Here is a 115,343-nt window from a genome sequence, read left to right on the forward strand (position 1 = left end):
CCTCAGTCACATGGCGACCCACGATGCCCTCACGGGCCTGCCCAATCGCACCTACCTCAACGATCATTTGCGCGAGCTGGTCAACTTCATCCCCGACGGCCAGCAGCTGATGATCATGCTCATCGACCTGGACCGCTTCAAAGAGGTGAACGACTCCATGGGCCACGGCTACGGAGACGTCCTGCTGGTGCAGATCGCCCACCGCCTGCGCGAAGCGCTCCCGTCGGGTGACCTGGTGGCGCGGCTGGGTGGAGACGAATTCGTCGTGGTCGCGCATCTGCCCGACGGCATGGCCTCGGCCGAGCGTATTGCCACCGATCTGATGCGCGCCATTCAGGTGCCCTGCGACGTGCTTGGTACGCGCTATTACCCCTCGGCATCGATGGGTATGTGCCTGTATCCCACGCCCGATACGCGCATCGACGAGCTGCTGCAGCACGCCGATATCGCCATGTACCGCGCCAAGGACGCCGGCGGCACGCGCATGCAGTTCTTCTCCGCGGAAATGAGCGTGGAAACCAAGAACCGTATGGCGCTCGAGCTCGACCTGCGTGAAGCCCTGGAGCGGGGTGAATTCGTGCTGCACTACCAGCCCCGCATCTGCCTGGACGATGACTCGCCCTGTGGCGTGGAGGCCTTGATTCGCTGGAATCACCCGAGCAAGGGGCTGGTGCCGCCGAATGTGTTCATCCCGATCGCCGAGACGACCGGGCTGATCTGCAAGATCGGCAATTGGGTGCTGCGCCAGGCCTGCGAGGACGTTCAGCGCCTGATCGACCGTCTCGGCACCGACCTGGTGCTATCGGTGAACGTCTCGCCCGTACAGCTCCGGTCGCCCACGCTTTGCGGCGAAGTACGCCAGGCGCTGCAGGCGGCCGGCATGGACACCCACCGGCTCGAGCTGGAACTGACCGAGTCCGGCCTGATCGAGGACACGGACACCTCGCAGCAGCTGCTTCGCGAGCTTGGCGACATTGGCGTCAGGCTCGCCATCGATGATTTCGGTACCGGCTACGCTGGCATCGCCTACCTGCGGCAGTATCCGATCGACGTGGTCAAGCTGGACCGGGCCTTTCTCTGCCCCACGCCGAAAGCCGACGGCTGCCTGGACTTCATCCGCGCCGTCACCGAGATGTGCCATTCGCTGGGCATGCGCGTCGTCGCCGAAGGGGTGGAGGATGCCGACATGCTGCGCCAATTATTGCGCTCGGATTGCGACGAGGCCCAGGGGTACCTGTTCGCCCAACCGATGCCGTTGGCCAAGCTGGGCGACTACATCATCGATCGCCAGGCAAGCTGAGAGCGGCGTTTGGCTGAACACCTTGCACGGGTGGGATGCGGTGGATGGCGACAACTGTTTCAAGTGGTGCGATGCCGCGGTGTTCCGACCCGTTCAGCTGCCTCGTTACCCTGTGCGCGAACAAGTTCGCCCCTACGAGTCGGTGCTGCCCTGTAGGGGCGAATTCATTCGCCCGGCTCGGCGGCTCGGCCGGTTCGGAGGCGCGGGATACAGACAGCTGCCGAGCAATCACAGGATGCCGCGGCGTTCCGACGCGTTCAGCTGGCTCGTTACCCTGTGGGCGAACAAGTTCGCCCCTACAAGTCGGTGCTGCCCTGTAGGGGCGAATTCATTCGCCCGGCTCGGAGGCTCGGCCGGTTCGGAGGCGCGGAATACAGGCAATCTGCCGAGCAGCCACAGGATGCCGCGGTGTTCCGACCCGTTCAGCTGGCTCGTTGCCCTGTGGGCGAACAAGTTCGCCCCTACAAGTCGGTGCTGCCCTGTAGGGGCGAATTCATTCGCCCGGCTCGGAGGCTCGGCCGGTTCGGAGGCGCGGAATACAGGCAATCTGCCGAGCAGCCACAGGATGCCGCGGTGTTCCGACCCGTTCAGCTGGCTCGGTGCCCTGTGGGCGAACAAGTTCGCCCCTACAAATCGGTGCTGCCCTATAGGGGCGAATGAATCGCCCCTACAGCTCGGAGTCATTCGCCAGCGAAGGCTAGCGTCCCTTCCGGCTCCACGCCGTTCGAGTCACGAAGCACTTGCTGAAAAAGCAGTGGCGCCATTGGTCGGCCAAGATAGAAACCTTGAGCCTGATCGCAGGCGAGGTCGGTCAGTTTGCCGAGCTGGGCGACCGTCTCGATGCCTTCGGCCGTGACCGTGAGCGAGAGGGCGTGGCCCATGCTGACAATGGCGTTGACGATCGCTTCGCTGCTGTCGGACTGGTCGAGCCCGGCGATGAAGCTGCGGTCGATCTTGATGCCGTCGAACGGATAACTGCGCAGGTAGCTGAGCGAGGAATAGCCCGTGCCGAAATCGTCCATCGACAGGCGGATCCCGAGTGCCTTGAGCCGGTTCATGGTGGTCAGGGCCGAGGCGGCGTCTTCCAGCATGACGCTCTCGGTGATCTCCAGTTCCAGACGCGACGGTGCGATACCGGTCTGCTCGAGTACCGCGCCCACGCGGTCGACCAGATCGCTGCGCTGGAACTCGACCGGCGACAGGTTCACCGACACCATCAGCTCGGGCCCCCAGCACAGGGCGTTCAGGCAGGCTTCGTTGAGTACCCAATCGCTGAGCTCGACGATCAGGCCGGTCTCTTCCGCCAGCGGTATGAACACACCCGGGCTGAGCAGGCCTCTGCTCGGGTGTTGCCAGCGCACCAGGGCTTCGGCGCCGACGATGGTCTGGGAAGCGGCATCGTAGCGGGGCTGGAAATCGAGGCGGAACTCGCGGCGGCGCAGGGCCTGGCGCATGTCCATTTCCAATTGGCGACGCTCCATGATTCGCTCGTTCATCGCCGGTTCGTAGAACTTGTACAGGTTGCGCCCGTTGGATTTGGCCTCGTAGAGCGCGATGTCGGCATAGCGCAGCAGGTCCTCGGCGGTCAGCCCGTCGTAGGGCGCAGCGACGATACCGATGCTGGCGCCGACGCTGACATCGTTGGCGCCGATGCGGATCGGTTGGTTGATCTGCTCGATCAGCCGCTCGCACAGCCGCTCGGCTTGTTCGTGGGTCCGGCAATCGGTCGCGGCCACGATGAACTCGTCGCCGCCGAGTCGCGCCACCAGGTTGGTCGAGCGCGTGCACGCCGTAAGGGCATTCGCCACTTCCCGCAGGACCAGGTCGCCGGCGGCATGACCCAGGGTGTCGTTGATCGGCTTGAAGCGATCGAGATCCAGTGCCAGCAGGAACATGGGGCGGTCGCCGCTCACACCTTCGTTCAGGCGGGCGTTGAGGTAGTGATTGAGGCGGTGGCGGTTGGCCAGGCCCGTCAAGGCGTCGTGCTGGCTAATGTGCTCGATGCGCGCCTTGGCTTCGATTTCCTCGGTGATGTCACAGACAGTGCCCAGGTAGCCTTCCAGCGTGTCGCCTGCCAGGACCGCGCGGGCCGAGAGCTGGCCGTAGCGCTGCGTGCCGCGGCTGTCGTGCATCGAGCAGGGCAGGGGTTTGCGACCGGCTAGCCCGCCGGGCTCGGCATGGCTGGCAAGCAGATGCGTGTCGTAGTTAAGCAGTTCGGCCAGCGGGCGCCCCAGCCAGGCCTCGCGTGCCAGGCCGGTCACCTGCGTGAAGCGTTCGGACAGGTAGGTCAGGCGTTGCTGCGCATCGGCTTCCCAGATCCAGTCGGATGAGGCTTCGGAGATGTTTCGAAAACGCTGCTCGCTGATGCGCAGCGCCTGCTGAGCCGCGTCGATCATGCTCGCGGCGCGGGCGATTCGGCCCCGCAGCCAGCCAACCAGCACGGCGACCAGCAGGCCGAGCACCAGCAGCATGGGCAGGAACTTCATCAGCAGCGTCTTGCCCAGCTCCTCGCTCCGCCATTGCAGCGTCAGGCTCATGCCCAGTTCCGGGCGCAGCGTCAGCTTCGGCTCGGGTGCGTCAGGCCGCTCGCCCAGGCTGGCCTTGAGGCCGGCGAGGTCGAAGGCCTGGTCGATGGCCTTCATCTTCGTGTCGGTCAAGACATCGACGTAGACGAGATAGGACAGTCGGTCGAATTCCACATAACTGCTGTCCGGCCGGATCACCGCCGCGGATACGACCGCGGGCATGCCCGTGACGGAAAAATAGGCACGCGCCACGGCGTCCTCCACCGAGCCCTGACGCGCATTGGCCAGCAGGGCGGGAAGGTCGCCGGCAATCCAGTTGTCGGCCGCGACTTCGGTCAGCTCGCCGTCGATCAGGCCGTAGCGCGTCCGGCCATCGGGCCCGAGCACGAAGACGCCGTCCAGTTCGTAGGTGGTGTGCAGCGAGGGCCCGATGTTGTTGCGATCGTACGCCCAGGCCAGGTCGAGACGCTCGCCCATGAACTCATAGGCGTCCTCCCAGAAGGCGTAATCGACCAACGCGGTTTCGATCTTGTCCAGGCGGCTCTGCATGGCCTTGGCGGCGTCCGCCTCGCTGTGGCGCACCTGCCGCTCGTCCAGCGCGAGGCACAGGTACACCAGCGCCAGCGCGGCGGTGATGAACAGCGCGGCGATCACGGCGATGAAGCTGAGCGACGCTTTGCGGGTCATGGCGGTATAGCCCGCCGTCTCGTGATGGGGATTCGTTGCGGTCTGTGTCATGGAGGCAAATCGTCAGGCTCGAAGGGGCGGCAGGCCTGGCAGCATGGACAGGGCTTCGCGCGCCTGCGGTTCCGTGCAGCCTGGTGGCCGGCAGTACGTGCTGTATCGGCGTGTTAGCCCGACCTGCGAGTCGCTTCCGACGGGCGGTTCGCGCGGATTGGCCGTGGCGCCGCGACCGATCCATATGCACCCGCTGCACAGACGTTCTAGAAAACCCACCCTGCATTGCATGACACTGAGCGCCACGGCCGAGATGGCCATTCACCCACACTGCGAACGGCATGCAGGGGCGTTTGTGGCATGAGCAACGACAGCTGGATCGACCTGAAGCTGGATGCCGAGACCGGGATCGAGATCATCCGCGCTCATTTCGAAGGGCATGCCTACGACCCGCATTGGCATGACAGCTATCTCGTCGGCTTCACCGAGCAGGGCGTGCAGCAGTTCAACTGCCGCAAGACGCTGCACAACAGCCTGCCCGGGCAGGTCTTCCTGCTCGAGCCTGGCGAAATCCACGACGGTCTGGCGCCGTCGCCCGGAGGCTTCACCTATTCGACGCTCTATCTGCAACCGCACTGGCTGAAGTCGCAGTTGCAAAGCCTCTGCGACGAAGTCCCCGAGGACTGCCTGCCCACCTTCGCCGAGACCCTCACAAGCGAGCCTGACCTGGCGCTTCGCATTGCCAACGCGCTCCAGGCGCTTTATCACGGTGAGATGCGCATTGTCCGGCACGCCGCGCTCGATGCGCTGCTGGAAACCTTGTCCAGCCGGATGCGCTGGCGGCGGCGACTCGAGACGACCCCTCGTCTGCCGGCCGCAGCGATCAAGGCGAGGGACTATCTCCATGCGCACCTCGACCAGGACGTGGGCCTGGACGAGCTGGCGGTTGTCGCCGGGGTGGATCGTTTTCGCCTGTCCCGCGCCTTCAAGGCCTCCTTCGGCCTTGCGCCGCATGCGTACCTCGTGCAGCTGCGCCTGAGCCTGGCGCGCAAGCTGCTGCGCCAGGGGCTCGCGCCGGCGAGCGTCGCCAGTGAGCTGGGGTTCGCCGACCAGAGCCATCTGGGCCGGTGGTTTCGGCGTGCGTATGGCTTGAGCCCGGCGGCGTACCGCAGACAGTGCTCAAACCTTCCAGACCGCTGAACGATCTGCTCGCAAGCTGGCAGCGTCTTCTTCACCCGGAGCTGCCGCCATGCCATTCCCGTCCCCCCTGCAACGGACCCGCCTGACTGTCGAGGCGCGGTCATGAGCCAGTTCATGCCCTTCGTCCTGTTCGCCTTCGTCGCCTCGATTACACCCGGGCCGACCAACATGCTGGTGCTCAGCAACAGCGCGCGATTCGGCTGGCGCGCGGCAGTCCCGCTGGTGCTCGGAGCGTGCGCCAGTGCGGCGGCCATCGTGTTGCTGGTCGGCCTGGGGCTGGGCGAAATCGTGTTGCGCCTGCCCGGCGTTCAGCAAGGCATGGCCTGGCTCGGCGTCGCCTGGATATCCGTGCTGGCCTGGAAACTGTGGCGCAGCGCGGGCGAGGCGCTCGACGCCGAAGCAAGCGGCCTGCGCATCGGCGCCTGGGGTGGCGCCGGCCTGCAGCTGATCAATCCGAAGACCTGGATGATGGCTTTTGCCGTGGTCGGCGTGTTCACCACCGCCGAGGGTGGGGTTGCCGGCTATGCGGTCTACGCATTGCTGTTCTTTTTCGTTGCGGTGCCATGCCTGGCGGGCTGGGCCGCGTTGGGTCGCGGCGCGGTCGGTGTGCTGCGCACGGCCAGCGCGGTGCGGCGCTTCAACCGAGGCATGGCGCTGCTGCTGCTCGTTTCGGCCTGGAGCAGCCTGTTGCTCTGATCGATCGCGGTTTCGAATCGCTTCGCCGGGTGGTGCGAAGGCTTTATCATGCGGCCGCCCGATTGCTTGCACACGGTTGGGGAACCAAAGCCCGAGGGAAGGGGGTCGAAGCGCCTAGACAACGACCTCGCCCCGTCTTGGTCGCTCGCTGGCCTGCGGTGCGTATTGGCGCACGAGGCGATTTCATGACCCATCACAGGAACGACTGATGAGCACCGACCTCAACGCAGGACGCCTCCCCGACGAACACAGCCTGACCAACGTCCCGCGCCTGATCTCGCGCTATTACAGCGAGCGACCGGATGTGTCCGACCCGGCCCAGCAGGTCGCGTTCGGCACGTCCGGCCACCGCGGCTCCTCGCTGAAGACGAGCTTCAACGAGTGGCACATCCTCGCCACCACCCAGGCGATCTGTGATTACCGCCGGGCGCAGGGCATCAACGGCCCGCTCTTCGTCGGCATGGACACGCACGCGCTGTCCGAACCGGCCTTTGTCTCGGCGCTCGAAGTGCTCGCGGCCAATGGTGTCGAGACGCGTATCGATGCCGGTTGCCCCGAAACCAACGGCGAGCCCGGCTACACGCCGACCCCGGCGATTTCCAACGCCATCCTCGAATACAACGCTGGCCGCCACAGTGGCCTGGCCGACGGTATCGTCATCACGCCGTCGCACAATCCGCCGGCCGATGGCGGTTTCAAGTACAACCCCACCAACGGCGGCCCGGCCGATACCGGCGTGACGAAGTGGATCCAGGAGCGCGCCAACGCGCTGCTGGCCGCCGGGCTCGAGGGCGTCCAGCGGATCGACTACGCCCAGGCATTGAACGCTTCGACCACCCAGCGCTTCGACTTCATCGAGCACTATGTCGGTGGGCTGGAGCAGGTCATCGACCTCGAGGCGATCCGCAACAGCGGGCTGAAGTTCGGCGTCGACCCGCTCGGTGGGGCCGGTGTGCATTACTGGACGCGCATCGCCGAGCGCTACAGCCTGCCGCTCGAAGTGCTCTCGACCCGCGTCGACCCGACGTTCCGCTTCATGCGCCTGGACTGGGATGGCAAGATCCGCATGGATTGCAGCTCGCCGCATGCCATGGCGGGGCTGATCGAGAACAAGGACCGCTTCGACGTCTCCTTCGCCTGCGACACCGACCATGATCGCCACGGCATCGTTGCACGGTCGGTTGGCCTGCTGAACCCCAACCATTACCTGGCCGTCGCCATCGAATACCTGTTCACCCATCGCCCGGAATGGAGCGCGGGTGCTGGCATCGGCAAGACCCTCGTGTCGTCCTCGATGATCGATCGCGTTGCGGCCGGCATCGATCGCCGGGTGGTCGAGGTGCCGGTGGGCTTCAAGTGGTTCGTCGATGGTTTGATGGATGGCAGCCTCGGCTTCGGCGGCGAGGAATCCGCGGGCGCGTCCTTCCTGCGTAAGCAGGGCGGTGCCTGGTCCACCGACAAGGACGGCCTTATCCTCGGGCTGCTGGCTGCGGAAATCACCGCCGTCACCGGCAAGGACCCGGGCGAGCGCTACAAGGCGCTGACCGAGCGTTTCGGCGCGCCGGTCTACCAGCGTATCGATGCCCCGGCAAATCGCGAGCAGAAGGCGAAGTTGGGCAAGCTGTCCGCTTCCCAGGTCACAGCGGCCGAGCTGGCCGGCCGGCCCATTACCCAGATTCTCACCGAGGCGCCAGGTAACGGCGCCGCCATCGGCGGGCTCAAGGTCGTGACCGACAACGGCTGGTTCGCGGCGCGGCCGTCCGGTACCGAGGACGTCTACAAGATCTACGCCGAAAGCTTCGAAGGCGAGACGCACCTCAAGCGTATCCAGGACGAGGCCAAGGCGCTGGTCGATGGCGTACTGAACGGCTGAGCAATGAGCCGGAGCGAGCTTGCTCGCGAATGAACCCGCTGTGCGGTTCAGCGGGTCGAACTAGCCGAGGCCTAGGGCCCTGGCTAGTTCGGGTGAAAAGCGCTTTGCCGGTGGGGTGCGCAGCGCCGTTTCGCGATCGCATCTACAGGGCACCGCGCTGATGCGATACGCGCACCTTATGCGGGCTCGGTGAGCCGCATCGATTCGCGTTGCGAAAATTCATCCTGGAAGGCCACCAGCCGGGTGAATTCGTTTCGCCAGTTCAGCTCGGCGAAGCGAAAGTCCAGGTAACCCAAGGCGCAAGCGACGCCAATCTGGGCGACGTCCAGCGCACCTTGCAACGACTCGGTATCGTCTTCCAGGGCGCGCAGGGCCCGACGGACCTTGCCCAGCTGACCGTCAATCCAGTCGTCCCAGCGTCGTTCGGCTGGGCGTGCGACCTGTTCGTAGCGCGTCAGCACGGCTGCCTCCATCAACCCATCGGCCAGCGCGGCAAGCCGCAGCGTTTTCCAGCGCTTGGCCGGGTCAGCCGGAAACAGCTTCGACCGATCGTGCAGGCTGTCGAGGTACTCGCAGATCACACGGCTGTCGAACAGGGCCTCACCGTCGTCAGTCATCAGCACCGGGATCTTCCCCAGCGGGTTGGCGGTGTTGACGCGCTCATTGAGGGTTACCGGCAGCACGGCGGTCTCGACCAGTTCCAGCCGGGACCCGAGGCCGGTCTCGAGCGCGAGCACGCGAACTTTTCGGGCGAAGGGCGACGCAGGGGCGTAAATCAATTGCATGGATAGCACTCGGGCGTAGGGGTTGCTCGGGATCGGGCGTGTCGGTAGACCGCCCGGCTGCCGTTGAGCATAGACCCGCTCGAACCGCCAGCGAAGCAACGCGCTGGCCGATTCGAACAGCGCCCTTCGTGCCTCGGCTCACGCTGCAGCCGATTCAGGCAGTTTCGCAATCACCTTGATCTCGAACTGGAAGCCGTAAAGCCAGGTCACGCCGATGCCGGTCAGCGTGGGGTAGGGCGCGTCGCCCCAGAGCTCATGCACGACGGGCCATATGGTTTCGAAATGAGTGTGTGGATCGACGATGAAAGCGGTGACATCAATCACATCGTCGAAGGTGCATCCGGCCTCCTTGAGGATGGCGTTCAGGTTCGCGAAGGCCAGCCTCACCTGCGCCTTGAGGTCGGGCTCGGGCGAGCCGTCCTCGCGGCTGCCGACCTGTCCGGATACGAACAGGAAGCCATTGGAGCGGATCGCGGGCGAGTAGCGGTTCTTTTCGTACAGTGCCTGGCGGCCGGCGGGAAATACGACGTCACGGACTGGCATGGTTGTCTCCTCGTAGATGGTGGACCCGTGCTTTGGGTGAAGAGACTGTAGAAGGCGAGGCTGCGCGGATAAACTCGCGAGTCTGGTCAGGACTGTTTCTGAATTCCAAACAATCGACGTTGGAGGCGACATGGACCGCTTCGTTGCTATGCAGGCTTTTGTGCGTGTGGTCGAAACGGGGAGCTTCACCAAAGCCGCCGAGACGTTGCACCTGAGCAAGACCAGCGTTACTCAACTGGTGCAGCAGCTCGAGGCAAGGCTGCGTGTCAGATTGCTCAATCGGACCACACGCAAGGTCAACGTGACGGCCGATGGCGTCGCCTACTACGAGCGCGTCGTTCGCTTGCTGGCGGACCTGGACGATGCGGAAACCAGTCTTTCCAGCGCCTCGAGTTCACCCAGAGGGCGGCTGCGGGTGGATGTGCCCAGTCCTTTCGCTCGGCTGATCCTCATTCCGGCATTGCCGGCGTTCCACGCCCGGTTTCCCGAGATTCAGCTCGATCTGGGCGTGAGCGACCGCAAGATCGACCTGATCGACGAAAATGTCGATTGCGTGGTACGCGGTGGCGAGTTGACTGACCTGTCGTTGATGGCGCGGCACATCGGTGATCTGCAATTGGGCGTCTACGCGGCGCCTCGCTACCTGGAGCGTGCCGGCACTCCGGTAAGCCCATCAGAGCTGGAAAACACCCACCATCGGGTGGTCGGCTTCCTCTGGGCACGCACCGGCAAGGTGTTCCCTTATGCCATGCATCGCGCAGACGAACGCCTCCTGGTCCAGGGCCGCTACACGCTGTCAGTGGACGACGGCAATGCCTACCTGGCCGCCGGCCTGGCCGGCATGGGCGTGTTCTGGCTGCCGGACTACATGGCCGAAGAGCCCCTGGCGCGCGGTGAGCTGGTGCAGCTGTTCGATGACTGGCAACTGGACCCGATGCCGATGTACATCGCGTTCCCACCCAACCGACACGTCAGCGCCAAGCTTCGTGTGTTCATCGACTGGGTCGTCGAGCTGATGGCCAATCGTGCGCGTTGAAATGGCCGGCTCGAGCCTGCTAGGCGCAGGCTTGCTAGGCCGTTTTGAAACGCTCATCGGGCGGCGTTCGCTCTGTGCTCGGCGTCGGCCAGCCCACCGAACCTGACACCGCACGCCCGATTGGAACCCTGCGACGGGCGCCATCGCTTACACCGCGTACCCCAGCACCCTCGGCAGCCACAGCGCGATTTCCGGGAACAGGGCTACCAGCACCAGGGCGCTGCCCATCACCAGGACGAACAGCATCGCCCAGCCGACCGTCTGCTCCAGGCGGATCTTGGCGACTTCGGCGGTGACCATCAGGTTGATCGCCACCGGTGGGGTGAACTGGCCGATGGCGATGTTCATCGCCAAGAGGATGCCGAACCACACGGGGTTCCAGCCGAAGTGCTGCATTACCGGGATGAGGATCGGCATCAGGATCAGGTAGATGGAGATCGCATCGAGCAGCATGCCGGCCAGCAGCACCGCGACCATCACCAGTATCAGCAATACCGCGCCGTTGTCGGAAAGCGAGATCAGCCACTCGGCGAGGTGGCGGAAGGTGCCGAGCATGGTGCCGGCCCAGGCGAAGATCCCGGCCAGCGCGATGATCAGCATCACCACGCCGGAGATGACCGCCGCTTCGCCGCACAGACGCCACAGGTTGCGCCAGTCCAGCTCACGCGTGACGAACAGACCGACCAGCACGCCATAGGTCACGCCCGCCACCGCGGCCTCGGTCGGTGTGAACAGGCCGCTGCGCAACCCGCCGAGGATCAGCACCGGGGCGAACAGCGCCGGTAGCGCCTGGCGAAAACTTTCACCCAGCGGTGGGCGCTCGGCATCGTCCGGGTTTTCCCACCCATAACGACGCGACAGCAACCAGGCCGGTAGCAACAACACCAGGCCGGCGATGATGCCGGGAAACAACCCCGCCGCGAACAGCGCGCGCAAATCCACGCCGGGCACGACGATGGAGTAGAGAATCAGCGCGATCGACGGCGGGATCAGGATCGCGGTGGAGGCCGACGCGGCGATCAGTGTCGCGGAGAAGGGCTTGGGATAGCCGGCGCGGGTCATGCTCGGCAACATCACCATGGCGACCGCGGCAGCATCAGCCGGGCCGGAGCCACTCATGCCACCCATGATCAGGCAGACCAGAATGGCGACCATCGCCAGCCCGCCATGCCGTGGGCCGATCAATGCCTGCGCGAAGCGCACCAGGCGCAGCGCCACGCCGGATTTCTCGAACACCAGCCCGGTCAGGATGAACAGCGGAATGGCGATCAAGGGGTATTTGGCGACCCCGTTGTAGGTGTTGGTGCCGAGCGTGGCGAGCATGTCGGGGGAAAGCCCGGCAATGATGCCGATCGCACCGGACAGGGCGAGGGAAAAGGCCACCGGCACACCGATCAGCAGCAACAGCAGGAAGCTGGCGAGCATCCAGACATCAGGGCTCATCGCTAAGCCTCCCGCGCAGGCGGTCGATGGTCATCTGCGTCAGGCGTACCAGCATCAGCAGGGCCAGCAGCGGCAGCCAGACCACGTACCACCAATTGGGCAGGCCGAGACCGGGCGACTCCGATTCCCACTGGTATTCCTCCAGTGCGAACTGACCGCCGTACCAGAGCACCATCCCCAGGACCAGCACGCCGGCCAGCCATTGCAGCAGGATCAGCGGCACGCGGAGTCGGGGGAACAGCCGTTCGACGAAGCCGATGCGGATGTGCCGGTTGCTGCGCATCGCCACCGAAGCGCCGGCGAAGGTCAGCATGACGAGCAGAAAGACCGAGATTTCCTCGGTGAAGGCGAATGACGCGTTGGTGAAGTAGCGAACCACCACGTTGGCCAGACTGATCAGGCCGATGATCACCAGCGCCAGGGTGGCCAGCACGCGCTCAAGGCGCGCGTCCTGTCGATTGTCCATGAAAGTCCTCGAACCCCGGCGGCCCCGCGCCGCCGGGCAAAGCGGTGTATTACTCGGCGATGGCGGTGCGGGCGGCTTCGATCAGCTCGGCACCGATCTTCGGGGCCCACTTTTCATGCACCACGCGGGTGGCCTCGACAAACGCCTGATGTTCGGCATCGCTCAGCTCGGTCACTTCGACGCCACGGGCGCGAATGTCCTCGAGCCGCTTGGCTTCGGCGCTGCGCGACAGCTCGATTTCCCATTCGCCGGCATCGATGGCCGCCTGACGCAGGATTTCGCGATCCGCTTCCGGCAGCTGCTTCCAGACACGCTGGTTGACGGCGAAGACCAGCGGGTCGGCCATGTAGTGCCACAGCGTCAGGTACTTCTGACCGACCTGATCGACCCGAGCCACGTCGAACACCGACAGCGGGTTCTCCTGACCGTCGACGGCGCCAGTGGTCAGCGCTGGCTTGGCGTCGGCCCAGCTCATCTGGGTCGGGTTGGCGCCGAGCGCGGTGAAGGTGTCCTGGAACAGCGGCGAGCCGACCACGCGGATCTTCAGGCCGGACAGGTCAGCCGGCGTCTTGACCGGCTTGGAGGAGTTGGAGATTTCGCGGAAACCGTTCTCGCCCCAGGCCAAGGGAACGATGCCGCGCTTCTCGATGGCGGCGAAGGCCTGCTTGCCAGCTTCGCCCTGGGTAATGGCGTCGAGGTCGGCGCTGTTGGCCATCAGGAAGGGCAGCGAGAAGAGGTTCAGCTCCGGTACCTGCGGCGACCAGTTGATGGTCGAGCCGACGGCCATGTCGATCAGCCCCGAACGCATGGCCGAGAATTCCTTGGTCTGGTCGCCGGCGACCAACTGTGCGTTGGGATAGACGCGAAGGGTGATTTCGCCGTTGGAGCGTTCGGCCACTAGGTCGGCCCACTTCTGCGCGGCCTGGCCCCAGGGGAAGGCGTCGGACAGCACGGTGGACACGGAATATTCCCGGGCAGCGACGGAAAAGGTGGCGGACAGGGCCGCTGCGGCGGCCAGGGCAGTAAGGCAGCGAGTCAGTTTCATGAGGCGTCCTTGTTCGGATCAGTCTTGGTTTTATTGGGCGAACGGCCAGGCACTGTTCGAGGGTGACCGGCACAGCAATGGCTGATGAGCCATAGGGACGCGCGGGTAGCGCGAAAGGACGCGGATGCTGCGCTGAGCAGGGGTAGGGCAGCGGGCCTCGCAATGCGTCACTGCGCCTCGAAGCCTTGTGGGCTGGAGGCACACCAACCGATGGGTTGGACGGCCAACTATCGCAGAAGGCACTGGCCAGCGCCATTGCCGGGCATCTCGTCTTTAGTCGGGACGCCAATCAGGCATCGCGCAACAGGTCGTGCGTATTGAGCAGCGCGTAGGCGATCTCGGGGCGCTTCTCCAACCCACGGCGAATCGCGGCGGGGATAGACTGGCGCGTCTTGCGGCATAGCCCGGGCAGCTCGGCGATTTCGATACGAATGCCGCGCATGCTGCGCACCTCGTTGGGGCCGGGAGCAATGTCCATACGAATACCCAACTGCTCGTAGAGGCGTTGCTGCATGCGTTCCAAATCGGCGAGGCTCGCCAGGTTCTCGAGCCGTTCGAGGAGGCGGTTTTCCTCCATGCGAGTCAGTCGCAGAATGCGCAGATCGCCTTTTTCCGGCGCTTCGAGCAGCTGCTCGCGCCCGCAAATGCAGGCGCCGGGCGGGCAGGGTGAGCGAATGGGAACGGCTGTATTCATGGCCTCAGATCATAGCGAGGCGGCCCGGCGCTTGCCCATGCCGTTCGGCAGCTGAGGCAGGCGACCGAGCCCAGCCCGCACGGCTCAGCGAACCGTGCGGGCTGGTTGGCATGGTCCGCGATTCAGTTGAAACGCCCATGCAACCCGCCGACGCTCAGACGGCCCGCGCCGAGCAGGGCAATCGCCACGGAGCCGAACAGGAACAGCCCCTGGGTTTCCAGTGCCCAGCCGCCCATCTGGCCGATCGTGAACAGCTCGGCCATATGCGCCAGTGCGATCGCCACCAGCATGTTGCCGATCATCAGCAACGCGCCGACCCGAGTGAACAGGCCAATGATGACCAGAATCGGCCCGACGACCTCGCCCAGATACGCGCCATAGGCGAGAAACTCCGGCAGGCCCTTGCCGGCCAGCATGCCGGCGATGCCACCGACGCCACTCTGCAGCTTGGCGATGCCGTGCAGCAGCATCATCAGCCCGACACTTACCCGCAAAACCAGCTTCCCGATGTCTTCAGTCATGTGTCTCGTCCTGTCCAGCGTAACGGTTGGGTTGAATGTCCTATCACGGTAGCCCAGCGGCTGAGCTGCCGCGCGCCGTTATAACGCGTAACTGCGACAACAGCATGCTTGGATGAACGTTTTTGAGCGTTGCCGTGCACGGGACGCAACACCGGGGCCCGATGCTCGGTGATCAGCGACGCTCACAGGCGATTGCCAGCCGCTGACCCGGCGCGAGAGGCTTCGCGCCGGCGGCGGTCGTGATCGGGATGTCGCGGCGGTTCGCCGGGTCCGCGCAGAGCAATAGCGTCTGCCCTTCCAGGGTCAGTCGCAGCCAGGCACCGCGGTGTTGCACGCTGAGGCGCACGTTACCCAGTGCCGCCGGCGGTGCCGGGGCAATCTGCAGCCCGTCGTGCTCGGCCCGAACGCCCAGGTAGTGACGTTGCAGCACATCCAGCGAGCCGGCCATGGCGCCCAGGTGCACACCTTCCAACGTGCCGCCCTCGGACGGCGCCTGGAGATCGCTGCCCGCGCTCTGCTGGAAGAACCGCCAGGAGGCCGCCGGATCGATCCCGGCCAGCGCACCCGCGCAGACAACCAGGGACAGGCTCGACTCATGGGTAAGGCTGGACAGGTTGAAGGCGGCCGTTCGGCGCAGCGCATGCTCGTCGAAGGCGTAGCCAAGCGAGCGGATCAGTTCACCCAGCCGTGAGCCCGGAAACAGATAGAGCAGCATCAGCACGTCCGCCTGCTTGGCCAGGCGGTAACGGTCGGGCCGATCGCCGCGGGCTTCGAGCATCCAGTCCAGACGCGGATGGTCTTCCTGCATCCAGGCGTCGGGTACCGGTTCGAGCTGCTCGAAGCCATCGAACTGGAGCAGCACACCGTCCGGGCGGATCGGCAGGTACATCCTTCGCGTCATGTCGTGCCATATGCCCCGTTCGCCGGGCTGGATGTCCAGCCGACTGCAGAGCGCCTGCGCGGCGCTTTCCGGCAGGGCCGCGAGGACGTCCAGCGCAAGCCGTAGCGACCAGACCGCCATCAGGTTGGTGTAGGCGTTGTTGTCCAGGCCGGGTTGGCCATCGCGGCGGAGGTTGTGGTACTCGTCGGGGCCAATGACGCCGAGGATCACGAAGCGACTGCGTGCTTCGTCCCAGCGCGCGAGGCTGGCCCAGAAACGCGCAATGTCCAGTATCAGCTCGCCCGCCTGGCCGGTGAGCAGGCCTTGATCGCCGGTCGCGAGATACAACTGCCAGGCGTCGTGGGCGATCGCCGCTCCGATGTGCCGTTGGCGATAGGTGTAGTCCGGCATCCAGCGCCCTGACAGCGGGTTGCACTGGAACGGCGGCGTCTGCTCGCGCCCGCTGCCGGCGCTGCGCCAGGGGAACATGGCACCGCGCAGCCCGGCGATCCGCGCACGTTCACGGGCCGTATCGAGGCGCCGATAGCGGTAGTCGAGCAGGCCCCGGGCCAGGTCCGGCAGGTGGCTGGAGAGAAAGGGGTACGCGAAGATTTCGTCCCAGAACACCTGGCCGAAGTAGCCTTCGTGCCACCCGCGGGGAGGGAAACCCAGATCCCGTCCCGGGCTGTGCGGCGAAATCGTCTGCAGCAGGTGAAAACCGTGCAGCCGCAGGCTTTTCTCAAGCCCCGCATCGGAAAGGCCCAGCGGTGCCTGCGCCCATAAACGCTGCCAGGCCCGTGCATGGCGCAGGTGCAGCCGGGCGAAGGATTGGGTTGGCAAGCACGCGAGCACTTGCTTTCTGGCGTCTGCTGCGGTGCTGGGCAGCTCGCTGTCCACCTGCACAATGACGCGCTTTTCGATCACCAGGCGGCCATTCTCCACGACGCATTCGGTCTGCTGCAGGAGCCGTTCGCCCTGGCACTCGGAGCGCCACGGCTGGATCTGGCCCGTGTGGCAGGCATGCACGGCCATCGCCAGGCGGCGCCCCGGCGTCTCGAGCCGGGCACTGAGCGTGGCCCGGCCGCCTTCCGCGGGCTCCAGCACCAGGTCCCGCAGGCGCTTGCCCTCGTAGGCGCGGTTCTTCCCGATGAGCGCGTTTTCCACGCCGGCATCGATGACCGAGCGCACCTGCACGCGCTCGACGCCCGGCGGGCACTGCAGCTCCCAGCGGAGCAGGGCGAGATGGGGATTGGCCAGGCTGAGCAGGCGAATCTCCCGCAGTCGAAGGCTGTGCCCCGCAAGCTGGAAGGAGATTTCGCGTTCGAGCCGGGCACGGTCCATGTACAGCGATTGCCGGTAGGCGAGCAGTGGCACGTCGGCCGAGCCGAACCATTGTCGGCCATCGAGTGAAACGCTTAGTCCGAACGGATCGGGCAGGTTGACCAGCGCTTCGAGACGCACCGGCTCACCGTTGACTTCGCGCGCGCCGTCGTCGTACCAGCCGGCTCGATAGAAGCCGGCGTAATGCACATCAGAGGCGGCGTCGTCCGCGGCCGACGCCTCGGGTGCCGACGCGCGCCAGGACAGCACGCCGTTGCCCAGCGCAAGAAGTGCTTCGCGCCGGTGCTCGTCATCGGCGTCGAATGCCTCGAATCGGACTTGCCAGCGTGTTTCATCCTTCTGCATCGAGGCACCTGGCGTTCTGGCGAATCCGCGCGGCCATCGAAGCGACCTGCTCGCGGTCCGGGTAGGCGGGCTTGGAGCCGTAACCGGTCACCGCCAGGTTGGCCGCCGCCACGCCCCACGCCGCCGCATCCACCGGGTCGAGTCCTTCGAGCAAGGCAACGGCGAAGACGCCCGTGAAGGCGTCGCCAGCGCCGGTGGTGTCGGTCGGCTGCACGTCACCAGGTGGAACATGGATCGCCCCGCCGCCGGCATCCAGCACGCAACCACCGTCGCCCAGCTTGACGCAGGCGATACGCACGCCCCGTTCGCGCAACTGGCGAGCGGCCCAGGCCGCATCCTCCAGCCCGTCGATCTCGCGACCGGTCAGTGCTTCGGCCTCACTGGTGTTGGGCGTGATCGCATCCAGCTGCGGCAGCAGGTCGGCCGGGACCCGGTCCGGGAAGGAAGGGTCGAGTACGACGGGGATGTGCCGTGCGCAAGCAGCCTCTACCGCCCGTGCGACGACGACTGCCGGCACCTCGCAATCGGCGACCAAGCAGGCCGGGGCTTCGGTGCGCCCAATAAGCTGCTCCATCGCCAACATCGCCGGTTCATCCCAGTGGTCATTGGCATTGGTGGCCAGCACGATCTGCTTCTTTGCATCCGGCGGCACTGTGATCAGCGAGACGGCGGTTTGTTGGCCTTTGGCGCGGGTCACGCCATCGATATTTACGCCGGCGTCGCGCAACGGCCCCAGCGCCTGGTCCGCCAGATCGTCGTCGCCCACGCGCCCGATCAGCAGGCTGCGATGGCCGAAGCGCGCGGCCAGCCAGGCGGTGTTGCTCGCCTTGCCGCCGGCGAGGCGGCTGAAGTCGTGCGCGAGGAGGGTCTCCTGACTGCCGGGTGATTGGTCGACCCTGACCTGGAAATCCGCGTTGATGCTGCCCAGGGACAGCACGGTCGACCGAGACGAGGCATTCATGGCTGGGCTCCGCCGGCGATCAGAGCGATCGCGCCGGCAACGGCTCGATTGCCGGGCCGTGGATCACGCTGCCGTCGGCCTTGAAGATCGACCCATGGCAGGGACAGTCCCAGGTGCGATCGGCATTGTTCCAGGTCACGCTGCAGCCCATGTGGGTGCAGGCGGCGGAGACGCCATGCAGGGTTCCGGCGTCGTCGCGCCAGACGGCGATCTTTTCGTCGCCGCGGGTGACCACACCGCCTTCGCCGCGGCCGATGGCGTCCAGATCGGCGACCTGTGACTGGCTGTCGCTGCTCTGATTGAAATCGTCGGGCTTGGGGCGGTTGGGGTCGTAGAGATGTTTCCACGGCCGGCGACCAGTGATGATCTGGCGCGCGATTCCCAGCCCGGCCGCGGTGCCGTTGCTGATGCCCCAGCCGTTGAAACCAGTGGCGACGAACAGGCCGGGCGATTGCTCGGGGTCCGGCTCGCCGACGTAGCCCACCCGGTCGGCGGTGTCGTAGTCCTCATTGCACCAGCGCCAGACAGCCTCGCTGACCGGCAGGTTGTTCCGTGCCCACTGCTCGAGATCGACGAAACGCCGGGCGACGTCGCCATCCTGACCGGTCCTGAAGCGCGGGCCGAGCACGATGAAGAGCGGGCCCTGGTCATCGCGGCCCATGCGGATCGAGTGGGTCGGCTCGTCGACGCCGATGTACATGCCTTCCAGTTGCGCGCCCGCCTGCGGGCGGAAGGCCATGGCCACGTGGCAGCGCGGCTGGGTCGGGCTGGCGAGGTCGATCGGGGTCTCGACTGGCAGGTGCGTCGCCAGGATGACCTGATCGGCTTCGACGCTGCCGCCTTCGATGCCAACCTGCCAGCGCCCCTGGCGCTCGAAACTCAGCGCACGTGTCTGTTGGTGGATGCGACCACCGCGAGTCTGCACGGCCTTGGCGAGGCCGATCAGATAGCGGGTCGGATTGAACTGCGCCTGGTTGGGAAATTCCAGCGCGCCGGCGGTTTCGAAGGGCAAGGGCGGATGGTCGACGACCCGTGCGGCGAAGCCCAGGCAGCGCGCCGCCTCGGCTTCCCGATCGATGGCCGGGCGCCAATCTGCCGAGCAGGCGTAGGCGAAAGCCGACTGGATCTGGTAATCGCAGTCGATGGCAAGATTTTCGACCCAATGGCGAATCTGGGCGACAGCTTCCCGGTTGGCATCGGCATAACACTGGGCCAGCTCCTGGCCGAAGGTGTCGATCAGGTGGCGGTAGATCAGCGCATGCTGGGTGGTGATCTTGGCCGTGGAGCGTCCGGTGACCTGTCCACCTACATCGCGCGCTTCGAGCACTACCACGGATTTACCGGCTTCGCACAGCGTCATGGCGGCGCTCAACCCGACAATGCCCGCGCCGACGACCACCACGTCGCATTCGGAGTTGCCGGTCAGGGCCGGAAAGTCGGCGCGTGGTGCGCTGGCAGTCCAGCAGCAATCGGGAGTGGCGGATAGGGCAGACATGGCGGGTCCTCCTCGCAGATGGCTTTGCTTGTAGAGCAGGCCTGTACGGTCAGGTTCCGACCACCGGGCGGTTGGCTGGCACCGCGGCCGCCTTTTGTTCGATTCGGTGGTGTAGCGCCCACAAGCCCAACGGGCTGCGCGCTACGGGACGGTGATCCGGCCTTGTTTCCCCACGTCCCGATACCGCGACTTGAGAAGCTCGGCCAGGCGCTGCTTGGCCTGGTCTTCGCCATGGATCAATCGGATTTCCGTCGGCCATTCCTTCATCCGGGTGACGAAACCGACCAGATCCGCCTGATCGGCATGAGCCGAGTAGCCGCCGACGCTGTCGATGCCGGCTCGGATGTCGATGCGCTGACCCTCCAGATCGACGAAGCCACCGTGCGGCCCATGCGTCTGGATGTCTCGTCCTGGTGTGCCCTTGCCCTGATAGCCGACAAACACGACATGGTGCCGAGGATCTCCCAGCATGGCCTTCAGGTAGTTGACGATGCGGCCGCCGGAGCACATGCCGTTGCCGGCGATGACGATGGCAGGGCGAGCGGTCCTGGTGAGGTGGTCGACGATACGCATGTGCTCGTCGTGACTGTCGACGGTGATGAGCTGCTTGAAGGACAGCGGCTTGCGGCCTTCTTCCACGCGGTGCCGCGCATCCTCGTCCCAGAAGCCCTGCAGCGCCTTGTAGGTTTGGGTGAACCGGCCGGCGAGGGGCGAGTCGAGGATGATCGGAATCCTCGGCCAGTCGATGTCGGGCGCGTCGTGCTCGGTGTGTTCCCGTGCCGTGCCGGCCGTATCGGATGATTCGCTGTGTTCGTGGAGAATCTCCTCCAGCTCGTACAGCAGCTCCTGCGTACGCCCGATGCTGAACGAGGGGATGAGCACGGTGCCCTGATCCGCGAGCGCGCGTTCGATGGCCGCCTGCAGGCGTTCGCGCCGGTGTGCCCGGTCTTCATGACGTCGGTCACCGTAGGTGCTTTCCAGCACCAGCAGGTCAGCACGTTCCGGTGGCACGAGGTCGGGCAGGATGGGCGAATGGGGCGCCCCAAGATCGCCACTGAACACGACGCGCTCGCTACCGGCCCCAGGCGCGCTCAGCTCGAACTCCACGTAGGCCGACCCCAGTACGTGCCCGGCCGGTTGCAGGCGAACCTTCCAGTGCGCCGCCTCGGTTTCCTGCAGGGTGAACCATTCGCGGTAGGGCAGCGCGATGATGCGTTGCTCCACGACCTTCAGATAGCGCTCCAGCTGTTGCTGATCGCGGCTGATGGACAGCCGGAACGCGTCTTCGAGCACGATCGGCAACAGTTGGGCTGAGGGCTCGCTGCAGAGGATCGGTCCCTCGAATCCTGCTGCCAGCAGGTTGGGGATGCGCCCGACGTGGTCGATGTGAACATGCGTCACGATCAGCGCCTTGATGCCTTCGATCGAGAAATCCAGTTCGAGCTCGTCGTCGGCGTGCCCTTCGTCTCCTCCCTGGAACTGGCCACAGTCGATCAGCAGGCTGTGCATGTCGTCCATCCAGAGCTGGTGGCATGAACCGGTCACGCCCTCGCGGGCGCCATGATGGACGAGTTTCGGATGTTTCATCAGGAGTCCTTGGTTGGCCCGGTGGCGTTACCGGGTTTTCGGAAGCGGGCTCGCAGCGCATTGGCTGCTCAGGCTTCGGCAACACCGCGAACCGCATGGTTTCGGTTGGCGGTTCGTTTCCTGACGAACCGGGGCCGCCAGCTGATCAGGCCCACGCGCGCCACGACAGATAGGTCAGGCGCACGTCGGGCTCAAGCCCTGGTCAGAAATGCACAGCCATGTAACCGGAGGAGTCATGACAGTCGAGGCCGACTATTCATTGCTGGAGAAGCTGCTGTTCGCCCGTGGGCCAGGCGGGCAAGAGGAAGAGGTCGTCGCCGTATGTCGTACCGCGCTGGAATCGAGCTGCGATGAAGTCTGGCTTGATCCGGCTAATAACCTGATCGGCCTCATCCGGGCTACGGGCGTCGCGCGGGAGACGGCGCAGGCCCGCGCGATCAGGGTCATGGCGCACCAGGACGAGATCGCGATGGTGGTCAAGCGCATCGCCGAGGACGGTCGCCTCCATGTGGTCGCGCTGGGCGGTGCGTTTCCGGTCAACTTTGGCATGTGTCCGGTGGACATCATGGGCGAATCGGAGAACCTGCCCGGTGTGCTCTCGTTCGGCACCATGCATGGCACGTCCGAGTCGAGCCAATCGATGGACATCCTCAGGGGCAACGTGCAATGGAGCGATGTGCATGTCATCACTCGTCGCACGCCGGACGAGTTGGCTCGCATGGGCGTGCGGCCCGGCTCACGCGTCGTGCTCAGCCAGCACTGGCGTCGACCGTTCAGGGTGCACGATGCCATCGCCGCACATTTTCTCGACGACCGCGCGCCGGTGGTCGCTGCCTTGCGCGCCGCCGAGCAATTGGCGGCACGCAGGGATGAACTCGCCCAGGATGTCTACTTCGTGTTCACCACCAACGAAGAGGAAACCAACGCCGGCGCGCAATATGCCGCGCGGACGCTTCCCGGCCTGGCCTGCATCGCACTGGAGGTCGGCCCGATCGCCGACGAGTACGGCACCCGCCTGTGTGCCGACCCGATCATCCTGACCGGCGACGAGAAGGGCCTCTACACCAAGACGCTATCCGATGCGTTGTTCGCTGCTGCCGTGCGCTGCGGCTACAAGCCCCAACCCGCGTTGATGCCGGGCTTCGCCTCGGATGCCAGCGCCGTGCTTGGTTCGGGATCGGCGCCGCAGGCCGGTTGCCTCGCCATTCCCACCGAAAACACCCACGGATACGAGCTGATCACCGCGGACGGCATCCAGGCCTGCACCCGAACGCTCGTCGAGTATCTGCTGAGCGCCGAATGATTGGGCTCCATTTAATCGATCCGCTGGAAGGGCGCGCCGATACCGCCCCTTGACCGCAACTCTATGTGCGTCCAATTGGCCGGACAGGCCCAGCGTGGATGTCGCCTCAGGTAGGCATGTTCAGGAAAATGGACATGGTGCAGAGGCGGCGTGAACGGGCATTCGGCCAAGCGCAGGCACAACGCCGCGCATTCAGGCGGGTTGAGGACGTATCGGCGCCTGGAGGCTGGATTGGCACGTCTTTCGCTCCGGGTCTAGGGTCAGGCTTGTTCGACCGGTTCATCGACCGGGCGAGACAACTAGAACAACAAGGAAACCGCCCATGAAGTCCATTCTCCCCCCGGCCGTCCCGTCGGCCTGCCTCGTATCGTCCGCGTCTTCTCGACCATGCCTGTTGCATGAGCGTTCTGCAGGAGGTCGGTCATGAGTCTGAAGGGCAAGGTTGCCCTGGTGACGGGTTCCACCAGCGGCATCGGTCTGGGCATCGCCTGCAAGCTGGCCGAGGCGGGGGCCGACGTGATGCTCAATGGCTTCGGCGAGGTGGACGGCGCCATCGCCCAGGTGTCGGCCTTCGGTACGCGCGTGCTGCATCACCCAGCCGACGTCTCGGACGCCGAGCAGATCGCCGACATGATGCGGCAGGCCGAGCGCGACCTCGGCCGCGTGGACGTGCTGGTCAACAACGCCGGCATCCAGCATGTCGCGCCGATCGAACAGTTCCCGGTGGATCGCTGGAACAGCATCATCGCCATCAACCTGTCGTCGGCCTTTCACACCATTCGCCTGGCGTTGCCGGGCATGCGTCAGCGCGACTGGGGGCGGATCATCAATATCTCGTCCGCCCACGGTCTGGTGGCTTCGGCGGGCAAGTCGGCCTATGTCGCGGCCAAGCATGGCTTGCTCGGGCTGACCAAGAGCGTCGCGTTGGAGACGGCCACTACGGGCGTTACCTGCAATGCCCTCTGTCCTGGCTGGGTGCTGACGCCGCTGGTTCAGCAGCAGATCAACAATAACGCCAAGGCCCATGGCGACGTGCAGCGAGCCACGCGGGAGCTGCTGAGTGAGAAGCAGCCCTCCCTGGACTTCGTGACGCCCGAGCAACTTGGCGAGCTTGCGTTGTTTCTGTGCAGCGATGCCGCGAAGCAGGTTCGCGGTGTCGCCTGGAACATGGATGGAGGCTGGGTGGCGCAGTAGCAATGCCCGGCTCAGGGAGGCGTGCGCTAGTTCGCGCGCAACGCGGCGTGCTCGGCCAACTCGGCTTCGACGAAGCCCGCGATCATCGCGCGGTACACCTGTTCGGCGATGTCGGGGTTCGCCTGCTGGGCTGTCGCCAAGGCCCGAACCTTGGCGATGACCTGCTCGACCCGCTGCGGCGCCCTTACGTCATCGCTGGTCTTCTTGAACGCCGCGGCGCGCTTCACGTAGCGTCCGCGCTCGGCAATGAGCGCGACCAGCGCTTCGTCGATACGATCGATGTTCTGGCGGACTTCGTCGAGCGAGGTGCAGCTGGTGGCTTGATGCATGATGGACTCCGTTTTGGCCGTCGAGCCGTAGAGGCTCGACGAAGGCAGGTGCCCATCACCATAGACACGCCTGGTGTTTACCACAACGCGCCGCCGGGATGCCCGCCTCAAAAAACGCCTGCGATAACTCAGCGTTCGCTCAAGCCGTGCAGCTGCAGCTTCGAATACAGGCTTGCGCGTGAGATGCCGAGTTCGATGGCCGCGCGGCGGCGGTTGCCCTTGCAGGCGAGCAGGGCGCTTTGCAGGGCGCGGCGTTCGGCCAGGGCGATGCTTTCGGCGAGGCGCTGCAGCGGGGCCGGTTCTTCCTCTGGAACGGCGGTATCGGTGCGAGCGGCGACCTCGATGAGCGCCGGTGCCGGCGGCGCGGCCTTTTGGCTCTGATCGGCCAAGAGCGGACGGAAATGCCTCGCTTCCAACGGTGCGCCTTCGGTGTTCAGCTGGGCGCGCTCGAGAAGGTTGCCCAGCTCGCGCACATTGCCGCGCCAGGGTTGGTTGCAGAGCAGGGCGATTGCATCGGCCGTCAGCTCCATGGGCGCCTGGCCCGAGCGATTGGCGATGTCGTCGAGCAGGTGTTCGATGACCGAGGGAATATCGCTGGCGCGTTCGCGCAGTGGCGGCACGTTCAACGCCAGCACATTGAGGCGGTAGTAGAGGTCGTCACGGAATTCGCCGGCGGCTACCTTGGCTTCGAGGTCGATGTGCGTCGCGGCGATGACGCGCACGTTGAGCGGCTTGACCTGGTTGGACCCGAGCGGCTCGATCTCCTGCTCCTGCAGCACGCGCAACAGCTTCGCCTGCAAGGCGAGCGGCAGGTCGCCGATTTCGTCGAGAAACAGGGTGCCGCCATTGGCGACTTCGAACTTGCCGATGCGCGCCTTGCGGTCCGCACCGGTGAAGGCGCCGGGCGCGGTGCCGAAGAGTTCGGCCTCGACCAGCGTCTCCGGGATCGCGGCGACATTCACCGCCACGAAAGGCCCGTTGGCGCGCGGCGACAGGTTGTGGATGCCCTGCGCGAGCAACTCCTTGCCGGTGCCGGTCTCACCGCGAATCAGCACCGTGGCATCGAGCTGCGCGGCGCGTCGGGCCTGGCGCTTCACTTCGCTGGCGGCAGGGCTGGTGCCGATGAAACCGGCGATGGTGTAGCGCGCACGGCGCGCCTTGGCCAGTTCGTTCTGGGTGGCGACCAGTTGGGTCTGCAGGACGTTGAACTTGGCCATCAGCGGCTTGAGGTGCTTGGCACGGTCGAACAGCACGAAGCCCAGCGCGCCGACCAGGGTGCCGTCCTCGTCGCGCAGCGGAATGCGCGTGACCACGAAGTGCTCATCACCAAAGGCCATCAGGTCGAGCATGCTCGGCAAACCGCTCTCGACCACCTCGCGCAGGCGGCTCGCCGGCAGCACCTCCTCGACCTCCTTGCCAAGCACGCTGCGCGGATCGCTGATGCCGATCTTCTCTGCGTATTTGTCGTTGATCCAGACGATGCGCGCCTGCCGGTTCACCGCAATGGTGCCTTCGCACTGAGCATTGAGATGATCGAACAGGAGCGGCATGGCCACGGCGCGAAAGCGTTCGGGCGAGACGCCGATGATCAGGCCGTTGTGGTCGAGGTCGTTGCGTGCGATTGCCATGAGCGGAACTGTCCGGTTGCGGTCGGCCGATTATGGGAGGCGCCGGCGGCGAGGGGCAAGGCAGCCGGCAAACGCTAGGCCTGTGGCGTGCCCGGCGCAACAGTGCTGCGTCGGGCGTTCCTATTGGGCATAGACCTCGTTAGGTAGCCATGTCGCCAAGGGTGCGAAGAAGAACACCAGGGCCAGGCCCAGCAACTGGATGAGGATGTACGGCAGTACACCCAGGTAAACGTCCCGCGTCGTCACCTCCGGCGGGCAGACGCCCTTGATGTAGAAGAGCGCGAAGCCCACTGGCGGGGTGAGGAAGGACGTCTGCAGGCAGAGCGCGAAGAGAATCGCGAACCACAGCGGATCGACGCCCATGGAGAACAGCACCGGGGCCACCAGCGGCAGGATTATCAGCGTGATCTCCACCCAGTCGAGGAAGAAGCCCAGCAGGAAGGTGATCAGCAGAACGGTCAGCAGCACGCCGGTCTGGCCGAACGGCAGGCCGGTGAGCGCTGCGCGGATCACGTCATCACCGCCCAGGCCACGCAACACCGCGGCGAATACCGTCGCGCCGATGAAGATGCCGAAGATGAAGGCCGCGGTACGGCTGGTCTGGTAGAGCGCATCCTTCAGAACCGCCATGTTCAGCTTGCGGCTGAAGGCGGCCATCAGCACCGCACCGAAGGCGCCGACCGCTGAAGCCTCGGTGGTGGTCGCAATGCCGAAGAAGATCGAGCCCAGCACCGCGAGGATCAGCACGAAGGGCGGCACCACGGCCCAGAAGACGTCGACCAGTGCCTTGGCATCGAGCTTCTGGCGATTGGCCGGCGCAGGCGCGAAATCCTTCTTCAGCCAGGCCACCACGACGATGTAGAGGATGTACATCAGCGCCAGCAGCATGCCCGGCACCAACGCGCCCATGAACAGCTTGCCCACCGAGGCTTCCGACGTGCCGAGGCGGTCAGCCATCAACACCAGCATGATGCTGGGTGGGATGAGGATGCCCAGGGTGCCGACCGAACAGGCGGTGCCGACGGCCAGGCTCTTGTTGTACTTGGCCTGCAGCATCGGCCCGATGGACAGCATGCCGAGCAGTGCCACCGAGGCGCCGACGATGCCGGTCGAGGCGGCGAGCAGGATGCCGACCAGCACGACGGTCACCGCGTAGCCGCCGCGCAGCGGGCCGAGCACGCGGACCAGGCTGTGCATCAGCCGCTCGGCGATGCCGGAGCGGTCGAGCATGATGCCCATGAAGATGAACAGGGGCAGGGCGACCATCAGTTCGTTGGCAACGATGCCGTAGATGCGCGCATCGAGCACACCGATGGTGCCGTCCCAGGTGAACCAGAGATCGGCGTCGAAGTGTTCGACCAGCACGTGACCGAGCACGGCGAACAGCAGCCCGATGCCAGCCAACGACCAGGCGACCGGGAAGCCGAGCAGCAACAGCGCCATGAAGGTGGCGAACATGCTGATGACGAGTAGTTCTTCCAGACCCATGATCTAGGCGGCTCCGTCAGGGCCGTGCACGCCGCGGTCGCGGTCATGCCCGGGAGCGACAAGCGCCCGTGGGAAATTGAACAGCAGCGTGCTGCAACGGGTGGCGCGCGAGAGCAGCGCCAAGGCGACCAGCGCCAGGCCGATCGGCAGCACGCTCTTGAAGATGAAACGGTGCGGCAGGCCGCTGGGTGCCTGCGAACGCTCGTTGTGCAGATACGACTGGTAGGCGAAGGGCAGCAGCGCGTCGACCATCAGCACCACGATCGGCAATGCCAGGAACAGGATTGCCAGCAACTCGATGATGGCCTGGCTGCGCAGGCTGAATTTTTCACGCAGCACGTCCACGCGGACATGGTCGTCGCGCACGACCGCGTAGGCGAGCGAGAGCATCAACACGGCGCCGAACAGGTGCCAGGAGAGTTCCTCCAGCGCAATCGAGCCGCGCGCCAGGACGAAGCGGCTGAACACGTTGGTCAGCACCACGGCCAGGACCAGCAACCAGATCCAGGCGCTGGCTTCGCCGACCGCGACGAGCGCCCGATCGAGCCAACGGGACAGCCGGTTATGCGGCAGCGGATCGCCGGGCACGGCGCTGCCGGGGGTATCGGAGACAGGAGCAACGGACACGACTCACCTCGACAGTCCGGACGAAATAGGAAGCAGGCGCACCTCGTCGGCGCGCCTGCGGACAGCGTTTCAGTCGTACTGGTAGTAGGTGCGCGGCAGGTAGCCTTTGCTGTGCCAGATCGAGTGATGCTTCATGAACTCGCGCTGGCTGGTGAGCACGCGGTTGAACATTTCGTCGCCGGCGGCGATTTCGTCCAGCACCTCGTTCGTCACGCGTTCCAGCTCGCGCAGAACCTCTTCAGGCAGCACCTGTGCCTTCACGCCCTGCTTCTCGTAGTCGCGCAGCGCGGTCGGCTGGGCCCATTCGCTTTCGGCGAAGCCCTTGAGCGTGGCGGATTCGCAACCCATCTCGATCAGCGCGCGGCTCTGCGGCTCGAGCTTGTCCCAGACATCCTTGTTGACCAGAAGGTGCGAGGTGGTAAGGGTCTGGTGCCAGCCGGGCATGATGTAGTTCTTGATGATCTGGTCCAGGCCCAGCATCTTGTCCACCGCCGGCTGCGAGAACTCGGTGGCGTCGATGGTCTTGCGCTCCAGGGCCTGGTAGATCTCGCCACCCGGGACCATGGTCACCGAGGCGCCGAGTTTTTCCAGCACCTTGCCGCCGATACCGGCGAAGCGGATGCGCAGGCCGTCGATGTCCTCCAGTTTCTCGATCGGTTTGGCGAACCAGCCCGCACCCTCCGGGCCAATGATGCTGCACAGCATCGGGTGGATGTTGCGCTGGGCGTAGATTTCCTCGAGCAGCTTCTTGCCGTCACCCTCGTAGTACCAGGCCAGGTACGCCGGGGGTTCCATGTTGAAGGGCGCGCCGGAATACAGCGGCAGGGCGGCGATGGTGCCTTGGTCGTAGCCGATCCAGGTGTAGCCGGCCGGGTACTTGCCGTTGCTGACGGCATCCATGATCTCGAACGGCGGTACCAGTTCGCCCGGCTCGTAGTACCGTAGCTGGATATCGCCGTCGGAGATGGCTTTGAGCGATTCGGACAGGTGCTTGATCGGCGTGGTCAGGCCGACCAGGTGCGAAGGGAAGGCCAGCGGAACCTGCCAGCGGATCTTTTCCGCCGCGACAGCGCTGCCGCTGACCAGGCTCGCACTGAGCAGGGTGGTGGCGCCGACGGCGCAGGCGAGACGGGTTAGCTTTCGGGTGATCGACATCGGAGTTTCCTTCTTTCTTGTTGTTTTGGACCGGTACCCGACCTGGGCCGGTGGGCGGAACGAGGGTCGCAGCCGCTCGCTCCGCCAGGTGTTCTGGCTTGACGCATCGTTCCCATAGCAGGTTCTGTGCCTGGCACTCCAAAAAGCGCGGAATGCCGCATCGCAGAGCGGTTAAGCGGGAAAAGGGGCGCGGGGGATGTCCAACGGGTTGGACATCGGTTCGATTGGCGAAGACGGATGTCCAGATATGTGGACGGGTGTCCGCTCCGCTGGACGCTTCGCTCTGGTTCACTGTCGTACGGCGGCTAGCCGGGCGTTTCGGTGGCGGGGCTCCAGCGCGGCCTGCGCGGCGGGCTGCCGATACCATTGGCAGCCGTTCGAGCGGATCGATACGCCGCACCAAGCGGCGCAAGCCAGGCGTATGGCGCCGTCAGCTCGCTTCCTTGCCCAGCGTGTTCTTCAGCGCGTTCATGCAGCGCTCTTCGGCGGTGTCCAGCTCCAGCTGCATCTGTTGGATGTCCAGCAGTTGCTGTTCGAGCTGCTGGCGGCGTTCGGCGATCATGCCGAGCATGATGTTCAGCTGTTTCTGGTTGCCGGCCTTGGGGTCGTACAGCTCGATCAGGGTCTTGCATTCGGCCAGCGAGAAGCCGATGCGCTTGCCGCGCAGGATGAGCTTGAGGGCGACGCGGTCTTTCGGGCTGTAGATGCGCTCCTGGCCGCGGCGGGTCGGTGAGAGCATGCCTTGTTCTTCGTAGAAGCGGATGGCGCGGGTGGTGATGTCGAGCTCGTTGGCCAAATCGGAAATGCTGTACGTCTGCTTTGCCATGAAAGGTATCCAGTCCTGCCTGTCCACCCGCGGCTCGCGTCGAGCCGGGTGCGTGCTTGCGTTTGAAACGGGCCAAGGCTACACGCTGCGCTGGCCCGATGCACAGTGGCGTCGGGCCATGTCACAGAGGCGCGCGTTCGCTCAGCGGTGGATGGCGCAGCCGGTGGCCTGCTGCATCGCCTCGAAACTCACACCGTCGGCCAGCTCCACCAGCTTGAGGCCCTGCTCGGTTACGTCCAGTACGCCAAGGTCGGTGATGATGCGGTCCACGACGCCGACGCCGGTCAGTGGCAGGTCGCAGTGCGGAATGATCTTGTGCGCGCCCTTGGCGGTGTGCTCCATCAGCACCACGACGCGCTTGACGCCCGCGACCAGGTCCATCGCACCGCCCATCCCCTTGACCATCTTGCCGGGGATCATCCAGTTCGCCAGGTCACCCTTCTCAGACACCTGCATGGCGCCGAGAATCGCTAGGTTGATATGGCCACCGCGGATCATGCCGAAGCTCATGGCGTTGTCGAAGAAGGCGCTGCCGGGCAGGGCGGTGACGGTCTGCTTGCCGGCGTTGATCAGATCCGGGTCGATCTCGTCTTCCGTGGGAAAGGGGCCGATGCCGAGCAGGCCGTTCTCGCTCTGCAGCCAGACGTCCATCCCCTCGGGAATGTAGTTGGCGACGAGTGTCGGCAGGCCGATACCCAGATTGACGTAGAAGCCGTCCTGTAACTCCTGTGCGGCGCGTTGCGCCATCTGTTCGCGTGTCCAGGCCATGATCAGCTCCTCACCGTGCGTTTTTCGATGCGCTTTTCGGCGTTAGGGTTGTGAATGACGCGCTGCACGTAGATGCCGGGAAGGTGAATCTGGTCCGGGTCCAGCTCACCGGTTTCCACGAGGTGATCGACTTCCACGACGCAGACCTTGCCAGCCATGGCGGCGAGCGGATTGAAGTTGCGTGCCGTCTTGTTGAAGACCAGGTTGCCGGCCTTGTCCGCCTTGAACGCCTTGACCAGCGAGACATCGGCTGGCAGCGACTCTTCCATCACGTACCACTCGCCGTTGAACTGGCGGGTTTCCTTGCCCTCGGCGATCAGCGTGCCGTAGCCGGTGCGGGTGTAGAACGCCGGAATCCCGGAGCCGGCCGCGCGCAGCTTCTCGGCCAGCGTGCCCTGCGGGGTGAACTCCAGTTCAAGCTCGCCCGCCAGATACTGGCGCTCGAATTCCTTGTTCTCGCCCACGTACGACGAAATCATCTTGCGCACCTGGCGCGTTTCGAGCAGCAGGCCGAGGCCGAACCCGTCGACGCCGGCGTTGTTGCTGATCACCGTCAGGTCCTTTTTGCCGGTGTCTCGCAGCGCCGCGATCAGCGCCTCGGGAATGCCGCACAGGCCGAACCCGCCGACGGCGAGGGTCATGCCGTCCTCGACGATGCCGTCAAGCGCTTCCTGTGCGTTGGGGTAGATCTTGTTCATGAAAGCCTCTCGTTATCCATGGATGGGCGGCGAGGTCACTGCGCGCTCAGCCGCGCCCGGGCGACGCGTGATCCGTTGGGCCGGCCCAGCACCTCGCTGATGCGTTGTCCGGCGCCGATCAGCGCATCCAGATCGATTCCGGTCTCGATACCGAGCCCTTGCAGCATGTAGAGCACGTCCTCGCTGGCGACGTTGCCACTGGCTCCCTTGGCATAGGGGCAGCCGCCGAGCCCGGCGACAGAGCTGTCGAAGGTGCAGAGGCCTTCCAGGAGGCTGGCATAGATGTTCGCCAACGCCTGGCCGTAGGTGTCGTGAAAATGCCCGGCGAGCTTGTCGCGCGGGACCTCGCGACTCACCACCTCGATCAACTGGCGCGTCTTGCCCGGTGTGCCGGTGCCGATGGTGTCGCCCAGCGAGACCTCGTAGCAGCCCATGGCGAAAAGCGCGTGGGCGACGTGCGCGACGCGCTTGGGATCGACTTCGCCTTCGTAAGGGCAACCCAGCACGCAGGACACATAGCCGCGAACCTGGATGCCGTTCTCTCGTGCGGCCTCCATCAGCGGGGCGAAGCGCGCGAGGCTCTCGTCGATGGAGCAATTGATGTTCTTCTGCGAGAAGGCTTCCGATGCAGCGCCGAACACGGCGACCTCGCTGACCCCGGCCTCGATGGCCGCTTCGAGGCCCTTGAGGTTCGGCGTCAGGGCCGCGTAGGTGACGCCGGGCTTCTGCTTGATCTGCGCGAAAACCTCCGCGGAGCCGGCCATCTGTGGCACCCATTTGGGCGAGACGAAGCTGCCTACCTCGATGTAGTGAAGGCCGGCTGCGGTCAGGTCATCGACCAGCCGGACCTTGTCGGCGACGTCGATGGGCTGCTTTTCATTCTGCAGGCCGTCGCGCGGGCCGACCTCGACCAGGCGGACGCGGCGCGGCATCTGTGCGGTCGCGGTCATGGACGCGCCTCCTCACGAAGGACAACGGGCGCGGTTGGGGAATCGAATCGGGCCGTGATAGTTGCTGACTGGCGAGTCATAGGCCGACCTCCTGGCTCAAGTTCAAGGGGCTCTGGCAGATAAGAATAGGAAGCTCGGTATCGCCGTGCGTTCTTTTTTCGAGGCCATCATGCTGCGCAAACTGAAGATTTCTCATCGCACGCTGCTGTTTTTTGCGCTCGTTGCGGTGCTGCTCACCCTGCTCGGACTGTTCAGCCTGATGCAGATGGCTGCCATTCGTGCCGCCGGCAGCGAGATCGATTCCGACTGGATGCCGAGCCAGGCGGCGGCGGACGACATGGCGCTGGGCTTTGCCCAGGTGCGTAGCGAGTCGCTGCGCCAGCTGGCGTTCAGGGACGCCGAGACGCAGCGCAACAGTGATGGTCTGATTGCCGCGGCGATGGCAGACATTCGCCAGCAGATGACCCGCTACGAGAAGCACATCACCGGGACCGAAGAAAGGGGTGTTTTCGACGCCGCCAGAGCGCTGTTCGAGCAATACGCGACGACGCTGGAAGAGCGCCAACGGCTCATGAGCGGGCAGCCGACCGAAGCGCAGCTGGCACCGATCAACGCCCGGCTCGCCTCGCTCGGCCCTCAGTTCAACGAAGCCCTGCTCAGCCTCAGAACCTTCAACGAAGAAGGGGCCCACCATGCGGTGGCGAAGGCCGACGCGGTGTACAAGCAGGCGCAGCTGGTGATCGCCGGAGTGATCCTGGTTGCGCTGGTGGCGACCGTCGCATTGGCGCTGATCCTTACCGCGAGCATCGTCCGGCCGATGCGTCAGGCGGTCGCCGTTTCCGATCAGATCGCCAAGGGTGACCTGACGCATGAGGTCGAGGTCGTAGGCAGCGACGAGGCCTCCGAACTGCTGGCTTCGCTGCGTGAGATGCAGGCCAATCTGCGCCAGATCATCGGACAGATCAGCGATTCGGCCCATGTGCTGACCAGCTCGGCAGAGGAAATGAGTACGGTCATGGCTGACAGCACCGAGGGGCTCCACCGTCAGAATGACCAAATCGAGCAAGCGGCCACGGCCGTCAACGAGATGACCTGCGCGGTGGAGGAGGTCGCCAGCAACGCGGTGTCCACGTCCGAGGCCTCGCGGGCGTCGAGTGAGTCTGCGCAGCAGGGGCGCAGGCAGCTCGATGATGCCATCGCCTCGATTCAGGCCCTGGCGGATGACGTGCTCAGCGCGTCGGCGCGCGCTGGTGATCTGGCGGACCAGACCCATAACATCACCCGCGTGCTGGACGTGATTCGGGCGGTGGCTGAACAGACCAACCTGTTGGCGCTGAACGCCGCCATCGAAGCCGCTCGCGCCGGCGACGCCGGACGTGGGTTCGCGGTCGTGGCTGATGAGGTGCGCGCGCTGGCCAAGCGCACGGGCGAATCGACGCGCGAAATCGAGTCGATGATCGGCGATATCCAGCAAGGCACCGGATTGACCGTCGAGGCGCTGCAACAAAGTGCGTCCCGTGCCCAGGGGACGCTCGACAAGGCCCAGGCGGCCGGCTCGGCATTGGTGCGGATCGCCGAGACGGTAGCCGGTATCAACGAGCGCAACCTGGTGATCGCCAGTGCAGCGGAGGAGCAGGCGCAGGTTGCCCGCGAGATCGATCGCAACCTGGTGAGCATCCGCGACCTGTCGGTACAGACGTCTGCCGGAGCGCAGCAGACCAGCGTCGCCACGCAGGAATTGTCGCGTCTGGCGGTGGACCTGAACGGAATGGTGCGCCGCTTCAGGATGTAACCGGTGTGCGGTGCGGCTGTCGGGACGATGCCGTCCATGCGTGCCGGTCAACGGCACCGGGTGGCTTTCGCGCCCGGTTGGCGGGCGTCCCCGCTCGATGCGCGAGGCCGCCCGGGGGTCGACGAATGCGCAGGTGGCGACAGGCGCCATCACTCGAGCTCGACCAGGGTGACGCCTTCGCTGATCATCTCGCCTTCACTGCAATAGACCGCCTTGACGACACCGGCCTCGGCCGCGCGGATGCTGTGCTCCATCTTCATCGCCTCGAGCACGATCAGCGTCGCGCCCGCTTCGACGGCCTGCCCGGGCTCGACCAGGACGCGGACGATGCTGCCGTTCATGGGCGCTGTCAGGCCGCCGTGGTGCTGATGGCTGGCCTCGGCCTCGGCGATGGGGTCAAAGGCGGTCACGGCGTACAGCTCGCCGTCCCATTCCAGATAAAGCGTGTGGCCCTGCCGAATGGCTTTCGGCTGACGCAAGGCTTTTGCATCTGCAGGAGCGAACTCGCTTACGAAAGTGGCCTCCGATGAAGCCATTGACTCGCGAGCAAGGGCTGAGGCGTCTCCGTCGCGCCTATGACTGGCTGGTGTCAGATGCACCAGACGGTTTTCACCGTTGCCCTTTAGATGCACGCTGATCCGCCCCGGCATGCCGAAACGCAGCCCGCTTCGTGCGGACCACGGCGAATGGGCATCGTCGTCGCGGACGGTGGTCGGTTCGGTCTGCACGAAACACTCGGCAGCCTGTTGCCAGAAGGCATCGGGCAACACACCGGGTTTGCGCATCAGCTCCGCTTCATGACGCGGGATGAAGCCGGTATCGAGTTCGGCTTCGGCAAACGCGCGGTGGCCGATTACCCGCCGCAAAAAGGCGAGGTTGGTGCGCACGCCGCCTACGCATGTCTCGTCGAGCATGGCCAGCAGACGCAGACGCGCTTCCTCGCGGTTCTCGCCCCAGGCGATCAGTTTGCCGAGCATCGGGTCGTAGAACGGCGACACGGTGTCGCCCTCGGCGACGCCGCTGTCGACGCGACGGCCCGGGCCATCCGCGGCTTCACGGTAGAGGTCGAGGGTGCCGGTGGCCGGCAGGAAATCGTTGTCCGGGTCCTCGGCGTACAGCCGTACCTCGATGGCATGGCCGAGCAGCGGCACCTGCTCCTGGCGGATCGGCAGCGGCTCGCCACGGGCGACGCGAATCTGCCAGGCGACCAGATCGAGGCCGGTGATGGCCTCCGTGACGGGGTGCTCGACCTGTAGGCGGGTATTCATCTCCATGAAGAAGAATTCGCCGCGGGCGTCCAGCAGGAACTCCACCGTGCCGGCGCCGACGTAGCCGATGGCCTTGGCCGCCTTCACCGCCGCCTCGCCCATGGCGCGCCGCAATTCGGGCGAGAGGCCCGGTGCCGGTGCCTCTTCCACGACCTTTTGATGACGGCGCTGGATCGAGCAGTCGCGCTCGTTAAGGTACAGGCAGTTGCCGTGCTGGTCGGCGAACACCTGGATCTCCACGTGGCGCGGCTTGAGTACGTACTTTTCCACCAGCATGCGCGCGTCGCCGAACGAGGATTGCGCCTCGCGCTGGGCCGACTGCAGGGCTTCGCCGAGCTCCGCTTCGCGCTCGACGATTTTCATGCCCTTGCCACCGCCGCCGGCAGTGGCCTTGAGCAGCACTGGATAGCCGATCTTCGAAGCGGCGGCGCGGAAGGTTTCCACGTCCTGCGCCTCGCCGTGGTAGCCCGGTACCAGCGGCACGCCGGCGTTTTCCATCAGCGCCTTGGCCGCGGACTTGCTGCCCATGGCGTCGATGGCGGAGGCGGGTGGGCCGAGGAAGATCAACCCGGCCTGTTCGACGGCCCGCGCGAACTCGGCATTTTCGGAGAGGAAGCCGTAACCGGGATGAATCGCCTGGGCGCCGCTGGCCCTGGCCGCGGCGATCAGCTTGTCGATCTGCAGGTAGCTTTCGGCAGGCTTGGCGCCCCCGAGATCGATACGGATGTCGGCTTCGCGGGCATGGCGGGCATCGCGATCGATGGCGCTGTGCACGGCGACGGTGGTCAGGCCCATGGCCTTGGCGGTGCGCATGACGCGGCAGGCGATCTCGCCGCGGTTGGCGATCAGGAGGGTTGTGATCATTCTTGTGATTCCTGCGTGGCCTTGAAGGCGTTTCCCCTCACCCTGACCCTCTCCCCAGAGGGGAGAGGGGATGACGGAGCGGGGCGGGAGTGCTGAGTGGTTTTGGCGTGGAGGCGCGTGCGGCTGGCTAGTCCACGAGCTGCCGTGTCCCTCACCCTCTCCCCTGACGGGAGAAGGGATGACGGAGCAAGGTGGGAGTGCTGGGTGGATTTGGGGCCGCTGGGCGCAGGCCGCGGTGCCGGTAGCCAGCACGGACCCGCCCCCTCGCCCCTTCGGGGAGAGGGTTGGGGTGAGGGGGCGGTGTTCCAGGCCAGCGCGGCCATCATGCCTCTCCCAGCCACTTGGGCTTGCGCTTTTCCAGAAAGGCATTGAGCCCTTCCTGACCCTCCGGGCTGACCCGGATACGCGCAATGGCGTTCTCGGTATAGCGGCGCAATGCCGGGCTCAGCGAGGCGCTGGAGGCCTCGCGCAGCAAGTCCTTGCTGGCCCGCATGGCTTGTGGACTGTTGAGCATCAGGTTGTCTAGCCAACCCTGCATGGCGTCGTCCAGTTCGGTGGCTGCGTAGCTTTCCGACAGCAGGCCGAGGTCCCGGGCGCGCTCGCCACCGAAGCGCTCGCCCGTCAGGGCGTAGCGACGCGTGGCGCGCTCACCGATGGCCTTGACCACGAAGGGACTGATCACCGCGGGCGCCAGGCCGATGCGCACCTCGGAAAGCGAGAACAGCGCATCGTGTGCGCCGATCGCCATGTCGCAGCAGGCAACCAGCCCGACCGCGCCGCCAAAGGCCGCACCCTGCACGACGGCCAGCGTCGGCAGCTTGAGGTGATAGAGGCTGTACATCAGTTCGGCCAGCTCGCGAGCGTCGGTGAGGTTGGCCTCGAAATCCAGCTTTGCCGATTGCTGCATCCAGGCCAGATCGGCACCGGCCGAAAAGTGCTTGCCGCGTCCACGCAGCACGAGGAAGCGCAGGGTCTTGTCCGCCTGTATCTGGTCGATGGCCGAGACCAGCTCGCGGATCATCTCGGCGTTGAAGGCGTTGTTCTTTTCCGGGCGGTTTAGCCACAGGGTGGCGAAGCCTTTCTCGGAATACTCGAGTTCAATGGTCTGAAAAGACGACGTGGTCATAAACGATTCCTGCGCGCTAGGGCCTTCGGCCCCTTGCCTGCGGCTACGTCAGCCGCCAGGCAGGGCGCCGTGATCGGTTCTCGCTACATCCGGAACACGCCGAACCGGGTCGGTTCGATCGGCGCGTTGAGACTCGCCGAGAGCGCCAGGGCCAGCACGTCACGCGTCTGCGCCGGATCGATAACGCCGTCATCCCAGAGCCGTGCGCTCGAATAATAGGGGTGCCCCTGGCGCTCATACTGCTCCAGGATCGGTTCTTTCAGCGCAGCCTCTTCGTCGTCGGAGAACGCCTGTCCGCTGCGCTCGGCCTGCTCGCGCTTGACTTGCACCAGCACGCCGGCCGCCTGTTCGCCACCCATCACGCCGATGCGCGCGTTGGGCCACATCCAGAGGAACCGCGGGTCGTAGGCGCGGCCGCACATGCCGTAGTTGCCGGCACCGAAGCTGCCGCCGATGAGCACGGTGAACTTCGGCACCTGGGCGCAGGCCACCGCGGTGACCAGCTTGGCGCCGTGCTTGGCGATGCCGCCGGCCTCGTATTTCTGCCCGACCATGAAACCGGTGATGTTCTGCAGGAACAGCAGCGGGATGCCGCGCTGGCAGGCCAGTTCGATGAAGTGCGCGCCTTTCTGCGCCGCCTCGGCGAAGAGGATGCCGTTGTTGGCAAGGATGGCGATCGGGTAGCCGTGCAGATGGGCGAAGCCGCAGACCAGGGTGGTGCCGAACAGTGCCTTGAATTCGTCGAACTCGCTGCCGTCCACCAGTCGCGCGATCACCTCGCGCACGTCATAGGGCTGCTTCGCCTGCGCCGGGATCACGCCGTACAGCTCGTCGGCGGCATACAGCGGTGCGCGCGGTTCGCGGGTTTGCAGCTGGCCGAGCTTGCGCCAGTTGAGGTTGGCCACACAGCGGCGGGCGATGGAAAGGGCGTGTTCGTCGTTCTCGGCGTAGTGGTCGGCGACGCCCGAGGTCTTGCAGTGCACGTCGGCGCCGCCCAGCTCCTCCGCGGTCACCACTTCGCCGGTGGCAGCCTTCACCAGCGGCGGGCCGGCGAGAAAGATGGTCGCCTGGTTACGCACCATGATGGTTTCGTCGGCCATCGCGGGCACATAGGCCCCACCGGCAGTGCAGGAACCCATCACCACGGCGATCTGCGGGATGCCCATGGCGCTCATGTTGGCCTGATTGAAGAAGATGCGGCCGAAGTGCTCGCGGTCCGGGAACACCTCGTCCTGGCGCGGCAGGTTGGCGCCGCCGGAGTCCACCAGGTAGATGCAGGGCAGGCGGTTCTCGCGGGCGACGGTCTGCGCGCGCAGGTGCTTCTTCACCGTCAGCGGGTAGTAGGTACCGCCTTTCACGGTGGCGTCGTTCGCGATGATCATGCACTCGACGCCTTCGACGCGGCCGATCCCTGCCACTACGCCGGCAGCGGCGACGTCTTCGCCGTACACCTCATGGGCGGCCAGCGGTGCCAGTTCGAGAAAGGCCGAGCCAGGGTCGAGGAGGGCATCGATCCGGTCGCGCACCAGCAGCTTGCCGCGCGATACATGGCGCTGCTGGGCCTTTTCGCCACCGCCTTCACTGACGCGGCCGAGCAGGGCGCGCAGGTTGTTCACCTGGTCGAGCATCGCCGCGCTGTTGGCAGCGAACTCCGGGGAACGGGTGTTGATCTGGGTATTTAGGATGGCCATGGTTGGCTCCGTTCAATTCCATCATGGATGGCTCTCCATCCACCGACTGCGGTGGAAAGTCGCTTCGCGGTTTTCCACCCTACGAGGCTAGGGGCGTTTTCCGCCCGCAGGCTCACTTGGATTCGTTGAACAGCTCGCGGCCGATCAGCATGCGGCGGATCTCACTGGTGCCGGCGCCGATCTCGTAGAGCTTGGCGTCGCGCAGCAGGCGGCCGGTGGGGAATTCGTTGATGTAGCCGTTGCCGCCGAGGATCTGGATCGCCTGCAGCGCCATCTGCGTGGCGTTTTCGGCGGTGTAGAGGATGACACCGGCGGCGTCCTTGCGCGTGGTTTCGCCGCGGTCGCAGGCCTGCGCGACGGTATAGAGGTAGGCACGGCTGGCGTTGAGCTGGGTGTACATGTCCGCCACCTTGCCCTGAATGAACTGGAACTCGCCGATGCTCTGGCCGAACTGCTTGCGGTCATGGATGTAGGGGACGACCACGTCGAGGCAGGCCTGCATGATCCCGACGGGGCCACCGGCGAGCACCACGCGCTCATAATCCAGGCCGCTCATCAGCACCTTGACGCCACCGTTCTCGACGCCCAGCACGTTCTCTTCCGGCACCTCGACGTCGTCGAAGAACAGCTCGCAGGTGTTGGAGCCGCGCATGCCGAGCTTGTCGAACTTGTTGCCGCGGGAGAAACCCTTCCAGTCGCGCTCGACGATGAAGGCGGTGATGCCGTGCGGCCCCTTGTCCAGGTCGGTCTTGGCGTAGATCACGTAGGTGTTGGCGTCGGGGCCGTTGGTGATCCAGGTTTTGCTGCCGTTGAGCACGTAGCGGTCGCCACGCTTTTCGGCGCGCAGCTTCATCGAGACCACGTCGGAGCCGGCGTTGGGCTCGCTCATCGCCAGCGCGCCGACATGCTCGCCGGAAACCAACTTGGGCAGGTACTTGGCCTTCTGTTCACGGGTCCCGTTGCGGTTGATCTGGTTGAGGCACAGGTTCGAGTGCGCGCCGTAGGACAGGCCGACCGAGGCGGAGCCGCGGCTGATTTCTTCCAGCGCGACGACGTGAGCCAGGTAGCCCATGCCGGCACCGCCGTATTCCTCGTCTATGGTGATACCGAGTAACCCCATCTCGCCGAATTTGCGCCACATGTCGCTGGGGAAGAGGTTGTCACGGTCGATGGCTTCGGCGCGCGGCGCCAGTTCCTCGGCCACGAAACCGCGGACCTGGTCGCGGAGCATGTCGACGGTTTCGCCGAGGGCGAAGTTGAGGCCGGAGTAAGTCATGTGCCACCTGCTTGTCTTGTCATTGTTCTGTTCGACCGCCGGGGCAGGGGAAACGTCGATTCGCCTGCGCTCCAGCCTGTTCCCAGGTCGCTTGCCCGAGCCGAATTCGGCGCTGGGTGCGGTGGGTTGTCACGCTGTGACCTTTACGTTAACGTAATCCCAGCCCGGAGCACCTGTCAACTCATCGGCAGGGCCCGGATTGCAAGGCCTCATAACAAACATAAGACCGAGGATTTACGACATGAGTCTTCCGAGCTACACCTGCGGACCGCAAACCAAACCCCTGCTGGCGATGACCATTGGTGCGGCGTTCGACCGGACGGTCGAACGATTCTCGGACCGTGAAGCTCTGGTCGTGCGGCATCAGAATCTGCGCTACACATGGGCGCAGCTCGCCCAGGAAGTGGACCGCTGCGCGCGGGGCCTGCTCGCGCTAGGACTCCAACCCGGTGAGCGGGTGGGCATCTGGTCGCCGAACAACGCGCAGTGGTGCGTCACCCAATTCGCCACGGCCAAGATCGGCGTGGTGCTGGTCAACATCAATCCGGCCTATCGCCTGAACGAACTCGAGTACGCGCTCAAGCAGTCCGGCTGCCGCTGGTTGATCTGCGCTGATGCTTTCAAGACCTCCGATTACCACGCCATGCTCAACGAGCTGCTGCCGGAGCTGGAGCGTTCGGCCGTTGGCGCCCTGCAAAGTCACATGCTCCCGGAGCTGCGCGGCGTGATCAGCCTGTGCGACACACCGGTGGACGGCATGCTGTTGTGGAAAGGGCTGATGGACATGGCCGATCAGGTCGGGCCCGAGCAGCTGCGCCTGTGCAGCGAGCAGCTGCAATTCGATGACCCGATCAATATCCAGTACACCTCGGGCACTACTGGTTTTCCGAAGGGCGCAACGCTCAGCCACTACAACATCCTCAACAACGGCTACATGGTCGGGGAGAGCCTCAAGCTGACCGAGCACGACCGGCTGGTGATTCCGGTGCCGCTGTATCATTGCTTCGGCATGGTCATGGGCAACCTCGGCTGCGTCACCCACGGCACCACCATGATCTATCCGAGCGCGGCCTTCGAACCGCTGGCGGCGCTACAGGCCGCGGCCGAAGAGAAAGCCACGGGGATGTACGGTGTGCCGACCATGTTCATCGCCATGCTCGACCACCCGGAACGCCCCTCCCTGGATCTGAGCAGCTTGCGCACCGGCATCATGGCTGGCTCGACCTGCCCGATCGAGGTGATGAAACGGGTCATCGACGACATGCACCTGGCCGAAATGCAGATCGCCTACGGCATGACCGAGACCAGCCCGGTGTCCACCCAGACCAGTGCCGACGATGACCTCGAACGCCGCGTGACCAGTGTCGGGCGTACCCAGCCGCACCTGGAAAGCAAGGTGGTCGACGAGCACAACCGTATCGTCCCGCGCGGGCAGATCGGTGAACTCTGCACCCGTGGCTACAGCGTCATGCTGGGCTACTGGAACAACCCGGAAGCCACCGCCGGTGCCATCGACGGGGCGCGCTGGATGCACACCGGTGACCTGGCGATCATGGACGACGAGGGCTATCTGAAGATCGTCGGGCGCAACAAGGACATGATCATTCGCGGCGGCGAGAACGTGTACCCGCGTGAGATCGAGGAGTTTCTCTTCACCCATCCGGCCGTGGCGGACGTTCAGGTGATCGGGGTGCCGGACAAGACCTACGGCGAAGAAATCGTCGCCTGGGTCAAGCTGCATCCCGGCCACGAGACCAGCGCGGAGGATCTGCGCGGCTTCTGCAAAGGCCGCATTGCGCACTTCAAGACGCCCAAGCACATCAAGTTCGTCGATGAATTCCCCATGACCATCAGCGGCAAGGTGCAGAAGTTCAAGATGCGCGAGGTGAGCGTCGTCGAGCTGGGCCTGGAACACGCGTGAGCCGCAGGGCGGCCGCGCCGCCTCGCACCCCTTGGTCTCATTGAATCGGAGTGCCCCCAAATGGCCGACGCCATCAGCCGCTTTCCGCTGGTCACCGACCTTGATTCGCTGCCCGCCGACGTGCGGGAGCGCATCCTCGCCGTCCAGGACAAAGCCGGTTTCATTCCCAATGTCTTTCTTATGTTGGCTCATCGACCTGATGAATTTCGGGCGTTCTTTGCTTATCACGATGCTTTGATGGAGCGGGAATCGGACAGCCTGACCAAGGCCGAGAAGGAGATGATCGTTGTCGCGGTGAGCGCCGATCACGGTTGCCTGTACTGCGTGGTGGCACATGGCGCCATCCTGCGGATTCTGGCCAAGGATGCGCTCATCGCGGACCAGATCGCGGTCAACTACCGTACTGCTTCTATCGGCGAGCGCCAGCGGGCGATGCTCGATTTCGCCCTGCATCTGGCGGCGAACCGTGGCGTGCTGGACGACAGCTGGCAGGCGCGACTGGAGGATATGGGCTTCACTCAAGGCGACATCTGGGATATCGGCTCGATTGCGGCGTTGTTCGGGCTATCCAACCGGCTGGTGTCGATGGCACGCACGCCGCCGAACGACGAATTCTATTTGCTGGGCCGTGTGCCCAGAGCTGCCGCGAACTGAGCGGCAGCGCTCGATTTACCACCACGTGGTAAAGCCGGGGCCGGCAGGAGCGAGGTCGGCCCCAACAGCTGCATCAACCAAGACAATAACAAGAGAGATGACTATGCACCTGAAACCCCTGAGCCGATTCTTCGTCTTCAGCAGCCTGGCCGCCACGGCGTTCGGCACCTCGACGATGGCCTCTGCCGCCTTCCTGGATGACAGTAAGGCCGCCGTCGAACTTCGCAACTTCTACATGAACCGTGACTTCCGCTCCGGCACCGGCCAGTCCAAGGCCGAGGAGTGGGCCCAGGGCTTCATCCTGAAAATGGAATCCGGCTACACCGAAGGACCGGTCGGCTTCGGCCTGGATGCCATCGGCCTGCTCGGCGTCAAACTCGACTCCGGCTCCGGTCGCGGCGGCACCGGCCTGCTGCCACGCTCGGTTTCCGGTGAACCGGCGGACGACTACGGCACTGCTGGCCTGACTGCCAAGGCCAAGTTGTCCAGTACGACGCTGCATGTCGGCACGCTGCAGCCAATCATCCCCGTGCTGATGCGCAACGACAGCCGCCTGCTGCCCAACATCTATCGCGGTGCCTGGTTGCAGAGCAAGGAAATCGAAGGTCTCACGCTGGATCTCGGCATGCTGGATCGCACGAGCTACCGCGACTCCTCCGATTATGAAGAGATGACCGTGTTCAACGGCGGGCTGCGCAACATTACCCTTGGCAGCAATACCACGAGCGACGAGTTCACCTTCGCCGGTGCCAAGTACCAGTTCATGCCCGAACTGACGGGCAGCTATTACTACGGCGGGCTCGACGGCATCTATGACCAGCACAACTTCAACCTCGTCCATGTGCTGCCGCTGAGCGACAACCAGAGCTTCAAGACCGACCTGCGCTATGTCCGGTCCACCGACGACGGTGGCAGCAACGTCGACAACAACGCCTTCGGCGCCATTTTCACCTACAGGATTGGCGGTCACGGATTCTCCGGTGGTTACCAGAAGATGAGCGGTGACACCGGCTTCGCCTATGTCGCTGGCGGTGACAACATGCTGATCAACCTGTTGCAGATCAATGACTTCGGCAACCAGGATGAGAAATCGTGGCAGGTTCGCTACGACTACGATTTCGCAGCGATGGGAATTCCCGGTCTGAGCCTGATGACCCGCTACGTTACGGGCGACAACGTCGATCGTGGCGCTGGCCTGAGCGAAGGCAAGGAGTGGGAGCGGGACACCGATATCGCCTACGTCATCCAGGACGGCCCGTTGAAGAACCTGGGCCTGAAGGTGCGTAACGCCACGGTGCGCAGCAACTTCGGCGCCGATCTGGACGAAACCCGGGTGATCCTGAGCTACACCCTGGCGCTTTGGTAATCAAGCAGTAGCAGTAATCCTCCTCGTTGGTCGTTTTACCGGGCCCTTGCCGGCCCGGTCTTTTCAAGATGTTACAGCTGTGCCTCTGCACCGCAGACAGCGCATCTTCAGCGGGCTCTGGCTCAATCGATCGTTTGAAAACGAAGCTTGCCTGGCGCTGGAATCGGTTGTTATCGTTTACGTAAAGGTCACCCGACGACCTGCGCCATAACCAACAACAATAATCAAGGTTAGAGGGCATCCCATGGCACCCGAGTACGTGCTGGAAACGCGCGGCCTGACCAAGGAATTTCGTGGCTTCACCGCGGTGGATTCGGTTGATCTCCGTGTCCAGACGGGACATATCCACGCGCTGATCGGGCCCAATGGTGCGGGCAAGACCACGGTCTTCAATCTCCTCACCAAATTTCTCACACCCACGCGCGGCGATATCCTCTACCGCGGCGAATCCATCACCTCGATGAAAGCCAATCAGATCGCGAGGCTGGGCCTGGTTCGCTCGTTCCAGATTTCTGCCGTGTTCGGTCACATGAGCGTGCTGGAAAACGTCCGCGTGGCGCTGCAGCAGAAGCTCGGCAATTCGTTTCACTTCTGGAAATCGGAAAACTCCCTGCGCCAGCTGGATGAGCGCGCCCTGCAGCTGCTCGCTGACGTCGATCTGGACGGCTTCGCCCAGACGCTCGCGATCGAGCTGCCATACGGTCGCAAGCGCGCGCTGGAGTTGGCCACGACGCTTGCGCTGGATCCCGTGGTGCTGTTGCTCGACGAACCGACCCAGGGCATGGGCGGCGAGGACGTCGACATGGTGGTCGCGCTGGTCAGGCGCGCCGCGCAGAACCGCACGGTGCTCATGGTCGAACACAACCTCAGCGTGGTCAGCCGCCTGTGCGATCGAATCACGGTCCTGGCGCGCGGTGCCGTACTGGCCGAAGGGGATTACGAGACCGTCTCGGCCAATCCGCAGGTTCGCGAGGCCTACATGGGCAGCGAAGCCACCGTCGAGGAGGCCCATCCATGACGCCGATGGCCGATCGCGATCAGTTGCGGGTCGATGACCTGCATGCCTTCTACGGCGAATCCCACATTCTTCACGGCGTCGACCTGGTGGTCGGTCGTGGCGAGCTGGTGACGCTGCTTGGCCGCAATGGCTCCGGCCGGTCCACCACGTTGCGCGCGATCATGAACATGGTCGGCCGGCGTACCGGCTCGATCGTGGTCAACGGCAACGAAACCATGGGCATGCCGGCTCACCAGATCCCACGGCTCGGCGTCGGCTACTGCCCGGAGGAGCGCGGCATCTTCGCCAGCCTCAGCGTCGAGGAAAATCTGCTGCTGCCCCCCACCGTGCGCAGTGGCGGCATGGGGCTGGACGAGCTCTACGAGATGTTCCCGAACCTCTATGAACGCCGTTTCAGTCAGGGCACGCGGCTATCCGGCGGCGAACAGCAGATGCTGGCCATGGCGCGCATCCTGCGCACCGGCGCCAACCTGCTGTTGCTCGATGAGATTACCGAAGGCCTCGCGCCCGTCATCGTACAGAAGCTCGGCGAGGTGCTGCTGAAGCTCAAACAGCGCGGCCTGACGATCGTGCTGGTCGAACAGAACTTCCGTTTCGCCGCGCCGCTGGCCGACCGTCACTATGTGATGGAGCACGGACAGATCATCGAAGAAATCCATGCGGCCGATCTGGATTCGAAAAAGGCGTTTCTGAACAGCTGTCTCGGGGTCTGATGCCCCGTCAGAAGGACCTGCCGGTTTGCAGTACACCGGCATTTCATCAACCACCAACAAAAACAATCACAGTGGGTGAATATGAAATCTCTACGGAAAACCGCAGCCGCCGCGCTCGTGTCCAGCTTCATCGCAGGGGCCGCTCAGGCCGAGATCAGCAACGACGAAATTCGCATCGGGTATCTGGCCGACATGTCCGGCACCTACCGCGACCTGTCCGGCCCGGGTGGGCTCGAGGCGCTGCAGATGGCCATCGAGGATTTCGGCGGCAGTGTCAATGGCAAGAAGATCGTCACCTTCAACGCCGATGACCTGAACAAACCCGACGTGGGCGCCAATACGGTTCGTCAGTGGATCGACGAACGCAACGTCGACATGGTAACCGGCATGGTCGCGAGCTCCGTGGTGCTGGCCGCGGCCAAGGTGGTGGAGCAGGGTGGCAAGCTCGCGCTGATCTCCGGTGCAGCGGCTTCGAGCATCACCAACGAATACTGCGCGCCCAGCCATATTCACTGGACTTACGACACCTTCGCGCTGGCCAACGGCACCGCCAACGCCGTGCTCAAGGACGGCGGCAAGAGCTGGTTCATCCTCACGGCCGATTACGCCTTCGGCCATGCGATGGAGAACGACATCAAGAAGGTGGTCGAGGCAGAAGGCGGCAGCGTGGTCGGCACCGTGCGACACCCGTTCCCGAGCAGCGACTTTTCGTCCTACATTCTTCAGGCACAGGGTTCCGGTGCCGACGTGGTGGCCTTGGCGAATGCTGGCGCCGATACCGTGAACTCGTTGAAGACAGCGAGCGAATTCGGCGTCGCGCAGTCCGGGCAGAAGCTCGCCGGCATGGTGGTGTTCCTCAACGATATCCATGCCATGGGGTTGGACGTCACCCAGGGCTTGATGTTGACCACCGGCTGGTACTGGGACATGAACGAGGAAACCCGCGCCTGGGCCAAGCGCTATCACGAGCGCGTCGGGCGCATGCCGGGCATGGTACCGGCAGGTATCTATTCGGCGACCATGCACTACCTCAACGCCGTGAAGGAAACCGGCAGCGACGATGCCGAAGTCGTTCGCGCGCAGATGGCCAAGACGCCGGTCGACGACATGTTCGCCAAGAACGGCAAGATCCGCGAGGACGGGCGCATGGTTCACGACATGTACCTGGTACAGGTGAAGACACCGGACGAGTCGACCGGCGAGTGGGACCTGTACAAGGTGGTGAGTACCATTCCGGGCGACCAGGCATTTCGCCCCATCGGCGAGAGCCAGTGCCAGAAGATGGCGCCCAAGAGCTGAACAGGCCGAGTGCACCGCGACCCGGCCGTCACTGGCCGGGTGTCAGGAAATCCTCTGGGGTGAATCATGACTCTCGTTTTCGGCGTACCGCTGAGCGTTCTGCTCGGGCAACTGCTGCTCGGCCTGATCAACGGCTCCTTCTACGCGCTGTTGAGCCTTGGCCTGGCGATCATCTTCGGGCTGCTGCGCATCATCAACTTCGCCCACGGCGCGCAGTACATGCTGGGTGCTTTCGCCGCGTTTCTCGGCTTGAACTACCTGGGCATCAACTACTGGATGGCGCTGCTCTTGTCACCGCTGCTGATCGGCTTGCTGGGCATGGGCATAGAGCGCGGGCTGCTGCGCCGTATCGCCGGAGAGGACCATCTCTACGGCCTGTTGCTCACCTTCGGCCTGGCGCTGATCGTCGAGGGCAGTTTCGTCAAGCTCTTCGGGGTTTCCGGCTCGCCTTATCCGATGCCTGACCTGCTCAAGGGCGGGCATAACCTGGGCTTCATGTTTCTACCGACCTACCGGGGCTGGGTGATCGTCGCGGCGCTGACGGTGTGTTTCGTCACCTGGTACATGATCGAGCGCACACGACTGGGTTCCTATCTGCGTGCCGGCACGGAGAACCCCCGGTTGATGCAGGCATTCGGTATCAACGTACCGGTGCTGGTCACCCTGACCTATGGCTATGGGGTCGCACTCGCTGCCTTCGCCGGTGTACTGGCGGCGCCGATCTATGCCGTCACGCCAGGCATGGGTTCGAACCTGCTGATCGTCGTGTTTGCCGTCGTGGTGATCGGGGGCATGGGGTCGATCATGGGCGCCATCGTGACCGGGCTGGCGATGGGGCTGATCGAAGGCCTGACGAAGGTGTTCTATCCCGAAGCCGCCAACACGGTGATCTTCGTGATCATGGTGCTGGTGCTCTTGCTCAGGCCAGCCGGGCTGTTCGGTAAGGAGGCGTGATGATGACCCAGGAAAGCGTTCAGCCAGCCGCTGTTCAGGCCGCTTCGCCCCAGGTGAAAGCCAATGCCGAGCGGGAACGACGGCGCGCGGCGCGGCGCCGCCAGCATTTCTTCTACCTCGCCTTGCTGGGCGTGGCGATGGTCGCACCGATGCTGGTGTATCCGGTGTTCCTGATGAAGCTGCTGTGCTTCGCCTTGTTCGCCTGCGCGTTCAACCTGTTGCTCGGGTATGCGGGGTTGTTGTCGTTCGGGCATGCGGCGTTCTTCGCCTGCGGCGGGTACATCACGGGCTACATGCTCAGCACCTACAGCGGGCTGAACACCGAACTCGGGATTATCGCCGGCACCCTGGCTTCCACGGTGCTGGGGTTGGTCTTCGGCATTCTGGCGATCCGCCGGCAGGGGATATATTTCGCGATGATCACGCTCGCGCTGGCACAGATGGTGTTCTTCGTCTTTGTCCAGGCGCCCTTCACCGGCGGCGAGAACGGGATGCAGGGCGTGCCGCGCGGGCACCTGTTCGGTTTGTTCGACATGCAGAACAACATGGCGCTGTATTACTTCGTGTTGGCGGTGTTCGTGCTCGGCTTCATGATCATCCAGCGCACCATCCATTCGCCTTACGGGCAGGTGCTCAAGGCGATTCGCGAAAATGAACCGCGCGCCATCTCCCTGGGCTACAACGTCGATGCACACAAGCTGCTGGCGTTCGTTATTTCCGCCGCACTGACCGGACTGGCCGGGTCGACCAAGACGGTGGTGTTCCAGCTCGCGTCACTCACCGATGCGCACTGGCACATGTCCGGCGAAGTCATTCTGATGACCCTGCTCGGCGGCGTCGGCACCATCCTCGGCCCGGTGGTGGGAGCTACGGTAGTGGTCACCCTGCAGAGTTCGCTGTCGAACGGACCGCTGGGCGAATGGGTACACGTCATCCTCGGCGTGATCTTCGTGCTCTGCGTGTTGTTGTTCCGGTCGGGCATCGTGGGCTGGGTCGAACGGTTGATCCGGCGGAATTTCAAGTAGCGCCGCCCGACATCGATTGTGTCGGGCCGATCTGGTGGGCCGAATCCATTCGGCCATGGGGCGCTCTCGACCACAGGAGCCATGTCGACGACGGCGGGCGAATAAATTCGCCCCTACGGGTTGGCGGTGGTCCGGCCTGCGCACGGACCTGTAGGGTCGAATTTATTCGACCATGGGCACTGTCTCGGCCTGGGGAGCGATCTGGGACAAAAGGGCGAATAAATTCGCCCGTACGGGTTGGCGGTGGCCCGGCCTGCGCACGGACCTGTAGGGTCGAAGTTATTCGACCATGGGCGCTGTCTCGGCTACGGGTGCGATTTTGGGACCAAAGGGCGAAAGAATTCGCCCCTACGGGTCGGCGCTGATCCAGCCTACGCACGGACCCGTAGGGTCGAATTTATTCGACCATGGGCGCTGTCTCGGCTACGGGTGCGATTTTGGGACCAAAGGGCGAATGAATTCGCCCCTACGGGTCGGCGCTGTTCCAGCCTACGCACGGACCCGTAGGGTCGACTTTATTCGACCAAGGGCGCTGTCTTGGCTACGGGTGCGATCTGGGAAAAAAGGGCGAATGAATTCGCCCCTACGGGTCGGCGCTGATCCAGCCTACGCACGGACCCGTAGGGTCGAATTTATTCGACCAAGGGCGCTGTCTTGGATACGGGTGCGATCTGGGAAAAAAGGGCGAATGAATTCGCCCCTACGGGTCGGCGCTGCTCCAGCCTCCGCACGGACCCGTAGGGTCGAATTTATTCGACCCAGGGCGCTGTCTTGGATACGGGTGCGATCTGGGACCAAAGGGCGAATGAAGTCGCCCCTACGGCTCGCTGGTCCAGCCTGCGCACGGACCTGTAGGGTCGAATCTAATCGACCAAGGGCGCTGTCTCGGCCTGGGGAGCGATCTGGGACCAAAGGGCGAATGAAGTCGCCCCTACGGCTCGCTGGTCCAGCCCGCGCACGAACCTGTAGGGTCGAATTTATTCGACCGAGGGCAGACGTTCAGGCATTTTTCCAGGTGGGGCTGCGTTTTTCCAGAAAGGCGTTGACGCCTTCCTTCTGATCCTGGGTGTCGAAGAGTTCGGCGAAGAGTTCGCGCTCGGCAGCCCAGCCCGCGTCGTGGTCATCGTGGCGGGCGTTCATGACCAGTCGTTTGCAGCGGCTCACCGAGGAGGGGCTCTGCTTGCTTGCGCTTTCGGCGAGCTTGAGTGCCCTCGCGAGCGCCTCGCCCCGCGGGACCACTTCCTCGACCAGCCCGATCTTCTCGGCGCGTTGCGCATCGACGCGTTCGCCGCAGAGGATCATGCGCTTGGCCCAGCCTTCGCCGACGAGCCATGGCAGGTTCTGAGTGCCGCCGGCGCACGGCAGCAGGCCGACGCTGGCTTCAGGCAGCGCCATTTGCGCCTGCTCCTCGGCAATGCGGATGTCGCAGGCCAGCGCGCACTCCAGGCCACCGCCCATGGCGTAACCGTTGATCGCGGCGATGGACACGCCGCGAAAGCGCGTCAGCGCATCGAAGGCGCGGCCGAAGAGGGCGGCCACCTCGCTGGCGGCCGCTTTGTCACCATCGGCGAACTGCTTGAGGTCCGCGCCGGCCGAGAAGAACTTCTCGCCCTGGCCGGTGATGACCAGCGCATACACCTGCGGGTTGTCGTCGAGCTGCGCGATCATCTGCTCCAATGCGGCCAGTGACTCGCGATCCCAGGTATTGGCCGGCGGGTTGGCGATGGTCAGCAGCGCCGTGTGGTCGCGTATCTCGAGCTGGATCTTCTGACTCATGTCGGTTCCTTTTCTTGGAATGGGGCGGGTGCCGTCAGGGTTCGATGAACGAGCCTAGCAGCGTAAAAATAGTAAACACATGCTGTGAAATGCAGAGGTATTCTGTGTTTTTGCACAATCTCGGCGCGATACGCCGATTTGATCGGGGGCAGCAGTGGATTGGGACAACCTGCGTTTCTTTCTCGAACTTTCCCGCGCGGGCAAGCTGACCATCGCCGCGCGGCGCCTGGGCGTCGACCACACCACCGTCGCGCGTCGGGTCCAGGCCTTGGAGAAGACATTGGATCGCCAGTTGTTCATCCGGGCCAAGGCCGGCTATCGACTGTCCGAAGCCGGGCGCGAGCTGTTGGCGCAGGCCGAAGCGATGGAAAGCGCCATCGCGTCCATTGAACAGCCCAGCCTGACGGCGGACAAGCTGTCCGGCCAGGTGCGCATCGGCGCAACCGAGGGTTATGGCACGCTGATGCTTGCCGGACAGCTGGCGAGCCTGACGCGCGACTACCCGCACCTGGGGGTGGACCTGCTTGCCGTGCCACGCTCGGTGCGCCTGGCGCGCCACGAGGCGGATATCGTGATCACGCTGGAGCGCCCCGAGCGCGGCCCCTATGTCATCACCAAACTGACCGACTACGTGTTGCGCCTCTATGCCTCGGAAGCTTACCTGGCGGCGCACCCACCCATCCGCAACCGGGATGACCTGAGCGGCCACGTGTTCGTCAGCTACATCGAGGATCTGCTCTACAGCAAGGAGCTGTATTTTCTGGACGAGATCGTCCGCCCGCGCCAGCACTCGCTTCGCAGCACCAGCATCATGGCCCAGCAGGAGGCGGTCGCCGCTGGCGCGGGCCTGGCGATCCTGCCCGCATTCTCGGCGCGCAAGGAGCCGCGGCTCAGGGAGGTGCTGGTCGAGGACATCGAATTCACCCGTACCTTCTGGATGCTGATGCCGGTGGAGAACAAGGACCTGGCGCGGATGCGGGTGTGCTGGGATTTTCTTCGTGAGGTGGCCGGCAACAGCCACGACATCATGATGGGGCGCGCATGAGCCGCGAGGGCAAGGGCAGCATTTCGGTCCGGCTGGTCGAGGAGGCGTTGCGTGCCTTCGTCTCGCCAGAGATGACGGCTGAACGGATCATCCAGCAGCTGGGCCTGCCGCCCGTCGCGCTGAGCGACCCAGACGCACGTATCGATGTGGCTGAATACAGCCGGCTCTGGCGACGGCTTGCGCGGCACTTCGACGATGAATTCTTTGGCATGGATACGCGCCGCCTGCGGGCGGGGAGCTTCGCCTTTGCCTGCCGCGCGGCGATGGCGCAACCGACACTCGAACGCGCGCTCGACGTTACCCTCGATTTCTTCGGGCTTGCGTTCGAAGGTTTTCGTGGCCGGCTCCTGCGCAGCGAGAGCCTGGCCGAGGTCAGCCTCCATGAAACGGGCGCGCCGCTGCGGGCCTTTGGCTATTTCACGTTCTGGATGCTGGTGCACGGCCTGGCATGCTGGCTGGTCGGGCGCCGCATTCCGCTGCTGGCGGTCGAGCTGCGCTGCGACGAGCCAGGCTACATCGATGACTACCGCGTGATGTTTTCTCGCAATCTGCGCTTCGGCCGGCCCGTCACGCGGATCATCTTCGCCGCCGAAGTGCTCGATCTGCCGGTGCGGCGCAGCGAGCAGGAATTGCACGGGTTTCTGGCCCAGGCCCCAGCCAACATCCTGGTCAAGTATCGTGACACCACCAGCCTCGCCAGCCGCATCAAAACGCAGCTGCGTGAACTTCCTGCCGAGCAGTGGCCAACCAGCGACCGGCTGGCGCACAACCTGTGCATCTCGACCTCGACGCTGCGCCGCCGCCTCGCCGAAGCCGGCCAGCCGTACCAGGCGATCAAGGACCAGGTTCGCCAGGAGATGGCCACCCTGTGGCTTGCCGACGCCAGCGTCACCTACGCCGAGATCGCCGAGCGGCTGGGCTTCGCCGATGTCAGCTCGTTTTACAAGGCGTTCCGCAAGTGGTCGGGGACCAATCCCGGGCAGTACCGCACCCTGATCCTGCGCGGCGATGAATGAGTCATCCTGCGTCGTGATAGAGGCTCGGCGGTTAGCCGGATCGCCAGCAAGCTGGCTCCTACAGGAAGGCCGGACCGCTGCGTTCTATGGGCCGGTCAGGTGCTTTTCGTAGGAGCTAACTTGCTGGCGATCATGCGACGCGCACAGCGCCACAGCGCGCTGTCAGTACCGATCCAAATTGCCCGTGCCAATGCCTTGGCCAAACCGGTCATCGTGGTTGCGCGCAACGACCATTGTCCCTGCCTTCCGGTCTGATGAAGATGCGTTCAACAGACCGGGCGCCCATCGTGCAGCGCCCTGAATATCGTCACGAGGTCGTGCTGTGGACATTCAAGACAAGGTTTTCATCATCACCGGCGGTGCGTCCGGCCTGGGCGCGGCGGCGGCAGCTGCGCTGGTCGAGGCGGGCGCACGGGTCGTGCTGGCGGACATCAACGCCGAGCTGCTCAATGAGTGCAGCGAGAAGCTGGGGGAGCGCGCGCACGGAGTGGTCACCAACGTATGCGACGAAGCCGCCGCGCAGGCGGCCGTGCATACCGCCGTGGAGCGTTTTGGCGGGCTGCACGGTCTGGTCAACTGTGCCGGCGTTGCCAGCGGCGAAAAAATCCTTGGCCGCCAGGGCCCGCACGGGCTGGCGAGCTTCAGCAAGGTCATCAACCTCAATCTGATCGGCAGTTTCAACATGCTGCGCCTGGCCGCCGAGGCCATTGCCAAGGGCGAGCCGGATGCGAACGGCAATCGTGGCGTGATCATCAACACCGCCTCCATCGCGGCGTTCGATGGGCAGATCGGCCAGGCCGCCTATGCTGCCTCCAAGGGCGGTGTGGTAGCGCTGACGCTGCCGGCCGCGCGCGAACTGGCCCGGCACGGCATTCGCGTGATGACGATCGCGCCCGGCGTGTTCGAGACCCCAATGATGGCCGGCATGCCGCAGGAGGTGCGCGACTCGCTCGCCGCCGGCGTCCCCTTCCCACCGCGCCTGGGGCGAGCATCCGAGTACGCGGCCCTGGTTCGCCACATCATTGAGAACGACATGCTCAACGGCGAAGTGATTCGCCTCGACGGCGCGCTGCGCATGGCCGCGAAATAATCGGAGAAGTGACGATGAACAACGATCCAATCGTGATCCTGGGCAGCGCCCGGACACCCATGGGCGGCTTTCAGGGCGACCTGAAAAGCCTCAGCGCGCCGGAGCTGGGTGCCGCGGCGATTCGCGCGGCGGTAGAGCGCAGCGGCGTTGCCGCCGAACAGGTGCAGGAAGTGCTGATGGGCTGCGTGCTCCCGGCAGGCCTCGGCCAGGCACCGGCCCGTCAGGCCGCGCTCGGCGCCGGGTTGAGCAAGGCAACCGCGTCCACCACGCTGAACAAGATGTGCGGCTCGGGGATGCAGGCGGCGATCCTGGCGCATGATGCGTTGCGCGCCGGCAGTGTCGATCTGGTGGTCGCCGGCGGCATGGAGAGCATGTCCAATGCGCCTTATCTGCTGGAAAAGGCGCGCGGCGGCTATCGCATGGGGCATGGAAAAGTGCTCGACCATATGTTCCTCGACGGCCTGGAAGACGCCTACGACAAGGGCCGCCTGATGGGCACCTTCGCCGAGGACTGCGCGCAGCACCACGGCTTCACCCGCGAACAGCAGGATGCGTACGCCCTGGCGTCGTTGCAGCGCGCGCGTGACGCCATCGCTGAAGGTCGGTTCGTCGATGAGATCGTCCCGTTGGAATTCACCCAGGGCCGCGAGCAACGCACCGTGCGCGATGACGAGCAGCCGCCCAAGGCGATGCCGGAGAAGATCCCGTCCCTCAAGCCGGCGTTCCGCGAGGGCGGCACCGTGACGGCAGCCAATTCCAGTTCGATCTCGGATGGCGCGGCGGCGCTGCTGTTGACGCGTCGCTCCCACGCCGAACAGCTCGGCCTCAAGCCGCAGGCCGTCATTCACGGCCACGCGGTGTTCGCCGACGCGCCCAATCTGTTCCCGACCGCGCCCATCGGTGCCATCCACAGGCTGCTCGAGCGCACTGGCTGGCAGCTCGGTGACGTGGACCTGTTCGAAATCAACGAGGCCTTTGCGGTGGTGGCCATGGTGACGATGCGTGAGTTGGGCCTCGATCACGCCAAGGTCAACGTTAACGGCGGCGCTTGTGCGCTGGGCCACCCGATCGGTGCGTCTGGTGCACGAATTCTCGTGACCCTGATCGCCGCACTGCGCGCCCGTGGCCTGCGCAGGGGCATTGCCGCCATTTGCATCGGCGGCGGCGAAGCGACCGCCATGGCCGTCGAACTGCTCGACTGAGGACTGCCCATGTTGCTCAACGAAGACCAGACCAGCATCCGCGACATGGCACGGCAGTTTGCTCAGGCGCGGCTCAAGCCGTTCGCCGCCGATTGGGACCGTGACCACCGCTACCCGGCCGAGGCGATTGCCGAGATGGCCGAGCTCGGCTTTTTCGGCATGCTTTGCCCGGACGAGTGGGGCGGCAGCGACACCGGCTATGTCGCCTACGCCCTGGCGCTGGAAGAGATCGCCGCCGGTGACGGTGCCTGCTCGACCATCATGAGCGTGCATAACTCGGTCGGTTGCTTGCCGATCCTGCGCTTTGGCAATGACGAGCAGAAAAAGCGCTACCTACAGCCGCTGGCCAGCGGCGCTCAGATCGGTGCTTTCGCGCTGACCGAACCCCACGCCGGCTCCGACGCCAGCAGTCTGCGCACGCGCGCCCGGCGTGACGGCGACAGTTACGTGATCAACGGCGCCAAGCAGTTCATCACCTCAGGCCAGCACGCCGGCACCGTGATCCTCTTCGCCGTGACCGATCCGGACGCCGGCAAGCGCGGCATCAGCGCTTTCATCGTGCCGACCGACACCCCGGGTTATCAGGTGGTACGCGTCGAGGAAAAGCTCGGGCAGCACGCGTCCGATACCTGCCAGCTGGCTTTCGAGGACATGCGTGTGCACGAATCCCAACGTCTGGGCGAGGAGGGCGAGGGCTACCGAATCGCGCTGGCGAACCTCGAAGGCGGCCGTATCGGTATCGCCGCCCAGGCCGTCGGCATGGCTCGCGCGGCCTTCGAAGCCGCCCGTGACTATGCGCGCGAGCGCGAGGCGTTCGGCAAGGCCATCAGCGAGCACCAGGCCGTTGCCTTCCGCCTGGCCGACATGGCTACGCAGATCGCCGTCGCGCGGCAGATGGTGCTGCACGCTGCCGCGTTGCGCGAGGCGGGTCAACCGGCGCTGGTCGAGGCCTCCATGGCGAAACTGTTCGCCTCGGAAATGGCGGAAAAAGTCTGCTCGGCGGCGATCCAGACGCTCGGTGGTTATGGCTATCTGAAGGACTTTCCCGTCGAGCGCATCTACCGCGACGTGCGCGTCTGCCAGATCTACGAAGGCACCAGCGACATTCAGCGGTTGGTGATTGCGCGCAATCTGGGCGAGTGAGGCGCAACAGCTGCATCACCGAGGTGCGCCTACAATAGCCCGACCATAGGCAACGGCTACGCCCCGGAGATGCTTCATGCACATCGTCATCCCCGATGACTACCAGGACGTGATCCGCTCGCTGGATTGCTTCGCGCAGCTCGACGGGCACAGGGTCACGGTCTATCACGACGCGGTGAACGATCGGGAGGTATTGGCCGAGCGGTTCGCCGATGCCGATGCGCTGGTGCTGACGCGCGAGCGCACGATCATCGATGAGGCGCTGCTGGCTCGGCTGCCCCGGCTCAGGTTGATCAGTCAGACGGGTAAGGTGGCCGCTCACCTTGACCTCGAGGCTTGCACACGCCATGGCGTAGCGGTGATGGAGGGACGGGGCTCGCCCATTGCGCCGGCCGAACTCGCCTGGGCCCTGCTGCTGATGGCCCGGAGGCGGCTGCTGCCGGCGATGCAGGCGCTCTATGCGGGCCAATGGCAGGTCAACCTGGGCGACCGGCTGTATGGTCAAACGCTGGGTATCTGGGGCTACGGCAAGATCGGGCAGCGCCTGGCCCGCTACGCCCAGGCGTTCGAGATGCCGGTGCTGGTGTGGGGCAGCGAGGGGTCGCGGCAGGCGGCCGAGCGGGATGGCCACCGGGCGGCGGCGAGCCGCGAGGCGTTCTTTGCCGAAGCCGATGTGCTGAGCCTCAATCTGCGTCTGGTCGACGCGACCCGGCATATCGTTACCGCTGACGACCTGGCGCGAATGAAAGCCTCGGCATTGCTGCTGAACATCAGCCGCGCCGAGCTGATCGCCCCCGGCGCCTTGCTCGATGCGCTGGACGCGGGACGGCCCGGTTTCGCCGCACTGGATGTGTTCGAGCAGGAGCCGGTCATCGATCCCGAACATCCACTGTTGCAGCACCCCAACGTGATCTGCACGCCGCACCTGGGCTATGTCGAACGTCAAGGCTACGAGCTGTATTTCGGGGATGCCTTTGCCAATGTGGCGGCCTTCTTCCGGGGTGAACCCTGCACATTCGCCAACGCAGGGGTGAAGGTGTCGCACAGACCGCAGGGCGAATAAATTCGCCCTTACAGGGCGTTCGTGGCTGAACCGTCGGGCTTGTTGGGGGTGAAGGTGTTCGCCCGTTGTGCGCCGGTTTGGGCGAATGAATTCGCCCCTACGGGGTGGTCGTATATGAGCCGTCGGGCTTGTTGTGGGGTGAAGGTGTCCGCCCGTTGTGCGCCGGTTTGGGCGAATCAATTCGCCCCTACAGGGCGTTCGTGTCTGCACCGTCGGGCCTGTTGTGGGGGTGAAGGGGTTCGTCCGTGGTGCGCCGGTCTGGGCGAATGAATTAGCCCCTACGGGGTGGTCGTATATGAGCCGTCGGGCGTGTTGTGGGGTGAAGGTGTCCGCCCGTTGTGCGCCGGTTTGGGCGAATAAATTCGCCCCTACAGGGCGTTCGTGTCTGAACCGTCGGGCCTGTTGTGGGGGTGAAGGGGTTCGTCCGTTGTGCGCCGGTCTGGGCGAATGAATTTGCCCCTACGGGGCGGTCGTATCTGAGCTGTGGGGCCTGTTGTGGGGGTGAAGGGGTTCGTCCGTTGTGCGCCGGTCTGGGCGAATGAATTTGCCCCTACGGGGCGGTCGTATCTGAGCTGTGGGGCCTGTTGTGGGGGTGAAGGGGTTCGCTCGTTGCGTGCTGGTATGGGCGAATAAATTCGCCCATACAGGGCGGTCGTGTCTGAGCCGTCGGGCTTGTTGTAAGGGCGAAAGTGTTCGCTCGTTGTTCGCTGGTTTGGGCGAATGAATTCGCCCCTACAGGGCGGTCGTGTGAACCGTCGGGGTTGTTGTAAGGGCGAAAGTGTTCGCTCGATGTTCGCTGGTTTGGGCGAATGAATGCGCCCCTACAGGGCGTTCGTGTGAACCGTCGGGGTTGTTGTAAGGGCGAAAGTGTTCGCTCGATGTTCGCTGGTTTGGGCGAATGAATTCGCCCCTACAGGGCGTTCGTGTGAACCGTCGGGTTTGTTGTAGGGGCGAACTTGTTCGCCCGGCTGGGTTCGCCGAGAACGCTGATCGCGAGCAAGCTCGCTTCCACGGGGCGGCGGCGTTGGTCAGCCGAAGCGTGCGAATCAATTCCAGCCTTCGGACGCCTCGACGGAATCTCTTATCGCCCCGGGCGTACGGGAAAAGCGCGGCGCCGGGGCGGCGTGCAGGGCGCCGTCGATGTCGCGATAGACGCCACGCGCTTGCATATGCGGATGCTGCGCGGCTTCTTCTAGCGTGAGCACGGGCGCGAAGCAGGCGTCGGTGCCTTCGAGCAGTTCGCACCAGTCGGCCTGGGTCCGGCTGGCGAACAGCGCGGCGAGGTGTTCGCCCTGTGCCGCCCAGCGGTCCGGGTCCCGAACGTCCTGAAGCAGGTTATCCCGGGCCTGGATGCGTTGCGCCAGTTCGCTGAGGAACTGCGGTTCCAGTGGTCCGATGGCGATGTCGCGGCCGTCGGCACAGGTGTAGCAGCGGTAGTGCGGCGCGGCGCCGGCGAGCAGGTTACGGTCGCGCTGGAGCGAGATCGCTCCGCTGGGCAACAGACCGGCGAAGAAGCTCATCATCGAGGAAACGCCATCGACAATGGCGGCATCGATGACCTGGCCCAGGCCCGACCGTTCGCGCTCCCACAGCGCCGCCATGATGCCGAAGGCCAGATAGAGCGAGCCGCCTCCGAAATCCCCGACCAGGTTCAGCGGTGGCAACGGCGGCCCGTCGCGCCCCCCGATGGCGGCCAGGGCACCGGTGAGCGCCAGATAGTTGATGTCATGCCCGGCACTTCGGGCCAACGGGCCGGTCTGGCCCCAACCGGTCATGCGCCCGTAGACGAGCCTGGGATTGCGCGCGTGAAGGATCTCGGGCCCAAGGCCCAGGCGCTCCATCACGCCAGGGCGGAAGCCCTCGATCAGCACGTCGGCGCCCTCGGCCAGTGTCAGGCAGCGCTCACGCCCGGCTTCGGTTCGGATGTCCAGCGTGAGCCGCTTGCGGCCTCGATCGACCACCGGGTTCGGCCAGCCGTTGCCGCCTTTACGTTCGATGCGCAGCACGTCGGCACCGAGGTCGGCGAGCAGCATGGCGCAATGCGGGCCGGGGCCGATGCTGGCGAACTCCAATACGCGCAGGCCGACCAGAGGGCCCTGGCGAGTGGTTGGGGTGGTGATGGGCATGGCGTGCTTCCGGTCGGACGTGTGTCGGGATAGGCGTGGATGTGCGCAGACGCCTTGCTCGGTGGATCGATGAAGCCAGATCCACCTGCCGTCGTTACAGCAGGTGAGCCGCCTGCGTTGCGCATGCCGTTGCGGGCAGTCCTACATGCTCGCCGCGCTGCTGGCCGGTTCGCTGCGGTCGAGCAGATAGCTTCTGTAGCGCTCGCGCAGCGTCTTCTTGTCGATCTTGCCGGTAGCGGTCAGGGGGACGGTGTCGATGATCACCGCATCGGGCATCCACCACTTGACGATCTGCGGTTCGAGGAAGGCGAGCACCGTCTCGATGCAAATCTGCGCATCGTCGTGGGGTTCGATGATGAGTACAGGGCGCTCCTCCCACTTCTCGTGCGTCACCCCGACGACCGCGGCGATGCGCACGCCCGGGCAGGCCACGGCGATGTTCTCGATGTCGATGGAGCTGATCCACTCGCCGCCAGACTTGATCACGTCCTTGCTGCGGTCGGTGATGCGCATGTAGCCGTTGGGGTCCAGGGTGGCGATGTCGCCAGTGTCGAACCAGCCATCGGCATCGACCGCGCTGGTCTCGCTGCGGAAATAGCGCTCGACCGTCCAGGGCCCGCGCACCAGCAGCGCTCCGGATGTAGTGCCGTCATGCGGCAGCGGGTTACCGGCCTCGTCGACGATCTTCAGCTCGATGCCAAATTGCAAGCGACCCTGGCGCGTCCAGATGGCCTCCTTCGTCGCGGCCTCGCCCTGGGCCGCGAGCTTGGGCGTTGGGGTGGCCACCACGCCGAGCGGGCTGGTTTCGGTCATTCCCCAGAGCTGGCGGACGCTGACGCCGTAGCGGGTCTCGAACTTTTCGGCGAGCGCGCGGGGCACGGCGGACCCTGCGATCACCAGGCACTTGAGCGCTCCGGTGGTCTCTCCGGTGCGCTCAAGGTGGTTGAGGTACATGGTCCAGATGGTCGGTACGCCACCGGAAAAGGTTACGCCCTCGCTCTGGATCAGCTCCTGCAGGCTGGCGCCGTCCATCTTGTCGCAGGGCAGCACGAACTTGCAGCCGTTAATGGCGGCGGTGAAGGGCACGCCCCAGGCGGTGGCGTGATAGAGCGATGAGCAGGGCATGATGCAGTCGAACGCGGAGAAGCCGAAGGCGCCTGTGAGCCCGGCGGCCATCGCATGCAGCACCACGGAGCGGTGGCTATAGACGACGCCTTTCGGGTTGCCGGTGGTGCCGGAGGTGTAGCAGAGCATGGCGCCGGCGTTCTCATCGAACTGCGGCCAGTCGGTGATGGGTGGCTCGTTGGCGATCAGCGTTTCGTAGCTTTGCGCACCGATCTCTCCGGGTTCGGTGCGTTCGGCGTCGGCGAGCATGACGAAGGTATGGATGTGCTCCAGATGCGGCCGAACGCGCTCGACCAGGGCGAGGAAGCTGCGGTCGAAGAGCAGTACGCCGCTTCCGGCGTGGTTCAGGGTGTAGATGATCTGCTCGTCCGACAGGCGTGGATTGGCCGTGTGCAGCACCGCGCCAATCCCGGGCACGGCAAAGAACAGCTCGAAGTGACGATGGGTGTTCCAGGCCATCGACGAGACCAGGTCGCCAGGTTTCACGCCCAGGCTGCGCAACATGCTGGCCGCCTGCCCGGCGCGTTTCGCCAAACCTGCGTAGTCGTAGCGCCAGAGAGGTTCATCCACCAGCCGCGAGACGATTTCGCGCTCGCCGTGGGCGAGGGCGGCGTGGGTCAGGATGCCGCTGATCATCAGTGGGGTCTGCTGCATCGTACCTTTGAGCATCGTCGTATCCTTCTTATTGTTGTCGGATGGGGCTCGCGCCGCCGCCATCGGTCGTTCGGAATACTGCTTCGAGGTGGTTTATTGAGCTTCCCGATCTCGTTGCGCGCCTCCTGTCGATCTCGGGAAAATCTGGTGTCGTTCCGCGCCGTTGCCGCGGTTGATTACAACCCGTAGTTATTCAACTCCCGTGCGATCAACAGCCGCTGAATCTCGCTGGAGCCTTCATAGATCTGCGTGATGCGCGCGTCGCGGTAGTAGCGCTCGACCGGATAGTCCTCCAGATAGCCGTAGCCGCCGTGGATCTGCATGGCTTTGGAGCACACGTATTCGGCCACCTCCGACGCGAACAGCTTGGCCTGGGAGGCTTCGGACAGGCACGGCAGGTTGGCGCTGCGCAGGCGCGCGGCGTGCAGGATGAGCAGCCGCGCAGCGTTGATGCGGGTGTGCATGTCCGCGAGCATGTTCGCCACGCTCTGGTGCTCGATGATCGGCTTGTCGAACTGGATGCGTTCGCGCGCATAGCCCAGCGCCGCTTCGAATGCCGCGCGGGCGATGCCGAGGGCCTGAGCGCCGATGCCGATGCGACCACCTTCCAGGTTGGACAGGGCGATCGCCAGCCCCTTGCCGCGCGGGCCGAGCAGGTTGGCCTCGGGAATGCGGCAGTCACGCAGGGTGACGCCGCAGGTATCCGAGGCTCGGATGCCCATCTTCTTCTCCATGCGATCGACGACGAAACCGGGGTTGTCGGTGGGCACGAGAAACGCGGAGAGCCCTTTTTTGCCCAGCTCTGGATCGGTCACGGCGAAGACGATGGCGATCTTGGCGCGCTTGCCGTTGCTGACGAATTGCTTGGCGCCGTTGATTACCCACTCGCCGTTGTCCAGCACGGCGCGGGTGCGCAGGTTGTGCGCCTCGGAGCCGGCCTGGGGCTCGGTGAGGGCAAAACAGCCGATGGCACGACCGGTGGCCAGATCCGGCAGCCACGCATCCTGCTGCTCCGGCGTGCCGTATTTGAGGATCGGGCCGCAGCCGACCGAGCTGTGGATGCTCATCAGCGCGCCGATTGCTCCGTCACCCGCCGAGATTTCCTCGACGGCCAGGGCGTAGGCGACGTAGTCGATGTAGGTGCCGCCCCATTGCTCGGGAACGATCATGCCGAGCAGGCCGAGCTCGCCCAGTTGGCTCACCGTCTCGTCGTCGATCCAGCCGGCCTGTTCCCAGTCGTGTGCCTTGGGCGCGATCTCGGCGCGGGCGAAGTCGCGCGCCATGTCGCGAATCATCCGTTGTTCTTCGGTCAGTTCGATGTCGTGCATGAGGTTGCCCCTCTGTCAGACGCCAGCGAAGAAAGCAGCGACGCGCTCGGGCGTCACTTCTTCCAGCGTAGGCGGGTTCCAGCGCGGATTCTTGTCCTTGTCGACGATCAGCGCGCGGACGCCTTCGATGATGTCGCCCTTGTCGAACCACTGGCGGTCGAGGTGCAGCTCCATGTCGAAACAGTCGGCCAGCGAGCGCTCGCGTCCACGACGGAGCATTTCCAGGGTGACGCTCATCGACAGCGGTGAGCGGCTATCCAGCGTCTTGAGCGTTTCGGCGGCCCATTCGCTGTATTCGGCACGAGTCTCCCCGGCGAGCGACTGGCGAATCGCGGCGACGCTGTCATGCGAGAAATGTTCATCGATGGCTCGGCTAAGCGTTTTGAACGGCGCATCCGGCAGCTCGGTGCGGCCCATCGACACCAGCAGGTTGGTCAGCGCGTGCCGCGGCGGCACGGACCAGTCCTGCTGGTCCAGGCAGCGTTCGAGGTCGGCGAAGCTGTCATAAGGCACGCAGTAGTCGGCAAGCCCGGCATAGAGCGCGTCGGCCGCACCGACGTGGTTGCCGGTCAGACCCATGTAGACGCCCAGGTTGCTCGGCAGCCGTGACAGAAAGTAACTGCCACCGACGTCCGGAAAATAGCCGATGCCGACTTCCGGCATGCCCATGCGGGTGCGCTCGGAAATCACCCGCAGCGAAGCACCCTGGACCAGGCCCATGCCGCCACCGAGTACGAAGCCGTTCATCAACGCCAGGAGCGGCTTGGTGTAGGCGTGGATGTATTGGTCGAGCGCGTATTCCTCCTCGAAGAATTCCCGATGCAGGTTGTCACCGCGCTTGTAGCTGTCGTACAGCGAGCGGATGTCGCCGCCAGCGCAGAAAGCCTTTTCGCCGGCACCACGCAGCACCACGGCGACGATGCCCTGATCGTCCGCCCATTCCTGCAACTGGCGGTGCAGCGTCCGCACCATCGGCAGGGTGATGGCGTTGAGCCCGGCGGGGCGGTTGAGGGTGAGATAGCCGACGCGGTTGCGTACTTGGATCAGTACCGGCGCTTCTGCCTGGGTCATGCCTGGTCCTCTTGGCGGTAGAGTTTGATGATCGCGGAGAAATCCAGTCCGCCATGGCCTTGCAGGCTGAAGGCCTGGTAGAGCTGCTGCGCGAGTGCGCCGAGGATAACCGGCTGGCGGACCTGCTTGGCCGCTTCGCTCGCCAGGCCAAGGTCCTTGAGCATCAGGTCGGTGCCGAAGCCGCCGCTATAGCCGCGAGACGCTGGGCTGGTTTCCACCACGCCGGGGAAGGGGTTGTAGATTTCGCTGCTCCAGCAGCGTCCACTGGAGGAATTGATCACCCCGGCGAGGACCTCCGGTTCCATGCCCAGGGCAACACCGAGCGACATGGCCTCGGCGGCACCGATCATGGAGATGCCGAGCAGGAGGTTGTTGGCGACCTTGGCGACCTGACCGTTGCCGCTGCCACCGCAATGGACGATGTTCTTGCCCATCGTCGCCAGGATCGGCTGCGCCGTCTGGAAATCCGCTTCGCTGCCGCCGACCATGAAGGTCAAGGTCCCTGCGGCAGCGCCGCCCGTGCCGCCGGACACCGGTGCATCGAGCATCGGGTTGCCGTTGTGAGCGGCGGCGGAAGCGACTTCGCGAGCGGACAGCGGGTCGATGGTCGAAGAGTCGATCAGCAGCACACCCGCCGAGACGTGGGCCAGCAAGCCGTCTTCGCCCAGATACACCTGCTTCACGTGAGGAGCGGCGGGCAGCATGGTGATGATGACGTCGACATCCGCCTGGGCGACCGCCGCAGGCGATGTCGCCTCCTTCGCGCCGGCCTCGACGAGGCCGGACACGGCCGCCGCGGAAAGGTCGAAGACCGTGAGTTGATGGCCCGCCTTGAGCAGGTTGCGCGCCATGGGTCCACCCATGTTGCCGAGCCCGAGAAAACCGATATGCATGGCCGTTTCCTTCTTGTTCTGATTGCCGGCTCGCGTGGCGCCTCACCTGGGCAAGACGCCACACCTGGTCACTTGAGGTTGATGGTGGTGTTCACCGTACCGCCGACTTCGTTCTCGTCGAACCAGCGCTGGGTGACCGTCTTGGTCTGAGTGTAGAACTGCACCACCTGCTTGCCGTACGGGCCGAGGTCACCAAGCTTGGATGCCCGCGAACCGGTGAACGAGAACATGGGCACCGGCACCGGAATCGGTACGTTGATGCCGACCTGTCCAACGTCGATCTCTTCCTGGAAATGCCGCGCCGCCGCGCCGGAACGGGTGAAGATGGCGGTGCCGTTGCCGTTGGGGTTGGCGTTGATCAGCGTGATGGCCTCGTCCAGGGTGTCGGCCGCCATGACGCAAAGCACCGGGCCGAAGATTTCCTCGCGGTAGATGCTCATGCCCGTGGTCACGCCAGAGAACAGGGTGGGGCCGACGAAGTTGCCGCGCTCGTACCCCGTGATGCTCGGGTTGCGGCCGTCCAGCTCGAGCCGGGCGCCTTCCTGAATGCCGCGTTCGATCAGGCCGCTGACGCGATCCAGCGCGGCGCAGGAGACCAGCGGGCCGACATCGGTGCCCGCCTCGACGCCGGCACTGACCTTGAGCGTCTTGGCCTTGGCCACCAGATCCGGGATCCAGGCCTGTGCCTCACCCACCAGCACCACCACCGACAGCGCCATGCAGCGCTGGCCGGCTGCACCGAAGGCGGCCCCGGCGATGGCGTTGAGGGTCTGTTCCTTGTGCGCATCGGCCAGCACGATGGCGTGGTTCTTTGCGCCCATCATGCATTGCACGCGCTTGCCGGCCTGGCTGGCCCGGTTATAGACGTGGGTGCCGACCTTGGTCGAACCTACGAAGGACACCGCCTTGATGTCCGGGTGGTCGCAGATCAGGTTCACCGCGTCGGCGCCGCCATGCACCACGTTGAGTACGCCCGGCGGCACGCCCGCTTCCAGCGCCAGCTCGGCGAGACGCATGGTCACCATCGGATCCTGCTCGGAAGGCTTGAGGACGAAGGTGTTGCCGGTGGCGATGGCCATCGGGAACATCCACAGCGGAATCATCGCCGGAAAATTGAACGGCGTGATGCCAGCGCAGACGCCCAGCGGCTGCAGCAGGGTGTAGGTGTCGACGCCCGTCGCCACGTTGTTGGCCAGCTCGCCCAGTTGCAGGTTGCCGATGCCGGCCGCGTGCTCGACCACCTCCAGGCCGCGGAACACATCGCCCTCGGCGTCGGCCAGGGTCTTGCCCTGTTCGGCGGTGAGGATGGCCGCCAACTCTTTCATGTTTTCGCGGATCAGTTGCTGATACCTGAGGAAGATGCGCGAGCGTGCACCGATAGGGGTCTTGCGCCAGGTCTTGAAGGCGTCCTTGGCACTGGCGACCGCCGCGTTCATTTCCGCCTCGGTGGCGAATGGCACGCGGGCCAGAACCTCCTGTGTGGCGGGGTTGACGATGTCGCGCCACTCCTGGGTGGTGGACTCGACCAGCTCGCCGCCGATCAGGAGCTTGACTGTAGGGATGGCACTTGACTGGTTCATGGCAGGTCCTAGCGTTGTTCGTTATTGGATAGGCAGGCCGAGGGAGCTGCTGTGAGCCTAGAGTGGAAAATTGCCTGTATCAATGCCGCTCAATGCATAGCGCGTCTGCATAAATGCACAAAGGAGCGTCCATGACCTACGGCTGACGGATCGGCGAGGCACGCGGCTGCGCCTGGTTGGGTAGACTGGCGCGCGGAACTGACCCACCCTGGCGACACACGCTTGCAAAACAAGGCCCCGATGCAGACTGCAGATACCTACGGCACGCGCCTCGCTGCCGACTCCCTTGCCGGCCCCACGCCATTCGAGGACTCGACCCTCGACAGACTCCCCATGGCGGTTTGCACGCTCGATGCGGACGGTGCCGTCCTGCGCTACAACCGCATGGCCGACCGCCTGTGTGGCGGTGGCTTGGCCAGCGATGGCCGGCTGCGCATCCTGTGTGCCGATGGCCGATTGCAGCCACTGGCCGGCACGCCTTTGGGAGACACGCTGCGCACTGGGCGCGCCACGCAGGACGTGACATTGCTCATCGAGCGCGCCGATGGCATTCCCGCAGCGGTACTCGCCAACATCGACGCGCTGCGCAGTGATACCGGCCAGATCACCGGGGCGATCCTGTGTTTTCAGTGCAGCACGCCGGGACGGGCACGCCATGCCGATCAACGCCATCAGGTCGAGTGGCTGCGCGCGATCGTCGACAACACGCCCGAATGCGTGAAGGTCGTCGATCGGGACGGCACGCTGCTGCAGATGAATCCGGCAGGGCTTCGCATGGTCGAGGCCTCAGCGCCGGATGAGGTCGAGGGCGGATGTGTTATCGATCTGATCGCCCCGGAACATCGAGACAGCTGGCGTGAGCATCACCAGCGGGTGTGTGACGGGGAAAAGCTCAGCTGGCAGTTCGACGTCATCAGCCTCAAAGGCACTCGCCGGCACATGGAAACGCACGCGGTACCGATGCCCATGCCCGGCGACGGCAAGATTGGCAAGGGCCGCTTCGTGCAGCTGGCGATCACTCATGACATCACCGAGCGCAAGCGTCTGGAGAGCGCACACCTGGAAGCGGAGCTGCGGCTCAGGAACCTGCTCGATGCGCTGCCCACCGCGGTCTACACGACGGATGCCAAGGGGGTGGTCACCTACTTCAACCAGGCATGCGTCGAGCTGGCTGGGCGGGTGCCGCAGATCGGCACGGACGAATGGAGTGTCGTCTGGCGACTGTGCAGGCCCGATGGCACGGTCATCGCGCCAGGCTCCTGCCCAATGGCGGTTGCGCTTGCCGAGAACAGGTCCTTTCACGGCGTGGAAGCCCTGGCACAACGGCCAGACGGTAGCTACGTACCCTTTCTCGGCTATCCGGCCCCGCTGCGCAACAAGGCCGGCGAGGTCGTTGGCGCCGTCAACATGATGGTCGACATCACCGAGCGCAAGGTGGCCGAAGACCATCGCCAACTTCTGCTCAACGAGCTCAACCACCGGGTCAAGAACACGCTGGCGACGGTGCAATCGATCGCCTCGCAGAGCTTTCGGCGCGATAGCGGTAACGAGAGCTACCGCTGGTTCGAAGCGCGGCTGATCGCGCTTTCCAAGGCGCACGATGTGCTGTCCAGGGAAAACTGGGACAGCGCCGATTTGCGTGACGTGGTCGAGCAGGCAACGGCGCCGTTTCAGGTTGAGGGGCGGCAGCGTTTTGCCATCGACGGCCCTGGGCTGCGTCTGCGTCCGAAAACGGCGTTGGCGCTGGCGATGGCGGTGCATGAACTCTGTACCAACGCGGGGAAATACGGCGCCTTGTCGAGCGACAAGGGGATCGTGCAATTGCAGTGGACACTGGAGCCTCGCCAGGGCGCGCCCATTCTGGCGCTGCGTTGGCAGGAGCGGGGTGGCCCGCCGGTGGTACCACCCGAGCGGAAGGGCTTCGGCTCGCGGCTGCTCGAGCGCGGCCTGGCCGGAGAGCTGAACGCACAGGTGCGTCTGGCGTTCCTATCTGGTGGGCTCAATTGCGAAATGGAGGTACCGCTGCAATGACCGCCGAAGGAGCACGGGTGCTGGTGATCGAAGACGAGGCGTTGGTGGGGATGCTGCTGGAAGACATGCTGCAGGATATCGGCTGCCAGCGCATCGAACTGGTGCCGCGATTCGATGAGGCGATGCAGGCGGCGGAGGAGGGCGATTACGACCTCGCGGTACTGGACGTGAATCTCGACGGCACGAACAGCTTCCCCATCGCCGAGCGACTGCTTGCCCGCAACATTCCACTGATTTTCGCGACCGGTTACGGTTCGGTCGGGATGGATCCGCGCTACGCGGCGATCCCGACCTTGCAGAAACCTTTTTTCTTCGATGACCTGCAACGGCTGGTCAACCAGGTGCTGGCGACGCGCTGAGGAGCAGGCCCGCGGCAGGAGCCGGACGGGCCGTGCGGGGTCAGATCAAGCCTTGGCTGCGCAGGTAGTCGTCGTAGGTGCCGGAGAAGTCGGTAACGCCGTTTTCCGACAGTTCGATGATGCGCGTGGCCAACGAGCTGACGAACTCGCGGTCGTGGCTGACGAAAATCAGCGTGCCCGGATAGTTCTCCAGCGCCAGATTGAGCGCTTCGATCGATTCCATGTCCAGGTGGTTGGTCGGTTCATCCATCACCAGCACGTTGGGTTTCTGCAGGATCAGCTTGCCGAACAGCATGCGGCCCTGCTCGCCACCGGAGATGACCTTCACTGATTTACCGATATCGTCGTTGGAGAACAGCATGCGACCGAGCGTGCCGCGTACGAGCTGTTCACCGCCGCCGGTCCACTGGCTCATCCAGTCGAACAGGGTCATGTCGGCCTCGAAATCCTCGGCATGATCCTGGGCGAAGTAGCCCACCTCGGCGCTTTCGGTCCACTTCACTTCGCCGCCCATCGCAGGCATTTCACCGACCAGGGTGCGCAGCAGGGTGGTTTTGCCGATGCCGTTGGGACCGATGATGGCGACGCGTTCACCGGCCTCGATCTGCAGGCCGAGGCGCTTGAACAGGGCCACGCCGTCATAGCCCTGGCTGACGTTTTCCAGCGTGACCGCCTGACGGTGCAGCTTCTTGGTCTGCTCGAAGCGAATGAAGGGGCTGACGCGGCTCGACGGTTTGACTTCCTCGAGCTGGATCTTGTCGATCTGCTTGGCCCGGCTGGTGGCCTGCTTGGCCTTGGAGGCGTTGGCCGAGAAGCGGCTGACGAAGGTCTGCAGTTCGGCGATCTGCGCTTTCTTCTTGGCATTGTCGGCCAGCAGGCGCTCGCGCGCCTGGGTCGCGGCGGTCATGTATTCGTCGTAGTTGCCCGGGAACAGCCGCAGCTCGCCGTAATCAAGGTCGGCCATGTGGGTGCAGACGCTGTTCAGGAAGTGTCGGTCGTGGGAGATGATGATCATGGTGCTGTTGCGCGCGACCAGGACGCCTTCAAGCCAGCGAATGGTGTTGATGTCCAGGTGGTTGGTCGGCTCGTCGAGTAGCAGCACTTCCGGGTCGGAGAACAGCGCCTGGGCAAGCAGCACCCGCAACTTCCAGCCTGGAGCGACTTCGCTCATCGGACCGAAATGCTGCTCCAGCGGAATGCCCAGACCCAGCAGCAGCTCACCAGCACGCGATTCGGCGGTGTAGCCGTCCATCTCGGCGAACTCGGTTTCCAGTTCGGCGACGGCCATGCCGTCTTCTTCGCTCATTTCTGGCAGCGAGTAGATGCGCTCGCGCTCGGCCTTCACCTTCCACAGCGCCTCGTGGCCCATGATCACGGTGTCGATGACGCTGAAGTTTTCGTAGGCGAACTGATCCTGGCGCAATTTCCCGAGACGGACGTTCGGCTCGAGCATGACCTGACCGGCCGAGGGCTCCAGCTCGCCGCCAAGAATCTTCATGAAGGTCGACTTGCCGCAGCCATTGGCACCGATCAGGCCGTAGCGGTTGCCATTGCCGAACTTGACCGAGACGTTTTCGAACAGCGGCTTGGGGCCGAACTGCATGGTGATGTTAGCGGTTGAAATCAAGAGTGTTACTCGCGGGTATCAGAGGGTTAATGACGCGTGGTCCGTTGGGGGCCAGGCTCGGTGGGTGGGATATCCAACCTCGGAGCATGGCGAAGCGAGGCCCATGCCGGGCTGCCGGGGGCATGCTTGCAAGTCTGCTGCGTAGAATCGCGCATTGTACGGGGAGCGCTCGGTAAACCCCAGTCCCTTGCGCGACAGGGATAATGGCAGACCGCCAGCCGCTAAGGCGGAAAGACGCGTTTGTCCAGCCCTTGTAGCTGCTATTTTTTCTTAAAAAGCGGTTGACAAGATTTGTTATGCACATAACTGGCGCAAGGGCCTCCGTCGGGCGCGCGTCAGCTGTGAGATATTGAACGTGTCTCGCTAAGTTATTGATTTAAAACGAATATGTGGCGCCGAGTAAAAAATCGCCGATCTGTTGCGAGCCCACGTCTACCGGGCGTTTGGGGGAGTAATCCCACTTTTGCTCACAGGGTTATCCACAGGTTTTGTGGATAACGGTGAAGAGCCTAGTAATGGTGCGGGTTCTACCGTTTCGAAGCCGATTCACTTCCTGACAGGTAGCCGCCCATCACCTCGGTTTGACCCGCGGCGCTGTGCCTTCCACTGCTGCGGTAATGAGCAGCCTTGACAGTCCAGAGCCGCTTGGATCAAATGTTACGGTATAACATTTAATTGGATCGCTCATGAGCAACAGGATTTCAGCGGGATGGATGGGGGCCGCCGCGGTGGCGGGTTGGATGGTCATGCCGACCTGGGCGCAGGATGGCGATACGGCGGTGCTGGACGAGGTGGTCATCACAGCGGAGGACGCAAAAGAGGAGCAAAACGGCTACCGAACCCGCCGCTCCGCCAGCGCGACCAAGACGGAAACGCCGCTGGAGGAAATTCCGCAGGCCGTGAGCGTCATTCCCACGACCGTCCTCGACGATCTGGGCAGCCCGCGCATCGAAAAGGCCCTGGACTACGCTGGGGGCGTCGCCCGACAGAACGACTTCGGCGGCCTGACGATGTATGAGTACAGCATCCGTGGACTGGCGACGTCCGAGTTCTACAAGGATGGTTTCAGCGTCAATCGCGGTTACATGAACCCGCCGGACCCGTCGAACGTCGAGCGCATCGACGTGCTCAAAGGCCCGGCATCCAGCCTGTACGGCCGCGGCGATCCCGGCGGTACGCTCAATATCGTCAGCAAACGTCCGCTGGAGGACCGTTTCGCCCGTATCGACCTGAGCGCCGGGCGCTGGGACCGGTACCGCAGCAGCCTGGACGTCAATACGCCAATCGACGCTGAGGGCACCATGCTCTATCGCATGAACCTGGCGGTGGAAGACAGCCAGAGCTTTCGCGACTACCGCTCCGGCGAGCGCCAGTTCTTTGCACCGTCGTTCAGCTGGGCAATCAGCCCCGAGACCCGCTTGCTCGTCCAGGCCGAAGTCATCCGCAACCGGCAGGTATTCGATCGGGGCGTCGTGGCGCCAAACGACCGCCTGGGCAGTGTGTCCCGTGCCGATTTCTTCGGTGAGCCGGGCGATGGTGATATCGAGAACAACAACGAAACCCTGCAGGCCGAGCTCGAGCACGATCTCAACGCCAGTTGGACGGTCCGCCTGGCCAGCCACTACAAGCAGGGGCGCCTGAGCGGCGGGGCGACGGAAGCGAGCTCGCTGGACGCCGACGGGCGCACGCTGAACCGTGAATACCGCTACCGCGATTTCGATTGGCAGGACAGCATCACCCAGCTCGAATTGCGCGGCCTGGTCTATACCGGTGCTGTCGAGCACAACCTGCTGATCGGTACCGAGTACGAGCGCTACGCCAAGAACGAGAACCTGCTGCGCTCGTCGCCGGTGTCGCAAATCGATATCTATCAGCCGGTCTATGGCCAGCCGCGCCCACCGTTCGACCCGGCACGCAGCACCAACCGACATGAGCTCGTTTATGCGCGCTCGTTGAGTCTGCAGGATCAGATGCGCTTCAGCGAGAAGCTGTTCGGCGTCATCGGCGCGCGCTACGACCATTACGAACACCGATTGGATAACGAGGTGAGCGGCAAGCGCACCGAACAGACGCACGAGAAAGTCACGCCGCGCATCGGCGCGTTGTACCAGTTCACGCCTGAAGTCGGCGTGTTCGCCAACGCGTCGCAGTCGTTCAAGCCCAACAGTGGCGCCGACCGGAGCGGGGCGGTGTTCGACCCGGAGGAGGGCGTCGGCTACGAAGCGGGTTTCAAACTTGACCTGCTCGACAGCCGCCTCGGAATGACCATTGCGGCCTTCCATCTCAACAAAGAGAACGTACTGACCGCCGACTCGCTGGATGCGGCCTATCAAGTGGCTGCCGGCGAAGTCCGCAGCCGCGGGGTCGACCTGCAACTGACCGGCCAGCTCACCGACGAGATCCGCGTCATCGGCGCTTATGCCTATGTGGATGCCAAGGTCACCAAGGACAACACGCTGGAGCGTGGCAGTCGCCTGCTCAATGTGCCCGAACACAGCGGCAGCCTGATGGGCGTCTATGAGTTTCTCGACGGCGGGCTACGGGGGCTGGAACTGGGTGGTGGCATCAACTATGTCGGGGATCGTTCCGGCAACGTCGCCGACAGCGGCTTCGAACTGCCGGCTTACACCACTGTGGACCTGCTGGCGCGCTACAAGGCCACTGAAGATCTGACACTCGGCGTGAACCTCAACAACGCTTTCGACCGCACCTACTACGAGCGCTCCTACAGCAACGTCTGGGTCATGCCAGGCGAGCCACGCAACCTCAGCCTGAGCCTGTCCCTGGCACTTTAGGGCAACGGGAACGACACAATCACACCAAAAGGATGAACGATGAAGACGCAAATGAAGCTGGCCGCAGCGGCCCTGGCGCTGCTCGTGGCTGGACAGGCCGCCGCTCACGGCATGTGGACCGAAGAGCGCCGCGGCCATATCGAGGTGATCTACGGGCACGGCGCCGAGGACGACGCCTACGACCCGAGCAAGATTTCCGCTGCCTGGGCCACTGACCTTCGCGGTGCACGGATACCCGTCACCGTCGAGCGACTGGCAGATCACGCTCGCCTGCAGCCGCTCGAATCGCCTGCCGTGATCAGCGTGGCGCTGGATAACGGTTACTGGACCCAAGGGCCGGATAAGAAGTGGGTCAATGTCGGCGAAACGCAGGTGGCCGGTGCGCTGGATTCCGGGCGCTACTACAAGTACAGCCTGGCGCTGCTCGCCGAAGGTGCCAAGCTCCCATCGCTGGACCCGCTCAAGCTGGTCATCGTGCCGCAGGTCGATCCGCTCACGCTCGAGATGGGTGACGAACTGCCGGTGCAGGTGCTCGTCGACGGCAAAGCTGCCGAGGGCGTCGAGTTGATCGGGGACTACATCAACGATCCCGACACGGTTGTCGCCCGGACCGATGCGCAAGGCAAGGCGCGCGTTCCGGTCCGCAACGCCGAGTTCAATGTGATCGCCGCGTCGACGACCGTGACCAGTGACGATCCCGATGCGCGGGTGCGCGGCATGTTCACCTCGCTGAGCTTCCGCAAGGCACACCAGCACTGACCCCGGCATGAGATCCGCTTGCGCTACCATCGGTCCGTCTCGTAACGGACCGATGCTTCATGACTCAGGCGACCCCGCTCGAACGCTATCAGCACGCCGTTGTGCACGAAGGATTCGCCTGCGACGCGGCACAGCGCCGCGCGGTCGAACGGCTGGATGAATGTCACCAGGCGCTGCACCGGGCCGGGCAGGGCGTCGGGCCGAAGGGCGTGTACCTCTGGGGGCCGGTAGGTCGCGGCAAGACCTGGCTGATGGACCTTTTCCACGAAACCCTGTCCGTACCGGCGCGGCGGCAGCACTTTCATCACTTCATGCGCGGGGTGCACAGGCGGCTGTTTCAGCTCACCGGTGTAAGCGACCCGCTAGAGGTGCTGGCTGATGAGCTGGGTCGTGAACTGCGCGTGCTCTGCTTCGACGAGCTGTTCGTCGACGACATCGGTGACGCCATCATCCTGGGGCGTCTGTTCCAAGCCATGTTCAGACACGGCGTGACGATCGTCGCGACCTCCAACCAGCCTCCCGCGGGGCTCTATGCCGACGGATTCAATCGTTCGCGCTTCCTGCCGGCCATCACCGCTCTCGAGCACCACATGACCGTTCTGGATATGGATGGGGGCGCCGACCACCGTGAGCGGCCGGGTATCGCTCAACAGCGTTATTGGGTCGGCGCGGCGGGTACGGGGAATGTGCTGGGCGCGGTATTCGAATCGCTGGATCAGGGGCCGGTCACGTCAGCGCCCGCGCCGCTCGGTGGCCGAGCGCTGAGCGTGGTCCAGCGCAGCGAGACCGTGATCTGGTGCCAATTCACTGACCTGTGCGAACAACCCTTTTCGGCACTGGACTTCATTGCGCTGTGCGACCGTTACCGGGCAATCCTGATCAGCGAGGTGCCCCGATTGGGCAGCGTGCCGCGAGAAGGGCGCATCGCGCGTGGTACCGAAGATGGCGCCAGGCAAGTGCAGGCGGGCGATAGGGAGCTTCCTCGGCTGGCAGCGCGCGACGACGCCGTCAGGCGTTTCATCGCGCTGGTCGACGAGGGCTACGACCGTGGCGTGCCGCTTTACCTGCACGCCGAGGTGCCGATCGACGCGCTCTACACCCAGGGGTATTTGTCGTTCGCCTTTCGCCGAACGCTGAGCCGGCTGGGTGAGATGCAGCTGCAGCGATTCGGGCACGCCCGACTTCAGTCGCGATAGAACACCTGAACCAGGTGATAGCCGAACTGGCTCTTGATAGGACCATGCACTTCGCGCAGCGGCTTCTTGAAGATCGCCTGATCGATGCTGCGTACCATCTGGCCCGGGCGCACTTCGCCAAGATCGCCGCCTTTCTTGCCCGAAGGGCAGAGCGAGTGTTTTCTCGCCAGTACGTCGAAGGCTTCACCTCCAGCGATGCGCTTCTTCAACTGCGCGGCTTCGGCTTCCGTCTTGACCAGGATATGGCGGGCCATGGCTTTGGGCATTGCTGATCTCCTCGAGGGGGCGCGATTGTAGCGGCCAGGCAGGTCAACCGAAGTATCCACCGCCGCTCAGCTGCCGGTTGGGCAGAGATAAATCCGACGAACGGTATGTATTGAATTGTGATGTTAGCGCTACCATCGCCGCACAAACACAATGCGGCACCACGAGGCCGCCGGAGATCGACAGTGGATTCCCACTCCAGCAGCGCACCTTCCTGCCGAGCACTGGTGGTCATGGGCGTGAGCGGTTCGGGCAAGACCGAAACCAGCCACGCCGTCGCCGATGCCCTCGGATATCGGCATATCGAAGCCGACCATTTCCATCCTGAAGCGAACGTCGCGCGCATGCGTGCCGGCACGCCGTTGTCCGACGCCGATCGCGTCGAGTGGCTGCAGAAACTTGCCGTCGAGATGCAGCGCGCGGTCGCCGATGACGTCGGCTTCGTGCTCGCCTGCTCGGCACTCAAACGCAGCTACCGCAACATCCTGCGGGACGCGGTGCCAGACCTGCGTTTCGCCCATCTGTCCATCGATTACGAAACGGCCGTTCAGCGTGTTGGCGGACGGGTTGGCCATTTCATGCCCATTTCGCTGGTGGACAGCCAGTTCGCTACGCTCGAGTCGCCCGAGGGGGAGCCGGGCGTGCTCGTAGTCGATGCCAGCCAGCCACGCGAGACCGTGGTGGGCGAGATCACCGAATGGATCAGATTTGGCGGTGACCTGGCGATCAATGCCCGCGAGGACCTTTCATCGGCTCCGCGTGATAGCGCTAACAAGCGTGGCGGCGAGCGCGGCAGTCAATCCGCCGGACCGTCATTCACCGAAGCGAAGGGCGCTGAACTCACTCAGCCACCCATCTACAGCGGCAAGCTGGCCCAGGCTTTCGATCGCATCACCGACTGGCTGATGGCGGTGCTGTTGGCGTTCATGGTCGTCGTGGTGTTCAGCAGCGTGGTCTTGCGCTATGCGTTCGGCACGGGCTGGACCGGAGCCGAGGAGCTTTCCCGCCTGGCCTTCGTCTGGCTGGTATTCGTCGGTGTCGCTTCGAGCATGCGACGTGGCGAGTTGATGGCCTTCAGCATGATTCGCGACCGCTTTCCCGAGCTCTTCCGTCGCGTGGTGGATTCGATCAGCTGGATCATGGTGGCGGCTGCCAGCGGCCTCGCCGCGCTCGGTGGCTGGAACCAGATGCAGTTCGGCTGGACGATCAGCAGCCCGGTGGTCGGCTATCCGCTGGCCGTCGCGATGGTGCCTGTGGCGGCGAGCATGGTTGCCCTGGCCGTGCTGGCGTTGGTCCAGCTGGTCAATGTATGGCGCCGACAACCGCCAGCGCCGATAGCCGAAGCGAATGTAACGGCGGACTGACCGCCCTCATAACAACAAGGGCAGACGCCCACGAGGACCGTACATGACCGTCGTCGTCTTCTTATCGTCACTGTTTGGCTTCATGGCCTTCGGTATGCCGATCGCCTTCGCGCTGATTCTCACTGGCGCGGTGCTGATGTGGTATCTGGATTTCTGGGATGTCCAGCTGCTGGCGCAGAACCTGCAAGCCGGTGCCGACAGCTTCCCGCTGCTCGCGGTGCCGTTCTTCATCCTGGCGGGGGAGCTGATGAACGCTGGCGGCATTTCCCGGCGGATCATCAACATGGCTCAGGCTTATTTCGGCCACAAGCGCGGCGGCCTGGGTTACGTGGCGATCGCCGCGTCCGTGCTGCTCGCGAGCATGTCCGGTTCGGCGCTGGCCGATACCGCCGCACTGGCCACACTGCTGCTGCCCATGATGCGCGAGCGCGGCTATCCCTTGAGTTCCTCATCCGGCCTGGTGGCCGCCGGAGGCATCATCGCCCCCATCATTCCGCCCTCGATGCCGTTCGTGATCTACGGCGTGGTGACCAACACCTCGATCAGTCAGCTCTTCCTGGCGGGCATGGTGCCGGGCCTGATCATGGGCGCGGGTCTGGTGGTGGCCTGGACGCTCATCGCGCGCAAGATCGACGAGCCGCCGCAGGAGAAGGCGACCCGCGCCGAGCGGCGCAAGGCGCTGGTAGACGGTGCGGCCGCGCTGATGTTGCCGGTGATCATCGTCGGGGGCCTGCGCGGTGGCCTGTTCACGCCCACCGAGGCAGCCGTCGTCGCCGCGGTGTATGCGCTTGCCGTGTCGACGCTGCTCTACCGCGAGCTGGCCTGGAGTGGTGTCGTCGAGGTGCTGACCCGCGCCAGCCGCACCACTGCGTCGGTGATGTTCCTTTGCGCCGCGGCGATCGTGTCCGGCTACATGATCACGCTCGCGCAGTTGCCAGACGAAATCGCCTCGATGCTCGGCCCGCTGGCCGAGGATCCGAAGCTGCTGATGGTCGCGATCATGCTGCTGATGATTGCCGTCGGCATGGTGCTGGACCTGACCCCGACCATCCTGATCCTCGGCCCGGTCCTCGCACCGATCGCGGTGAAGGCAGGGGTCGATCCGGTGTACTTCGGGGTGATGTTCGTGCTCATCGGCTCGATCGGCCTGATTACGCCGCCGGTTGGCACGGTACTCAACGTCGTCGGCGGGATAGGGCGGCTGCGCATGGAGACCCTGGTGCGCGGCGTGATGCCCTTCTTCGCCATCTACATGATCATCGTCGTTCTTCTCATCGCCGTGCCGTCGATCATCACCGTGCCGCTGCAATGGCTGCGGTGAGCGGGTGCGTCACATGTCATTCATCCACAACAACAAAAGGTAAGACAGCATGAAGAAATTCCTCATCGCAGCCCTGGCTGCCACCACCCTGAGCAGTGCGATCACCGCCGTGACCGTTCAGGCCGCCGACGACGTTCGCCCACGAATGATCCGTTTCGGCTATGGCCTCAACGAAGACAGCAACCAGGGCCGTGCGGCCAAGCTGCTGGCCGAAGAAATCGCCAAGGCGTCGGACGGCAAGCTGAAAGTGCGCACCTTCGCCTCCGCCAGCCTGGGTTCGGATGACCAGATGCAGAACGCGCTCATGGGCGGCGCGCAGGAGATGATGGTCGGCTCCACCGCGACCCTGGTTGGCATCGCCAAGGAAATGGCTGTCTGGGACACGCCGTTCCTGTTCGAAAGCGAGAAGCAGGCGGACTACGTACTCGATGGCCCGGTCGGGCAGAAGGTCATGGACGCGCTGGAAGCGAAGGGCCTGGTTGGCCTCGTCTACTGGGAGAATGGCTTCCGCAACCTGACCAACAACGTGCGCCCGGTCGAGAAGATGGAGGATTTCAACGGCATCAAGCTGCGGGTGATGCCGAACCCGGTCTTCATCGACACCTTCAAGCAGATGGGCGCCAACGCGGTCCCGCTGCCGTTCTCCGAACTGTTCACCGCGCTGGAAACCAAAGCGGTCGACGGTCAGGAAAACCCGTACAACACCATCCTCTCATCCAAGTTCTACGAGGTGCAGAAGTACCTGAGCGTGACCAACCACGTCTACAGCCCGTGGATCGTCACGGCGTCGAAGCGCTGGTGGGATGGGCTGTCCGAAACCGAACAGAACATCATCATGGAAGCGGCGAAGAAGGCGCGTGACTCCGAGCGCGAGGACACCCGTGCCGAAGCGCGCGAAGCACTGGCGAAGATCGAGGAGCAGGGCATGCAGGTCAACAGGGTCAGCTCCGAGGAAATCCAGCGCATGCGCGAGCAGGCGCAACCGGCGATCCAGACCGTCATCGACACAGTGGGCGAGCCGCTGTTCAAGGAAGTACAGGCCGAGATCGAAAAGGCGCCTAAGTGACCTGTCGCGCCCCTGCGGGGGCGCCGTCTCGCTGTAGAATCTCCGCCCCTTGCCGCTGGATCGCGCCATGACTTCTCGCCGTCGTCGTTCGCTGGAGCGGGTCACGCTGTCCGACGTGGCCCGCAGTGCCGGGTGCTCACTGATGTCCGCTTCACGGGCGCTGTCGCAACCCGAGCGGGTTTCCGACGCCCTGCGGGAACGGGTGATGGCGGCCGTCAAGACGCTCGGCTACGTCCCGCATACCGCGGCACGCAGCCTTGCCAGCGCGCGGTCGAACCTGGTCGCGGTGATCATCCCTTCGCTCTCCAACGCGGTGTTCGTCGACATGGTCGAGGCGATCCAGAAGGTTCTGATGCCAGCCGGCTACGAACTGATGATCGGCGTCAGCCATTACCGCCCCGATGAAGACGAGCGCCTGCTGCGCGCCTACCTGTCACACCAGCCGGCAGGCTTGCTGGTGACCGGTTTCGAGCGAAGCGATGCGGCGCGCGAAGTGCTGGGCAGTTACACCAGCCCGATCGTCACGCTCATGGAACTGGGCGATTCGGAGGAGGAATTCTGCGTCGGGTTTTCTCAATACGACGCCGGCGCCGCCATGACCCGCAAGCTGCTGGAACGCGGTTATCGGCATATCGCCTTCGCCGCGGCCCAGCTCGACCCGCGAACCCTGCAGCGCGCCGAGGGCTATCGCTGTGTGATGCGCGAGGCCTCGCGCTACGAGGCGGCGCTGGAGTTGCTGACGCCCGAGGTGTCGTCGATCGGTCTCGGCGCCGAGCTGCTCGACCGTCTGCTGGCCCAGCACCCGGAAATCGACGCGATCTTCTTCAATAACGACGACCTGGCCCTCGGCGCACTGTTTCGCGCGCGCCAGTTGCAGCTCGCCGTGCCAGAGCGGCTGGCTATTGCCGGCTTCAACGATCTACCGGCCGCCGCCTGGATGCATCCCGCGCTGACCACGGTGCGTACCATCCGGGGCGAGATCGGCAAGCTGGCTGCGCAGATGCTGCTCAGCCTGATGCGTGGCGAGTCGCCGGCACAACGGCGAATCGACGTCGGTTTCGAGGTGGTGATGCGCGAGAGCGCCTGACCCGCAATACACGACCGGATTCGCTTGGGTGATGGATGTTCAGTCGACGGGCTGGGTTGCCGTCACCTGCTGGGCGATCTCGATCATCTGCTCGCGCATCCAGCGATTGGCGGGGTCCTGGTCGGTGCTTTCGTGCCAATAGATGTGCGTTTCCAGCGGCGGGATCTCGACCGGCAGCGCCACCTGGTGCAGGTCATGCCGGCGGGCGAAGCGCTCGGGTACGGTCACCACTATGTCGGTCTGCTGGATCACCTGAGTCGCCATCAGGTAGTGCTGCGAACGCAGGGCGATCTTGCGTTGCTGACCCATCTTGCCCAGCGCCAGGTCAACCATGCCCAGCCCGCTGCGCCGGCTGGAAATATGAATGTGCGATAGCGCCAGGTACTCCTCCAGGCTGATCTTTTCTTTCGCCAGCGGATGGCCACGGCGCATGGCGCAGATGTAACGGTCTTCCAGCAGCTTGACGTGACGCACCTGCGGATCGGTGTTGAGTGGCGCGTCCATGGCGAAGTCCAGGCGGCCGGCGGCGAGTTCCTTGGTCGTCTCGCGGCGCTTGGCCAGCATGCTCTCGATCTTCACGTGCGGCGCGAGGCGACGCAGACGCTGGAACAGCGGCGGCAGCATGACGGCCTCGGTCAGGTCGGTCATGCTGATGCGGAAGGTCTTGTTCGCCTGCGCTGGGTTGAACGTCCGGCTTTCCTGCACCGACACCCGCAGCAGCTGCAGTGCATTGCGCACCGGGCCGATGATGTTCTGCGCCATTGGCGTCGGCACCATGCCCTGCGCGGTACGCACGAACAGCGGATCGTTGAAGGTTTCGCGCAAGCGGGCAAGGGCGTTGGAGACGGCGGGCTGGGTGATGCCGACGATCTGCCCGGCGCGTGTCAGGTTCGCTTCGGTGTAGATGGCATCGAAGACGATGAAAAGATTCAGATCGACCTTGTTCAGGTTCATTGTTGTGCTCTCCGGCGTGTATCGGAATTCGCCGATCATATATCGGTGATGAATGTTTATACACGAGGAAAATAGCTTCGATAAATCACCAAGCCTCCTCTAGCATTCAAAACTACAAAACATTACCTGCAGAAGGTTGTCGCCCATGGATTTCGCCTACTCCCCGAAGGTTCAAGAGCTGAGAGAGCGCGTGCAAGCGTTCATGGATGCTCATGTCTATCCCGCCGAAAAGGTGTTCTACCAGCAGGTCGCCGAGGGTGATCGCTGGCAGCCGACCGCCATCGTCGAGGAGCTCAAGGCCAAGGCCAAGGCGGAGGGGCTGTGGAATCTGTTCCTGCCGGAATCGGAACTGGGCGCCGGCCTGACCAACACCGAATACGCACCGCTGGCGGAAATCATGGGCAGCTCGGGCCTCGGCCCGGAAGCGTTCAATTGTTCGGCACCGGACACCGGCAACATGGAAGTGCTGGTGCGCTACGGCAGCGAGGCGCAGAAGCGCGAGTGGCTGGAACCGCTGCTGCGGGGCGAAATCCGTTCGGCCTTCGGCATGACCGAGCCGGGCGTGGCTTCGTCTGACGCCACCAACATGGAAGCCCGCGCGGTGCGCGAGGGTGATGAATGGGTCATCAACGGACGCAAGTGGTGGACCTCCGGTGCCTGCGACCCGCGCTGCAAGATCATGATCTTCATGGGCCTGACCAACCCGGACGCGCCACGCCACGCCCAGCACTCGATGATCCTGGTGCCGATGGACACCCCTGGCGTCAAGGTGCTGCGCCCGCTGCCGGTGTTCGGCTACGACGACGCCCCGCACGGCCACGCGGAAGTGCTGCTGGAAAACGTGCGGGTACCGTACGAGAACGTCATCCTCGGTGAAGGCCGCGGCTTCGAGATCGCGCAGGGGCGTCTCGGCCCGGGCCGCATCCACCACTGCATGCGCTCGATCGGTGTCGCGGAACGCGCACTGAAGCTGATGTGCGAACGTGCCGTCAGCCGTACCGCCTTCGGCAAGCCGCTGGCCCGGCTGGGCGCGAACTTCGACCACATCGCCGAGTGCCGCATCGAGATCAATATGGCGCGCCTGCTGACACTGAACGCGGCGTACATGATGGACACCGTGGGCAACAAGATCGCCGCCAGCGAGATCGCGCAGATCAAGGTGGTCGCACCGAACGTCGCGCTGAAGGTCATCGATCGCGCCATCCAGATCCACGGTGGCGCCGGGGTTTCCGATGACTTCCCGCTGGCACACTGGTGGGCGATGCAGCGCACGCTGCGCCTGGCCGATGGCCCGGACGAGGTGCACCGGGTGGCCATTGCCCGTCACGAGCTGGGCAAGTACGTGCCGCGCGAGGCGCTGCGCAGCCGCTGATGTGACACCTAGTTAGTCGCGCGGAACCAAAGGCAAAGCCACACGCCGTGGCTTTGCCTTTTTTATGACCGTTTGCCTGTGACCGAGCGCTGCGCCTCAGGAGGCGACCGGCGTCAGGTCCGGTGGTGTCTGCTGACCGTAGGTGCTGGCCACCAGCTGTCGATAGCGTCGATAGGCTTGGTCATAGGCTCGAACCGATTCGGCGACCGGCGCGACTGCGGTGCGCTCGTCCAGACTGACGCAGCGCGAGCAGATGGCTTCGAGGCTGGCGTCGGCGTCCTGCTGTCGCGCATGGCACCATGCCGCCTGTATCGCGCCGCCCAGCGCCGCCGCTTCGCTGTGGGTGGTACAGACCACCGGGGTTTCCATCATGTCGGCGACTATCTGGCGCCACAGTGGATTCTTCGCGCCGCCGCCGATCAGCTGGATGCGCTCGCTGCGGATGCCGCTTTCACGCAGCAGGTCCAGGCCATAGCGCAGGCCGAAGGTCACGCCCTCGACAACGGCCCGGCAGAGGTTTGCGCGGGTGAGGTTTTCCGTGGTCAGGCCGTGCAGGCTGGCACTGGCCTGGGGCAGGGCGGGGACGCGCTCGCCGTTGAGGAAAGGCAGCAGGGTGACACCCTCGCAGCCGATTGGCGCCTGCGCGACGAGTGCGTTGAATGATTCGAGATCGAGCTGCAGCAGGTCGCGGATCGCGGCGTTGGCGTTGGTCAGGTTCATGGTGCAGATCAATGGCAGCCAGCCTCCACTGGACGAGCAGAAGGTGGCGACTGCTGGCTGGGGGCTGATGCGCGGCGTGTCCGAATAGGCGTAGAGCGTGCCGGAGGTGCCCAGGCTCATGGTGATGGCGCCGGGGCGGATGTTGCCGGTGCCGATAGCGCCCATCATGTTGTCGCCGCCGCCACTGGATACGATGGCGTCAGGGTTCAGCCCGAGCTGTCCGGCGATTTCCGGACGCAGCCGGCCCACGGCTTTGTCCGGTGCGATCAGCTCGGGTAGTGCCGCCTCCAGCCGACCGCTCAGGTCGATATGGCGCAGGATGCTGAGGTCCCACTCACGGGTTCGTACGTTGAAATAGCCGGTACCGGACGCATCGCCGTACTCGGCGCAGGCCCGCCCGGTGAGCCAATGATTCAGGTAGTCGTGGGGCAGCAGGATGTGCGCAGTCTGCTCGAAGAGTGCAGGGTGCCGCGCCTTCATCCACAAGAGTTTCGAGACGGTGTAGCCCGGCGCGATGACGATGCCGAGGCGCTCGAGCGATCCCTGTTCCCCGCCCAGCCAGTCGAGCAGGCGCTGATTCTCCGCAGCCGATTCCGTGTCGCACCAGAGCTTGGCCGGGCGCAAGACGCGGCCCGCGGCATCGAGCGTGACCAGGCCATGCTGCTGCCCGGAGACGCCAATACCCAGCACGGCATCGCCGTCGACCCCGGCTTCGGCCAGTGCCGCCGCGGTAGCGCTGGCGAAGGCGGCGGTCCACTGCTCGGTGTCCTGTTCGCGCCGGCCGTTGGGCCCGCTGATCAGATCATGGCTGGCCGAACCCTGGCCGAGCACGCGCCCGTTGCTGGCGTCGAGCAACAGCGCCTTGGTGCCCTGGGTGCCACAATCGATTCCGAGAAACATGCCGGGTCCCTCACTGCGTCAGCAACAGATCAAGGGTGCCGCTGACCCCCAGCGTGCGCAGCCGCAGCAGGTTGCGCTCGAAGGCATCGCGGAAGGCGAGCGAACGTGGAATCTGCGTGCCGAAGATCTCCTCGCGCCCGAGCAGGCGTTCGGCGAGGCCGTCGTCTTCCTCGACCAGAGACTGGCAGAAATCCGCGCGCGGATCGGGGATGCGGTACTGCTCGCCGTTTTCATCGACGCCCCGCAGATACAGCGCCCAGGCGGCAACCACCAGGGCGGCCCGGTCCAGGGCGGCGTTATCGGCGATCAGGCGGTTGACGGTCGGCACGGTGAACTTGGGAAACTTCGACGAGCCGTCGGAGCACACCCGCTCCAGCTGGTCGGCGATGGCGCAGTTGGAGAAGCGCTCGATCAGGGTCTGCTTGTAGCGGGTGAGATCGATGCCTGGCACGGGAGCCAGTTGCGGAGTGACGTCCTCGTCCATGTAGCGGCGGATGTACTCGACGAACAGCGGATCGGCCATGGTTTCGTGGACGAAGCGATAACCGCGCAGGAAGCCGAGGTAGGTCAGCGCGAGGTGGCTGCCGTTGAGCAGCTTGATCTTCATCTCCTCGTAGGGCGAAACGTCGTCGGTGAACTGCACGCCGACCTTCTCCCACGCTGGCCGGCCGGCGACGAACCTGTCTTCCAGCACCCATTGCACGAACGGTTCGCAGACCACCGGCCAGGCGTCGTCTATGCCGTGCTGCTGCCTGAGGTCCTTGCGGTGCGCGTTGCTGGTCATCGGCGTGATCCGGTCGACCATGGCGTTGGGGAAGCTGACGTTGTGCTCGATCCAGCCGGCCAGCTCGACATCCACCAGTTTGGCGAAGGCTAGGGTTGCCTTGCGGGTAACGTCGCCGTTGTGAGGCAGGTTATCGCAGGACATCACCGTGAAGGGCCCGACGCCGTCGCCGCGCCGCTTGGCCAGGGCCGCGCAGAGCAGGCCGAACACGCTGACCGGGCTGCGCGGGTGCTGCAGGTCATGTTGAATCTGCGGCAGTTGCGCATTGAACTGGCCGGTGCTGTCGTCCAGGCAATAGCCGCCCTCGGTGATGGTCAGCGAGACGATGCGAATCGCCGGATCGGCCAGGCGGGCAACCACCGCCTCGGAACCATCCTCGCCCACCAGCAGCATGTCGCGGATGCTGCCGATCACCCGGACCTCGGTGTCAGGCCGGTCGTCGAGCTCGACCAGGGTGTAGAGATAGTCCTGCGAGGCCAGTGCGTCGCGCATCGAGCGTTCCTCGGCGCGCGTGCCGATGCCGCAGATGCCCCACTCCAGCCCCTCGCCGGTGTTCATCAGCGCATCGGTATAGGCCGCCTGGTGGGCGCGGTGAAAACCGCCCACGCCGATGTGGGCGATGCCGGTGCTGACCTCGGCCAGGCGGTAGTCGGTGCGCGCGATAGGGGCCGGCAGCTGTGGCAGATTCGCTTCTTTCAACTTCATCTCGGGCCTCGCTGGGCTTGAATGTGGAAAAGCCGGGGGCGGGATCGCTGCCTTTGCGGGCGCAGCGACCTGCCGTTGGAAGAGCTGGGCGCGACGTCGGGCGTCAGGCCACCTGCTGGAGTGGCAGGCCGACCGCCTGACCACTGCTGTCGAAGAGATGGCAATGGGCGGCCTCCAGCGTCAGCGACAGCGACTCGCCGTAGCGCGGGGTGAAGTCGCCACGAATGCGCATGGTCAGCTGCTCGCCGTTGCGGGTGACGACGTGGCAGTAGGTGTCGCTGCCCAGGCGTTCACTGACGTCGGCCTTCACGGTCAACTGGCAGTTGCCTTCGCTGCCACGGTTGAGGTGCTCCGGGCGGATGCCGAGGGTGACCGGATCGCCCGCCTTCAGCGTGGCGCCGCTCACCGGCAGGAACAGACGACAACCGGCGTCGAGCTCGACTTCGCAGCCGCTGGCTTCGACACGGCTTGCGCGGCCCTTGAGAAAGCCCATCTTCGGCGTGCCGAGAAAGCCCGCGACGAAAAGGTTGGCCGGGTGGTGATAGAGCTCCATAGGCGAGCCGACCTGCTCGATGCGCCCACCGTTGAGCACCACCACCTTGTCGGCCAGGGTCATGGCCTCGACCTGATCATGGGTCACGTAGATCATCGTGGCCTGCAGTTCCTGGTGCAGGCGCGAAAGCTCCAGGCGCATCTGCACACGCAGCGCGGCATCCAGGTTGGACAGCGGCTCATCGAAGAGAAACACCTTGGGGTTGCGCACGATGGCGCGGCCGATGGCGACACGCTGGCGCTGGCCGCCGGACAGTTGCCGCGGCTTGCGTTCGAGCAGCGGTTCCAGCTCCAGGGTGCGCGCGGCCGCTTCGACCTTGCGCGCCACTTCCTGCTTGTCGGCGCCGGCCAGGTCCAGGGCGAAGGACATGTTCTTGCGCACCGTCATGTGCGGGTAGAGCGCGTAGGTCTGGAACACCATGGCCAGGTCACGCTTGGCCGGGCTGAGGTCGGTGATGTCGCGCCCGTCCAGCTCGATCCGCCCGCTGCTGACCTCCTCGAGCCCGGCGATCAGGCGCAGCAGGGTGGACTTGCCACAGCCGGACGGCCCTACGAAGACGACGAATTCGCGGTCGCGGATGTCCAGGTCGATGCCCTTGATGATCTCGTTGCCGTCGAAGCCTTTCTTCAGATTGTGGATCTTCAGGTCTGCCATGTTCGAATCCTCTGTTGTTCTTGATTGTCAGGCGGCGCTCACTTCACAGCGCCGAACGACAGGCCGCGCACCAGCTGCTTCTGGCTGATCCAGCCGAAGATCAGGATGGGGGCGCAGGCGAGGGTGGAGACAGCCGAGAGCTTGGCCCAGAACAGGCCTTCGGGACTGGAGTACGAGGCGATCAGCGCGGTCAACGGCGCGGCGTTGGACGAGGTCAGGTTCAGCGACCAGAAGGCTTCGTTCCAGCACAGGATCAGCGACAGCAACATGGTCGAGGCGAGCCCGCCCTTGCTGATCGGCAGGAGCACGCGAAGCATCTCCTGCAGCAGTGTGGCGCCGTCCATGCGGGCCGCTTCGAGGATGTCGCGGGGGATGTCCTTGAAGTAGGTGTAGATCATCCACACCAGGATCGGCAGGTTGATCAGCGTGTAGATGATGATCAGCACCGCGCGGCTGTCGAGCAGGCCGAACTGCTTGGCCAGCAGGTAGATCGGCACCAGCACGCCCACCGGCGGCAGCATCTTGGTCGAGAGCATCCAGAGCAGCGTGCCCTTGGTGCGCTTGGTCTCGTAGAAGGCCATCGAGTACGCGGCGGGAATGGCGATCAGCATGCCCAGCGCGGTCGCGCCGAAGGAAATGGTCACCGAGTTCCAGGCGTACTTGAAGTAGCCGCTGCGGTCCTGGATGTGCAGGTAGTTTTCCAGCGTCGGCGTGAAGATGAACTGCGGCGGCGTGGCGAAGGCGTCGATCTCGGTCTTCAGGCTGGTCAGCAGCATCCAGAAGATCGGGAAGAACAGCAGCAGCGCCACGGCCCAGGCGAACAGCCCGACCACCAGGGTGTTGAGGCGGCGACTTTGTTTGAGCGTCAGCATCGGTCTGTCCTCAATATTTCTCGGTGAGATTCTTGCCGAGCATCCGCACCAGGATGATCGCCGCGATGTTGGCGATCACCACCGCGATCAGGCCGCCGGCCGAGGCCATGCCGACATCGAACTGCAGCAGCGCCTGGTTGTAGATCAGGTAGGCGAGGTTGGTGGATGCGTAGCCGGGACCACCGCTGGTGGTGGTGAAGATCTCGGCGAATACCGAAAGCAGGAAAATGGTCTCGATCATCACCACCACAGCGATGGGCCGGGCCAGGTGGGGCAAGGTCAGGTGCCAGAAGATCGCGATGGGGCCCGCACCATCCAGGCGAGCGGCTTCCTTCTGTTCCTGATCGAGGGACTGCATGGCCGTCATCAAGATCAGGATCGCGAAGGGCAGCCACTGCCAGGACACGATGATCACGATGGACGCCAGCGGATGCTGTGCGAGCCAGTCCACCGGCTGTGCGCCGAAGAACTTCCACACCGCCGCGAGAATGCCCGAGACCGGGTGATAGATGAGGTTCTTCCAGACCAGCGCGCTCACGGTCGGCATGATGAAGAACGGCGAGATCAGCAGCACGCGGACGATCCCACGCCCCGCGAAGTCCGCTGCCTCCAGCAATGCCGAGATGAGCACACCGAGTACCACGCTGATCAGCAGCACGCTGCCAACCAGGATCAGGGTGTTGGTCATGCCCGGGATGAAGCCGGCGTCGGTCAGGAAATAGTGGAAGTTCTCCAGCCCGACGAAATTCTTTTCGCCCGGGTAGAGCAGGTTGTAGCGCACGACCGAGAAATACACGGTCATCGCCAGTGGCACCAGCATCCACAGCAGCAACAGGGCAACCGAGGGGCTGACCAGGAACCAGCTCGGTGCCAGCCTCGGCCGGCGGCGTCCGGCAGGTTGCGGTGATGCGTTGCTAGCAGGGACCTTGGGCAAGGCAGTCGTGGTGGTCGCCATGATGATGCTCCGGCTGAAGAGGGGCCGATGAGGGCTCACCGAGCCCTCGCGGGTTTACGCCTTCACGGGACGTGCGGCTGGCCTATTTGGGATAACCGGCGCGTTTCATTTCGCGGGCAGTCGACTGTTGCACCGCGGTGAGCATCTGCTCGACCGGCATCTGCCCGGTCAGCGCGGCGGAGAACATCTTGCCGACCTGGGTGCCGATGGCCTGGAACTCAGGGATGGTGACCAGCTGGATGCCGACGTAGGGCACCGGCTTGGCCGATGGCGAGGCGGGGTCGGCCTGCTTGAGCGATTCCAGGGTGATCTCGGCGAACGGCGCAGCGGCCATGTATTGCTCGTTGTAGGTGGACTCGCGTGTGCCCGGCGGCACGTTGGCGACGCCATCGGTTTCGGCGACGAGCTTGGCGTAGTCCTTGGACGTTGCCCAGGCGGTGAAGGTCTTGGCGGCGTCCTTCTGCTGCGAACTGGTCGGGATCGCCAGTGCCCAGGAGTACAGCCAGGCCGAGCCCTTGTCGGTGGTCTCCTGCGGTGCGAAGGTGAAACCGACCTTGTCGGCGACCTTGCTCTGCGATTCATCGGTCACGAAGGAGCCGGCAACGGTCGCATCGACCCACATGGCGCATTTGCCGCTGTTGAACAGCGCCAGGTTTTCGTTGAAACCATTGCTGGAGGCGCCGGGCGGGCCGTATTGGCTGAGCAGGTCGACATAGAACTTGGCCGCCTTGGTCCATTCGGGGCCATCGAATTCGGGCTGCCACTTCTCGTCGAACCAGCGCGCGCCGAAGGCGTTGGCGACGGTGGTGACCAGCGCCATGTTCTCGCCCCAGCCGGCCTTGCCGCGCAGGCAGATCCCGTACTGGTCCTCGCCAGGCTTGTGCAGCTTTTCGGCGAACTCGGCCATCTTGGTCCAAGTCGGGTGTTCGGGCATGTCCAGACCGGCCTGTTCGAACAGGTCGGTGCGGTAGTAGGTCATCGAGCTTTCGGCATAGAAGGGCAGTGCGTAAAGGGTGCCGTCGACCGAAAGGCCTTCGCGAACCGAGGGGAAGACGTCGTCCAGGTCGTAGTCGTCAGGGAGGTCGGTCATCGGGGCGAGCCACCCCTTGTCGCCCCACAGCGAGGCCTCGTACATGCCGATGGTCAGCACGTCGAACTGGCCACCATCGGTGGCGATGTCAGTGGTCAGGCGCTGACGCAGGACGTTCTCCTCCAGCACCACCCAGTTGAGCTTGATGTCGGGGTGTTGCTGTTCGAAGGTCTTGGAGAGGCGCTGCATGCGGATCATGTCCGCGTTGTTGACGGTGGCGACGGTGAGGGTTTCGGCGGCCTGGGCCAGGCCGATCGAGGCCATGCAGGCGGTGCCGAGCAGCAAGTGGAATGCTTTCATTCGTGGACTCCTCTTCCAGAGCAGGGCCTGGAAGCACTTATTGTTTTTGTTGTTGCCCGCGTACTGCGCTACGAGCGTCTCGCGAGCATTACAACGCCGGGGGAGCAGCGCGACAAAGCCGTGACTGCACTTGTTTCGATACTTTTTTGCACTGTTGCTTATGCGGCCTTTCGGCGCTGGCGGATGGGCTTAATCCACATGCGAAGGCTCAAGGACGAGGGTTGGCCAAGCTCACCAGGCGTCGTGTGGAAAAGCGAAGGTGCGGCGGAATGATAGGCGATGCTGGCCGGAAGCGTATCAGCCGGCCAGATTCTGCTCGGTCAGTCGTTGCTCGACCAGGCGTCGATAGCACGACGGCGTCATGCCCTTGAGCTGCTGAAAGCGGCGATTGAAATTGGACAGGTTGTTGAAGCCCGACTCGAAGCAGACGTCGGTGACCGGTTTGTCCTGATCGAGCAGTAGCTCGCATGACTTGCTGATGCGCAGGCTGTTGACGAACTCGACATAGCAGCGGCCTGTGGCGCGCTTGAAGAAGCGTGAGAAGTAGGTGGGTTTCATCCCGAGATGGCTGGCGACCTCTTCCAAGGGCAGCTCGCGCATGTAGTTCTCGAAGATATAGTTGACCGCCATGTTGGTGCGGTCGGCATGGTGCTCGTCGCTCAGCTGTGCCGAGGTCGCTCCGGAGAGCAGCTGGTAGTCGTCGCACCGAGCCAACAGCTCGAGCATGATCAGGAAATAGCCGAGGCGGGTGGCGCCACGGCTGTCGGCGATCTGCTGCATCAGCTGGCGGGCTTGGGCAATGGTATTCGGGCAGCGAAATTCGATGCCGTAGCGCGAGCGCTCGAGCATCGGCGTGAAGCTGCGCAGCTCGGAGAACACGTTGTGGCCGGCCTCGAGCAGCTCATCGGTGAAGTTGACCAGCATGTCGCGCTTGGCCACGACCTCGCCTTCTTCGACCTGGCTGATCCAGTTGTGGGGCAGGTGCGGGCCGGTGAGAAACAGGCTGTCCGGTCCGAAATTGCCGACGTAGTCGCCAACGAACACCTTGCCCGAACTGGCCACAATCAGGTGCAGCTCGTACTCCTTGTGGTTGTGCCAGCGCACCAGCGGGCAGGGGAAGCCGTGCTCGCGGTAGATCAGCGAGTTGCCATGGTGATCGTCCATGAGCTCGTAGGACGGGTCGGAAATCTTCAACGCTCTCATACAGGGTCCGTTGTCGTGACAAGCCTCGAAGGGTTTATAGCCGCTGCGGCGGCAATGACCAACTCGGTCAGGCAATTTCGTATCGGTAAGGCAGCTCCGGACCCCGCCGCGAGCAGGTGATGGCGGCCGCTTTCGTAGCGAAGGCGAGCATGGCCTGCAGCTGCTCCGCCGTGACGCTGGCCAGCGCCTGTGGCGAAACCAGACCCTGTTCAGCCAGGTACGCGAGCAGCGCGGCCTGGAAGGTGTCGCCCGCACCGACGGTGTCGCGCACCTGCACCGCTTGGGCTTCCGCCTGAAATTGACCGTGCCGGCGACTGAACAGTTGCGCGCCTTCGCCACCACGAGTCAGCACGACCAGTTCGGCCTGATGCTCGAGCCAGCCTTGGGCGATGGCTTCCGGTGCGGTGCCTGGGTAGAGCAGGGCGAGGTCCTCATCGCTGACCTTGATCAGGTGCGCATGTTTGGCGAAGGCTTCGACCCGTTCGCGCCAGCGTTCGAGATCCGGGTCGACGTTGAGGCGAATGTTCGGATCGAGGGATATCAATCGCTGCGTACACTCCCGGTGCAGCAGCGTCAGCAGGGTATCGGCAATGGGCGCGGTGATCAGCGAGTAAGAGCCGAAATGGATGCCTCCGATGGCGTCGTCCAGCGGCCGGAGATGCTGCGCTTCAAGCAGACGATCGGCGCAACCCGCGCCGCGAAAGCTGTAGACGGGCGAGCCGTCAGCGCCAACGGCGACCAACGCCAGCGTGGTCGGTGCCTCGAAGGTGACGAGATGGTCCGTCGCGACGCCTTCGTCCTGCAGCAGTTGGCGCAGGTGCTGGCCGAAATGATCGCTGGACAGGCCGCCGAGCAGGGCCGTCCGGGCGCCCATTCGCGCCAGCCCGACTGCAACGTTGAAGGGCGAGCCGCCGGCTACGGCTTCCAGATCGAGACGACTGCCACGGCCCGCAGAGGCCGTGAACACGTCGAAAAGCGCTTCACCACAGACGAGGTACATGGGAGGTTCCTGCCGCTGGAAAATCCTCCGAGCTTAAACGCGACCTCCAACGCGAGACAGTACCCGCTTGGCTGGCGGCCGATACGATCTTGTACTGGATCAGTAGACCCAGACTTCCACGCGGCGGTTCTTGATGCGCCCGGCCTCGCTATTCGACGCTACTGGAAGTTGATCGCCCAAACCGTTGATTTCTTTAACTAGAACGCCCCCGCGCGCCAGTTCGCGACGTACAGCCATGGCGCGCAGCTTGGACAGCAATGCGGTTCGTGCGGGGTCATTGCGGGCATCGCCGAAGCCGACCAGAACCGCGGCGTTCATCTTCTTGCCGTGGCTTTCGAGATAGTCGATCAGTCGCGTCACGTCGCGCTGGGCCTTGTTGTCCAGTTGCGCGCTGCCCTCGGCGAAACGGAAGTTGACGGTCAGGCGCTCTGCTTCCGTCGCCAGCTGCTGGTAGGGAGGGGGCATAGAGGCCTGCACGGGCAGTTTGATCGGTGCGATGGCCTGGGCGATGTAGCCCGACCTGTCAACGATCGCTTGCCCGGCCGGGCTGTGTACGAAGCTGAGGAATTCTCGGGTCCAGGGGGACTGCGCCTTGGGATCGGCGTAGAGGAACAGGCGACGTGAGAGCGGATAATCCTCCGTGGCGACCAGGGCCGTACTCGGCGGCATGGGTTGCGAGTCGCCATCGGTAATGGCCAGCGCTTTCGACTGCCCAACCGACGCGAGCCCAACGAAGCCGATGGCGCCCGGACGAGTGCTGACGGTCTGGGACAGGGCATCGTTGGATTCGTAACGGGCCGCACTGGAGCCGAGGACCTTGCCCTGGCTGCCGAGCACCAGCTCCTTGAAGGTGTCGTAGGTGCCGGACTGATCGTCGCGCGCATGCAGCTCCACCGCCACGTTCGCCCCGCCGAGCTCGCGCCAGTTGGCGATCTCGCCGGCGAAGAATCGCGCCACCTGCTCGACGCTTAAGGATTGCACCGGATTCGCTGGGTTGACGATAACGGCCAGGCCGTCGATGGCGATGACCTGCTCGCTCTCGGCGCTGCGCATGTCGCCGAGCGCGGCGAGGCTCTGGGCCTCGGTGGGTTTGATCGGCCGCGAGGCGGCGGCGAGGTCGGCTGTTCGGTCCTTGAGCCCCGCGAATCCGGTACCGGTACCGTGCGCCGCGACCAGTGCTCGAACGGGCCGGCCCTGGTCGTCGATACCGGTGATGAACTGCTCGTTCTCACGGCCTGCTGGCGCGATACGAACCGACTGCAGGCCCTTGGCTTCGAAGAGCCCGGCAATCAGCTTCGGCGCCAGCTTTGCGCCCACGGTGTTGGAGCCGTGGATCCGAAGTACAGGGCTGCCGTCAGCTGCGGCAGCCCAAGCGCTCGGGCCGCTCAAGCCAAGGCAGAAGAGGCCGAGAATCGCCGGGCGCAGCGCCCTCGCTACAACAATGCCGACCGACGCCTTGAATCCCATGTGGCCAAACTCCCATACGAAGAAGTCGGCGAGATTAAGACGGTTTTCTTACGGTTGTGTGACAGCGGGCGCTGCCTGAATGGCATTGTGCCGCCCATCACGGCGCGACCGACCGGGAGCCGCAGGATGATTACCGCTTCGCCTTCGAAGCCTCCGGTCAGCGCAGCTGGATCCAGACCGGGCAATGGTCGGACGGCTTGTCCATGGCACGGATCTCGTAATCCACGCCGCAGTCGATCACACGGTCATGCAACCCCGCCGTGGTGAGGATCAGGTCGATGCGAAGGCCTCGCCGAGGTTCATCCTCGAAGCCGCGGCTGCGGTAGTCGAACCAGCTGAACCGGTCCACGACCTCGGGGTTCAGCGTGCGGAAGCTGTCCTGCAGGCCCCAGTTCTTGAGGCGCGCGAGCCACTCGCGTTCCTCCGGCAGGAAGCTGCACTTGCCGGTACGCAGCCAGCGCTTGGCGTTGACTTCGCCGATGCCGATGTCGCAGTCCTCGGGAGAGATGTTGAAATCGCCCATCACCGCCACGGCATCCTGAGGCGTGAAGCGCTCCTCCAGCAGGGCCTGCAGATCGGCGTAGAACTTGGTCTTGGCCGGGAACTTGGTCGGGTGCGCGCGGCTTTCGCCCTGGGGGAAATAGCCGTTCATGACGGTGACCGGTTGCCCGTTAGTATCGGCGAAGCGGCCCCAGATGAAGCGTTTCTGCGACTCTTCGCCGTCGCCGGGAAAGCCCTTGTGAATCTCGAGCGGCGCCTGGCGCGAAAGCAGGGCGACGCCGTAGTGCCCCTTCTGTCCGTGGTAGTGGACGTGGTAACCCAGGGCCTCTATGTCGGCCTGGGGGAACTGCTCGTCGGAGACTTTGGTTTCCTGAAGCCCGATGACATCCGGCCGGTGCGTGTCGATCAGTGCAGCCAATTGGTGAGGTCTTGCGCGTAACCCATTGATATTGAATGAAACTAGCTTCATGGCATCGACTCCGGAAAAAGCGCGATTCTAAACGGCATCGTCGCCTGACGGCCAGGTAACCGGCGAGGTGCCCTCAGCGGTGCTAACGTGAAATCTGCGCCCGACCCAGATTAGAGAGCCACGATGCCCAAGCCCGCCGACGTTCGAATGCTGGACAGTGGATACGCCAGGGAAGCCCGCTCGCTGCTGTATCACGCCTACCGTCACGAACCCACCTTCGCCTACCTGTTCGAGTCCGACCGCCCGGGCTATGAGCATCGGGTCCGCGCAACGGTGCGCGAACTGGTGAATCAGCATTTGACGCAGGAACAGCCTGCCCTCGGCCTGTTGCTCGACGACCGGCTCATCGCCGTGGCATTGATCGCGCCGCCGCAACGCCGGCTGGATGTGACCGAAAGCTGGGTGTGGCGCATGCGCATGCTGCTCACCGCGGGTTTCCGTTGTACGCGCCGTTATCTCGACTACCACGCCACCGTGCTGGGTTGCCTGCCGCCGGGTACCTATCACCTGCTACCGCTGATGGCTGTGCACCCCCAGTTTCAAGGGCAGCACTACGGCGAGCAATTGCTCGAGGCGCTGCACAACTGGTGTGCACAAGACAGCACCTCGCACGGGCTGATGATCGACACCGGCAATCCTCGTTACCTGCGGTTCTACGAACGACAGGGTTATCAGAACGTCGGTCAGGTGGCCATCGGCCCGGTAGTCGAACACGTATTTTTCCATCCGGCACCGCGCACGGTCGAAGCCGGCGTCGGCTGACGGCGAATTTTGCTGCGGCCGGGCAGTCGAAGCGCTGGGTGAGCGATGAAGTCTGTCTATGCGTTGGGTGATGCTGTCCCTGCTGTGCAATGCGTTTCGATGTGGCGCCGAAGGCCGGTGCGTATCGTGCTAGCATCGCTCGCCATGTCTATTTCCCTGTGCCGCCGTGTGATTCCGGCTGGCCTCGCTGTTCTGCTCGTTTCTCCGGCTTTCGCGGCGGAGCTCGATGTCGATGTCCAGCCGTCCAACAATGCGCTGCGCGAGAACGTCGAGAACTACATCGGTGATCTCGGCGATCGTAGCGAGCAGGAATTGCTGCGCTACAGCCGTATTGCCCGCGACCAGGCCGAGAAAGCGCTGCAGGCCCTGGGCCACTACAACAGCACCATCGAAACCGAAGTCATCGACGGCGACACCCCCCGTCTGCAGCTGCGCATATCGCCGGGCGAGCCGGTGCGGCTGCGCGACGTCACCCTGCGGGTGGAGGGCCCGGCCTCGCAGCTCGAAGCGTTTCGGGTGCCGCGCAATCGCCTCAAATCGGGCGCCGTGCTCAACCACGGCAACTACGAGAGTGCCAAGCAGCAGATTCTGAATCAGGCGTCGCGCTACGGCTTTTTTGATGGCCGATTCGTCAGCCAGCGGCTGGCGGTCGACCCAGCGCAGAACGTGGCCGACGTGGAACTGGTATTCGAGAGCGGCCCACGTTATGTGCTTGGCGAGGTTCGCTTCGAGGGCGATTCGCCGTTCGACCCGGACTTGCTTGCGCGCATGGTGCCGTTCGAAGCAGGGACGCCCTATGACTCGGAGCTGGTCGCCGAGCTCAACCAGGCGATGCTGTCGAGCGGGTATTTCGAAGGTGTACGCGTCGACGCGAACCCGTCCAGGGCGGATGCGCAGCGCATTCCCGTCGCCGTGCTGCTGACCACACGCGACCCGAGAACCCTCGGACTCGGCCTTGGATTTTCCACCGACGTCGGGCCGCGCATGCGCTTCGATTTCCTGCGCCACTGGGTCAACCCGCAAGGGCACAGCTACGGTATCGAGTCCGAAATCTCGGCGCCGCGTCAGAACATCGGGCTCTGGTACGACGTGCCGCTCGATCCGCCGCTGACCGACAAGCTGCGTTACGCCGCTGGCTACCAGTACGAGCAGATCGCCGACGACGACAGCCTGAGCCAACTGCTGACCGTCGGGCCGGAATGGCACCGCAAGCTACCGAGCGGGTGGCAGCGGGTCTGGTCGCTCAAGTGGCGTCACGAGCAATACGAGCTGGGCGATGACACTGGCACCAGTACCTTGCTGATGCCGGGCGTGGCCTACAGCTTCCTGCGTAGCGACAACCGCATCAATCCGAACCGCGGCTATCGCCTGGAATTCGAGGTCGCGGCTGCTAAAAAGGGCTTGCTGTCGGATGCCGATGTGGTCCATGCCAATGCGACGGTCAAGGGTCTGACGACCCTGGCGGACCGACACCGTTTTCTTGGGCGTGTACAGGTCGGCGGCAACTGGACGGATGAATACACCAACGTGCCGCCTTCGCTGCGCTATTTCGCCGGTGGCGACCAGAGCGTGCGCGGTTACGACTATCAGAGTCTGTCGCCTACCAACTCCGATGGCGACCGCATCGGCGGGCGCTACCAGCTCGCCGTCAGCGCCGAGTATCAGTATTCCGTCACTGAACAGTGGCGTGTGGCGACCTTCGTCGATCAGGGCAACGCGTTCAACTCGCTGGACTTCCCATCGCTCAAGAGCAGCGTCGGCCTGGGTGTGCGCTGGGTTTCGCCGGTTGGCCCGATACGCGTCGATCTTGCCCATCCGCTCGATGGGAACGGCGGTGTACGGCTGCACTTTTCCATGGGGCCCGAGTTGTGAGACGCGGCGCTCGGATACTGGGCTGGGTGCTGCTGGCGGTTGTCGCGCTGATCCTGCTCGTGGTGCTCGCCCTCGGAGGCGTGCTCGGCACGGCTGCGGGCAGCCGCTGGGCGCTGGGCAAGATACCGGGGCTTGAGCTCGAGGCCTTTGACGGACGCCTCGCCGGTCGTTGGCAGGCCGAGCGTTTGCTCTGGGAGCAGGACGGCCGGCGGGTCGAGATCGTCGAACCGCGGATGGACTGGTCGCCGTCGTGTCTGTTGCGCCGCACGCTGTGCATCGACGAACTGGTCACCGGTGACATCGATGTGCGCATGCCGCCCAGCCCTGAGGAGCCGAACGACGAGCCCCTTCAGTTACCCGACCTGAAGCTGCCGCTGGAACTGCGCATCGGGCGGGTCGAGGTGGGCCGGGTGCAGTTCAATGGTACCGAACAACTGCAGGGCCTGACGCTGCGTGCCGACTGGCGACGCGACGGGCTGGACATCGGCGCGCTGCAGGTTCACCGAGCCGACCTGGACGCCGACCTGTCAGGGCGGCTCGAACCCGAGGGCGACTGGCCCCTGGACCTGGGTGGCACCGTCGCCCTGCGCTCTCCGGGCGAGCAGCCCTGGGCGCTGATGCTTCGGGCAACCGGCGAGCTGCGTGAGCACCTGATGCTCGATATCCAGAGCCAAGGCTACCTGCAGGTGCGTGTCAGCGGTCGGATCCGGCCGCTGGAAGAGGATTTGCCGGCAAACCTGCTGCTCGTCATCGAAGACTTCAAGGCCAGCCCCGAGCTGCCGGAGGCCTTGCGCCTGCAAAGGTTGGAGCTGACTGCCGAGGGTGATCTGCAGCAGGGCTACCGGCTAGCGGGTGAGGGCGCCGTGCAGGGCGAGGGCGGGGCAGTCGGGCTCCGTCTGCGCGGGACGGTCGACGCCGAGCAGGCACGAGTCGACCAATTGCTGCTCGATGCCGGCAATGAGCGGACCGTCACCCTCCAAGGCGATCTGGGCTGGACGGACGGCCTACAGGCCGATGCCGAGCTGGCCTGGCGGGACTTCCCCTGGCGCCGGCTCTACCCGGATGCGGAGGAGCCACCCGTTGCCTTGCGTCGGCTAGATGCCCAGCTGCAATACGACGATGGCAACTACCTCGGCAATTTCGATGCGGGCCTGGCGGGCCCCTCCGGTGATTTCAGCCTGCGCAGCCCGATCAGCGGCAATCTCGAAGTGCTGCACCTGCCACAGCTCGAGTTGGTTGCGGGCCAGGGACGCGCCGAGGGAAACCTGAGTATCGGCTTTGTCGATGGCATCGACTGGGATACCAGGCTCAACCTGAGTGGCCTGGATCCGGCCTACTGGGTGGCCGAGTTGCCTGGCCAACTGGGCGGAACGCTCGTCAGTCAGGGTCGCCTGGGCGACGCGCTGCAAGCCCAGGCGCAGCTAGACATCGACGGCACGCTTCGTCGCCAACCCGTGACCTTGAAGCTCGATGCGAACGGGCAGGGCGACAACTGGGCGGTCCCCGAACTCGACCTGCGCCTGGGCGACAACCGCGTACAGGGTAGAGGCGCGCTGGGAGAGGCGTTGCAGGCCGATCTTGAGCTGAACTTGCCTCGCCTCGCCCAGTTGTGGCCCGACTTGGCCGGGCGCGCAGTGGGCACGCTGAGCCTGTCCGGTACGCTGGATGCGCCACGGGGCGAACTCCAACTCGATGGCAATGACCTGGCGCTGCAGGACAACCGACTGGCGCGACTGGAGGTGTCGGCGGGGCTGGACCAAGGCCAGCGAGGGCGCCTGGGCCTGGTCGCGACCGGCATACAGGCCGGAGAAACCGAGGTCGGCACGCTCAACCTCACCGCCGATGGCACCCTGGAGGCGCACACGGCAGCGCTCGACCTCACCGGACCGTTGGTGGACCTCGCGCTTGCACTCGACGGCGGTTTGCGCGGCGATGACTGGCGCGGACGGCTCGTCCAGGCTGAAGTGGAGGCCGAGGATCAGCGCTGGATGCTTCGCCAGCCCGCGACGCTCGAACGCCTGGCCAATGGCCGGATTACCTTCGGCGCGCATTGCTGGGCGTCTGGCCAGGCGTCGCTCTGCGCCGAAGAGCAGCGCCTTGCTCCCGACCCACGGCTGCGCTACCAACTGCGCGATTTCCCCCTGGACTCGCTCGCCCGCTACCTGCCCGACAACCTGCTCTGGCAGGGCGAGGTCAACGCCGATCTTGCCATCGACCTGCCAGCCGCCGGCCCCACGGGCAGTGTTCGAGTGGATGCCGGGCCGGGAACATTGCGGATCCGCGAGGGCGAGCGCTGGCTCGACTTTCCGTACTCGACCCTCGAACTGACGAGTGATCTCGCGCCAGCGCAAATCGATAGTCGCTTGCGTTTCGAAGGCGGGCAGCTCGGCTCGCTGGACATGTCTCTGCAGATCGATCCGGCTGGCGAGGAGAAGCCCATAGCCGGGGAGTTCCGGTTGCGCGAGCTCGACCTGTCGGTTGCCCGGCCCTTCATCCCTCAGGTCGATCGCTTCGACGGGCAGCTCAATGGAACGGGCAGCCTGTCAGGCACGTTGTCCAAGCCTCAGGTGACCGGCGAGCTGAACCTGAGCGACGGCGAGATCGCCGGAAGTGAATTGCCGGTCAGCTTCGAGCAACTCCAGGTGCGGGCGCTGATCGATGGTGAGCAGCTGCGGCTGGACGGCAACTGGCGCAGCGGCGAACAGGGGCGTGGCGAGATAGGCGGCGACGTCGCCTGGGGCGACGAGCTGGATCTCGACATTCGGGTCAGCGGCAGCCGATTGCCCGTCGTGGTCGAGCCCTATGCCGAACTCGAGGTTGAGCCGGACCTTCGCCTGCAGCTGGCTGAAGACCAGCTGGCGGTGATCGGTAACGTCAGGGTGCCTCGAGGCGAGATCACGGTGCGCGAGCTACCGCCTTCCACTGTCACGGTGTCGAACGACGCGGTGATCGTCGGCGAGGAGGCCGAGGAAGCGGCGACACCGCTGGCCATGCGCATGGATGTCCGGGTCGAGGTTGGACAGGACAGGCTGCGCTTCTCCGGCTTCGGCCTGACGGCTGACCTCGCCGGGTATCTGCACATCGGCGACGATCTCGACACCCGCGGCGAGCTGAACCTGAACAACGGTCGCTACCGCGCCTACGGCCAGCGTCTGAACATACGTCGGGCGCGCCTGCTGTTCACGGGCGTGCTGTCGCAACCCTATCTTGATATCGAAGCGATCCGCCGGATCGAGGCGGACAACGTCATCGCGGGCCTACGCATCACCGGCAGCGCCGAACAGCCGAGAGTGGACGTCTTCTCCGAGCCTGCGATGAGCCAGGAGCAGGCGTTGTCCTATCTGGTACTGGGCCGGCCGTTGGGGGCGGACTCGGGCGACAACAACATGCTCGCCCAGGCCGCGCTCGGACTTGGCCTGGCCGGCAGTGCCTCGGTGACGGGCAATGTTGCGCAGCGATTGGGCATCCAGGACTTCCAGCTCGACACCGAAGGCAGCGGCAATGACACCAGTGTGGTCGCCAGTGGCCGACTCACCGATCGCCTGACGCTCCGTTATGGCGTCGGGGTGTTCGAGCCGGCCAATACCATTGCACTGCGCTACCAGCTGACCAAGCGCATCTTCCTGGAAGCGGCTAGCGGCCTGGCCAGTTCGCTGGACATCTTCTACCGCCGCAACTTCTGACCCAGACGTCGCGTTCGACCGAAATTATCTTCGAATCGCGCTGGCAAGCCGGCATCGCTCGGCTACGCTGAGCAGCTTACGTAACCGGCAACCTGCACTGCCGCGGTGCGTGACTCCCGAGTCGTTTGCTGGCTTCAGGGACGAGCCGCTGGCTCGTCATTCGGGCTGGCGCCAAGTGCGCACGGTGGTGGTAGGATCGCTGGGTCGCTCCTTGCAAGGCAGTTGCTGCCTGGCTCTAACTCGGGCCATGCAGGCTGCCGGCTGCGGCGTCACATGAGGTGGCGTCGTTGCCGGGCCGTTTGCGTGCGTTTGCGCTTGTGGCGTTCGATTGGCTGGATTCGATTGACTAGAGGTACACAGGTGGCACGCGGCCCGCATGGGCAAGGATGTCTAACATAACGAATAAGGGTGCCTTGAATGGAATTCCTGCAGAACCTCGTCAATAGCGTCAATGGGCTCGTCTGGGGCCCGCCCATGCTGGTGCTGATCCTCGGCACCGGCCTGTTCCTCATGGTCATGCTCAAGTTCATGCCGCTGGTGCGAATCGGTACCGGTTTTGCAATGATCTGGCGCGGACGCGCCAAGGGCGACGAGACGACGGGCGAGATCAGCCCGTTTCAGGCATTGATGACCTGCCTGGCGGCGACCGTGGGTACGGGTAACATCGCCGGCGTCGCCACGGCCATCTTCCTCGGTGGCCCGGGCGCGCTGTTCTGGATGTGGTGTACCGCGCTGGTCGGTATGGCGACCAAGTACTGCGAGGTCGTACTGGCGGTTCACTACCGTGAAAAGGATGATCGCGGCGAGCATGTCGGGGGCCCGATGTACGCCATCAAGAACGGTCTCGGCAAGCGCTGGCTGTGGCTGGGCGGGGCCTTTGCGATCTTCGGCGGGCTGGCTGGCTTCGGCATCGGCAACATGGTGCAGGTCAACAGCATGGCCCTTGCCCTGCAGGCGACGTTTTCCGTTCCGCTCTGGGTCACTGGCCTAGTCACCATGCTGTTCGTCGGTCTCGTGATCCTGGGTGGCATCAAGCGCATCGGCAAGGTGGCTGCGGCACTGGTGCCCTTCATGTGCGTGGCGTACATCATCGCCGGCATCGTGGTGCTGGTGGTTAACGCGGCCAGCATCCCGACGGCATTCGGCCTGATCTTCACCCACGCCTTTACACCCATCGCAGCCACCGGCGGGTTCGCTGGTGCGGCAGTGATGGCCGCCATTCGGTTCGGTGTCGCTCGCGGCATCTTCTCGAACGAGGCAGGTCTGGGAACCGCGGGTATCGCCCAGGCGGCCGGTACCACGCAGAGCTCGGTGCGTTCAGGCCTGATCGGCATGATGGGGACCTTCATCGATACCATCATTATCTGCACCATTACGGGGCTTGCGATCATCTGCTCGGGTGTCTGGACCAGCGGCGAAAGCGGCGCCGCATTGTCTGCTGCCGCGTTCGAACAGGCGATGCCGGGTGTTGGGGGCGCGCTGCTGACCATCGCGCTGGTGGTGTTCGCCTTCACTACCATTCTTGGATGGAGCTATTTCGGCGAGCGCTGCTGGGAGTTCCTGGTCGGCACCAAGGCCGTCTGGCCGTTCCGTGTGATCTGGGTCGTCGCGGTGCCCTTCGGTGCGATTGCCCATCTCGATTTCGCCTGGCTGCTCGCCGACACACTCAATGGTCTGATGGCGATCCCCAACCTGGTGTCGCTGTTGCTCTTGAGCCCGGTGGTAGTCAAGCTGACCCGAGAATACTTCGCCCGCACTCACGCGGCCTGATCAACCTGGCCACGGGTAACCTCGTGGCCGCAACCGGAGGAGTTCACATGACAGAAGTCACGCTACGCGGCAACCCGATCAAGATTGCCGGCACGTTTCCCGCCAAAGGGGAAAAGGCCAAACCCTTCAGCCTGGTCAATGGCGACCTGGCCGATGTGGGGCTCGATGCCTACGCCGGCAAGCGCAAGGTGCTGAATATTTTTCCCAGTATCGACACGCCGACTTGCGCCACCTCCGTTCGCAAATTCAATGCGCAAGCCAGCGATCTGGCCAACACCGTGGTGTTGTGCATCTCTGCTGACCTGCCGTTCGCGCAGAAACGCTTTTGCGGTGCCGAGGGTCTGGAAAACGTGGTCAACCTGTCGACGATGCGTGGTCGCGAGTTTCTTGAGAGCTACGGCGTGCTGATCGCAACGGGTCCGTTGGCCGGTGTATCGGCGCGTGCGGTGATCGTGCTCGACGAAAACGACCAGGTCCTGCACAGTCAGTTGGTCGCTGAAATCGGTACCGAACCGGACTACGACGCCGCATTGGCGGTGCTTAAGTAAAGCTTCATAGGGGAGCGGTGCAACGCCGCTTCCCTGGTCGGGTTTTGTTGGCGGCGGATTTCCCTCCTATCCCATCGCCTCGCTAGTTAATCGCAATTGGCTCCATGTCAGGTCACCCCTTAGGTTTGATCGGGCTAGGGTGCGACGCAGTGCCTATAACCGAGTGGCGATAGGCCAGTTTCTTCTCGGCTACCTAAATTTTTCGAAGCCGGCGCGGTCCTAGTCTTGGTTGCCCCTCGAATGGATTCACTATGCATAACTCGAACATCAAGAAGATCGGTGTATCCGGCACGGGCATGATCGCCCACTGCTTCATCCGTCTGATCAAGCAGCATTACCAGGACATGGATATCTCTCATGTCCTCACTCGTCGACCGCTTAACACGCTTGGCGATTTTCCCTTACCCGAATGCCTGACGAATTCCATCGATGAGCTGGTCGCCGGCGCCGACCTGATCGTGGAATGCAGCGGCGATGTTTTCCACGGGACGGAGGTCATCGAGCGCGCCTTCGAGGCCGGGCTACCGGTCGTCACCATCAATGCCGAACTGCAGGTGACGACGGGCTCGTACCTGGCTGGCAAGGGTTTCATTACCGAGGCTGAGGGCGACCAACCCGGCTCGCTGGCGGCCCTGCACGAAGAAGCCCTGATGATGGGCTTCAAGCCGCTGGTCTACGGCAACATGAAGGGCTACCTGAACCATGACCCATCGCCCGAAGACATGGCGTACTGGGCCAAGCGCCAGGGCATCAGCGTGGACCAGACGACGTCCTTCACCGACGGCACCAAGGTGCAGATCGAGCAAGTGGTCGTTGGAAATGGACTCGGGGCGACCATCACGCGGCAAGGTCTCGAAGGGCTGGCTTCCACCAACCTGAACGAGACGGGTAATCTGCTCGGGCTGATGGCGGAGCGAGTCGGCCAGCCGCTCGTTGACTATGTGATTCCCGCGGGCTACCCCGCCGGCGGGGTATTCCTGGTTTGCCAGCATGACGAGAACCAACAGGCGGCGTTGGAGTATTTCAAGCTCGGCCCCGGCCCGTTCTACACACTGGTTCGCCCGTTTCACCTGTGCTCGCTGGAGGTTGGCAAGACGGTGCGCCGCGTGCTCAACGGGGGCGGTGTGCTGCTCAACAATTCGACGACTCCAACGCTCGGCGTCGGCGCGATCGCCAAGCGTGCAATGCGGGCGGGTGAGCTGATCGAACGCGGCATCGGCGGTTTCCAGTTCCGCGGCGAGGCGGTCAGGCTCGATGACGAGCCGGACCATGTCCCGATCGGCCTGCTGCGCAAGACCGCGCTGAAACGCGCTGTCGAGCCGGGCCAGCTGATCACGTTCGACGATGTCGACATCCTGCCCAGCCGCGCGCTGGATATCGTCATGACACAGCGCGCCGTCCGCATTGGAGCATCCGCTCCGGTTCAGCCTCAAGGCGCACCCGATGCCCTCGGAATGGTGGCGATCGGCGGCTGAGCGACACAGCGCGACCTGAGCGAGCAGTGTTCAGCCACCGCATCCTTTCTATTGCGGTAGCAGCCCCTGTCTCGTTGCGCGCTCCCGATCAGGCTCTGCGCATCGACCAGTAGCTGGGCTTGAACAGGTCGCGCTCGCCGAGCACCAGCACACCCACGGCGAACGCCGCGAGCACCAAGGCAATGTAAAGGCAGAGTTGCAGCAGCCCGTGTGGGGCAGGCGCCCAGTGCAGGGCGGCGAATACCGCAGCCGCTGTCGCCACCCAACGTAGCAGCACGCCTGCTGCGATACCGGCAGGCGAGGCGCGGCGTACATAAAGCCCCATGAAAGTCGCTTGCAGAATCGCCCCTGCAGTGAAGGCGAGCGCCAGCCCTTCGGCGCCATAGCTCCGGTAGAGCAATGCGTCGAGCCCCACCGTCAATGCCGAACTGATCAGCGTGATGGCCAGGAACAGCCGCGCCTGATGCTGCGCCAGCAAGACTCGGCCCCACAACAGCGCCAGGCCTTGCGCGGGAAGACCCGCAGCGTAGATCACGACGAGCGAAGCGGTCGCGACGGTTTGGCTGGCGCCGAACTGCCCGCGCTCCAGCAGCACCGAAACCACGGTTTGTGGAAAGGAGCAGAGGGCGACGCTTGCCGGAACCAGGAACAGCAGGGTCGCGAGCAGCCCTTTGCGAACCAGGGCCGCATGCTCGGTATGATTGGTGTCGCTCCAGCTCGAGACGAACCGCGGGAACAGTACCGACAGCACGGACATGGCGTAGAGCGTCAGCGGAATGGTGACGATCCGAAACGCAAAGGACAGCATCGTGATGCTGCCCTCTTCGAGAAAGGAGGCGAACATCCGTTCGGCGAGGATGCAGCCCTGCTGGGCACCAGCCGCCACCAGTACCGGGGCGAAGGCGAGACCAAAGCTGCCGGCGTGGCCGTGCGTCTCGACAGTCCTACCGCCACGCAGGTAGTGGATGCGCCGATGCTGGAGGACGATCAGCGCTAGCTGTGGAAGGAGCATGCCGATAAAAATCACCATGCCCCTCGGCTCGAACAGCAGGATTCCGATGATGGCCCCGGCGTTGAGCAACACGGTGCGCGTCATCGGCATGATGAAAATCTCGTCCATGTTCAGCAATGCGCCTTGGCAGTAGAGCACTGCCTGCACCGCGACGAGCAGCGCGCCGACGCAGAACACCAGCTGGCCCGCCGACACCTGCGCGTCTGACCAGCCCGGTGCCAGGAGATTGAGTAGCCAGTAACTGGTGAGAATGGCCAGCCCGCTGGTGCCGATGCCGATCAGGGTTACGCGCCAGTAGAGCCATCGGCCAACCGTTTCGAACAAGGCTTGGGATTGACTGCGTAATCGCTGCAGATAGGGAATCATCGCGTCGCGCAGGGCGAGGCCGAGGAAGTTTTCAAAGAACAGCGGCAGGATGAGCGCAACGAATATAAGGTCCGCTTCCCAGCTCAGACCGAAGGCCCGGGCGATGAACAGGTCGCGTAGAAAACCGAGTAGAAAGCTGGCGACAGTCAACGCCAGGATGACCAGTGATGCATTCATTCCTTGATCCTGTGCAGGCCGGGGATGTCAGGCCTGGTAAAGCGGAGCGTGTGCTCGTGCGCCGGCACCGGGACAGTTCCTTGGTCGCTAGCCGGCTGCGCCGGCGAACGTTACATAGACTGAAAGGCCTTGGCATGGTTCCAGGCGCTTGCGCACCGGTCTGGGCGATCTGTCACGTGTCGATACGTAAAAATGCCGTAAATCCACTTTGCGAGCGACGCGCCACTGCTTATGGTTCACGCTCTTTTTCAGGCGAACCGAATTCATGTCAGAGGCAAGCACTTCTTCGGCGTCCGTGCGGCGTTGGTTGATCGTGGGACTGGTGCTCATCGCGATCGTCGTTCTGGTCTGGTGGATGTGGCCCAGCGCTGCGGAGCAGCCTCAGCAGGGCGCGCGCGGTCGCCCCGGGTTCGGCGCGTTCGGTGGTGCTACGCCGGTGCGTGTCGCGACGGTGGAGCAAGGGACTTTCGAGGTCTATGAAAAGGCGCTCGGAACCGTCACGCCGCTTAATACCGTGAACGTACGCAGTCGGGTCGCTGGCGAGCTGGTAGACGTGAAATTCGAAGAAGGCCAGCGTGTCTCGGAAGGCGACCTGCTTGCGGTCATCGATCCGCGCCCTTATGAGGTGGCACTGCAGCAGGCGGAAGGCACGTTGCGCCAGAACCAGGCGCTGTTGAAGAACGCGCAGGTCGACCTGGAGCGTTACCGTGGGCTGTTCGATCACGACAGCATCGCCAAGCAGACCCTCGATACCCAGCAAGCGCTGGTCAATCAGTACCAGGGCACCATTGCGACCAACCTGGCGGCCGTCAACGAGGCGAAGCTGAACCTGGCCTTCACGCAAATCCGAGCGCCCATCGATGGTCGGGTCGGTTTGCGGCAGTTGGACAAGGGCAACCTGGTCAGCGCCAATGACACGACGCCACTGGTGGTGATCACCCAGACCCAGCCGATGGCGATTACCTTCACCCTGCCCGAAGGTCAGTTGACACCCGTGCTCACACGCTTTCGTCGCGGAGAGCCCCTCGCGGTGCAGGCCTGGGATCGTGGCGAGCGGGTGCTTTTCGGCGAGGGCGTGCTGGAGAGCCTCGACAACCAGATCGACGCAACGACCGGTACCCTGAAGCTCAAGGCGCGTTTCGACAACGAGGCGGAACTGCTGATCCCCAACCAGTTCGTCAACGTGCGCCTGCGCGTGGAAACGCTCGATAACGCCGTGCTCATGCCGTCGGCCGCCTTGCAGTTCGGTTCCCGCGGCAATTTTGCCTATGTCGTGGGAGACGATTCGAAAGTTGCGCTGCGCCTCGTCGAGGTCGGGCCGAGCGATGGCGAAAAGGTGGTGATCACCAGCGGCCTGACGGCAGGCGATCGGGTAGTCATGGAAGGGACCGACCGCCTGCGCGATGGTGCCGAGGTCGAAGTGGTCGACCGCGAACAGCTCGAGCGCCAGGCCGCAGAGAACCCGAAGGTCGAAACGCAGGGAAGTGAGGAGGGCCGGCGGCAGGACCAAGGCCAGGGGCGCCCGTCGCGATGAATATTTCGCGGTTGTTCATCCTGCGGCCGGTCGCGACCACGCTGACCATGGTCGCGATTTTCCTGGCCGGCCTGATTGCCTACCGGCTGCTACCGGTTGCGGCCTTGCCTCAGGTGGACTACCCGACCATCCGCGTCATGACGCTTTACCCAGGGGCCAGCCCGGAGGTCATGACCAGCGCCGTGACGGCACCGCTCGAGCGCCAGTTCGGTCAGATGCCCGGGCTGACGCAGATGTCGTCGACCAGCTCTGGTGGCGCCTCGGTCATTACCCTGCGATTTTCGCTTGAGGTCGAACTGGATGTTGCCGAGCAGGAAGTCCAGGCGGCCATCAACGCGGCGGACAACCTGTTGCCCAGCGACCTGCCGGCCCCCCCTGTCTACAACAAGGTCAATCCGGCCGATACGCCGGTCATGACCTTGGCCGTGACATCCGAAGGTCTCGCCCTGCCGCAACTGCATGACCTGGTCGACACGCGCATGGCGCAGAAGCTTGCCCAGATCAGCGGCGTCGGCATGGTCAGCATCGCCGGCGGGCAACGACCGGCAGTGCGCATCCAGGTCAATCCCGAGGCGCTGGCTTCCTATGGGCTGTCGCTGGCCGACGTCCGATCCCTGGTGACCAGCTCCAACGTGAACCAGCCAAAGGGCAATTTCGACGGCCCGACGCGGGTCTCGATGCTCGATGCCAACGACCAGCTCAAGACGCCTGAAGAGTATGCCGAGCTGATCCTGGCGTACCAGGATGGCGCCGCGTTGCGGTTGAAGGATGTCGCGCAGATCAGTGCGGGCGCGGAAAACGAGCGGCTCGCTGCCTGGGCGAACCAGAGTCAGGCTGTTCTGCTCAACATCCAGCGCCAGCCAGGTGCGAACGTCATCGAGGTGGTGGAGCGCATCCAGGCGTTGCTGCCCGAAGTCCAGGCCAGCATGCCGGCAGGCCTGGACGTGGTGGTACTGACCGACCGAACCCAGACCATCCGAGCAGCGGTAACTGACGTCCAGCACGAATTGATGCTGGCCACGGTGCTGGTCGTATTGGTCACTTTTCTGTTCCTCAAGAAATTCTCGGCCACGATTATCCCGTCGATCGCGGTGCCGCTGTCGCTCGTCGGCACCTTTGCGGTCATGTACCTGGCTGGCTTTTCGCTGAACAACCTCACGCTGATGGCGCTGACCATCGCGACCGGCTTCGTCGTCGATGACGCCATCGTCATGCTGGAAAACATCGCACGCCACGTGGAAGAGGGCGAGACACCGCTGCAGGCGGCGCTCAAGGGTGCCAGGCAGATCGGCTTCACACTGATCTCGCTGACGCTGTCGTTGATCGCGGTACTGATCCCGCTGCTGTTCATGCAGGACGTGGTGGGGCGGTTGTTCCGCGAGTTCGCCATCACGCTGGCCGTGGCGATCCTGATCTCGCTGGTGGTGTCGCTGACGTTGACGCCCATGATGTGCGCCAAGCTGCTCAAGCCAGCCTCCAAGGACGAGACCAGGCCGGATTGGGTGGAGCGCCTGATCGGCGGCTACTCGCGCTGGCTGACCTGGGTGCTGCGGCACCAGACGCTGACGCTGCTCGTCGCGGTCGGTACGCTGGCCTTGACCGTGGTGCTCTATTTGGCCGTGCCCAAGGGCTTCTTTCCGGTGCAGGACACCGGCGCAATCCAGGGAATCAGCGAGGCGCCGCAGTCCATTTCCTTCCGTGAGATGAGCGTCAGGCAGCAATCATTGGCTGACGTGATCCTGGCCGATCCGGCGGTCGAGAGCCTGTCCTCCTACATAGGGGTGGACGGTGACAACGTGACCCTCAACAGCGGCCGACTGCTGATCAAGCTCAAACCGCACGCCGAGCGTGACGTCACCGCCAGCGAGGTCATCGATCGGCTGCGGCCCGAGCTGGCACGGCTACCGGGCATCGAGCTGTACATGCAGCCCGTGCAGGATCTGTCGATCGAGGACCGGGTGAGCCGCACCCAGTTCCAGTTCAGTCTGGAGTCGCCCGATATCACATTGTTGCAGGAGTGGACGCCTCGGCTGGTCGAAGCCTTGCGCGATCAGCCTGAACTGACCGACGTAGCCAGCGACCTGCAGAGTGACGGCCTGCAGATCTACCTCGACATCGACCGAGACGCGGCCGCGCGGCTTGGCATCGAGGTATCGGCCATCACCGATGCACTTTACGATGCCTTCGGCCAGCGACAGATCTCGACCATCTTCACCCAGGCCAGCCAGTATCGGGTGGTGCTGGAGGCTGAGGCGGCCAACCGGCTTGGTGCGCAGGCGCTCGAACAGATTTTCGTCCAGAGCGAGGGCGGTACGCCTGTCAGGCTGTCGAGCCTGGCGACGCTGCAGCAACGCAACGCGCCGTTGCTGATCAACCACATCGGGCAGTTCCCGGCGGTCACTCTGTCGTTCAACCTGGCCGATGGCGTCTCGCTGGGGCATGCGGTGGAGGTGATCGAACGCGTCGAACAGGAAATCGGCCTGCCAGCCGGCATCCAGACCCGTTTCCAGGGCGCTGCCGAGGCCTTCCGCGCGTCGCTGTCGAGTACGCTGCTGCTGATTCTGGCGGCCGTGGTGACCATGTACATCGTGCTCGGAGTGCTCTACGAGAGCTACATCCACCCGATCACCATCCTCTCGACGCTGCCCTCGGCAGCGGTAGGCGCCTTGCTGGCGTTGCTGCTGACAGGCAACGATCTGGGACTGATCGCGATCATCGGCATCATCCTGCTGATCGGCATCGTGAAGAAGAACGCGATCATGATGATCGACTTCGCCCTCGAGGCTGAGCGCAACCAGGGCATGAGCCCGGCGGATGCCATCTATCGCGCCGCCTTGTTGCGCTTCCGCCCGATCCTCATGACCACCATGGCCGCGCTCTTCGGCGCCATTCCGCTGATGCTGGCCTCGGGCTCCGGGGCCGAGCTTCGGCAGCCGTTGGGTCTGGTACTGGTCGGCGGGCTGCTGCTGAGCCAGCTGCTGACGCTGTTCACCACCCCGGTGATCTACTTGTTTTTTGATCGGTTGGGGAATCGGTTTGCCCGTAAGGGCGCAGTGGAGCAGGAGGCGAGCGCATGACCGCGTCGAAAAAGCGCCGGAGACAGGGGACCGAACGAAACGCCGAAAGCCGCCACCTCTGCTGCCGTCATCCAGCCTTTAGCCAGTGGCTTCCAGCGGCCTCAGCGCGATGAACCTGTCCGCCCCTTTCATAGCCCGCCCCGTGGCGACGATGTTGCTGAGCCTGGCGATCCTCTTGCTCGGCGGCGTCAGCTTCGGGTTATTGCCGGTATCGCCGCTACCGAACATGGACTTTCCGGTCATCACCGTGCAGGCGAGCCTGCCCGGGGCCAGTCCGGAAATCATGGCTTCGAGCGTCGCGACACCGCTCGAGCGCTCGCTGGGCAGCATTGCCGGGGTCAGCCAGATGAGCAGTCGCAGCAGCCAGGGGACGACGCGGATCATCATCCAGTTCGACCTGGAGCGCGACATCAATGGCGCGGCCCGGGACGTGCAGGCAGCGATCAATGCCGCGCGCAACCTGCTGCCGAGCGGCATGCGCAGCATGCCCACCTATCGCAAGATCAACCCGGCCCAGGCGCCGATCATGGTCCTGTCGCTGACATCCGACGTGCTCGACAAGGGGCAGCTTTACGACATCGGCTCGACGATCCTGGCGCAGAAGCTCTCACAGGTACCAGGTGTCGGCGAAGTGCAGGTCGGTGGCAGCTCCTTGCCGGCCGTCCGCGTCGAGCTTCAGCCGCAGCAGCTGGAGCAATATGGCGTCGCCCTGGACGAGGTACGTCAGACAATCGCTTCGGCGAACGTACGCCGCCCCAAGGGGATGGTCGAGGACGATCACCGGCACTGGCAGGTACAGGCCAGCGACCAGCTGCACGAGGCAGCGGATTATCTGCCGTTGATCATCCGCTACCAGGACGGCGCGGCGTTGCGGTTGCGCGACGTCGCCAAGGTCACCGATGCCGTGGAGGACCGCTACAACGACGGTTTCTTCAACAACGAGCGGGCCGTGCTGCTGGTCATCAACCGTCAGGCCGGCGCCAACATCATCGAAACCATCGAGGGCATCCGCAACGAACTGCCGGCGCTTCAGGCGATCGTGCCAGGCAGCGTCAAGATGAACGTGGCCATGGACCGCTCACCGGTGATCCGCGCGACCCTGCACGAGGCGGAGCGAACCCTGCTGATTGCCGTGGGCCTGGTGGTGCTGCTGGTATTCCTGTTCCTCGGTCGGCTGCGCTCGGCGCTGATTCCGGCGCTGGCGGTCCCGGTGTCGCTGGTCGGCACCTTCGCCGTGATGTACCTGTTCGGCTTCTCGCTCAACGTATTGTCGTTGATGGCGATGATCCTCGCGGCGGGGTTGGTGGTCGACGATGCGATCGTGGTGCTGGAGAACATTGCCCGGCACATCGACGAGGGCGTGCCGCCGATGCGTGCCGCCTATATCGGCACCCGAGAGGTCGGTTTCACCTTGCTGTCGATGAACCTGTCGCTGGTGGTGGTGTTCATCTCGATCCTGTTCATGGGCGGCATCGTCGAACGGCTGTTTCGTGAGTTTTCCATCACCCTGGCGGCGGCGATCCTGGTGTCGTTGCTGGTTTCGCTCACGCTCACACCGATGCTCTGCGCACGCTGGCTGAAGCCGCACCAGCCCGAGAAAGATGGCCGCTTGCAGCGCTGGAGCCACGATGCGCACCAGTGGTTGCTGCGTCATTACGACCGCTCGCTGAGCTGGGCGCTACGTCACCGCCGTATCACGCTGCTCAGCCTGCTGGCGACCATCGGGCTCAACGTCTTTCTGTACATCGAGGTGCCGAAGACCTTCCTGCCGCAGCAGGACACCGGTCAGCTGACCGGTTTCATCCGCGGCGACGATGGCCTTTCGTTCCAGGTCATGCAGCCAAAGATGGAGACCTACCGCAAAGCGGTGCTGGCCGATCCGGCGGTGGAGAGCGTGGCGGGGTTCATCGGCGGGCAGGGTGGAATCAACAATGCTTTCATGATCGTGCGGCTCAAGCCGCTGGCTGAACGCAAGATTTCCGCACAGAAGGTCATCGAGCGCATTCGCGAGAACCAGCCCAAGGTGCCCGGCGGCCGAATGTTCCTGATGGCCGACCAGGACCTGCAGTTCGGCGGCGGTCGCCAGAGCAGTTCGGCCTATTCCTATACGCTGTTGGCCAGCGACCTGGCCGACCTGCGCACCTGGGTCCCGCAGGTCACCCGCGCGCTGATGGCGCTGCCGGAGCTGACGAGTATCGATGCCAACGAAGGCGAGGGTGCTCAGCAGATTAGCCTCAAGGTCGACCGCGATGCGGCGAAACGCCTGGGCGTCGACATGAGCACCGTCACGACGCTGCTCAACAATGCTTTCAGCCAGCGGCAGATCTCGACCATCTACGAGGCGCTCAACCAATACCGGGTCGTGATGGAAGTCGACCCGGCGTACGCCCAGCACCCCGAGGTGCTGGAGCAGGTTCACGTGGTGACCAGCGACGGGCGCCGTGTGCCGCTCGCCGCGTTCGCCCACTACGAGCGGAGCCTGGAGGAGGATGCGGTCAGCCACGACGGGCAGTTCGCCGCGGAAAACATCGATTTCGACCTCGCGCCGGGCGTCAGCCTCGACCAGGCCACGCTGGCTATCGAGCGCGCGATCGCCGCCATTGGCATGCCCAGCGAGGTGCAGGGGCGCCTGGGTGGCACCGGCAGCGCCTTCCAGAGCACGCAGGACAGCCAGCCGCTGATGATCCTGGGCGCTCTGGTTCTCGTGTACATCGTGCTCGGCATTCTCTACGAGAGCTACATCCATCCTCTGACGATCCTCTCGACCCTGCCCTCGGCAGGTGTCGGCGCCTTGCTGGCGATCATCCTGACGCGCGAGCAGTTCAGCCTGATCTCGCTGCTCGGCCTGTTCCTGCTCATCGGGGTGGTGAAAAAGAATGCAATCCTGATGATCGACCTGGCCCTGCAGTTCGAGCGCAATGACGGCCTGTCGCCGGCCGAATCGATCCGCCGTTCCTGCCTGCTGCGCTTCCGGCCCATCCTGATGACGACCATGGCTGCGATCCTCGGCGCCACGCCACTCCTGCTCGATGGAGCCGAAGGTGCGGAGATGCGCCAGCCGCTGGGCCTGACCATCATTGGCGGCCTGGTGCTCAGCCAGATCCTCACGCTCTACACCACGCCCGTGGTCTATCTGTACCTCGACCGCGCACGTCACCGTTTCAACCGCTGGCGAGGTGTGCGCACCGATGCCGCCCTGGAAAACCCGCTATGACCGCTTCGCGCTTCAATTTCACCCTGCGTCCCCTGGCCGTGCTGGTCATGGGGCTTACCCTGGGCGCCTGCACGCTCGGGCCCGACTATCAGCGTCCGGCCGTACCCATTGCCAGCGAGTTCAAGCAGGCCGAGGGCTGGAAGATCGCCGTACCATCCGACGTCCAACAGCGTGGCGATTGGTGGACGCTCTACGGCGACGCTGAGCTCGACGCCCTGGTCGCACGCCTGAACGTGTCCAACCAGAACCTGGCGGCAGCCGAAGCGCAGTACCGCCAGGCTCGCGCGCTGGTGCGCGGTGCCCGCTCGCGACTCTTTCCGACCTTTGGCGCAGGCGCCAGTGCGACCCGGTCCGGTAGCGGCTCGGGCAGCAGTTCGACCGTCACGCAGAGCAGTGGCATCAGCGAGAACTACGATGCCGGCCTGGATGCGTCCTGGGAGCTGGACATCTGGGGGCGTCTGCGCCGTGGCCTCGAGGCCAACCGCGCAAACATGCAGGCCAGTGCCGCCGACCTTGCTGCTGTGCGCCTGAGCCTGCAGTCCGAGCTGGTGCAGACCTATCTGCAGCTGCGTGTCACGGACGAGCAGCAACGCCTGCTCGACCAGACGGTAGCGGCCTACGAGCGATCCCTGCGGCTCACCGAAAACCAGTACCGTGCCGGTATCGTGCCGCGGTCCGATGTGAGCCAGGCGTTGACGCAACTGCGCAGCACCCAGGCGCAGGCGCTCGACGTGCAATGGCAGCGTGCTCAGCTGGAGCACGCCATCGCCGTCCTGGTCGGCGTGCCGCCCTCGGAGCTGAACATCGCCGAGCGGGTCGACATTCCCCGGCTGCCGGAGGTGCCGGTGATCCTGCCATCGGAACTGCTCGAGCGTCGCCCCGACGTGGCAGCGGCTGAGCGGGATGTCATGGCCGCGAATGCGCAGATCGGGGTCGCCGAGGCCGCCTGGTATCCGGACCTGACGTTGAGCGCCAGTGGCGGCTATCGGAACAGCAGCTTCAGTGACCTGATCAGCGTACCGAATC

General features: G+C 64.4%; 88 protein-coding genes (2 of these 88 cut by a window edge). 42 read left to right on the forward strand and 46 right to left on the reverse strand.

Annotation, left to right across the window (positions count from 1 at the left end):
- Window positions 1-1,300 carry the 3' portion of an EAL domain-containing protein gene (locus MST27_RS06600; RefSeq protein WP_243605210.1) on the forward strand. Its footprint begins 1,286 nt before the window's first position, so the window shows 1,300 of its 2,586 coding nt (coding positions 1,287-2,586); its start codon lies off the left edge, out of view; it ends in the stop codon at window positions 1,298-1,300.
- Between the two features lie 680 nt (window positions 1,301-1,980).
- Here the strand turns inward: MST27_RS06600 and MST27_RS06605 are convergent.
- Window positions 1,981-4,563 (reverse strand): bifunctional diguanylate cyclase/phosphodiesterase, encoded by a 2,583-nt coding sequence (locus MST27_RS06605; protein WP_243605211.1) that lies wholly within the window; start codon window positions 4,561-4,563, stop codon window positions 1,981-1,983.
- A 300-nt stretch (window positions 4,564-4,863) separates the two neighbouring features.
- Here MST27_RS06605 and MST27_RS06610 point away from each other — a divergent pair, with 300 nt between their 5' ends.
- The 3 genes from MST27_RS06610 (at window position 4,864) to pgm (ending at window position 8,272) form a co-directional block, all read left to right on the forward strand.
- Window positions 4,864-5,703, forward strand: a complete 840-nt coding sequence (locus MST27_RS06610; protein WP_243605212.1) for an AraC family transcriptional regulator — start codon at window positions 4,864-4,866, stop codon at window positions 5,701-5,703.
- Between the two features lie 102 nt (window positions 5,704-5,805).
- Window positions 5,806-6,399, forward strand: a complete 594-nt coding sequence (locus MST27_RS06615) for a LysE family translocator (RefSeq protein ID WP_243605213.1) — start codon at window positions 5,806-5,808, stop codon at window positions 6,397-6,399.
- 208 nt (window positions 6,400-6,607) lie between these two features.
- On the forward strand, window positions 6,608-8,272 hold the full coding sequence (gene pgm, locus MST27_RS06620; RefSeq protein WP_243605214.1) for a phosphoglucomutase (alpha-D-glucose-1,6-bisphosphate-dependent): 1,665 nt from the start codon (window positions 6,608-6,610) through the stop codon (window positions 8,270-8,272).
- A 176-nt stretch (window positions 8,273-8,448) separates the two neighbouring features.
- On the opposite strand, the gene MST27_RS06625 is transcribed toward pgm, so the two are convergent.
- Both MST27_RS06625 and MST27_RS06630 read right to left on the reverse strand, forming a co-directional pair.
- The gene (locus MST27_RS06625) at window positions 8,449-9,057 is read right to left on the reverse strand and encodes a glutathione S-transferase N-terminal domain-containing protein (protein ID WP_243605215.1); all 609 of its coding nucleotides are present in this window, start codon (window positions 9,055-9,057) and stop codon (window positions 8,449-8,451) included.
- 138 nt (window positions 9,058-9,195) lie between these two features.
- Window positions 9,196-9,600, reverse strand: a complete 405-nt coding sequence (locus MST27_RS06630; protein WP_243605216.1) for a RidA family protein — start codon at window positions 9,598-9,600, stop codon at window positions 9,196-9,198.
- A 130-nt stretch (window positions 9,601-9,730) separates the two neighbouring features.
- On the opposite strand from MST27_RS06630, the gene MST27_RS06635 reads away from it, so the two are divergent.
- Window positions 9,731-10,636 (forward strand): LysR family transcriptional regulator, encoded by a 906-nt coding sequence (locus tag MST27_RS06635; RefSeq protein WP_243605217.1) that lies wholly within the window; start codon window positions 9,731-9,733, stop codon window positions 10,634-10,636.
- 147 nt (window positions 10,637-10,783) lie between these two features.
- Here the strand turns inward: MST27_RS06635 and MST27_RS06640 are convergent, their stop codons facing one another.
- The 9 genes from MST27_RS06640 to MST27_RS06680 form a co-directional block, all read right to left on the reverse strand.
- Complete coding sequence (locus MST27_RS06640; RefSeq protein WP_243605218.1) at window positions 10,784-12,079, reverse strand: TRAP transporter large permease; 1,296 nt, start codon at window positions 12,077-12,079, stop codon at window positions 10,784-10,786.
- A complete protein-coding gene (locus MST27_RS06645; protein WP_243605219.1) occupies window positions 12,069-12,545 on the reverse strand; it encodes a TRAP transporter small permease in 477 nt (158 codons plus the stop codon). Before MST27_RS06645 ends, MST27_RS06640 begins: the two co-directional genes overlap by 11 nt.
- A 49-nt stretch (window positions 12,546-12,594) precedes the next feature.
- On the reverse strand, window positions 12,595-13,590 hold the full coding sequence (locus tag MST27_RS06650; protein ID WP_243605220.1) for a DctP family TRAP transporter solute-binding subunit: 996 nt from the start codon (window positions 13,588-13,590) through the stop codon (window positions 12,595-12,597).
- A gap of 289 nt (window positions 13,591-13,879) precedes the next feature.
- On the reverse strand, window positions 13,880-14,284 hold the full coding sequence (locus MST27_RS06655) for a hypothetical protein (RefSeq protein ID WP_243605221.1): 405 nt from the start codon (window positions 14,282-14,284) through the stop codon (window positions 13,880-13,882).
- Window positions 14,285-14,406: 122 nt separating this feature from the next.
- Entirely contained in the window at window positions 14,407-14,805 is a 399-nt protein-coding gene (locus MST27_RS06660) for a DoxX family protein (RefSeq protein WP_243605222.1), read from the reverse strand.
- Window positions 14,806-14,977: 172 nt separating this feature from the next.
- A complete protein-coding gene (locus MST27_RS06665; protein ID WP_243605223.1) occupies window positions 14,978-17,371 on the reverse strand; it encodes a glycoside hydrolase family 65 protein in 2,394 nt (797 codons plus the stop codon).
- On the reverse strand, window positions 17,358-18,332 hold the full coding sequence (locus MST27_RS06670; protein WP_243605224.1) for a PfkB family carbohydrate kinase: 975 nt from the start codon (window positions 18,330-18,332) through the stop codon (window positions 17,358-17,360). Before MST27_RS06670 ends, MST27_RS06665 begins: the two co-directional genes overlap by 14 nt.
- A 19-nt stretch (window positions 18,333-18,351) precedes the next feature.
- A complete protein-coding gene (locus MST27_RS06675) occupies window positions 18,352-19,827 on the reverse strand; it encodes an FAD-dependent oxidoreductase (protein ID WP_243605225.1) in 1,476 nt (491 codons plus the stop codon).
- A 141-nt stretch (window positions 19,828-19,968) separates the two neighbouring features.
- Entirely contained in the window at window positions 19,969-21,414 is a 1,446-nt protein-coding gene (locus MST27_RS06680; RefSeq protein WP_243605226.1) for an MBL fold metallo-hydrolase RNA specificity domain-containing protein, read from the reverse strand.
- Window positions 21,415-21,649: 235 nt separating this feature from the next.
- Here MST27_RS06680 and MST27_RS06685 point away from each other — a divergent pair, with 235 nt between their 5' ends.
- Together MST27_RS06685 and MST27_RS06690 are read left to right on the forward strand one after the other, a co-directional pair.
- Window positions 21,650-22,717, forward strand: a complete 1,068-nt coding sequence (locus MST27_RS06685) for a M20/M25/M40 family metallo-hydrolase (RefSeq protein ID WP_243605227.1) — start codon at window positions 21,650-21,652, stop codon at window positions 22,715-22,717.
- A 423-nt stretch (window positions 22,718-23,140) separates the two neighbouring features.
- Window positions 23,141-23,911, forward strand: a complete 771-nt coding sequence (locus MST27_RS06690) for a 3-hydroxybutyrate dehydrogenase (RefSeq protein WP_243605228.1) — start codon at window positions 23,141-23,143, stop codon at window positions 23,909-23,911.
- A 26-nt stretch (window positions 23,912-23,937) separates the two neighbouring features.
- Here the strand turns inward: MST27_RS06690 and MST27_RS06695 are convergent, their stop codons facing one another.
- From MST27_RS06695 to MST27_RS06735, 9 genes are all read right to left on the reverse strand, one after another.
- A complete protein-coding gene (locus MST27_RS06695) occupies window positions 23,938-24,240 on the reverse strand; it encodes a chorismate mutase (RefSeq protein ID WP_243605229.1) in 303 nt (100 codons plus the stop codon).
- 128 nt (window positions 24,241-24,368) lie between these two features.
- The gene (locus MST27_RS06700; protein ID WP_243605230.1) at window positions 24,369-25,868 is read right to left on the reverse strand and encodes a sigma-54 interaction domain-containing protein; all 1,500 of its coding nucleotides are present in this window, start codon (window positions 25,866-25,868) and stop codon (window positions 24,369-24,371) included.
- Between the two features lie 120 nt (window positions 25,869-25,988).
- Window positions 25,989-27,356, reverse strand: a complete 1,368-nt coding sequence (locus MST27_RS06705; RefSeq protein WP_243605231.1) for a TRAP transporter large permease — start codon at window positions 27,354-27,356, stop codon at window positions 25,989-25,991.
- Between the two features lie 3 nt (window positions 27,357-27,359).
- Window positions 27,360-27,983, reverse strand: coding sequence for a TRAP transporter small permease subunit (locus MST27_RS06710; RefSeq protein ID WP_243605232.1), 624 nt, complete (start codon window positions 27,981-27,983; stop codon window positions 27,360-27,362).
- 69 nt (window positions 27,984-28,052) lie between these two features.
- Window positions 28,053-29,138, reverse strand: coding sequence for a TRAP transporter substrate-binding protein (locus MST27_RS06715; RefSeq protein WP_243605233.1), 1,086 nt, complete (start codon window positions 29,136-29,138; stop codon window positions 28,053-28,055).
- Window positions 29,139-29,568: 430 nt separating this feature from the next.
- Window positions 29,569-29,964 carry a MerR family transcriptional regulator gene (locus MST27_RS06720; protein WP_243605234.1) on the reverse strand — a complete coding sequence of 132 codons (396 nt, stop codon included), beginning with the start codon at window positions 29,962-29,964 and terminating at the stop codon, window positions 29,569-29,571.
- A 141-nt stretch (window positions 29,965-30,105) separates the two neighbouring features.
- Window positions 30,106-30,732 carry a CoA transferase subunit B gene (locus MST27_RS06725; RefSeq protein ID WP_243605235.1) on the reverse strand — a complete coding sequence of 209 codons (627 nt, stop codon included), beginning with the start codon at window positions 30,730-30,732 and terminating at the stop codon, window positions 30,106-30,108.
- A gap of 2 nt (window positions 30,733-30,734) precedes the next feature.
- The gene (locus MST27_RS06730; RefSeq protein WP_243605236.1) at window positions 30,735-31,430 is read right to left on the reverse strand and encodes a CoA transferase subunit A; all 696 of its coding nucleotides are present in this window, start codon (window positions 31,428-31,430) and stop codon (window positions 30,735-30,737) included.
- Between the two features lie 35 nt (window positions 31,431-31,465).
- Complete coding sequence (locus MST27_RS06735; protein ID WP_476756129.1) at window positions 31,466-32,380, reverse strand: hydroxymethylglutaryl-CoA lyase; 915 nt, start codon at window positions 32,378-32,380, stop codon at window positions 31,466-31,468.
- 169 nt (window positions 32,381-32,549) lie between these two features.
- Between MST27_RS06735 and MST27_RS06740 the strand changes: the two genes are divergently transcribed.
- Window positions 32,550-34,172 carry a methyl-accepting chemotaxis protein gene (locus tag MST27_RS06740; protein ID WP_243605237.1) on the forward strand — a complete coding sequence of 541 codons (1,623 nt, stop codon included), beginning with the start codon at window positions 32,550-32,552 and terminating at the stop codon, window positions 34,170-34,172.
- Between the two features lie 149 nt (window positions 34,173-34,321).
- Here MST27_RS06740 and MST27_RS06745 read toward each other — a convergent pair whose 3' ends face one another.
- The 4 genes from MST27_RS06745 to MST27_RS06760 all read right to left on the reverse strand — a co-directional run bounded on the left by MST27_RS06745 (window position 34,322) and on the right by MST27_RS06760 (window position 40,397).
- Entirely contained in the window at window positions 34,322-36,304 is a 1,983-nt protein-coding gene (locus tag MST27_RS06745; RefSeq protein WP_243605238.1) for an acetyl/propionyl/methylcrotonyl-CoA carboxylase subunit alpha, read from the reverse strand.
- A 322-nt stretch (window positions 36,305-36,626) separates the two neighbouring features.
- Window positions 36,627-37,430 (reverse strand): gamma-carboxygeranoyl-CoA hydratase, encoded by an 804-nt coding sequence (locus MST27_RS06750; protein WP_243605239.1) that lies wholly within the window; start codon window positions 37,428-37,430, stop codon window positions 36,627-36,629.
- 83 nt (window positions 37,431-37,513) lie between these two features.
- Entirely contained in the window at window positions 37,514-39,121 is a 1,608-nt protein-coding gene (locus tag MST27_RS06755; protein WP_243605240.1) for a carboxyl transferase domain-containing protein, read from the reverse strand.
- Between the two features lie 112 nt (window positions 39,122-39,233).
- Window positions 39,234-40,397 carry an isovaleryl-CoA dehydrogenase gene (locus tag MST27_RS06760; RefSeq protein ID WP_243605241.1) on the reverse strand — a complete coding sequence of 388 codons (1,164 nt, stop codon included), beginning with the start codon at window positions 40,395-40,397 and terminating at the stop codon, window positions 39,234-39,236.
- Window positions 40,398-40,638: 241 nt separating this feature from the next.
- Between MST27_RS06760 and MST27_RS06765 the strand changes: the two genes are divergently transcribed.
- From MST27_RS06765 to MST27_RS06800, 8 genes are all read left to right on the forward strand, one after another.
- On the forward strand, window positions 40,639-42,318 hold the full coding sequence (locus MST27_RS06765) for an AMP-binding protein (RefSeq protein ID WP_243605242.1): 1,680 nt from the start codon (window positions 40,639-40,641) through the stop codon (window positions 42,316-42,318).
- 60 nt (window positions 42,319-42,378) lie between these two features.
- Window positions 42,379-42,972, forward strand: coding sequence for a peroxidase-related enzyme (locus MST27_RS06770; RefSeq protein ID WP_243605243.1), 594 nt, complete (start codon window positions 42,379-42,381; stop codon window positions 42,970-42,972).
- A gap of 103 nt (window positions 42,973-43,075) precedes the next feature.
- Window positions 43,076-44,338: an OprD family porin gene (locus MST27_RS06775; protein ID WP_243605244.1), complete on the forward strand. Its 1,263-nt coding sequence runs from the start codon at window positions 43,076-43,078 to the stop codon at window positions 44,336-44,338.
- A gap of 244 nt (window positions 44,339-44,582) precedes the next feature.
- Complete coding sequence (locus tag MST27_RS06780) at window positions 44,583-45,356, forward strand: ABC transporter ATP-binding protein (RefSeq protein WP_243605245.1); 774 nt, start codon at window positions 44,583-44,585, stop codon at window positions 45,354-45,356.
- A complete protein-coding gene (locus tag MST27_RS06785) occupies window positions 45,353-46,069 on the forward strand; it encodes an ABC transporter ATP-binding protein (protein ID WP_243605246.1) in 717 nt (238 codons plus the stop codon). The genes MST27_RS06780 and MST27_RS06785 overlap by 4 nt, the downstream gene beginning before the upstream one ends.
- Before the next feature lie 81 nt (window positions 46,070-46,150).
- Window positions 46,151-47,368: an ABC transporter substrate-binding protein gene (locus MST27_RS06790; RefSeq protein WP_243605247.1), complete on the forward strand. Its 1,218-nt coding sequence runs from the start codon at window positions 46,151-46,153 to the stop codon at window positions 47,366-47,368.
- Between the two features lie 66 nt (window positions 47,369-47,434).
- Window positions 47,435-48,322, forward strand: coding sequence for a branched-chain amino acid ABC transporter permease (locus MST27_RS06795; RefSeq protein ID WP_243605248.1), 888 nt, complete (start codon window positions 47,435-47,437; stop codon window positions 48,320-48,322).
- Window positions 48,322-49,347 carry a branched-chain amino acid ABC transporter permease gene (locus MST27_RS06800; protein WP_243605249.1) on the forward strand — a complete coding sequence of 342 codons (1,026 nt, stop codon included), beginning with the start codon at window positions 48,322-48,324 and terminating at the stop codon, window positions 49,345-49,347. Before MST27_RS06795 ends, MST27_RS06800 begins: the two co-directional genes overlap by 1 nt.
- Before the next feature lie 999 nt (window positions 49,348-50,346).
- Here the strand turns inward: MST27_RS06800 and MST27_RS06805 are convergent.
- Window positions 50,347-51,123 carry an enoyl-CoA hydratase gene (locus MST27_RS06805; protein WP_243605250.1) on the reverse strand — a complete coding sequence of 259 codons (777 nt, stop codon included), beginning with the start codon at window positions 51,121-51,123 and terminating at the stop codon, window positions 50,347-50,349.
- A 154-nt stretch (window positions 51,124-51,277) separates the two neighbouring features.
- Here MST27_RS06805 and MST27_RS06810 point away from each other — a divergent pair, with 154 nt between their 5' ends.
- The 6 genes from MST27_RS06810 (at window position 51,278) to MST27_RS06835 (ending at window position 57,682) form a co-directional block, all read left to right on the forward strand.
- A complete protein-coding gene (locus tag MST27_RS06810) occupies window positions 51,278-52,168 on the forward strand; it encodes a LysR family transcriptional regulator (RefSeq protein WP_243605251.1) in 891 nt (296 codons plus the stop codon).
- The gene (locus MST27_RS06815; RefSeq protein ID WP_243605252.1) at window positions 52,165-53,184 is read left to right on the forward strand and encodes an AraC family transcriptional regulator; all 1,020 of its coding nucleotides are present in this window, start codon (window positions 52,165-52,167) and stop codon (window positions 53,182-53,184) included. Before MST27_RS06810 ends, MST27_RS06815 begins: the two co-directional genes overlap by 4 nt.
- Window positions 53,185-53,506: 322 nt before the next feature.
- Entirely contained in the window at window positions 53,507-54,274 is a 768-nt protein-coding gene (locus tag MST27_RS06820; protein ID WP_243605253.1) for an SDR family NAD(P)-dependent oxidoreductase, read from the forward strand.
- 14 nt (window positions 54,275-54,288) lie between these two features.
- On the forward strand, window positions 54,289-55,476 hold the full coding sequence (locus tag MST27_RS06825) for an acetyl-CoA C-acyltransferase (protein ID WP_243605254.1): 1,188 nt from the start codon (window positions 54,289-54,291) through the stop codon (window positions 55,474-55,476).
- Window positions 55,477-55,485: 9 nt separating this feature from the next.
- The gene (locus MST27_RS06830; protein WP_243605255.1) at window positions 55,486-56,619 is read left to right on the forward strand and encodes an acyl-CoA dehydrogenase; all 1,134 of its coding nucleotides are present in this window, start codon (window positions 55,486-55,488) and stop codon (window positions 56,617-56,619) included.
- A 76-nt stretch (window positions 56,620-56,695) separates the two neighbouring features.
- Window positions 56,696-57,682: a D-2-hydroxyacid dehydrogenase family protein gene (locus MST27_RS06835; RefSeq protein WP_243605256.1), complete on the forward strand. Its 987-nt coding sequence runs from the start codon at window positions 56,696-56,698 to the stop codon at window positions 57,680-57,682.
- 1,046 nt (window positions 57,683-58,728) lie between these two features.
- Here MST27_RS06835 and MST27_RS06840 read toward each other — a convergent pair.
- The 6 genes from MST27_RS06840 to MST27_RS06865 all read right to left on the reverse strand — a co-directional run bounded on the left by MST27_RS06840 (window position 58,729) and on the right by MST27_RS06865 (window position 66,459).
- Entirely contained in the window at window positions 58,729-59,808 is a 1,080-nt protein-coding gene (locus MST27_RS06840; protein WP_243605257.1) for a CaiB/BaiF CoA transferase family protein, read from the reverse strand.
- A gap of 141 nt (window positions 59,809-59,949) precedes the next feature.
- Window positions 59,950-61,602: a long-chain fatty acid--CoA ligase gene (locus MST27_RS06845; RefSeq protein WP_420864222.1), complete on the reverse strand. Its 1,653-nt coding sequence runs from the start codon at window positions 61,600-61,602 to the stop codon at window positions 59,950-59,952.
- 161 nt (window positions 61,603-61,763) lie between these two features.
- Window positions 61,764-62,915, reverse strand: coding sequence for an acyl-CoA dehydrogenase family protein (locus MST27_RS06850; protein ID WP_243605258.1), 1,152 nt, complete (start codon window positions 62,913-62,915; stop codon window positions 61,764-61,766).
- 15 nt (window positions 62,916-62,930) lie between these two features.
- Window positions 62,931-63,986, reverse strand: a complete 1,056-nt coding sequence (locus tag MST27_RS06855) for an enoyl-CoA hydratase/isomerase family protein (RefSeq protein WP_243605259.1) — start codon at window positions 63,984-63,986, stop codon at window positions 62,931-62,933.
- Complete coding sequence (gene mmsB / locus MST27_RS06860; RefSeq protein WP_243605260.1) at window positions 63,983-64,879, reverse strand: 3-hydroxyisobutyrate dehydrogenase; 897 nt, start codon at window positions 64,877-64,879, stop codon at window positions 63,983-63,985. The genes MST27_RS06855 and mmsB overlap by 4 nt, the downstream gene beginning before the upstream one ends.
- A gap of 68 nt (window positions 64,880-64,947) precedes the next feature.
- Window positions 64,948-66,459, reverse strand: coding sequence for a CoA-acylating methylmalonate-semialdehyde dehydrogenase (locus MST27_RS06865; RefSeq protein WP_243605261.1), 1,512 nt, complete (start codon window positions 66,457-66,459; stop codon window positions 64,948-64,950).
- A 240-nt stretch (window positions 66,460-66,699) separates the two neighbouring features.
- Between MST27_RS06865 and MST27_RS06870 the strand changes: the two genes are divergently transcribed.
- On the forward strand, window positions 66,700-68,490 hold the full coding sequence (locus tag MST27_RS06870; protein ID WP_243605262.1) for a PAS domain-containing sensor histidine kinase: 1,791 nt from the start codon (window positions 66,700-66,702) through the stop codon (window positions 68,488-68,490).
- Window positions 68,487-68,849 carry a response regulator gene (locus tag MST27_RS06875; protein WP_243605263.1) on the forward strand — a complete coding sequence of 121 codons (363 nt, stop codon included), beginning with the start codon at window positions 68,487-68,489 and terminating at the stop codon, window positions 68,847-68,849. The genes MST27_RS06870 and MST27_RS06875 overlap by 4 nt, the downstream gene beginning before the upstream one ends.
- A 40-nt stretch (window positions 68,850-68,889) precedes the next feature.
- Here the strand turns inward: MST27_RS06875 and MST27_RS06880 are convergent, their stop codons facing one another.
- Window positions 68,890-70,476, reverse strand: a complete 1,587-nt coding sequence (locus MST27_RS06880; protein WP_243605264.1) for an ABC-F family ATPase — start codon at window positions 70,474-70,476, stop codon at window positions 68,890-68,892.
- A 713-nt stretch (window positions 70,477-71,189) separates the two neighbouring features.
- On the opposite strand from MST27_RS06880, the gene MST27_RS06885 reads away from it, so the two are divergent.
- The 3 genes from MST27_RS06885 to zapE are packed head-to-tail and all read left to right on the forward strand — an operon-like array spanning window position 71,190 to window position 75,226.
- Window positions 71,190-73,271 carry a TonB-dependent siderophore receptor gene (locus MST27_RS06885; protein WP_420864226.1) on the forward strand — a complete coding sequence of 694 codons (2,082 nt, stop codon included), beginning with the start codon at window positions 71,190-71,192 and terminating at the stop codon, window positions 73,269-73,271.
- Window positions 73,272-73,310: 39 nt separating this feature from the next.
- Complete coding sequence (locus tag MST27_RS06890) at window positions 73,311-74,030, forward strand: DUF4198 domain-containing protein (RefSeq protein ID WP_243605265.1); 720 nt, start codon at window positions 73,311-73,313, stop codon at window positions 74,028-74,030.
- A gap of 59 nt (window positions 74,031-74,089) precedes the next feature.
- Window positions 74,090-75,226, forward strand: coding sequence for a cell division protein ZapE (gene zapE, locus MST27_RS06895; RefSeq protein ID WP_243605266.1), 1,137 nt, complete (start codon window positions 74,090-74,092; stop codon window positions 75,224-75,226).
- On the opposite strand, the gene MST27_RS06900 is transcribed toward zapE, so the two are convergent.
- Window positions 75,214-75,492, reverse strand: coding sequence for a peptidylprolyl isomerase (locus tag MST27_RS06900; protein ID WP_243605267.1), 279 nt, complete (start codon window positions 75,490-75,492; stop codon window positions 75,214-75,216). The two genes, zapE and MST27_RS06900, sit on opposite strands and share 13 nt — an antisense overlap.
- 231 nt (window positions 75,493-75,723) lie before the next feature.
- On the opposite strand from MST27_RS06900, the gene MST27_RS06905 reads away from it, so the two are divergent.
- The 4 genes from MST27_RS06905 to gntR all read left to right on the forward strand — a co-directional run bounded on the left by MST27_RS06905 (window position 75,724) and on the right by gntR (window position 80,328).
- A complete protein-coding gene (locus tag MST27_RS06905) occupies window positions 75,724-76,854 on the forward strand; it encodes a gluconokinase, GntK/IdnK-type (protein ID WP_243605392.1) in 1,131 nt (376 codons plus the stop codon).
- A gap of 43 nt (window positions 76,855-76,897) precedes the next feature.
- Window positions 76,898-78,175, forward strand: coding sequence for a TRAP transporter large permease (locus tag MST27_RS06910; RefSeq protein WP_243605268.1), 1,278 nt, complete (start codon window positions 76,898-76,900; stop codon window positions 78,173-78,175).
- A gap of 49 nt (window positions 78,176-78,224) precedes the next feature.
- Window positions 78,225-79,241, forward strand: a complete 1,017-nt coding sequence (locus MST27_RS06915; protein WP_243605269.1) for a TRAP transporter substrate-binding protein — start codon at window positions 78,225-78,227, stop codon at window positions 79,239-79,241.
- 67 nt (window positions 79,242-79,308) lie between these two features.
- Complete coding sequence (gene gntR / locus MST27_RS06920; protein WP_243605270.1) at window positions 79,309-80,328, forward strand: HTH-type transcriptional regulator GntR; 1,020 nt, start codon at window positions 79,309-79,311, stop codon at window positions 80,326-80,328.
- A 39-nt stretch (window positions 80,329-80,367) separates the two neighbouring features.
- Here the strand turns inward: gntR and MST27_RS06925 are convergent, their stop codons facing one another.
- Window positions 80,368-81,282 carry a LysR family transcriptional regulator gene (locus MST27_RS06925; protein ID WP_243605271.1) on the reverse strand — a complete coding sequence of 305 codons (915 nt, stop codon included), beginning with the start codon at window positions 81,280-81,282 and terminating at the stop codon, window positions 80,368-80,370.
- A 145-nt stretch (window positions 81,283-81,427) separates the two neighbouring features.
- Here MST27_RS06925 and MST27_RS06930 point away from each other — a divergent pair, with 145 nt between their 5' ends.
- Window positions 81,428-82,654, forward strand: coding sequence for an acyl-CoA dehydrogenase (locus MST27_RS06930; RefSeq protein WP_243605272.1), 1,227 nt, complete (start codon window positions 81,428-81,430; stop codon window positions 82,652-82,654).
- Window positions 82,655-82,750: 96 nt separating this feature from the next.
- On the opposite strand, the gene xylB is transcribed toward MST27_RS06930, so the two are convergent.
- From xylB to xthA, 10 genes are all read right to left on the reverse strand, one after another.
- A complete protein-coding gene (gene xylB / locus MST27_RS06935) occupies window positions 82,751-84,274 on the reverse strand; it encodes a xylulokinase (RefSeq protein WP_243605273.1) in 1,524 nt (507 codons plus the stop codon).
- Between the two features lie 10 nt (window positions 84,275-84,284).
- Entirely contained in the window at window positions 84,285-85,763 is a 1,479-nt protein-coding gene (locus tag MST27_RS06940; protein WP_243605274.1) for a mannitol dehydrogenase family protein, read from the reverse strand.
- Window positions 85,764-85,866: 103 nt separating this feature from the next.
- Window positions 85,867-86,970 carry an ABC transporter ATP-binding protein gene (locus MST27_RS06945; protein WP_243605275.1) on the reverse strand — a complete coding sequence of 368 codons (1,104 nt, stop codon included), beginning with the start codon at window positions 86,968-86,970 and terminating at the stop codon, window positions 85,867-85,869.
- Window positions 86,971-87,008: 38 nt separating this feature from the next.
- Window positions 87,009-87,842, reverse strand: a complete 834-nt coding sequence (locus MST27_RS06950; protein WP_011913322.1) for a carbohydrate ABC transporter permease — start codon at window positions 87,840-87,842, stop codon at window positions 87,009-87,011.
- A gap of 10 nt (window positions 87,843-87,852) precedes the next feature.
- On the reverse strand, window positions 87,853-88,797 hold the full coding sequence (locus MST27_RS06955) for a carbohydrate ABC transporter permease (RefSeq protein WP_243605276.1): 945 nt from the start codon (window positions 88,795-88,797) through the stop codon (window positions 87,853-87,855).
- A gap of 82 nt (window positions 88,798-88,879) precedes the next feature.
- Window positions 88,880-90,187 (reverse strand): ABC transporter substrate-binding protein, encoded by a 1,308-nt coding sequence (locus MST27_RS06960; protein WP_243605277.1) that lies wholly within the window; start codon window positions 90,185-90,187, stop codon window positions 88,880-88,882.
- A 297-nt stretch (window positions 90,188-90,484) separates the two neighbouring features.
- Window positions 90,485-91,390 (reverse strand): AraC family transcriptional regulator, encoded by a 906-nt coding sequence (locus MST27_RS06965; RefSeq protein ID WP_243605278.1) that lies wholly within the window; start codon window positions 91,388-91,390, stop codon window positions 90,485-90,487.
- 67 nt (window positions 91,391-91,457) lie between these two features.
- Window positions 91,458-92,390: a carbohydrate kinase family protein gene (locus MST27_RS06970; protein WP_243605279.1), complete on the reverse strand. Its 933-nt coding sequence runs from the start codon at window positions 92,388-92,390 to the stop codon at window positions 91,458-91,460.
- Window positions 92,391-92,489: 99 nt separating this feature from the next.
- A complete protein-coding gene (locus MST27_RS06975; protein WP_243605280.1) occupies window positions 92,490-93,857 on the reverse strand; it encodes a substrate-binding domain-containing protein in 1,368 nt (455 codons plus the stop codon).
- 157 nt (window positions 93,858-94,014) lie between these two features.
- Window positions 94,015-94,827 (reverse strand): exodeoxyribonuclease III, encoded by an 813-nt coding sequence (gene xthA / locus MST27_RS06980; protein WP_243605281.1) that lies wholly within the window; start codon window positions 94,825-94,827, stop codon window positions 94,015-94,017.
- Between the two features lie 123 nt (window positions 94,828-94,950).
- Between xthA and MST27_RS06985 the strand changes: the two genes are divergently transcribed.
- From MST27_RS06985 to MST27_RS07010, 6 genes are all read left to right on the forward strand, one after another.
- Complete coding sequence (locus MST27_RS06985; protein ID WP_243605282.1) at window positions 94,951-95,589, forward strand: GNAT family N-acetyltransferase; 639 nt, start codon at window positions 94,951-94,953, stop codon at window positions 95,587-95,589.
- Between the two features lie 144 nt (window positions 95,590-95,733).
- Window positions 95,734-97,461: an autotransporter assembly complex protein TamA gene (locus tag MST27_RS06990; protein ID WP_243605283.1), complete on the forward strand. Its 1,728-nt coding sequence runs from the start codon at window positions 95,734-95,736 to the stop codon at window positions 97,459-97,461.
- Window positions 97,458-101,144: a translocation/assembly module TamB domain-containing protein gene (locus tag MST27_RS06995; RefSeq protein WP_243605284.1), complete on the forward strand. Its 3,687-nt coding sequence runs from the start codon at window positions 97,458-97,460 to the stop codon at window positions 101,142-101,144. Before MST27_RS06990 ends, MST27_RS06995 begins: the two co-directional genes overlap by 4 nt.
- Window positions 101,145-101,561: 417 nt before the next feature.
- Entirely contained in the window at window positions 101,562-102,914 is a 1,353-nt protein-coding gene (locus tag MST27_RS07000) for an alanine/glycine:cation symporter family protein (protein WP_243605285.1), read from the forward strand.
- 47 nt (window positions 102,915-102,961) lie between these two features.
- On the forward strand, window positions 102,962-103,462 hold the full coding sequence (gene tpx, locus MST27_RS07005; RefSeq protein WP_243605286.1) for a thiol peroxidase: 501 nt from the start codon (window positions 102,962-102,964) through the stop codon (window positions 103,460-103,462).
- 296 nt (window positions 103,463-103,758) lie between these two features.
- Window positions 103,759-104,937, forward strand: coding sequence for an NAD(P)-dependent oxidoreductase (locus MST27_RS07010; RefSeq protein ID WP_243605393.1), 1,179 nt, complete (start codon window positions 103,759-103,761; stop codon window positions 104,935-104,937).
- A gap of 88 nt (window positions 104,938-105,025) precedes the next feature.
- Here MST27_RS07010 and murJ read toward each other — a convergent pair whose 3' ends face one another.
- Window positions 105,026-106,492 carry a murein biosynthesis integral membrane protein MurJ gene (gene murJ / locus MST27_RS07015; RefSeq protein WP_243605287.1) on the reverse strand — a complete coding sequence of 489 codons (1,467 nt, stop codon included), beginning with the start codon at window positions 106,490-106,492 and terminating at the stop codon, window positions 105,026-105,028.
- Window positions 106,493-106,757: 265 nt separating this feature from the next.
- On the opposite strand from murJ, the gene MST27_RS07020 reads away from it, so the two are divergent.
- The 4 genes from MST27_RS07020 to MST27_RS07035 form a co-directional block, all read left to right on the forward strand.
- Entirely contained in the window at window positions 106,758-108,026 is a 1,269-nt protein-coding gene (locus tag MST27_RS07020) for an MdtA/MuxA family multidrug efflux RND transporter periplasmic adaptor subunit (protein WP_243605288.1), read from the forward strand.
- A complete protein-coding gene (locus tag MST27_RS07025; protein WP_243605289.1) occupies window positions 108,023-111,103 on the forward strand; it encodes an MdtB/MuxB family multidrug efflux RND transporter permease subunit in 3,081 nt (1,026 codons plus the stop codon). Before MST27_RS07020 ends, MST27_RS07025 begins: the two co-directional genes overlap by 4 nt.
- Before the next feature lie 109 nt (window positions 111,104-111,212).
- A complete protein-coding gene (locus MST27_RS07030) occupies window positions 111,213-114,317 on the forward strand; it encodes an efflux RND transporter permease subunit (protein WP_243605290.1) in 3,105 nt (1,034 codons plus the stop codon).
- On the forward strand, window positions 114,314-115,343 hold the 5' portion of the coding sequence (locus MST27_RS07035; protein ID WP_275973113.1) for an efflux transporter outer membrane subunit. 437 nt of this gene lie beyond the right edge of the window; the window shows 1,030 of its 1,467 coding nt (coding positions 1-1,030); it begins with the start codon at window positions 114,314-114,316; its stop codon lies beyond the right edge, outside the window. Before MST27_RS07030 ends, MST27_RS07035 begins: the two co-directional genes overlap by 4 nt.

Source organism: Stutzerimonas marianensis, from assembly GCF_022810315.1.
Lineage (GTDB): Bacteria > Pseudomonadota > Gammaproteobacteria > Pseudomonadales > Pseudomonadaceae > Stutzerimonas > Stutzerimonas marianensis.

Coding starts and splice junctions, on each gene's coding strand:
- MST27_RS06940 (WP_243605274.1), bottom strand. CDS start 85,763: ATGAAGTTGAAAGAAGCGAATCTGCCACAGCTGCCGGCCCCTATCGCG.
- MST27_RS06835 (WP_243605256.1), top strand. CDS start 56,696: ATGCACATCGTCATCCCCGATGACTACCAGGACGTGATCCGCTCGCTG.
- tpx (WP_243605286.1), top strand. CDS start 102,962: ATGACAGAAGTCACGCTACGCGGCAACCCGATCAAGATTGCCGGCACG.
- MST27_RS06705 (WP_243605231.1), bottom strand. CDS start 27,356: ATGGGTCTGGAAGAACTACTCGTCATCAGCATGTTCGCCACCTTCATG.
- MST27_RS06885 (WP_420864226.1), top strand. CDS start 71,190: ATGGGGGCCGCCGCGGTGGCGGGTTGGATGGTCATGCCGACCTGGGCG.
- MST27_RS06770 (WP_243605243.1), top strand. CDS start 42,379: ATGGCCGACGCCATCAGCCGCTTTCCGCTGGTCACCGACCTTGATTCG.
- MST27_RS06910 (WP_243605268.1), top strand. CDS start 76,898: ATGACCGTCGTCGTCTTCTTATCGTCACTGTTTGGCTTCATGGCCTTC.
- MST27_RS06965 (WP_243605278.1), bottom strand. CDS start 91,390: ATGAGAGCGTTGAAGATTTCCGACCCGTCCTACGAGCTCATGGACGAT.
- MST27_RS06725 (WP_243605235.1), bottom strand. CDS start 30,732: ATGGCCTGGACACGCGAACAGATGGCGCAACGCGCCGCACAGGAGTTA.
- MST27_RS06690 (WP_243605228.1), top strand. CDS start 23,141: ATGAGTCTGAAGGGCAAGGTTGCCCTGGTGACGGGTTCCACCAGCGGC.
- MST27_RS06785 (WP_243605246.1), top strand. CDS start 45,353: ATGACGCCGATGGCCGATCGCGATCAGTTGCGGGTCGATGACCTGCAT.
- MST27_RS06695 (WP_243605229.1), bottom strand. CDS start 24,240: ATGCATCAAGCCACCAGCTGCACCTCGCTCGACGAAGTCCGCCAGAAC.
- MST27_RS06610 (WP_243605212.1), top strand. CDS start 4,864: ATGAGCAACGACAGCTGGATCGACCTGAAGCTGGATGCCGAGACCGGG.
- MST27_RS06930 (WP_243605272.1), top strand. CDS start 81,428: ATGGATTTCGCCTACTCCCCGAAGGTTCAAGAGCTGAGAGAGCGCGTG.
- MST27_RS06905 (WP_243605392.1), top strand. CDS start 75,724: ATGGGCGTGAGCGGTTCGGGCAAGACCGAAACCAGCCACGCCGTCGCC.
- MST27_RS06735 (WP_476756129.1), bottom strand. CDS start 32,380: ATGACCGCGACCGCACAGATGCCGCGCCGCGTCCGCCTGGTCGAGGTC.
- MST27_RS06615 (WP_243605213.1), top strand. CDS start 5,806: ATGAGCCAGTTCATGCCCTTCGTCCTGTTCGCCTTCGTCGCCTCGATT.
- MST27_RS06675 (WP_243605225.1), bottom strand. CDS start 19,827: ATGTCTGCCCTATCCGCCACTCCCGATTGCTGCTGGACTGCCAGCGCA.
- MST27_RS06945 (WP_243605275.1), bottom strand. CDS start 86,970: ATGGCAGACCTGAAGATCCACAATCTGAAGAAAGGCTTCGACGGCAAC.
- MST27_RS06870 (WP_243605262.1), top strand. CDS start 66,700: ATGCAGACTGCAGATACCTACGGCACGCGCCTCGCTGCCGACTCCCTT.
- MST27_RS06760 (WP_243605241.1), bottom strand. CDS start 40,397: ATGACTTACTCCGGCCTCAACTTCGCCCTCGGCGAAACCGTCGACATG.
- MST27_RS06670 (WP_243605224.1), bottom strand. CDS start 18,332: ATGAATGCCTCGTCTCGGTCGACCGTGCTGTCCCTGGGCAGCATCAAC.
- MST27_RS06845 (WP_420864222.1), bottom strand. CDS start 61,602: ATGCTCAAAGGTACGATGCAGCAGACCCCACTGATGATCAGCGGCATC.
- MST27_RS06915 (WP_243605269.1), top strand. CDS start 78,225: ATGAAGAAATTCCTCATCGCAGCCCTGGCTGCCACCACCCTGAGCAGT.
- MST27_RS06865 (WP_243605261.1), bottom strand. CDS start 66,459: ATGAACCAGTCAAGTGCCATCCCTACAGTCAAGCTCCTGATCGGCGGC.
- MST27_RS06775 (WP_243605244.1), top strand. CDS start 43,076: ATGCACCTGAAACCCCTGAGCCGATTCTTCGTCTTCAGCAGCCTGGCC.
- pgm (WP_243605214.1), top strand. CDS start 6,608: ATGAGCACCGACCTCAACGCAGGACGCCTCCCCGACGAACACAGCCTG.
- MST27_RS06730 (WP_243605236.1), bottom strand. CDS start 31,430: ATGAACAAGATCTACCCCAACGCACAGGAAGCGCTTGACGGCATCGTC.
- MST27_RS07000 (WP_243605285.1), top strand. CDS start 101,562: ATGGAATTCCTGCAGAACCTCGTCAATAGCGTCAATGGGCTCGTCTGG.
- MST27_RS06950 (WP_011913322.1), bottom strand. CDS start 87,842: ATGCTGACGCTCAAACAAAGTCGCCGCCTCAACACCCTGGTGGTCGGG.
- MST27_RS06985 (WP_243605282.1), top strand. CDS start 94,951: ATGCCCAAGCCCGCCGACGTTCGAATGCTGGACAGTGGATACGCCAGG.
- gntR (WP_243605270.1), top strand. CDS start 79,309: ATGACTTCTCGCCGTCGTCGTTCGCTGGAGCGGGTCACGCTGTCCGAC.
- MST27_RS06780 (WP_243605245.1), top strand. CDS start 44,583: ATGGCACCCGAGTACGTGCTGGAAACGCGCGGCCTGACCAAGGAATTT.
- MST27_RS06650 (WP_243605220.1), bottom strand. CDS start 13,590: ATGAAACTGACTCGCTGCCTTACTGCCCTGGCCGCCGCAGCGGCCCTG.
- mmsB (WP_243605260.1), bottom strand. CDS start 64,879: ATGCATATCGGTTTTCTCGGGCTCGGCAACATGGGTGGACCCATGGCG.
- MST27_RS06740 (WP_243605237.1), top strand. CDS start 32,550: ATGCTGCGCAAACTGAAGATTTCTCATCGCACGCTGCTGTTTTTTGCG.
- MST27_RS07030 (WP_243605290.1), top strand. CDS start 111,213: ATGAACCTGTCCGCCCCTTTCATAGCCCGCCCCGTGGCGACGATGTTG.
- MST27_RS06800 (WP_243605249.1), top strand. CDS start 48,322: ATGATGACCCAGGAAAGCGTTCAGCCAGCCGCTGTTCAGGCCGCTTCG.
- MST27_RS06765 (WP_243605242.1), top strand. CDS start 40,639: ATGAGTCTTCCGAGCTACACCTGCGGACCGCAAACCAAACCCCTGCTG.
- MST27_RS06680 (WP_243605226.1), bottom strand. CDS start 21,414: ATGAAACATCCGAAACTCGTCCATCATGGCGCCCGCGAGGGCGTGACC.
- MST27_RS06790 (WP_243605247.1), top strand. CDS start 46,151: ATGAAATCTCTACGGAAAACCGCAGCCGCCGCGCTCGTGTCCAGCTTC.
- MST27_RS07025 (WP_243605289.1), top strand. CDS start 108,023: ATGAATATTTCGCGGTTGTTCATCCTGCGGCCGGTCGCGACCACGCTG.
- MST27_RS06855 (WP_243605259.1), bottom strand. CDS start 63,986: ATGACCCAGGCAGAAGCGCCGGTACTGATCCAAGTACGCAACCGCGTC.
- MST27_RS06715 (WP_243605233.1), bottom strand. CDS start 29,138: ATGTCGATCACCCGAAAGCTAACCCGTCTCGCCTGCGCCGTCGGCGCC.
- MST27_RS06900 (WP_243605267.1), bottom strand. CDS start 75,492: ATGCCCAAAGCCATGGCCCGCCATATCCTGGTCAAGACGGAAGCCGAA.
- MST27_RS06630 (WP_243605216.1), bottom strand. CDS start 9,600: ATGCCAGTCCGTGACGTCGTATTTCCCGCCGGCCGCCAGGCACTGTAC.
- MST27_RS06925 (WP_243605271.1), bottom strand. CDS start 81,282: ATGAACCTGAACAAGGTCGATCTGAATCTTTTCATCGTCTTCGATGCC.
- xthA (WP_243605281.1), bottom strand. CDS start 94,827: ATGAAGCTAGTTTCATTCAATATCAATGGGTTACGCGCAAGACCTCAC.
- MST27_RS06815 (WP_243605252.1), top strand. CDS start 52,165: ATGAGCCGCGAGGGCAAGGGCAGCATTTCGGTCCGGCTGGTCGAGGAG.
- xylB (WP_243605273.1), bottom strand. CDS start 84,274: ATGTTTCTCGGAATCGATTGTGGCACCCAGGGCACCAAGGCGCTGTTG.
- MST27_RS06805 (WP_243605250.1), bottom strand. CDS start 51,123: ATGAGTCAGAAGATCCAGCTCGAGATACGCGACCACACGGCGCTGCTG.
- MST27_RS06830 (WP_243605255.1), top strand. CDS start 55,486: ATGTTGCTCAACGAAGACCAGACCAGCATCCGCGACATGGCACGGCAG.
- MST27_RS06970 (WP_243605279.1), bottom strand. CDS start 92,390: ATGTACCTCGTCTGTGGTGAAGCGCTTTTCGACGTGTTCACGGCCTCT.
- MST27_RS06685 (WP_243605227.1), top strand. CDS start 21,650: ATGACAGTCGAGGCCGACTATTCATTGCTGGAGAAGCTGCTGTTCGCC.
- MST27_RS07020 (WP_243605288.1), top strand. CDS start 106,758: ATGTCAGAGGCAAGCACTTCTTCGGCGTCCGTGCGGCGTTGGTTGATC.
- MST27_RS06635 (WP_243605217.1), top strand. CDS start 9,731: ATGGACCGCTTCGTTGCTATGCAGGCTTTTGTGCGTGTGGTCGAAACG.
- MST27_RS06605 (WP_243605211.1), bottom strand. CDS start 4,563: ATGACACAGACCGCAACGAATCCCCATCACGAGACGGCGGGCTATACC.
- MST27_RS06625 (WP_243605215.1), bottom strand. CDS start 9,057: ATGCAATTGATTTACGCCCCTGCGTCGCCCTTCGCCCGAAAAGTTCGC.
- murJ (WP_243605287.1), bottom strand. CDS start 106,492: ATGAATGCATCACTGGTCATCCTGGCGTTGACTGTCGCCAGCTTTCTA.
- MST27_RS06645 (WP_243605219.1), bottom strand. CDS start 12,545: ATGGACAATCGACAGGACGCGCGCCTTGAGCGCGTGCTGGCCACCCTG.
- MST27_RS06750 (WP_243605239.1), bottom strand. CDS start 37,430: ATGACCACGTCGTCTTTTCAGACCATTGAACTCGAGTATTCCGAGAAA.
- MST27_RS06955 (WP_243605276.1), bottom strand. CDS start 88,797: ATGGCGACCACCACGACTGCCTTGCCCAAGGTCCCTGCTAGCAACGCA.
- MST27_RS06875 (WP_243605263.1), top strand. CDS start 68,487: ATGACCGCCGAAGGAGCACGGGTGCTGGTGATCGAAGACGAGGCGTTG.
- MST27_RS07010 (WP_243605393.1), top strand. CDS start 103,759: ATGATCGCCCACTGCTTCATCCGTCTGATCAAGCAGCATTACCAGGAC.
- MST27_RS06745 (WP_243605238.1), bottom strand. CDS start 36,304: ATGATCACAACCCTCCTGATCGCCAACCGCGGCGAGATCGCCTGCCGC.
- MST27_RS06720 (WP_243605234.1), bottom strand. CDS start 29,964: ATGGCAAAGCAGACGTACAGCATTTCCGATTTGGCCAACGAGCTCGAC.
- MST27_RS06795 (WP_243605248.1), top strand. CDS start 47,435: ATGACTCTCGTTTTCGGCGTACCGCTGAGCGTTCTGCTCGGGCAACTG.
- MST27_RS06660 (WP_243605222.1), bottom strand. CDS start 14,805: ATGACTGAAGACATCGGGAAGCTGGTTTTGCGGGTAAGTGTCGGGCTG.
- MST27_RS06840 (WP_243605257.1), bottom strand. CDS start 59,808: ATGCCCATCACCACCCCAACCACTCGCCAGGGCCCTCTGGTCGGCCTG.
- MST27_RS06960 (WP_243605277.1), bottom strand. CDS start 90,187: ATGAAAGCATTCCACTTGCTGCTCGGCACCGCCTGCATGGCCTCGATC.
- MST27_RS06825 (WP_243605254.1), top strand. CDS start 54,289: ATGAACAACGATCCAATCGTGATCCTGGGCAGCGCCCGGACACCCATG.
- MST27_RS06755 (WP_243605240.1), bottom strand. CDS start 39,121: ATGGCCATCCTAAATACCCAGATCAACACCCGTTCCCCGGAGTTCGCT.
- MST27_RS06665 (WP_243605223.1), bottom strand. CDS start 17,371: ATGCAGAAGGATGAAACACGCTGGCAAGTCCGATTCGAGGCATTCGAC.
- MST27_RS06655 (WP_243605221.1), bottom strand. CDS start 14,284: ATGAATACAGCCGTTCCCATTCGCTCACCCTGCCCGCCCGGCGCCTGC.
- MST27_RS06975 (WP_243605280.1), bottom strand. CDS start 93,857: ATGGGATTCAAGGCGTCGGTCGGCATTGTTGTAGCGAGGGCGCTGCGC.
- MST27_RS06990 (WP_243605283.1), top strand. CDS start 95,734: ATGTCTATTTCCCTGTGCCGCCGTGTGATTCCGGCTGGCCTCGCTGTT.
- MST27_RS06700 (WP_243605230.1), bottom strand. CDS start 25,868: ATGGCAATCGCACGCAACGACCTCGACCACAACGGCCTGATCATCGGC.
- MST27_RS06890 (WP_243605265.1), top strand. CDS start 73,311: ATGAAGACGCAAATGAAGCTGGCCGCAGCGGCCCTGGCGCTGCTCGTG.
- MST27_RS06850 (WP_243605258.1), bottom strand. CDS start 62,915: ATGCACGACATCGAACTGACCGAAGAACAACGGATGATTCGCGACATG.
- MST27_RS06640 (WP_243605218.1), bottom strand. CDS start 12,079: ATGAGCCCTGATGTCTGGATGCTCGCCAGCTTCCTGCTGTTGCTGCTG.
- zapE (WP_243605266.1), top strand. CDS start 74,090: ATGACTCAGGCGACCCCGCTCGAACGCTATCAGCACGCCGTTGTGCAC.